The organism is Neobacillus niacini (assembly GCF_000759675.1).
Taxonomy (GTDB): domain Bacteria; phylum Bacillota; class Bacilli; order Bacillales; family Cytobacillaceae; genus Neobacillus; species Neobacillus niacini_A.
Window position 1 is genome coordinate 207324 of sequence record NZ_BAWM01000018.1, and the last position, 115343, is coordinate 322666.

Annotated in this window: 130 protein-coding genes, 2 pseudogenes and 1 other annotated feature (1 of these 133 only partly in view); of the genes and pseudogenes, 21 read left to right on the forward strand and 111 right to left on the reverse strand. The window is 37.2% G+C overall.

Annotated features, from left to right (window positions below):
- Positions 1 to 13 precede the first annotated feature (13 nt).
- Both TR08_RS09215 and TR08_RS09220 read left to right on the forward strand, forming a co-directional pair.
- The gene (locus TR08_RS09215) at positions 14 to 1702 is read left to right on the forward strand and encodes a DEAD/DEAH box helicase (RefSeq protein WP_045517594.1); all 1689 of its coding nucleotides are present in this window, start codon (positions 14 to 16) and stop codon (positions 1700 to 1702) included.
- The gene (locus tag TR08_RS09220; RefSeq protein WP_045517595.1) at positions 1680 to 2471 is read left to right on the forward strand and encodes a YqhG family protein; all 792 of its coding nucleotides are present in this window, start codon (positions 1680 to 1682) and stop codon (positions 2469 to 2471) included. The genes TR08_RS09215 and TR08_RS09220 overlap by 23 nt, the downstream gene beginning before the upstream one ends.
- A 284-nt stretch (positions 2472 to 2755) precedes the next feature.
- Here TR08_RS09220 and TR08_RS09225 read toward each other — a convergent pair whose 3' ends face one another.
- From TR08_RS09225 to comGA, 8 genes are all read right to left on the reverse strand, one after another.
- Complete coding sequence (locus tag TR08_RS09225; RefSeq protein WP_045517597.1) at positions 2756 to 2944, reverse strand: YqzE family protein; 189 nt, start codon at positions 2942 to 2944, stop codon at positions 2756 to 2758.
- 68 nt (positions 2945 to 3012) lie between these two features.
- On the reverse strand, positions 3013 to 3396 hold the full coding sequence (comGG, locus tag TR08_RS09230) for a competence type IV pilus minor pilin ComGG (protein WP_045517598.1): 384 nt from the start codon (positions 3394 to 3396) through the stop codon (positions 3013 to 3015).
- On the reverse strand, positions 3393 to 3866 hold the full coding sequence (gene comGF, locus TR08_RS09235) for a competence type IV pilus minor pilin ComGF (RefSeq protein ID WP_238579114.1): 474 nt from the start codon (positions 3864 to 3866) through the stop codon (positions 3393 to 3395). Before comGF ends, comGG begins: the two co-directional genes overlap by 4 nt.
- The gene (locus TR08_RS32460; RefSeq protein WP_045517599.1) at positions 3817 to 4155 is read right to left on the reverse strand and encodes a hypothetical protein; all 339 of its coding nucleotides are present in this window, start codon (positions 4153 to 4155) and stop codon (positions 3817 to 3819) included. The genes comGF and TR08_RS32460 overlap by 50 nt, the downstream gene beginning before the upstream one ends.
- Complete coding sequence (gene comGD, locus TR08_RS09245) at positions 4139 to 4648, reverse strand: competence type IV pilus minor pilin ComGD (RefSeq protein ID WP_238579110.1); 510 nt, start codon at positions 4646 to 4648, stop codon at positions 4139 to 4141. Before comGD ends, TR08_RS32460 begins: the two co-directional genes overlap by 17 nt.
- Positions 4573 to 4887 (reverse strand): competence type IV pilus major pilin ComGC, encoded by a 315-nt coding sequence (comGC, locus tag TR08_RS09250; protein WP_081954415.1) that lies wholly within the window; start codon positions 4885 to 4887, stop codon positions 4573 to 4575. Before comGC ends, comGD begins: the two co-directional genes overlap by 76 nt.
- 57 nt (positions 4888 to 4944) lie before the next feature.
- Positions 4945 to 5976, reverse strand: coding sequence for a competence type IV pilus assembly protein ComGB (gene comGB, locus TR08_RS09255; RefSeq protein WP_045517604.1), 1032 nt, complete (start codon positions 5974 to 5976; stop codon positions 4945 to 4947).
- Complete coding sequence (gene comGA / locus TR08_RS09260) at positions 5963 to 7045, reverse strand: competence type IV pilus ATPase ComGA (RefSeq protein WP_274520999.1); 1083 nt, start codon at positions 7043 to 7045, stop codon at positions 5963 to 5965. The genes comGB and comGA overlap by 14 nt, the downstream gene beginning before the upstream one ends.
- A 294-nt stretch (positions 7046 to 7339) precedes the next feature.
- Between comGA and TR08_RS09265 the strand changes: the two genes are divergently transcribed.
- Both TR08_RS09265 and TR08_RS09270 read left to right on the forward strand, forming a co-directional pair.
- A complete protein-coding gene (locus TR08_RS09265; protein WP_045517607.1) occupies positions 7340 to 8035 on the forward strand; it encodes a helix-turn-helix transcriptional regulator in 696 nt (231 codons plus the stop codon).
- An 80-nt stretch (positions 8036 to 8115) separates the two neighbouring features.
- The gene (locus tag TR08_RS09270) at positions 8116 to 8364 is read left to right on the forward strand and encodes a DUF2626 domain-containing protein (protein WP_045517609.1); all 249 of its coding nucleotides are present in this window, start codon (positions 8116 to 8118) and stop codon (positions 8362 to 8364) included.
- A gap of 38 nt (positions 8365 to 8402) precedes the next feature.
- On the opposite strand, the gene TR08_RS09275 is transcribed toward TR08_RS09270, so the two are convergent.
- Entirely contained in the window at positions 8403 to 9485 is a 1083-nt protein-coding gene (locus tag TR08_RS09275; RefSeq protein WP_045517610.1) for a class I SAM-dependent methyltransferase, read from the reverse strand.
- Positions 9486 to 9646: 161 nt separating this feature from the next.
- Positions 9647 to 10285, reverse strand: coding sequence for an MBL fold metallo-hydrolase (locus TR08_RS09280; RefSeq protein ID WP_045517612.1), 639 nt, complete (start codon positions 10283 to 10285; stop codon positions 9647 to 9649).
- A gap of 198 nt (positions 10286 to 10483) precedes the next feature.
- Here TR08_RS09280 and TR08_RS30900 point away from each other — a divergent pair, with 198 nt between their 5' ends.
- Positions 10484 to 10660 carry a DUF2759 domain-containing protein gene (locus tag TR08_RS30900; protein ID WP_045517614.1) on the forward strand — a complete coding sequence of 59 codons (177 nt, stop codon included), beginning with the start codon at positions 10484 to 10486 and terminating at the stop codon, positions 10658 to 10660.
- Positions 10661 to 10697: 37 nt separating this feature from the next.
- On the opposite strand, the gene TR08_RS09290 is transcribed toward TR08_RS30900, so the two are convergent.
- The 4 genes from TR08_RS09290 to TR08_RS09305 all read right to left on the reverse strand — a co-directional run bounded on the left by TR08_RS09290 (position 10698) and on the right by TR08_RS09305 (position 14515).
- The gene (locus TR08_RS09290; protein ID WP_052427398.1) at positions 10698 to 11840 is read right to left on the reverse strand and encodes a hypothetical protein; all 1143 of its coding nucleotides are present in this window, start codon (positions 11838 to 11840) and stop codon (positions 10698 to 10700) included.
- 195 nt (positions 11841 to 12035) lie between these two features.
- Positions 12036 to 13223, reverse strand: coding sequence for a M14 family metallopeptidase (locus TR08_RS09295; RefSeq protein ID WP_045517616.1), 1188 nt, complete (start codon positions 13221 to 13223; stop codon positions 12036 to 12038).
- A gap of 99 nt (positions 13224 to 13322) precedes the next feature.
- Positions 13323 to 14297: an ROK family glucokinase gene (locus TR08_RS09300; protein WP_045517618.1), complete on the reverse strand. Its 975-nt coding sequence runs from the start codon at positions 14295 to 14297 to the stop codon at positions 13323 to 13325.
- 5 nt (positions 14298 to 14302) lie between these two features.
- On the reverse strand, positions 14303 to 14515 hold the full coding sequence (locus tag TR08_RS09305; protein ID WP_045517619.1) for a YqgQ family protein: 213 nt from the start codon (positions 14513 to 14515) through the stop codon (positions 14303 to 14305).
- Positions 14516 to 14709: 194 nt separating this feature from the next.
- On the opposite strand from TR08_RS09305, the gene TR08_RS09310 reads away from it, so the two are divergent.
- A complete protein-coding gene (locus TR08_RS09310) occupies positions 14710 to 15567 on the forward strand; it encodes a hypothetical protein (protein WP_045517621.1) in 858 nt (285 codons plus the stop codon).
- On the opposite strand, the gene TR08_RS09315 is transcribed toward TR08_RS09310, so the two are convergent.
- The 16 genes from TR08_RS09315 to TR08_RS09390 all read right to left on the reverse strand — a co-directional run bounded on the left by TR08_RS09315 (position 15530) and on the right by TR08_RS09390 (position 31169).
- Positions 15530 to 17101 carry a rhomboid family intramembrane serine protease gene (locus TR08_RS09315; protein ID WP_370576289.1) on the reverse strand — a complete coding sequence of 524 codons (1572 nt, stop codon included), beginning with the start codon at positions 17099 to 17101 and terminating at the stop codon, positions 15530 to 15532. The genes TR08_RS09310 and TR08_RS09315 overlap by 38 nt on opposite strands.
- A 147-nt stretch (positions 17102 to 17248) precedes the next feature.
- Positions 17249 to 17455, reverse strand: coding sequence for a hypothetical protein (locus TR08_RS09320; protein ID WP_045517623.1), 207 nt, complete (start codon positions 17453 to 17455; stop codon positions 17249 to 17251).
- A gap of 57 nt (positions 17456 to 17512) precedes the next feature.
- Positions 17513 to 18463: an L-lactate dehydrogenase gene (locus tag TR08_RS09325; protein WP_152597381.1), complete on the reverse strand. Its 951-nt coding sequence runs from the start codon at positions 18461 to 18463 to the stop codon at positions 17513 to 17515.
- A gap of 123 nt (positions 18464 to 18586) precedes the next feature.
- Positions 18587 to 19378: a DUF92 domain-containing protein gene (locus TR08_RS09330; protein WP_045517626.1), complete on the reverse strand. Its 792-nt coding sequence runs from the start codon at positions 19376 to 19378 to the stop codon at positions 18587 to 18589.
- Positions 19375 to 19941, reverse strand: coding sequence for a 5-formyltetrahydrofolate cyclo-ligase (locus tag TR08_RS09335; protein WP_045517628.1), 567 nt, complete (start codon positions 19939 to 19941; stop codon positions 19375 to 19377). The genes TR08_RS09330 and TR08_RS09335 overlap by 4 nt, the downstream gene beginning before the upstream one ends.
- 58 nt (positions 19942 to 19999) lie before the next feature.
- A complete protein-coding gene (gene rpmG / locus TR08_RS09340; RefSeq protein WP_015594975.1) occupies positions 20000 to 20149 on the reverse strand; it encodes a 50S ribosomal protein L33 in 150 nt (49 codons plus the stop codon).
- 121 nt (positions 20150 to 20270) lie between these two features.
- The gene (locus TR08_RS09345) at positions 20271 to 21509 is read right to left on the reverse strand and encodes a glycosyltransferase family 4 protein (RefSeq protein ID WP_045517629.1); all 1239 of its coding nucleotides are present in this window, start codon (positions 21507 to 21509) and stop codon (positions 20271 to 20273) included.
- Positions 21502 to 22185 (reverse strand): DUF4912 domain-containing protein, encoded by a 684-nt coding sequence (locus TR08_RS09350; RefSeq protein ID WP_045517630.1) that lies wholly within the window; start codon positions 22183 to 22185, stop codon positions 21502 to 21504. Before TR08_RS09350 ends, TR08_RS09345 begins: the two co-directional genes overlap by 8 nt.
- A gap of 176 nt (positions 22186 to 22361) precedes the next feature.
- Positions 22362 to 23021 carry a phosphate signaling complex protein PhoU gene (gene phoU / locus TR08_RS09355; protein ID WP_045517631.1) on the reverse strand — a complete coding sequence of 220 codons (660 nt, stop codon included), beginning with the start codon at positions 23019 to 23021 and terminating at the stop codon, positions 22362 to 22364.
- 12 nt (positions 23022 to 23033) lie between these two features.
- Positions 23034 to 23834: a phosphate ABC transporter ATP-binding protein PstB gene (pstB, locus tag TR08_RS09360; protein ID WP_045517635.1), complete on the reverse strand. Its 801-nt coding sequence runs from the start codon at positions 23832 to 23834 to the stop codon at positions 23034 to 23036.
- Positions 23835 to 23859: 25 nt separating this feature from the next.
- Complete coding sequence (gene pstA, locus TR08_RS09365; protein WP_045517637.1) at positions 23860 to 24738, reverse strand: phosphate ABC transporter permease PstA; 879 nt, start codon at positions 24736 to 24738, stop codon at positions 23860 to 23862.
- Positions 24738 to 25703: a phosphate ABC transporter permease subunit PstC gene (gene pstC / locus TR08_RS09370; RefSeq protein ID WP_045517639.1), complete on the reverse strand. Its 966-nt coding sequence runs from the start codon at positions 25701 to 25703 to the stop codon at positions 24738 to 24740. The genes pstA and pstC overlap by 1 nt, the downstream gene beginning before the upstream one ends.
- A gap of 60 nt (positions 25704 to 25763) precedes the next feature.
- Positions 25764 to 26726, reverse strand: coding sequence for a PstS family phosphate ABC transporter substrate-binding protein (locus tag TR08_RS09375; RefSeq protein ID WP_045517641.1), 963 nt, complete (start codon positions 26724 to 26726; stop codon positions 25764 to 25766).
- 226 nt (positions 26727 to 26952) lie between these two features.
- Positions 26953 to 29055 carry a peptidoglycan D,D-transpeptidase FtsI family protein gene (locus TR08_RS09380; protein WP_193747708.1) on the reverse strand — a complete coding sequence of 701 codons (2103 nt, stop codon included), beginning with the start codon at positions 29053 to 29055 and terminating at the stop codon, positions 26953 to 26955.
- Between the two features lie 183 nt (positions 29056 to 29238).
- Complete coding sequence (locus tag TR08_RS09385; RefSeq protein WP_045517643.1) at positions 29239 to 30456, reverse strand: MFS transporter; 1218 nt, start codon at positions 30454 to 30456, stop codon at positions 29239 to 29241.
- A 104-nt stretch (positions 30457 to 30560) separates the two neighbouring features.
- The gene (locus tag TR08_RS09390) at positions 30561 to 31169 is read right to left on the reverse strand and encodes a superoxide dismutase (protein ID WP_045517644.1); all 609 of its coding nucleotides are present in this window, start codon (positions 31167 to 31169) and stop codon (positions 30561 to 30563) included.
- 303 nt (positions 31170 to 31472) lie between these two features.
- Between TR08_RS09390 and TR08_RS09395 the strand changes: the two genes are divergently transcribed.
- Positions 31473 to 32162: a Crp/Fnr family transcriptional regulator gene (locus TR08_RS09395; RefSeq protein ID WP_052427399.1), complete on the forward strand. Its 690-nt coding sequence runs from the start codon at positions 31473 to 31475 to the stop codon at positions 32160 to 32162.
- 36 nt (positions 32163 to 32198) lie between these two features.
- On the opposite strand, the gene TR08_RS09400 is transcribed toward TR08_RS09395, so the two are convergent.
- Positions 32199 to 32681 carry a DUF456 domain-containing protein gene (locus TR08_RS09400; RefSeq protein WP_045517646.1) on the reverse strand — a complete coding sequence of 161 codons (483 nt, stop codon included), beginning with the start codon at positions 32679 to 32681 and terminating at the stop codon, positions 32199 to 32201.
- Positions 32682 to 32818: 137 nt separating this feature from the next.
- On the opposite strand from TR08_RS09400, the gene TR08_RS09405 reads away from it, so the two are divergent.
- From TR08_RS09405 to ispG, 3 genes are all read left to right on the forward strand, one after another.
- Positions 32819 to 33598 (forward strand): DUF1189 domain-containing protein, encoded by a 780-nt coding sequence (locus TR08_RS09405; RefSeq protein ID WP_045517648.1) that lies wholly within the window; start codon positions 32819 to 32821, stop codon positions 33596 to 33598.
- Between the two features lie 89 nt (positions 33599 to 33687).
- The gene (locus TR08_RS09410; protein WP_045517649.1) at positions 33688 to 34017 is read left to right on the forward strand and encodes a hypothetical protein; all 330 of its coding nucleotides are present in this window, start codon (positions 33688 to 33690) and stop codon (positions 34015 to 34017) included.
- 117 nt (positions 34018 to 34134) lie between these two features.
- Positions 34135 to 35238 carry a flavodoxin-dependent (E)-4-hydroxy-3-methylbut-2-enyl-diphosphate synthase gene (gene ispG / locus TR08_RS09415; protein ID WP_193747709.1) on the forward strand — a complete coding sequence of 368 codons (1104 nt, stop codon included), beginning with the start codon at positions 34135 to 34137 and terminating at the stop codon, positions 35236 to 35238.
- 314 nt (positions 35239 to 35552) lie between these two features.
- Here ispG and TR08_RS09420 read toward each other — a convergent pair whose 3' ends face one another.
- Positions 35553 to 35921, reverse strand: a complete 369-nt coding sequence (locus tag TR08_RS09420) for a DUF4190 domain-containing protein (RefSeq protein WP_045517653.1) — start codon at positions 35919 to 35921, stop codon at positions 35553 to 35555.
- Positions 35922 to 36029: 108 nt separating this feature from the next.
- Here TR08_RS09420 and TR08_RS09425 point away from each other — a divergent pair, with 108 nt between their 5' ends.
- The gene (locus tag TR08_RS09425) at positions 36030 to 36593 is read left to right on the forward strand and encodes a 5' nucleotidase, NT5C type (protein ID WP_045517655.1); all 564 of its coding nucleotides are present in this window, start codon (positions 36030 to 36032) and stop codon (positions 36591 to 36593) included.
- 85 nt (positions 36594 to 36678) lie between these two features.
- Here TR08_RS09425 and TR08_RS09430 read toward each other — a convergent pair whose 3' ends face one another.
- From TR08_RS09430 to TR08_RS09440, 3 genes are read right to left on the reverse strand one after another with little or no spacing between them, the layout of a single operon-like run.
- Positions 36679 to 37089 (reverse strand): Fur family transcriptional regulator, encoded by a 411-nt coding sequence (locus tag TR08_RS09430; protein ID WP_045517657.1) that lies wholly within the window; start codon positions 37087 to 37089, stop codon positions 36679 to 36681.
- Complete coding sequence (locus tag TR08_RS09435) at positions 37086 to 37949, reverse strand: metal ABC transporter permease (RefSeq protein WP_045517659.1); 864 nt, start codon at positions 37947 to 37949, stop codon at positions 37086 to 37088. The genes TR08_RS09430 and TR08_RS09435 overlap by 4 nt, the downstream gene beginning before the upstream one ends.
- Positions 37946 to 38725, reverse strand: a complete 780-nt coding sequence (locus tag TR08_RS09440) for a metal ABC transporter ATP-binding protein (protein ID WP_045517661.1) — start codon at positions 38723 to 38725, stop codon at positions 37946 to 37948. Before TR08_RS09440 ends, TR08_RS09435 begins: the two co-directional genes overlap by 4 nt.
- Before the next feature lie 172 nt (positions 38726 to 38897).
- Here TR08_RS09440 and TR08_RS09445 point away from each other — a divergent pair, with 172 nt between their 5' ends.
- Positions 38898 to 39152, forward strand: coding sequence for a DUF2624 domain-containing protein (locus TR08_RS09445; protein ID WP_045517663.1), 255 nt, complete (start codon positions 38898 to 38900; stop codon positions 39150 to 39152).
- A gap of 38 nt (positions 39153 to 39190) precedes the next feature.
- Here TR08_RS09445 and TR08_RS09450 read toward each other — a convergent pair whose 3' ends face one another.
- Together TR08_RS09450 and TR08_RS09455 are read right to left on the reverse strand one after the other, a co-directional pair.
- Entirely contained in the window at positions 39191 to 40084 is an 894-nt protein-coding gene (locus TR08_RS09450) for a deoxyribonuclease IV (protein WP_045517665.1), read from the reverse strand.
- Positions 40085 to 40105: 21 nt separating this feature from the next.
- Positions 40106 to 41416, reverse strand: coding sequence for a DEAD/DEAH box helicase (locus tag TR08_RS09455; RefSeq protein ID WP_045517667.1), 1311 nt, complete (start codon positions 41414 to 41416; stop codon positions 40106 to 40108).
- A gap of 252 nt (positions 41417 to 41668) precedes the next feature.
- Here TR08_RS09455 and vrrA point away from each other — a divergent pair, with 252 nt between their 5' ends.
- Together vrrA and TR08_RS09465 are read left to right on the forward strand one after the other, a co-directional pair.
- Positions 41669 to 42328 (forward strand): VrrA/YqfQ family protein, encoded by a 660-nt coding sequence (vrrA, locus tag TR08_RS09460; protein ID WP_052427400.1) that lies wholly within the window; start codon positions 41669 to 41671, stop codon positions 42326 to 42328.
- A 165-nt stretch (positions 42329 to 42493) separates the two neighbouring features.
- On the forward strand, positions 42494 to 43432 hold the full coding sequence (locus TR08_RS09465; protein WP_045517669.1) for a 4-hydroxy-3-methylbut-2-enyl diphosphate reductase: 939 nt from the start codon (positions 42494 to 42496) through the stop codon (positions 43430 to 43432).
- Positions 43433 to 43455: 23 nt separating this feature from the next.
- Here TR08_RS09465 and TR08_RS09470 read toward each other — a convergent pair whose 3' ends face one another.
- The 27 genes and pseudogenes from TR08_RS09470 to rpsU all read right to left on the reverse strand — a co-directional run bounded on the left by TR08_RS09470 (position 43456) and on the right by rpsU (position 67249).
- On the reverse strand, positions 43456 to 44571 hold the full coding sequence (locus tag TR08_RS09470) for a Nif3-like dinuclear metal center hexameric protein (RefSeq protein WP_045517681.1): 1116 nt from the start codon (positions 44569 to 44571) through the stop codon (positions 43456 to 43458).
- Complete coding sequence (locus tag TR08_RS09475; protein ID WP_045517684.1) at positions 44549 to 45280, reverse strand: tRNA (adenine(22)-N(1))-methyltransferase; 732 nt, start codon at positions 45278 to 45280, stop codon at positions 44549 to 44551. The genes TR08_RS09470 and TR08_RS09475 overlap by 23 nt, the downstream gene beginning before the upstream one ends.
- A gap of 82 nt (positions 45281 to 45362) precedes the next feature.
- Positions 45363 to 45722 carry a cytochrome c550 gene (gene cccA / locus TR08_RS09480; RefSeq protein WP_045517686.1) on the reverse strand — a complete coding sequence of 120 codons (360 nt, stop codon included), beginning with the start codon at positions 45720 to 45722 and terminating at the stop codon, positions 45363 to 45365.
- Between the two features lie 188 nt (positions 45723 to 45910).
- Positions 45911 to 47050 (reverse strand): acyl-CoA dehydrogenase family protein, encoded by a 1140-nt coding sequence (locus TR08_RS09485; protein ID WP_045517688.1) that lies wholly within the window; start codon positions 47048 to 47050, stop codon positions 45911 to 45913.
- A 410-nt stretch (positions 47051 to 47460) separates the two neighbouring features.
- Positions 47461 to 48588, reverse strand: coding sequence for an RNA polymerase sigma factor RpoD (rpoD, locus tag TR08_RS09490; RefSeq protein WP_045517690.1), 1128 nt, complete (start codon positions 48586 to 48588; stop codon positions 47461 to 47463).
- Between the two features lie 42 nt (positions 48589 to 48630).
- Complete coding sequence (gene dnaG / locus TR08_RS09495) at positions 48631 to 50439, reverse strand: DNA primase (RefSeq protein ID WP_045517698.1); 1809 nt, start codon at positions 50437 to 50439, stop codon at positions 48631 to 48633.
- 21 nt (positions 50440 to 50460) lie between these two features.
- Positions 50461 to 50929 (reverse strand): annotated as a pseudogene (locus TR08_RS09500) (DUF188 domain-containing protein).
- Between the two features lie 266 nt (positions 50930 to 51195).
- Positions 51196 to 52005, reverse strand: coding sequence for a pyruvate, water dikinase regulatory protein (locus TR08_RS09505; RefSeq protein WP_045517700.1), 810 nt, complete (start codon positions 52003 to 52005; stop codon positions 51196 to 51198).
- A 72-nt stretch (positions 52006 to 52077) separates the two neighbouring features.
- Positions 52078 to 52713, reverse strand: a complete 636-nt coding sequence (locus tag TR08_RS09510; RefSeq protein WP_274521000.1) for a helix-turn-helix transcriptional regulator — start codon at positions 52711 to 52713, stop codon at positions 52078 to 52080.
- A 55-nt stretch (positions 52714 to 52768) separates the two neighbouring features.
- Positions 52769 to 54151 carry a glycine--tRNA ligase gene (locus TR08_RS09515; protein ID WP_045517703.1) on the reverse strand — a complete coding sequence of 461 codons (1383 nt, stop codon included), beginning with the start codon at positions 54149 to 54151 and terminating at the stop codon, positions 52769 to 52771.
- A gap of 69 nt (positions 54152 to 54220) precedes the next feature.
- Positions 54221 to 54405: a binding site (T-box leader), on the reverse strand.
- 50 nt (positions 54406 to 54455) lie between these two features.
- Positions 54456 to 55208, reverse strand: coding sequence for a DNA repair protein RecO (gene recO, locus TR08_RS09520; RefSeq protein WP_045517705.1), 753 nt, complete (start codon positions 55206 to 55208; stop codon positions 54456 to 54458).
- Between the two features lie 31 nt (positions 55209 to 55239).
- Positions 55240 to 55383 (reverse strand): YqzL family protein, encoded by a 144-nt coding sequence (locus TR08_RS30905; protein WP_081954416.1) that lies wholly within the window; start codon positions 55381 to 55383, stop codon positions 55240 to 55242.
- Between the two features lie 162 nt (positions 55384 to 55545).
- Entirely contained in the window at positions 55546 to 56463 is a 918-nt protein-coding gene (gene era, locus TR08_RS09525) for a GTPase Era (protein ID WP_152597375.1), read from the reverse strand.
- The gene (locus tag TR08_RS09530) at positions 56453 to 56854 is read right to left on the reverse strand and encodes a cytidine deaminase (protein ID WP_045517707.1); all 402 of its coding nucleotides are present in this window, start codon (positions 56852 to 56854) and stop codon (positions 56453 to 56455) included. The genes era and TR08_RS09530 overlap by 11 nt, the downstream gene beginning before the upstream one ends.
- A gap of 182 nt (positions 56855 to 57036) precedes the next feature.
- The gene (locus tag TR08_RS09535) at positions 57037 to 57414 is read right to left on the reverse strand and encodes a diacylglycerol kinase family protein (protein ID WP_045517709.1); all 378 of its coding nucleotides are present in this window, start codon (positions 57412 to 57414) and stop codon (positions 57037 to 57039) included.
- Complete coding sequence (ybeY, locus tag TR08_RS09540; protein ID WP_045517710.1) at positions 57398 to 57871, reverse strand: rRNA maturation RNase YbeY; 474 nt, start codon at positions 57869 to 57871, stop codon at positions 57398 to 57400. The genes TR08_RS09535 and ybeY overlap by 17 nt, the downstream gene beginning before the upstream one ends.
- Complete coding sequence (locus TR08_RS09545) at positions 57868 to 60036, reverse strand: HD family phosphohydrolase (protein ID WP_045517712.1); 2169 nt, start codon at positions 60034 to 60036, stop codon at positions 57868 to 57870. Before TR08_RS09545 ends, ybeY begins: the two co-directional genes overlap by 4 nt.
- 187 nt (positions 60037 to 60223) lie before the next feature.
- The gene (locus TR08_RS09550) at positions 60224 to 61192 is read right to left on the reverse strand and encodes a PhoH family protein (protein ID WP_045517714.1); all 969 of its coding nucleotides are present in this window, start codon (positions 61190 to 61192) and stop codon (positions 60224 to 60226) included.
- Complete coding sequence (gene yqfD, locus TR08_RS09555) at positions 61189 to 62382, reverse strand: sporulation protein YqfD (protein WP_045517716.1); 1194 nt, start codon at positions 62380 to 62382, stop codon at positions 61189 to 61191. Before yqfD ends, TR08_RS09550 begins: the two co-directional genes overlap by 4 nt.
- Positions 62379 to 62681 (reverse strand): sporulation protein YqfC, encoded by a 303-nt coding sequence (gene yqfC / locus TR08_RS09560; RefSeq protein ID WP_045517718.1) that lies wholly within the window; start codon positions 62679 to 62681, stop codon positions 62379 to 62381. Before yqfC ends, yqfD begins: the two co-directional genes overlap by 4 nt.
- A gap of 523 nt (positions 62682 to 63204) precedes the next feature.
- Complete coding sequence (locus tag TR08_RS09565) at positions 63205 to 63663, reverse strand: DinB family protein (protein WP_045517720.1); 459 nt, start codon at positions 63661 to 63663, stop codon at positions 63205 to 63207.
- Positions 63664 to 63823: 160 nt separating this feature from the next.
- On the reverse strand, positions 63824 to 63985 hold the full coding sequence (locus TR08_RS32465; protein WP_193747706.1) for a hypothetical protein: 162 nt from the start codon (positions 63983 to 63985) through the stop codon (positions 63824 to 63826).
- A 394-nt stretch (positions 63986 to 64379) separates the two neighbouring features.
- Complete coding sequence (locus TR08_RS09570) at positions 64380 to 64811, reverse strand: hypothetical protein (RefSeq protein ID WP_045517722.1); 432 nt, start codon at positions 64809 to 64811, stop codon at positions 64380 to 64382.
- 35 nt (positions 64812 to 64846) lie between these two features.
- Positions 64847 to 65812 (reverse strand): flotillin-like protein FloA, encoded by a 966-nt coding sequence (gene floA / locus TR08_RS09575; RefSeq protein WP_045517878.1) that lies wholly within the window; start codon positions 65810 to 65812, stop codon positions 64847 to 64849.
- Between the two features lie 50 nt (positions 65813 to 65862).
- On the reverse strand, positions 65863 to 66498 hold the full coding sequence (locus tag TR08_RS09580; protein ID WP_045517724.1) for an NfeD family protein: 636 nt from the start codon (positions 66496 to 66498) through the stop codon (positions 65863 to 65865).
- A 115-nt stretch (positions 66499 to 66613) separates the two neighbouring features.
- Positions 66614 to 67060 (reverse strand): GatB/YqeY domain-containing protein, encoded by a 447-nt coding sequence (locus TR08_RS09585; RefSeq protein WP_045517727.1) that lies wholly within the window; start codon positions 67058 to 67060, stop codon positions 66614 to 66616.
- 15 nt (positions 67061 to 67075) lie between these two features.
- Entirely contained in the window at positions 67076 to 67249 is a 174-nt protein-coding gene (rpsU, locus tag TR08_RS09590; RefSeq protein ID WP_007087607.1) for a 30S ribosomal protein S21, read from the reverse strand.
- 212 nt (positions 67250 to 67461) lie between these two features.
- Between rpsU and TR08_RS09595 the strand changes: the two genes are divergently transcribed.
- A complete protein-coding gene (locus tag TR08_RS09595; protein ID WP_045517731.1) occupies positions 67462 to 68394 on the forward strand; it encodes a Na/Pi symporter in 933 nt (310 codons plus the stop codon).
- A 194-nt stretch (positions 68395 to 68588) separates the two neighbouring features.
- On the opposite strand, the gene deoC is transcribed toward TR08_RS09595, so the two are convergent.
- The 13 genes from deoC to gpr all read right to left on the reverse strand — a co-directional run bounded on the left by deoC (position 68589) and on the right by gpr (position 83721).
- Positions 68589 to 69263, reverse strand: coding sequence for a deoxyribose-phosphate aldolase (gene deoC, locus TR08_RS09600; RefSeq protein ID WP_045517732.1), 675 nt, complete (start codon positions 69261 to 69263; stop codon positions 68589 to 68591).
- A 116-nt stretch (positions 69264 to 69379) separates the two neighbouring features.
- Positions 69380 to 70738 carry a tRNA (N(6)-L-threonylcarbamoyladenosine(37)-C(2))-methylthiotransferase MtaB gene (mtaB, locus tag TR08_RS09605; RefSeq protein ID WP_045517734.1) on the reverse strand — a complete coding sequence of 453 codons (1359 nt, stop codon included), beginning with the start codon at positions 70736 to 70738 and terminating at the stop codon, positions 69380 to 69382.
- 5 nt (positions 70739 to 70743) lie between these two features.
- Complete coding sequence (locus TR08_RS09610) at positions 70744 to 71496, reverse strand: 16S rRNA (uracil(1498)-N(3))-methyltransferase (protein ID WP_045517736.1); 753 nt, start codon at positions 71494 to 71496, stop codon at positions 70744 to 70746.
- A gap of 92 nt (positions 71497 to 71588) precedes the next feature.
- On the reverse strand, positions 71589 to 72530 hold the full coding sequence (gene prmA / locus TR08_RS09615) for a 50S ribosomal protein L11 methyltransferase (protein WP_045517744.1): 942 nt from the start codon (positions 72528 to 72530) through the stop codon (positions 71589 to 71591).
- A gap of 17 nt (positions 72531 to 72547) precedes the next feature.
- Positions 72548 to 73678, reverse strand: a complete 1131-nt coding sequence (gene dnaJ / locus TR08_RS09620) for a molecular chaperone DnaJ (RefSeq protein ID WP_045517746.1) — start codon at positions 73676 to 73678, stop codon at positions 72548 to 72550.
- A 205-nt stretch (positions 73679 to 73883) separates the two neighbouring features.
- On the reverse strand, positions 73884 to 75716 hold the full coding sequence (gene dnaK / locus TR08_RS09625; protein ID WP_045517747.1) for a molecular chaperone DnaK: 1833 nt from the start codon (positions 75714 to 75716) through the stop codon (positions 73884 to 73886).
- Positions 75717 to 75749: 33 nt separating this feature from the next.
- Entirely contained in the window at positions 75750 to 76340 is a 591-nt protein-coding gene (grpE, locus tag TR08_RS09630; RefSeq protein ID WP_045517748.1) for a nucleotide exchange factor GrpE, read from the reverse strand.
- Positions 76341 to 76444: 104 nt separating this feature from the next.
- Positions 76445 to 77476, reverse strand: a complete 1032-nt coding sequence (gene hrcA, locus TR08_RS09635) for a heat-inducible transcriptional repressor HrcA (protein WP_045517749.1) — start codon at positions 77474 to 77476, stop codon at positions 76445 to 76447.
- A gap of 123 nt (positions 77477 to 77599) precedes the next feature.
- Positions 77600 to 78742, reverse strand: a complete 1143-nt coding sequence (gene hemW, locus TR08_RS09640) for a radical SAM family heme chaperone HemW (protein ID WP_045517887.1) — start codon at positions 78740 to 78742, stop codon at positions 77600 to 77602.
- Between the two features lie 258 nt (positions 78743 to 79000).
- The gene (gene lepA, locus TR08_RS09645) at positions 79001 to 80836 is read right to left on the reverse strand and encodes a translation elongation factor 4 (protein ID WP_045517751.1); all 1836 of its coding nucleotides are present in this window, start codon (positions 80834 to 80836) and stop codon (positions 79001 to 79003) included.
- A 118-nt stretch (positions 80837 to 80954) separates the two neighbouring features.
- Positions 80955 to 81281: a DUF3679 domain-containing protein gene (locus TR08_RS09650; protein ID WP_045517753.1), complete on the reverse strand. Its 327-nt coding sequence runs from the start codon at positions 81279 to 81281 to the stop codon at positions 80955 to 80957.
- A gap of 19 nt (positions 81282 to 81300) precedes the next feature.
- Positions 81301 to 82491: a stage II sporulation protein P gene (gene spoIIP / locus TR08_RS09655; RefSeq protein ID WP_045517755.1), complete on the reverse strand. Its 1191-nt coding sequence runs from the start codon at positions 82489 to 82491 to the stop codon at positions 81301 to 81303.
- Positions 82492 to 82584: 93 nt separating this feature from the next.
- Positions 82585 to 83721, reverse strand: coding sequence for a GPR endopeptidase (gpr, locus tag TR08_RS09660; protein ID WP_045517761.1), 1137 nt, complete (start codon positions 83719 to 83721; stop codon positions 82585 to 82587).
- A gap of 212 nt (positions 83722 to 83933) precedes the next feature.
- On the opposite strand from gpr, the gene rpsT reads away from it, so the two are divergent.
- Complete coding sequence (gene rpsT, locus TR08_RS09665; RefSeq protein ID WP_045517762.1) at positions 83934 to 84194, forward strand: 30S ribosomal protein S20; 261 nt, start codon at positions 83934 to 83936, stop codon at positions 84192 to 84194.
- Positions 84195 to 84364: 170 nt separating this feature from the next.
- On the opposite strand, the gene holA is transcribed toward rpsT, so the two are convergent.
- Complete coding sequence (gene holA, locus TR08_RS09670) at positions 84365 to 85381, reverse strand: DNA polymerase III subunit delta (RefSeq protein WP_045517764.1); 1017 nt, start codon at positions 85379 to 85381, stop codon at positions 84365 to 84367.
- A gap of 310 nt (positions 85382 to 85691) precedes the next feature.
- Here holA and TR08_RS30910 point away from each other — a divergent pair, with 310 nt between their 5' ends.
- On the forward strand, positions 85692 to 85826 hold the full coding sequence (locus TR08_RS30910; protein ID WP_045517769.1) for a YqzM family protein: 135 nt from the start codon (positions 85692 to 85694) through the stop codon (positions 85824 to 85826).
- 68 nt (positions 85827 to 85894) lie between these two features.
- Here TR08_RS30910 and TR08_RS09680 read toward each other — a convergent pair whose 3' ends face one another.
- The 3 genes and pseudogenes from TR08_RS09680 to TR08_RS09690 form a co-directional block, all read right to left on the reverse strand.
- Positions 85895 to 88228 (reverse strand): DNA internalization-related competence protein ComEC/Rec2, encoded by a 2334-nt coding sequence (locus TR08_RS09680; RefSeq protein WP_045517772.1) that lies wholly within the window; start codon positions 88226 to 88228, stop codon positions 85895 to 85897.
- Positions 88229 to 88303: 75 nt separating this feature from the next.
- Positions 88304 to 88750: pseudogene (locus tag TR08_RS09685) on the reverse strand (ComE operon protein 2); the annotation flags it as partial.
- 78 nt (positions 88751 to 88828) lie between these two features.
- Positions 88829 to 89455 (reverse strand): helix-hairpin-helix domain-containing protein, encoded by a 627-nt coding sequence (locus tag TR08_RS09690; RefSeq protein ID WP_052427401.1) that lies wholly within the window; start codon positions 89453 to 89455, stop codon positions 88829 to 88831.
- Between the two features lie 87 nt (positions 89456 to 89542).
- Between TR08_RS09690 and comER the strand changes: the two genes are divergently transcribed.
- Positions 89543 to 90367: a late competence protein ComER gene (comER, locus tag TR08_RS09695; RefSeq protein ID WP_045517776.1), complete on the forward strand. Its 825-nt coding sequence runs from the start codon at positions 89543 to 89545 to the stop codon at positions 90365 to 90367.
- A 53-nt stretch (positions 90368 to 90420) separates the two neighbouring features.
- Here the strand turns inward: comER and TR08_RS09700 are convergent, their stop codons facing one another.
- The 8 genes from TR08_RS09700 to TR08_RS09735 are packed head-to-tail and all read right to left on the reverse strand — an operon-like array spanning position 90421 to position 95451.
- Positions 90421 to 91176 carry a class I SAM-dependent DNA methyltransferase gene (locus tag TR08_RS09700; protein ID WP_045517778.1) on the reverse strand — a complete coding sequence of 252 codons (756 nt, stop codon included), beginning with the start codon at positions 91174 to 91176 and terminating at the stop codon, positions 90421 to 90423.
- Complete coding sequence (rsfS, locus tag TR08_RS09705) at positions 91173 to 91529, reverse strand: ribosome silencing factor (RefSeq protein ID WP_045517780.1); 357 nt, start codon at positions 91527 to 91529, stop codon at positions 91173 to 91175. The genes TR08_RS09700 and rsfS overlap by 4 nt, the downstream gene beginning before the upstream one ends.
- A 3-nt stretch (positions 91530 to 91532) precedes the next feature.
- Positions 91533 to 92099 (reverse strand): bis(5'-nucleosyl)-tetraphosphatase (symmetrical) YqeK, encoded by a 567-nt coding sequence (gene yqeK / locus TR08_RS09710; protein ID WP_045517781.1) that lies wholly within the window; start codon positions 92097 to 92099, stop codon positions 91533 to 91535.
- Positions 92089 to 92658 (reverse strand): nicotinate-nucleotide adenylyltransferase, encoded by a 570-nt coding sequence (locus TR08_RS09715; RefSeq protein ID WP_045517782.1) that lies wholly within the window; start codon positions 92656 to 92658, stop codon positions 92089 to 92091. Before TR08_RS09715 ends, yqeK begins: the two co-directional genes overlap by 11 nt.
- A gap of 16 nt (positions 92659 to 92674) precedes the next feature.
- Entirely contained in the window at positions 92675 to 92965 is a 291-nt protein-coding gene (gene yhbY, locus TR08_RS09720; protein WP_045517783.1) for a ribosome assembly RNA-binding protein YhbY, read from the reverse strand.
- A 1-nt stretch (position 92966) separates the two neighbouring features.
- A complete protein-coding gene (aroE, locus tag TR08_RS09725) occupies positions 92967 to 93797 on the reverse strand; it encodes a shikimate dehydrogenase (RefSeq protein WP_045517784.1) in 831 nt (276 codons plus the stop codon).
- Positions 93798 to 93822: 25 nt separating this feature from the next.
- A complete protein-coding gene (gene yqeH / locus TR08_RS09730) occupies positions 93823 to 94905 on the reverse strand; it encodes a ribosome biogenesis GTPase YqeH (protein WP_045517891.1) in 1083 nt (360 codons plus the stop codon).
- Positions 94906 to 94935: 30 nt separating this feature from the next.
- A complete protein-coding gene (locus TR08_RS09735) occupies positions 94936 to 95451 on the reverse strand; it encodes a YqeG family HAD IIIA-type phosphatase (RefSeq protein WP_045517792.1) in 516 nt (171 codons plus the stop codon).
- 400 nt (positions 95452 to 95851) lie between these two features.
- On the opposite strand from TR08_RS09735, the gene TR08_RS09740 reads away from it, so the two are divergent.
- Positions 95852 to 95992, forward strand: coding sequence for a sporulation histidine kinase inhibitor Sda (locus tag TR08_RS09740; protein WP_045517793.1), 141 nt, complete (start codon positions 95852 to 95854; stop codon positions 95990 to 95992).
- 60 nt (positions 95993 to 96052) lie between these two features.
- Here TR08_RS09740 and TR08_RS09745 read toward each other — a convergent pair whose 3' ends face one another.
- Entirely contained in the window at positions 96053 to 96850 is a 798-nt protein-coding gene (locus TR08_RS09745; protein ID WP_045517794.1) for a phosphatidylserine decarboxylase, read from the reverse strand.
- Between the two features lie 130 nt (positions 96851 to 96980).
- Here TR08_RS09745 and pssA point away from each other — a divergent pair, with 130 nt between their 5' ends.
- Positions 96981 to 97520: a CDP-diacylglycerol--serine O-phosphatidyltransferase gene (gene pssA, locus TR08_RS09750; protein ID WP_045517795.1), complete on the forward strand. Its 540-nt coding sequence runs from the start codon at positions 96981 to 96983 to the stop codon at positions 97518 to 97520.
- A 159-nt stretch (positions 97521 to 97679) separates the two neighbouring features.
- Here the strand turns inward: pssA and TR08_RS09755 are convergent, their stop codons facing one another.
- From TR08_RS09755 to TR08_RS09785, 11 genes are all read right to left on the reverse strand, one after another.
- Complete coding sequence (locus TR08_RS09755) at positions 97680 to 99479, reverse strand: M3 family oligoendopeptidase (protein WP_045517797.1); 1800 nt, start codon at positions 99477 to 99479, stop codon at positions 97680 to 97682.
- A 123-nt stretch (positions 99480 to 99602) separates the two neighbouring features.
- Positions 99603 to 100319 (reverse strand): RNA polymerase sporulation sigma factor SigK, encoded by a 717-nt coding sequence (gene sigK, locus TR08_RS09760; RefSeq protein WP_045517798.1) that lies wholly within the window; start codon positions 100317 to 100319, stop codon positions 99603 to 99605.
- A 718-nt stretch (positions 100320 to 101037) separates the two neighbouring features.
- On the reverse strand, positions 101038 to 101178 hold the full coding sequence (locus tag TR08_RS30915; protein ID WP_081954419.1) for a YrzI family small protein: 141 nt from the start codon (positions 101176 to 101178) through the stop codon (positions 101038 to 101040).
- A gap of 26 nt (positions 101179 to 101204) precedes the next feature.
- Positions 101205 to 101345: a YrzI family small protein gene (locus TR08_RS30920; protein ID WP_081954420.1), complete on the reverse strand. Its 141-nt coding sequence runs from the start codon at positions 101343 to 101345 to the stop codon at positions 101205 to 101207.
- Between the two features lie 31 nt (positions 101346 to 101376).
- Positions 101377 to 101517: a YrzI family small protein gene (locus TR08_RS30925; protein ID WP_081954421.1), complete on the reverse strand. Its 141-nt coding sequence runs from the start codon at positions 101515 to 101517 to the stop codon at positions 101377 to 101379.
- Between the two features lie 24 nt (positions 101518 to 101541).
- The gene (locus TR08_RS30930; protein ID WP_081954422.1) at positions 101542 to 101682 is read right to left on the reverse strand and encodes a YrzI family small protein; all 141 of its coding nucleotides are present in this window, start codon (positions 101680 to 101682) and stop codon (positions 101542 to 101544) included.
- 418 nt (positions 101683 to 102100) lie between these two features.
- A complete protein-coding gene (locus TR08_RS09765) occupies positions 102101 to 102349 on the reverse strand; it encodes a YrhC family protein (protein WP_052427402.1) in 249 nt (82 codons plus the stop codon).
- A gap of 134 nt (positions 102350 to 102483) precedes the next feature.
- Positions 102484 to 103617, reverse strand: coding sequence for a bifunctional cystathionine gamma-lyase/homocysteine desulfhydrase (locus TR08_RS09770; RefSeq protein WP_045517799.1), 1134 nt, complete (start codon positions 103615 to 103617; stop codon positions 102484 to 102486).
- A gap of 2 nt (positions 103618 to 103619) precedes the next feature.
- Positions 103620 to 104543: a PLP-dependent cysteine synthase family protein gene (locus tag TR08_RS09775; RefSeq protein ID WP_045517800.1), complete on the reverse strand. Its 924-nt coding sequence runs from the start codon at positions 104541 to 104543 to the stop codon at positions 103620 to 103622.
- A 24-nt stretch (positions 104544 to 104567) separates the two neighbouring features.
- Positions 104568 to 105263, reverse strand: coding sequence for a 5'-methylthioadenosine/S-adenosylhomocysteine nucleosidase (gene mtnN / locus TR08_RS09780; RefSeq protein ID WP_045517801.1), 696 nt, complete (start codon positions 105261 to 105263; stop codon positions 104568 to 104570).
- 15 nt (positions 105264 to 105278) lie between these two features.
- On the reverse strand, positions 105279 to 105917 hold the full coding sequence (locus TR08_RS09785; protein WP_045517803.1) for a class I SAM-dependent DNA methyltransferase: 639 nt from the start codon (positions 105915 to 105917) through the stop codon (positions 105279 to 105281).
- 151 nt (positions 105918 to 106068) lie between these two features.
- On the opposite strand from TR08_RS09785, the gene TR08_RS09790 reads away from it, so the two are divergent.
- A complete protein-coding gene (locus TR08_RS09790) occupies positions 106069 to 106275 on the forward strand; it encodes a DUF2536 family protein (RefSeq protein ID WP_045517894.1) in 207 nt (68 codons plus the stop codon).
- A 24-nt stretch (positions 106276 to 106299) separates the two neighbouring features.
- On the opposite strand, the gene TR08_RS09795 is transcribed toward TR08_RS09790, so the two are convergent.
- The 10 genes from TR08_RS09795 to ruvX all read right to left on the reverse strand — a co-directional run.
- Entirely contained in the window at positions 106300 to 106965 is a 666-nt protein-coding gene (locus TR08_RS09795; protein ID WP_045517805.1) for a YrrS family protein, read from the reverse strand.
- Positions 106966 to 107069: 104 nt separating this feature from the next.
- Positions 107070 to 108836: a peptidoglycan D,D-transpeptidase FtsI family protein gene (locus tag TR08_RS09800; protein ID WP_045517807.1), complete on the reverse strand. Its 1767-nt coding sequence runs from the start codon at positions 108834 to 108836 to the stop codon at positions 107070 to 107072.
- 67 nt (positions 108837 to 108903) lie between these two features.
- Positions 108904 to 109380 carry a transcription elongation factor GreA gene (gene greA, locus TR08_RS09805; protein WP_045517809.1) on the reverse strand — a complete coding sequence of 159 codons (477 nt, stop codon included), beginning with the start codon at positions 109378 to 109380 and terminating at the stop codon, positions 108904 to 108906.
- A 160-nt stretch (positions 109381 to 109540) separates the two neighbouring features.
- Complete coding sequence (udk, locus tag TR08_RS09810; protein WP_045517811.1) at positions 109541 to 110176, reverse strand: uridine kinase; 636 nt, start codon at positions 110174 to 110176, stop codon at positions 109541 to 109543.
- Position 110177: 1 nt separating this feature from the next.
- Positions 110178 to 111449 (reverse strand): peptidase U32 family protein, encoded by a 1272-nt coding sequence (locus TR08_RS09815; protein WP_045517813.1) that lies wholly within the window; start codon positions 111447 to 111449, stop codon positions 110178 to 110180.
- A gap of 250 nt (positions 111450 to 111699) precedes the next feature.
- Positions 111700 to 112629, reverse strand: a complete 930-nt coding sequence (locus tag TR08_RS09820; protein ID WP_045517815.1) for a peptidase U32 family protein — start codon at positions 112627 to 112629, stop codon at positions 111700 to 111702.
- A gap of 6 nt (positions 112630 to 112635) precedes the next feature.
- Entirely contained in the window at positions 112636 to 113277 is a 642-nt protein-coding gene (locus TR08_RS09825) for an O-methyltransferase (protein ID WP_045517816.1), read from the reverse strand.
- Positions 113278 to 113444: 167 nt separating this feature from the next.
- Entirely contained in the window at positions 113445 to 114581 is a 1137-nt protein-coding gene (gene mltG / locus TR08_RS09830; RefSeq protein ID WP_045517818.1) for an endolytic transglycosylase MltG, read from the reverse strand.
- Positions 114582 to 114770: 189 nt separating this feature from the next.
- Positions 114771 to 115061: a DUF1292 domain-containing protein gene (locus tag TR08_RS09835; protein WP_045517819.1), complete on the reverse strand. Its 291-nt coding sequence runs from the start codon at positions 115059 to 115061 to the stop codon at positions 114771 to 114773.
- 12 nt (positions 115062 to 115073) lie between these two features.
- Positions 115074 to 115343 carry the 3' portion of a Holliday junction resolvase RuvX gene (gene ruvX, locus TR08_RS09840; RefSeq protein WP_045517821.1) on the reverse strand. The gene runs 147 nt beyond the window's last position, so only the last 270 of its 417 coding nucleotides appear in the window; its start codon lies beyond the right edge, outside the window; it ends in the stop codon at positions 115074 to 115076.

Below are 115343 nucleotides of genomic sequence, written 5' to 3' on the forward strand. Positions count from 1 at the left end.
AGGAGCTGAAAACATGAATGTTGAAATAGAATTTGATTCCTCCTGGCAGGATGAATTTTTACATAGAATTGAGAACGATGGACCATGGGGAAACTGGGAGCTTTTTAAGCTGGCAGTTGGAGTTGAGAAACATCTGATTATCCCTGAATTTGAAGGCTTACAAGCACCTAAGCATTTGCCTAATCTAACTCCGCTTCCACATCAGCTCGAAACCGCAAAACAAGTGATTGAGAATATGAATGGAAAAGCCATTCTTGCAGATGAAGTAGGGCTTGGAAAAACAATCGAAGCTGGACTAATTTTAAAAGAATACATGATTCGTGGACTCGTAAAAAAAGTCTTGATTCTCGTCCCTGCTTCATTAGTAACCCAATGGTCATATGAATTAAATAGTAAGTTTTTTATTCCCGCCGTTTCCCAGAGGAAAAGCTATGTATGGGAGCAGTGCGATGTTGTGGTCTCGTCCATTGATACAGCAAAACGGGATCCTCACCAAGATATTATCAATAAGCTGGATTACGATTTAATCATTATCGATGAAGCACACAAGCTAAAGAATAATAAGACTAAAAACTATGAGTTTGTTCAAAATTTAAAAAAGAAATTTTGCCTTCTTCTCACTGCTACACCTATACAAAATCGAATTGGGGAAATCTTTAACCTCGTATCACTATTAAAACCTGGACATTTAGGCAGTGAAACAGCATTTTTTGAAAAATACAAACGGGATGCACGCTCATTAAATGATAATGAGCATTTAAAAGAGCTGGTAAATAAGGTAATGATTCGAAACCGGCGTGCCGATACAGGGATTGAATGGACGAAAAGACATGTTGAAACCATACCGATTGAATTTACACCTCAAGAAAAAGAGTTATATGAAGCCATTTCCGATTTAAAGAGCGAAGGCGATTGGGTCCAAACAAGTGCATTCTCGGTGATGACCCTACAGCGGGAAGCATGCAGCAGCAGAGAGGCAGTTTTTTATACCCTTAAAAATATGCATCAGAAAAAAGAGAATCCAACAAAGGCATTCGAAGACCAGATTCAATATTTAATTTCTAAGGTAGAAGCCGTTCAGTCCAACTCAAAAGCAGAAAAGGCTTTGGAATTGATACAAAAAATAAATGATAAGGTTATTATTTTCACCGAATACAGAGCAACCCAAATGTACCTGCAATGGTATTTAAAGCAAAACGGAATATCATCTGTTCCGTTCCGTGGGGGCTTTAAACGCGGCAAAAAGGACTGGATGCGCGAGCTATTTCAGAAGCATGCACAGGTACTGATTGCGACTGAAGCTGGTGGTGAGGGAATTAACCTTCAATTCTGTAATCATATAATTAATTTCGATTTACCGTGGAATCCAATGCGGCTGGAGCAGAGAATCGGGAGGATTCATCGTCTTGGTCAGGAAAAGGACGTTATGATCTATAATTTTGCGATCCAGAACACAGTGGAAGAACATATTTTAAAGCTACTATATGAAAAAATTGAACTATTTGAAAAAGTAATAGGTGATTTAGACGATATCTTAACAAAGTTAGACTTTGGAAGTATTGAAGATCATTTAATTGATATTTTTGGGCAATCATGCTCTGAGGGCGAAATGCGGATTAAGATGGAAAATCTTACATCGATGATTGATTTGGCAAAGGATATGCAGAAGGAGGAATCACATGCAGCAGCTGGAAATTCATAACTTTCTCGTGCGCTATTTTCAGGCAAATGAATGTGAAATTACTGAGAACGGTCCAGGGTACCTAACCGTTCAGTTATCTATTGAACTCGATAAGGAATTAATGAATCGACCTTTTTATTGGCATTACTTAGAAAAAACCGGTGGTGCTCCAAATCCAATGAAGCTTACTTTTATTACGAATCCACAGATAGCACCTGAAAATCTAAAAGGAGAAACCATACATTTTGGTTCTCCTCGCCTGCACCAAATATTTCAATCAACAAAGAAGCTTGCTAGCTACATCAGACTTTATGAGAATCACCGTAATAACAATCAACAAACTCCATTAATGCCTTGGCTATGTATGAATGTTAAGATATCGTACCAATGCGACCGTAAACGGGATATTTATAAATCAATTGGCTTGCAGCTCATAAATGGACAAATGATTGAGGGTTTTCATGAACGACTGCAAAATGTTCAACTGACTCCCAAAATACCGGATTATTCATTTACGCTTTCACCGCTTGTAAAACCCAAAAGCGGGATGTCGAGAATCGAAAACTATTTGAAAGCAATGATTGAAGAAGATAATCATTCTTGGGCAGAGGATGCACGAAATCGCTGGGAGCAAGATTTGCAGCTTCTTCACCATTTTTACGAGGATGCGCAAGAAGAAAATGAAAGTTATGAAACCGAGAAAAAAGCCTTACAGGACCAATATGAACCAAAAATAAACATATCCTTTATCAATGGCGGATTGTTTTATTTAACCGACACTGCTGTTTAAAAAATAGGCTGTGTTAAAGGTAAATGTTGATTTTATAACTATGTTGATTTGTGCGGAAGGCGCGAGACTCCTCGAAAATGCTATTGCATTTCCTTCGTGCGGTGATTATTCAATGAAGATTATTCAATGTCCTGCAGGAGGACGGGACAAGGGAGACCCCGCAGGCGCTTTAGCGCTGAGGAGGCTTCCCGAACCGCCTGCGGAAAGCGAAGCGCCTGGAGCACAAATCAACAGCCAAGTTTAACACAGCCAAAAGGTAAAGAAGCAGACTTGAATCTGCTTCTTTACCTTTTTCTTTTTCTGTTTTTTACTTCAATATAAAATATATAGGGAAGAATCCCGAACCAACGATACCAGAAAGATGCTTTTGCTTGCTTTCGCTCTTCCCGGAGTCGTTTTCGTTCATCTTTTGGCTGGTCCGCATATTTAACAAGAGTTTGAGTCATATATTTTACATAATCATTCGTTTTCATGGACACACCTGCCTTCATTCTTCACTAAAAGTATGTCCATGTTTTATAATTTCAAACAACTATTGCCCTTAATAAATTTCAGTCCATTTAATCATTTTTCTGGAAACAATATCGAAAAAGCCGCGTCCTATCACTGTTTCTCCTGTATGCATTCTAAGAGTGAAGTTGATTTTCTGTACGGTTCCAATTGGACTGTCCGCTTGATACCCCATATCACCCTTTAAATAGGAGAAAGAACCTTTAGATGGAATAACGCCACCTGATCGCATTATTTCTTCAACTTTTTTAATGGAAGAATGAAAATAATATTCCTCCTGAAGAATTAGGGTTGTTTCATAAGACAACTTCCTTTCGGTTAACAGTTGTTCTACACGAAAGGAGAATAGTGAAAGAAAAAGGATGAGCACCGCTAAAGTCAGAGGGTATGTAAATCCTTGCTCGTTATTCCTCATAAGACCGGATACCATTCAATGTAGGACTGTACCACAACATTGTATTCTTTCCCCCAAACATCTTTCACGATAATTTTTACTGAGTTATTTATCCTGGTAAAAGTGACTGAAGATACATTTTGAAGTAACGTCTCATGCCCCGAAGAATTCACACGCCTTCTTATGTTACTTCCATATTTCTCATAATTAATCGTATCATTATTATTTGTTAACACCAGTCCCCCAGAAATTACCTCTGCTTTTGAGCTAATACGAATTTCTTTTTTTACCTGGCTAGAAAATACATCCCATTCCATTTCCTGAAGCCTTCCATTTGAATCTTTATTGTCTAAAATGATCTGTAGTAATGGGGCCATGAAAAATACAATGGTCATGAAAATTGAAAATGCAAAAAGCACTTCGAGGAGCGTAAAAGCTTTTTCATTCAGGTGCTTTACAAATCTCCGTTCTTGGAAGAAATGTGGTTTCATCAACTTTTACACACACCTCCTTTTGTCCATTAACTGTGGATTGAATCCAATAAATCTTGTATTCTGTTCCATTATGAAATTCGGAGTAACTAGAGTTAGACCTGTCTTCCACTAAATTTGCTTGGAGTTCCTCAAATAAAAACTGTTTAGCCTTTTTGTCTCTCACAAGCTGTTGAGATTGATATGATAAATCCATTAACAAGGGTATAAAAAACATACCCAGCATAAACCAAGCCGACAATGATAAAAGGAGCTCAAGTAAAAAGAATCCATCATTCTTCCATAACATAAAACCGTCCCTTTCCAATCAAAAGAGTTAATCGATAATTCTTTTGTTGTGTACGAATAAATAATGTACCAAATTTGTCTACATTTCCATTCGGATTAAATTTAAAGACTAACTGGATGGTTCCTTGACTTACACGTATCGTTGAAGAATGAATTCTCTCAACAATACGATTACTGCCAGCAACGATTGTATACATGTGCTCATGTTCAAAAAAGATAACTTTCACTTCCATTTGATTAGCGATGGCGTATTGCTGACCGTAATATAAATCTGCTTTTAATTGGGAAATAAAGGCCTTATCATTAGCTGAATGGTATTGTGGTTTTATGCTAAAGGCAGTTATCGAGGAGATAATTAGAAAGATGGAGAGAACAATCAAAGATTCAATTAGTGTAAATCCCTTTTGATTGCGGAGCATTAGGTTGTTGGTTTGGCTACTGCGGTAACTTTTCCTTCCGAATCGATTTTTACATCCGTTGTTCCATTTGGACAACCGGTTTCTCCAATTAGATATTCGCCAGTAATAAGATCTGCCATCGTAGGTACCTTATTATTTTCCATAATATAAGACTGCACCTGTGCTTGAACCATTTTCACAAATGCTTCACAGCCTTTATTGTTAATATTTGTATTGTGCTTTGCAACATTTGGAATTGTTACAATTAATAAAACAGAAATAACCAGCATAACAATCATCATTTCAACGAGTGTAAAACCTTTTTCATTTTTCATCATTTTTTCCTCCATTTTTATTTTGTCTAGCGTCAGCGCCTAGGGGCTGACGCTTTTCTAAATACCATCTAATAGTTGGAACATTGGTAATAGAATAGCTAAGTACATGGATACAACGAGAAACCCGATAAAAAGATAAAGCACAGGCTGAATCATTTTTAAACTTTTTTCGATTCTTTCTTCCATGTTCAACATACAGTGCTGGCTGAAGAAAAGTAATTCCTGTTCCAATTTCCCATTCTCTTGACCATGTTTAATAATCATGGGGAATTCTTTTTCAAAGAATGGAAAGTTAGCCAAAATAGACTCTAGTTTTTCACCCGTTAACAGCTTTTGCTTGATTTCCATTCCCAGATGGCTATAAAATGGCTGTCTATAATTCTTCTCGAATAAATTTAGTGCTTCAAACACGGATATTCCGCCTGCTAAAAGGAAGCTTAGTTGTACAGAAAAATAATGTGTGAACAACAATTTGAGGATTCTTCCTACAATCGGAATTCTTACGAGTAGTGACCTTTGCTGCAGGACGGAGATTTTTCGAAATACAAAAACATAATAAATTGTACCTACTGTCAAGAGAAGTAATAAAACAACCATAAAAATAGGAAAATACTCATCCAAAGAATAAAGTACTTTCATAAAGAAATTTGCTTCAAGACTCATAGAATGGAAGAGACCTGTAAATTTGGGCAGCAATGATTTTTGGACAAACACAAATAGAAAACCAGTAATAAAGATAAGCAAAGCTGGATACTGTAATAGTTTCAAAAGCTTTTTCCTATCATTCTCCTTTACTAATGCTAGACTGCTCCCTTCTAGGAGTGCCTCTGCAAAACTGCCATGCTGTTCAGCAAAATAGACGTAACCAATTAGTTCCTCGTGAAAGCCTATATTATTTAGAACATCATGAAATGATATCCCATTTTTCAAATCAACCAAACATTTATACAACTCCTCCTTTCGATTCTTTGGTAAATGCAAGGAAATGGAATCAATGGCTTCTGCAATTGGGTAACCGCGTGCCAATAATTCTCCAATCCTTTTTAAAAAATTTGCCTGCTCATTGATAGACCAATTATGGCGCTTCATGATCATACACCAAGCGATCATATTCAGACTCTTTAATATAACCAAGAGCAATCCCCTTTTTAATAACTTCCCTTACTGTCCTGTAACGCGATATAATGTCTTCCCCTTTTGCTTCTTTCATCGCAGCATTAAGGTTTCTCCCTGATAGAAGTTCAAAAACACTCGCCCTTTTCCATCTTCCATATGAATAGCAGAAGGGTGAACACTCCCCTTGGCAATAGGGACATGTTAGCTCTACTAATCGCTGTGCGGTAACTGCAATTAATGTTTGTTCTACCTCTAACCAATTCACACCAAATTCTCGAAGACGATATACCGCGCCCTTTGCATCCCTTGTATGCATCGTGCTTAGGACTAAGTGACCGGTTAATGCAGCACGCACAGCAATTTTGGCAGTTTCCGCGTCACGTATTTCTCCGACCATAATAATGTCTGGATCATGACGTAGAATTGCCTTTAAACCGGCTGCGTAAGTCACACCTGCTTTTTCATTCACTTGTATTTGTAAAACAGAGTCGTAGTTTTTTTCAATGGGGTCTTCAAGTGTAATCACATTTCGATGAAAAAGATGAGCGGTTTCATTTAAAAGGGAGTAAAGAGTTGTGGTTTTTCCTGATCCGGTAGGACCAGTAAAGATAATTAAACCGTGTGCGTGTTTTAGGAGAGCTAGTAATTTTCTGGTCATACCCGTGAAAAGTGAGAGTTGGTGAAAGGGAATCTGTTCTTGTTGGGGCAGCAGTCTAATAACAAGACTTTCTCGATTGTTAGAAGGAAGGGTTGAAAGTCTAAGACCCATTAATTTTCCGTCCACCTCACAAAAAATCGCACCGCTTTGTGGGCGTCTTCGTTCTCCGATATCCATGTTTGCAGTAAATTTAAAATGTGAAATTAATCTGTCGCATTCATCTTTTGGAAGTGTTAATCGTGGAATGAGTTTGTTTGTTAAGCGGATTTGAATGAGCGTATCTTGCTTCCTAGGAACAATGTGAATATCTGTTGCTTGGTTCCTGGCAGCATCTGTGATAATCCTATTTGCTAAAATTTCGATTGCACTAACAATGGGTAACACCACCTTTTATTTTGTCTTTGTTATAATTCGACACCTTTCAAGCTTTTCCTTCAAGATTCTTCTTTTTTTCAAAAAAATATATTTTAAATTTTTCACTCGATAATCTTCAAAAACAACTCTTGACAGACACACTGTATATAATTTGTATAATATTTGTACAACGGAATACATGTTTACATTTCTTAATTGTGAACAATTTCTAAAAATAAAGTGTTAACATTGTTAACCTCATTCCCATGTTTAAATAGCTGTATTATAATTGGGTTAAATTATGGGGGTTCGAGGTGAACAGAGATGGAACAAACATTAAAGATAACAAATGTTTTATCAGATCCAACCAGATACTACATCTATCAATACATTACGAAACGTCACGAAGAAGTTACAGTACAAGAGGTGGCAGAGCATTTTAATATCCATCCAAATGTTGCTAGATTACATTTATCAAAACTTGAAGATGTTAACATGTTAGTGTCTGAAACAAAAAAGACTGGTAAAGGTGGAAGACCAAGTAGATTATATCGTTTATCCGATGATGTGATTCAATTGCACTTCCCATTCCGTGATTACATGCTCCTTTCCAAAGTAGCCATATCTACCATGCTTACATTGGGTGAAGCGGGTAAACAAGCTCTTTACTTAACTGGTAAGCGATTTGGTACTGAAGTTATTGAACAGGAAATGGCAAAAAGATCCTTTGGAGAAGAAATAGAATTTGACCAAAAATTAACGATATTAAAAAGTGCTGCAACATTAGCTGGATTTTATCCAGAATTTGAAGCAAATGGTGATCATACAAAAATTTACTTCCAAATCTACAATTGTCCTTTCAAAGAAGTTGCAGAGGAACATGAAAGTGTTTGCGAAATGCACCACGAGTTCCTAAAAGGAATGTTTGAAGTATTGTTTGACACAGTGGAGTTAGTTGAGAAAGAAAACATCATATCTGGCTGTGAAACTTGCTCTTACCAAGCACTTGTTACAAACTAATTTGAAAGCTTATTTACTTTTGAACTCCTTTTCTTTATAATATTGCATGATGGTACCGTAGGGGAAAAGGAGGGATACATATGGATCGCATGTTCAGAGTTTTGGGTTTCTGGACGGGTATTTTTACCGTAATGTTCTATCTAGGAGATATGGATAAAACTGCATTGCTATTCCTAGCCCAAACTGGATTCTTTGTTTTGTTAAGCTATCTTAAACTTTCCGAACGTATGTATATGTATGTTTTCGGAGCATATTTGACCGTATTCTTCGCAGGCTTCACTTATTGGACAACATTTATGATGCCGCTTGGTGGAGTTGGAGGACATTAAGAAGTAAAAAAAACACCGGAGCACTTCTCCGGTGTTTTTTATTCTTGAAAAAGATTACCATTAATACCTTTTTGTTGAATAACCAGATGAAAAAACGAACTCATTCCAGACGGCATAATCAAACTCCTTATTGCACGGTTTCGTTTGCTAACTTCCGAAAAAGGATTGGGATCATAATGGTCTTCTAATTCCTTTAATATTCCTGCTCTTAATAAAAACTCATCCTGTCTTAGTTTTGATTGAAAATTTAACTCTGCTTGCTCCCCCTTTAGAATTAGCCAATCAAAATGGATATGTGTGGTTATATCCATTTCCCCAGGATGCTCCAAGACATCATCAATCATTTGGTGCTGATAATATCCTCTTAAGCTTCCCTTTTTTCTTGAAGGGTGTTTCCAGTCCTCATTGGTATAACCATAATCAGCTGTTACTACAAGCCCCTTTTTTAACACCCGGGATATATCCTTCACCATCCCTTCCATTAACAAAGGCACTTCAATTCGCTGCTTTTCCTTTAAAACCAGCCTACTTGCATCTAAAAAGGAATAAATGAATGAATTTGTTAACGGAACCTTTTCCTCATATAAGCTCTCATTTTTAATTCCCACCATAACCTCATACAATTGTCCATTCTCTTTCTCAATTACATGGACTGGCATAGCATCAAATAATTCATTTGAAAAGACCATCCCTTCAAAAGGTTCAAGTTCATCAAGTTTATTTACTTGGGTTACAGAAAATCGGGGTTTAATTAATTCATTTTGCAAACTCAGATGATACGGACTGCTTTCTACAATTATGTAATTTAACGGAGATTTGATGGAATGCTCCCATTCCTGTAAAAAAGAATGGGCAAACCGTCCATTGCCAGCGCCAATTTCACAAAAAGTTGGTTCAAGGTCATTATACTTACAAACACTTGCGAACCATTTCGCAACGATACGGCCATAAATATCGGAAATATTACTTGTCGTAATAAAATCTCCTTGGCCGCCAATTTTTTGTTTATTTTTCATATAGTAACCAAATTCAGGATGGTATAGGACTGCCTCAATGTATTCTGCATAGGTAATTAAGTTTACTGGTGCATTTGAAATTAAGCTCTTTAAATAAGTAATCATATGAACTCCTTCTTTAGGTTTACACTATTGACATAGTGTAAACTTTATTATATTGTTAGTTTAGTAGCTTAACTATATCCCCTCCCATTTTTTATATGATTAGAAGACCATCTCCCAGAAAAACCCTTCTCAAGTGAGAAGGGTTTTTTTTATGGATACCATCATGAAAACCCATTTAAAAACGGATTACTATCCATCTCTTCTCCAATGGTGGTTATAGGTCCATGCCCAGATAAAACAGTTGTTTCTTCAGGTAAAAACAATAATTTTTCATGAATGCTTTTCAATAGTTGTTTATGGTTACCTCCTGGCAGATCTGTTCTACCAATGCTGCTCTTAAATAACGCATCACCTGATACAACAAATCCCTCTGACTCAAAGTAATACGATACACTCCCAGGAGAATGCCCTGGAGTTTCAAAGATAGAGAACGTGAAATCACCAATCGTTATCGTTTCCTCTTTTTTGAGGATATAGTCGGCTTTTTTCATTTTCATTAACTCTTGCATTTGAAAGAACTTCGAACCATTTAATGCAGGATCAATCAGCCAATCTTCCTCCTCTTCATGAATATAAACAGGTATTTTATAATAGTCTCTTACTTCATCAACGGCGCCGATATGGTCGAAATGTGCATGTGTTAAGAAAATAGCAATCGGCTTGAGTTCTCTTTTTGATAACCACTTTATTAGTTTTTTCCCTTCACTCCCTGGATCAAAAATCAAACAGGTTTTGTCAGGACTTTCAACTATGTAACAATTTGTTTGTAAAACCCCTAGGGGAATTTGAGACCATTTCATTTCGTACACTACCTCCAACTATTTTTACATTAATTTTATTTTACACTATGTAAGCTGCATTGCTAACTTTTTTAGCCCTCGACAAATGAATAAAAAGAATATAAAATAAGAATCGAATGTATATAATATTCTTACATAACTATCTTAGAAATCTGTTGGGCATAGCCCAAGTATTATCTAATAAAGGGGGCTTTATTAATGGGAGTAGTTATTATTTTTGCTTTGGTTACCTTACTTGCTGCTTATGGTGCCTTCACTGCCCTAAAAAATAAAAATTTCTTAGGAGCATTTTGGGCAGTAGCAACATTGGCTGTTTTTGGCTGGTTTGCAATTATGACCGTTATTGAAAGTGGATTTCCTACTGGAACGCACTAAACTTTAAAAATTGAAAGACTGCCAAACGGCAGTCTTTTTATTTTTCTACGAGCTCCAATAATTCTTTTGTTTTAATATTTATGATTTTTTCAAAACGATTTCCATATAGTGCAGCTTCCCCAGAAGGAGATAGAAGAACAGGTTCATTTTTCAGCCCCTGCAAAATGCTGTTGTTATTACCGCTATTGATATCATAGCTTACAAGCTCAAAGCCTTCCGTGTAAGCATCCGCTTCCACACTTTTTAGCGGCTTAAGGGTAATAAATTTCCCATTTTTTTCATTAAAGTCATAGTAAGGAACTAACCATCCCGAAAACATTGTTAGATGTGGAATGGAAAAAGAAAATAGTTCTTGTTTGTTCTCATTATAAAAAGTATAAGCTGCCAGTAGCTTTTCCTTATCCTTGACGGTAACAGTCATTAAGATGTCATGGTAAGCAGCAAATTGAAGGACATCTGTAAATATTACTTCCTCCGTCTCAGAATTTAGTTTTTTTAACAAGAGTGGCGCAAAGAGAGAAGGACTCGTTTCATCCCAATTTAGATAGGCAACTTCTTCTTTTCCTAACCATTTAATAAATGGTTGAGGAATCGATAGTTCCGTTGTTTTTCTTTGTTCAATATCTAAAAGCAGCATTTGAAATGTCCAATCTTCATTAAATGAGGAGATTAGTATCTCAGACTCATTTAATGGGTTCCATTCAAAGGCTAATTCATATGAGGTGAAAGACTGTTTTATTATTTCTGATCCCTCTGGAGTAAGTATGGTAACTTGTCCTTCATAGGTAGAAGGAGAAGTTTGTATAAGTATATTCTTTTTTGAAGGGCTGATCTGCAAGGTGACAATGGGCACTTCACTCGTATATAGTAACTCACTATTACCTGTTAGAAGATTATAAAGGTGTACAGACGATGATTGTTCAAGATTAGTAATATAGAGTAATTGATGGTCAGAAAGCCAGCCGCCTACTTTATAAAATTCACCTTCAGGTATTTCAATTGGGAGTTTCCATGTTTCTTCCGGTTTTGAAGGCGGGACATTTTGCTTGTCAGTATCTTCAGAAGGGCCGGGCTTGGCATCTTGTTGATTCGTACAAGCACTAAAAAAGGAGGCAAAAACGAGCAAAAATAAGATTTGAAAAATGAATTTTAAGATCATATTACTTTTGTTAAGTCTCATTTTCCCCCTCCCTCCTTTTTTCTTCACATTTATTAGTACGTTTTTTTTACAAAAATGTTTCAATAATAACAGTAACATTCTAGAAATAAGAAAAAAGTCGCATTTTTACGACTTTTTTACTAATTAACAAATAACCAACACAATAGTTTATTTTAATGTCATTGAAATCATTTTACAAGTCGTGTAATTAACTATTTACAAATAAAGTGAAGCTATAAAAATGCCCTCAACTTTTTGGATAATATCCTTAAATTGAGATAAAGGCAATGGATTAATTCCCCTTCCTAGCTCTATTGTGAAACCAGGGCGTTTATACTCTTGAATATACCAATCCTTGAATCCCGCATGACTATCGAAGTTTCGAATTGCCTTGTATCCACTCACTCGTTCGAATTCTCTTGCTAGAACTTCAGAATCTGGAGGTTCGAACCCTTCATATCCCCAATAAAACTCTTCACCTTGAGTATGATAAGCCAGAATTCGATCATATTGATTTTTCTTAATCAAATCTGCCATAGCTATTGCTTCTGGTTCTGATAAAGAAGACTTACCTGGAAAATCTCTAGGTGCAGGAGATTTGGGTGCCTTCCTTTCCTGCTCAATCTCCCAATTCGCCGGGAACTGATTGTTTAAATCTACCCCTCTAATATTTGCCTTCCAATGAACGAATTCATCGCTTCCTTCATTTATATTGATTATTTCCTCTCGGCGGCTTGTTGGTGGTCCATTTAATACTAGGTCAACCCCGTCCGGATTTACCATTGGAACAATAGATAATTCGGTGTCATTATATAAATTTATTGTATTTATTCCTCTTAATGGACTTCGATTCGTTAATGAAATGAGGTATTGATTAACAAGGTTCATTAGAACCATCGTTGTAATCCATTCATTAGCATGAAATGAGGCATTCATATGAACTTTTTTTAGTCCCTTTCCAATTCTTATTTCTTGAATCGGATTACCTAATACACTGGTGCCTACAGTATCCACATTAATAAATGGATATAACTTCTTTAGAGTTTTCAATTGCTTCATTAAGATCTCTGAACCATAAGGTAATTTCGAACTAACATGTTGCTGTGTAATACGTTCAGGTAAATAGAGGGTTTCACCCGTTGTTAATTTATTAGGATTTTGCATTTGATTTAGTATCATCATGGCGTCAATCGATAAATTTTTTGCATTTCCAATTTTCCATAAAGTATCCTCTTCTTTTATTGTGTATGGAATGGATACATAGCCTGGTATCATTATTTTTGTACCAGTTTTCAAATTAGATGGATTTACGTTCTCGTTTGAATCGATAATGAGTTCAAGTGGAACCATAAACAATCGACCATAATACGCGTAGGAGTCACCTTCCCGGACTCTAACCTCCATATTTCTTCCTCCTTCCATCATAAAAATCATATGACGAAAGACAGTAGAAAATGAGCAAAACAAAACCTGCAATTGATTGCAGGTTTATTCGTTATTTCCTTATAGGTTTAGTTTATTTTTTATTAGCCATGCCGCACCAATTACTCCAGCATCATTTCCTAGTGTTGCCAACGCAAGATTTGTAGAATCTCTAGCCGCTGAAAAAGCAAACATAGAAAAATTCACTTTTACTGAGTCTAATAAAATATCACCAGCCCGAGAAACTCCTCCACCAAGAACGATCATTTCCGGGTTCACTGTATTCGCAATATTCGCCAGAACAAATCCTAAATGAAAGGCTACTTCATCTAACAGTTTTTTAGCCAGTTCATCACCATTACGAGCACTATCAAAAACATCCTTTGCTGTAACTTTCCCATTTTCAGCAAAGATTACGGCGAGCTGCCCCTTTGCTTCAGCTTTTGGAAGTTCATTCTCAGCTAGTCGAACAATACCAGTTGCCGAAGCAATGGTTTCAAGACAGCCAGACTTTCCACAGTTACAAGGGGCACCGCCAAACGGTATAGACGTTATATGACCTATCTCCCCAGCTGCACCGTTTATACCTCGAACAATATTACCATTAGCGATTACTCCACCGCCTACACCCGTTCCGAGTGTCACACACACTAGGTCTCTTGCACCCTTACCGGCACCATTCCACATTTCACCTAATGCTGCACAGTTAGCATCGTTTTCGATTACAACAGGCAATTCTGTTAGTGAATGCAAACTTTCTTGTAAAGGAAAGTTATCCTTCCACCCCAAATTAACGACATTTAAGACAACACCCGTCTCATAATTTATTGGTCCAGGTGCCCCCATACCAATTCCAATTAATTTGGATTTCTGTTCTTTTAGTTCTACTAGTTTTTGATCGATTGTATTTGAAATGTTCGTCGTAATATTTTGACCTTCGTTCGAGTTATCAGTAGGAATTTCCCACTTATGCAGGATTTCCCCGTTCATATTAATAAAAGCCAATTTGGTAGTTGTCCCTCCAAGGTCCACTCCCACTATCCATTGTTCTGCCATTGTAATCACCTATCTTCTTCTTCTTTTTCTCTTAAGAATCTTATTTCGTGTCTTAAAATTAACAATGCAGTCGAATATTCTTTCGGTTCAATTAGCTGAGCATGATACAAATCTTTTAATTCTGACTCCATTAATTCTAGGTCAGCTACTCGATCACCAATATAAATAATCGTTCCAAATTGCTTTAAAAATTGTTGAATTTCATAAATAGACTTCATTTCATTTAGCCCTCTTACCTAAAGAATGAGAAACATTACATTAAAAGTATACCTTAAGCCTATACCACCCTCAAGATGTTCTTTCTATGAATCCATGATCATGCAAAATTCTGGCATGTCCAGCCAGTTGTTCCCATATAACAATAATATAACTACTATACACTCTTACTAGTAAAACAGAAGGATGGGATCAGATGAAAAAAATCTATTTGGTGCTAGGAGTATCAATCTTCCTCATTCTTGCTTTTGGAATATATCAGTATACTACTCCGAAGGCACAGGAAAGTATTACGTACTTCCCTATTGACCCAAAGGTAACCTTCAAATCCTTACAGACCAAACTTACACTAATGGATAAACCAGCAAATACGATCCTTTGGAAGGAACATTCGACTTTGGATCGTAAAGCCTACTTAAGGCAGGATGCAGCCCTGTTATATGCCAACGGCCGTCTACTAGATGAACTTTGGAATTGGAAACAAAATACGGCAGTGCTTGAACAGGAAAAAAGAATCACTATTGATAAAAGTGCACTTTTACAAGCCATTACTTTTCACTATGCAGAGCTTCATGAAAATGAAGATCAAATTTTCAGCTCACAATCTATGTCATCGGATCAATTTTACTTCGTGAAACCTAGTCATTCATTTAAGTCAGCTAAAACTGAAGATGAAAATAAATGGAAGAAACAGCTGGACGAACATACCCAAAGAATGCTGCAGCTTAGCTGGAACAAAGGGTTGCGCCATTTTTCGATAAATTTGAAAAACTATCAGGCTTATCCCCTCAGCCAATTTAATGAACTGGCAAAGGATGTATTACCAGGTTTTACAAAATCAGAGACTGCCCGGATTGTAGGCAACCTTTGGGAGGGCTTATATAAAAACTATATTCTCGGAATAAAAAAAGCAGACGGTACTAGTGCAAACCCCAAAGGCAGTACCCTTCCGCTTATTTTAATCGCAACGGATAAAACACATCTACTTGTATTAACCGAAACGAGTTCGGGTGAACCTATTCTCCTTCGCCAGATGATGGGAGCAGTCGATTAAGTTCCTGAACCAATTCAGCGTATTCCTGTTGACTTGGTTTTATTTCTGCAGCCCTTTTAGCATTCTCTCTTGCTTTCATGATGTCATTTTCCTCTAGATAGATTAAGGCAAGATTGTAGTATGCTTCTGGTAAATCTGGATCCAATTCTATCACCTTAAGCAGATGTGATTTCGCTTCATTAAGCGTACCCAGCTTAATTTCAATAAAAGATAACGCAAAATATACTTCTGCAGATGGTTGACCAGATTTCTCCACGTATTTGGTTAATACGTCATATGCTTGTTCATAGTTCTCCTGTTTAATATATTCTTGAGCTAACATCATAGTGGCGCTTTCATTCCCACCAGTTTCGGATTGCTGAAATCCATAGAATAGGGAGCCGTAAACAATAGCTGCAGATACCATCAAAAATAGTACCTGTAAGAATGGCTTTTTCTTTTTAGGGAAATTCACGATACCTGCTGCAAGAAAGCCACCAGCTATTCCACCTAAATGTCCAGCGTTATCTACAATTGATACGGTGAAGCCAAATATTAAATTAAAGACTAGTACCGTTATAACACTTGGTCCCATTGTTCGAAAAAAAAGCCTCGGGTAAATAAGGGCAAAATAAAGCAGTGCTCCAAAACAGCCAAATATTGCTCCACTAGCCCCTGCAGAGATATTTGGGCTAAAGATAAAACTGGCTATGACCCCTGATATACCCGCAAAAAGGTAGATAAATAAAAACCGGATATTTCCAAAGATTCTTTCCACTGCTGGACCTAAAAAAAACAAAGCCATGGTGTTCATCGCTATATGTAAAAATCCAATATGCAGGAAAATGGGTGTAATAAATCTCCACCATTCTCCTTCAATGATATACGGATTAAACTTAGCCCCATATTTGATCAGTGTAGAAGTATTTGTACTTCCCCCTTTTAGCTCTAACAATAAAAAAACAGCCACCTGAACAATCATAAATAAGTATGTAAAAAATGGCTTTCCATTCGTAAATATTTCTTTTTCTTTCTTTGCCATTTGGATTGCAAAATCTAACGTTGCTTTTTTTTGAGCGTTAACATCTTGCTCTGAATACTCATCATGAATGGGAAAGGAGACTTCCCTTTCTAGTTTTGCTGATAAAGCTTTAAATCCTGACTCGTATTGGTCACTCGTTAATAATACAGAGCTAACACTCGTTTTGTTTCCCTGCGGAAAAGTAAATGGACGTTCCAACCTGTATTCGTACTCATCAACAGGAGGAAATTGACTAATGTAAATATTTACTACTGTAAGCTCCCCACGACCGACCTGTTTTCGAACCTTTTCACCATTAGAAGCTGTAAATTCTATATCTCTTTGCATAGAGTTGCTCCAATCTAAATCCTGTCGTAACAACCGAACGATTGGAGCCTTTTTATTTTCAAGTCTTTCGAGCCATAATTCTTTTTGATTTTCAAATAATTGAATAATCCGGTAGCCTTGCTCCGAAACGAAGAAATAGGCTAATCTCCAAAAGACGTAATCCTCTTTATTGTTCAATACCCCCACTACTTTCTATTAGGACTTCCTAGTCATAATTATTTTTTATCCATTTTTCACTAGTTTCTTTCATTATAAACGATTATCATGTCTAATAATGATTAAACAAGATGATAGCATTGGCGTTTTTTCAACAAAAAAAACCATCTGTGGCTTTCACCATTCAGATGGTCTTTCAGCTGGTCCTCCAAATACAGTCTGCATCATTTTATTTTTCACGCCCGGAAAGCTCATAATTGAGCCTACCGCAAATCGCCGCATCCAGCCTGACCTGAGTAAAAGGTTAATAATCCGATATCTAAAGCGGAATGCAAAATAGCCAATTGATCCAATCATAAATATGGATGTCAACATACGAGACATTATCATCCCTCCTACTCATATTGTGTGAGTAGGAGTCTGTTTTTATCCAACACTTTTTCAGTACTTACTTAACACCGGAACCATTGTTTCCTTTAGTACCTTTACTGAGTTCGAGAATTTTTCTTTTTCTTTCTTATTCAGATCAAGTTCAACGACTTCTCTGATTCCACTGCGATTTACCACGGCAGGCACCCCAATATAAACGTCTTTATGCCCATATTCCCCATCTAAATATGCAGAGACAGTTAATACTGAATTTTCATTTCGTAATATCGCTTTTGTCAACCGAACGAGCCCCATCGCAATTCCATAATACGTGGCACCTTTTCGCTCAATAATATGATAGGCTGCATCTCGAACATTGATAAAAATATTATCTAGGTCTTCTTGGTTCGTTTCATGTTTATTTGTCCACTCGGAAATTTTCATTCCGGCAATATCCGCGTGGCTCCACACTGGAAGTTCCGTGTCTCCATGCTCCCCAATGATGTAGGCGTGAACGTTACGTGTATCAACATCATAATACTGCCCCAATAAAAAGCGGAATCGAGCTGTATCTAAAATCGTACCCGAGCCAATTACCCGTTCCTTTGGAAGTCCAGAAAATTTCCATACAGCATACGTTAAGATATCAACCGGATTCGTTGCAACTAGGAAAATACCATCAAAACCACTTGCCATTATTTGTTCCACTATACCTTTAAATATATTGGTGTTCTTTTCTACGAGGTCCAGACGTGTTTCACCTGGCTTTTGGTTAGCACCAGCCGTGATCACAACTAGGTCAGCTTGATCACAATCTGAGTAGCTCCCATACCAAATTTTGGTGCGTGAAGGCGCAAATGGTAAACCATGATTTAAATCCATTGCGTCCCCTTCAGCTTTTGCTTCATTTAAATCCACTAATACTAGTTCTTCTGTTATTCCTTGATTTAATAAAGCAAAGGCATAGCTTGAGCCAACAAAACCTGTTCCAACCAGGACAACTCTGTTTACTTTTACCATAATTTTTCCTCCTCGGGAATAGTGAGTATTTACTATTAATAAAGGAACAATATGACAATTTAATTGTACATTATTTCTCAAACTTTTATCAGTATTAATCAAAGTATGAAATCGTTATCTTTATAACTATTTTGTTACAAAGTAAATGACGAACATTGCTAACAGAGCAGCAATAAATCCAGACAAAAAATTCACCATATCATTATCCACTATATGATACCCTTTTATTCTTTTTGCTGCCGTTTGGCAATGGACTTTTTTCTCCGTTTCGATTCCACATTTATTGCAAATATAAACCTGTTGATAATAGGCACCAAATAAAGTATCAATAATATTACCTAAAAAACCGAATAAGAAAATAATGAAGAAGTCGAATATTTGCAAATGAAAAAGCCAAGCACCCGAAAAAGCTATTAGCATGGAACCAAATATGGCAGCAGTAGTCCCTAACAAACTGATGGCTCCAGATGTTCCTTTTTCTATTGGCTTAAATGTACGTATGTAAACAGGTTTTCTTTTACTTAAGGTACCAATTTCTGAAGCCCAGGTATCTGAATTTGAACTAGCAAGGCAAACTATAAAACCAATCAGCCAAACTATGTCCTGTTGAAAATAATAGATAATACTTAGTAATGCAGCAAAACCACCATTAGCGATCACCTGTCGCCAATCTCTAGTAGCTCCCTTTGCTAATTTTTCTTCAATTTCTTTTTTTGCTGAGCTTTTATATTTCGACCATAAGCTGGATGTTGTAAAGAATAATCCAAGAAGGAGAAGACCTTTTACACCAAACCCGAAATACACAGCGACTCCAACAAATACTGCTGCAATAGCCCCATTACTACTTAATGAACGTTCCAAATAACCAGCAAAACCACCAAATGAAATAATTGTGATTATGATAAGATTTTGAATCATTTTATATTTATTACCTCGTCATTTGTAATAATTTTCGAGACTGGAATATCATGCTTTTCTATAGGAAACTGTGGAATAACCTGGAAGTGAAAGGCAAGGGATATTGTTTTTCCATCAAAATTGGGTAGATAGCGATCATAGTATCCTCCACCAAAGCCCAACCGGTATCCTTCTCTTGTATAAACCAAACCAGGCACAATTAACAGATCGATATCTTCAGGCTTTATCTCCGTCGTCTGCTCTTTTATGGGTTCAAGTAAACCATAAAAAACAGATTCAAGCTGCGAAAATTGGGTTATTTTATGAAAGGATAAAATCTTTTCCTTTGGATGACACTTCGGTGTGACAACCTCTTTTCCTGACTCCCACGCTCTTCGAATAATTTGATATGTATCGACTTCTGGTTCCTTCGAAATCGTAATCCCGATAACTTTGGCATTTATCCAGTCTTCATGTTTATATAGAGTATTAGCAATTTTATAGGAATAATGTTCATAATAAGGTTTAGAAAGTAGCGAAAGACTCTCTTTCATTTCTTTACGTATAATATTTTTTTCATTCATGTAAATGATGATCTCCTTATTTTTTTACAACAAAAAAAGCAGCAGGAAGCCCTACTGCTTATTTTGTTTCACGGTGTGCTGTTGTACGCTTTTCTCTTGGGCAATATTTCTTAAGCTCAAGACGATCAGGGTTGTTACGTTTATTTTTTGTTGAAATATAGTTACGATCTCCACACTCAGTGCAAGCTAACGTAATATTTACACGCATGTCAATTTCCCTCCAAACGATTAAGCTAGTTCGTTCATACGACTTTTCTATAATATCATTTTTCAAAAGGAAATGCTAGTGTGTTTTTTAAAAGGTCTTTTTTCAATCAATTTACACCAGACTATCTTGCCTTTTCATTCATATTTGCCCGTTTATTTAACAGAGTATCTTCCATTACTATTACTGTTTGAGATGCAATTCGTTTCCATCCATATAAGCTCTTAACAATTTGCATTCCTTTAATGCCAATCTCTTTTGCTCTATGAGGGTCTTGCAAAAAGAAGTCAATATTGTTAAGGAGACTATCGGCATCTCCTGGAACCATAAGCAAACCAGTTTGCCTATGCAAGACAATTCCTTTTAACCCGCCGGTTTCTGAAACGATTGTTGGTTTAGCAAGAATCATTGCTTCAAGAGCCACAATTCCGAAGGGTTCGTACAAACTAGGAAAAACAGCTATTTCACTATTTACTAACAATGCATTTCTTTGCTCGTCTGAAACGTAGCCAATAAAAGCAACGTAATGATCTAATTGTTGTTCCATTACCATCTTACGATATCTTTCAAGCATTGGCCCCTTGCCAGCAATAACAAAATAGATATCCATTCCACTTTCCTTTGCTGCTTCTGCTGCCTCAATTATTGTCTCAAATCCTTTTTCCTTTACGATTCTGCCCACAGAAAAAATATACTTTCTATTCTTTATGAATGGATAGATCTCATTTGGATCTACTTTAACATCATCCTGTTCAATCCCGTTTGGTATAGTCGTCATTTTTTTATCTGATAAATGGAAGTTTGTTAATAATTCTTCTCTCATATAGTTACTGCACACAATTACTTGGTCTGATTCCGTAATTAACTGAAGTTCTTTTTCATGGATGAACCGCTGCATGTCTGTATGAATTCCATTATTCCTACCATGCTCTGTCGCATGTATCGTAGATAATAATGGAATAGATAGGACTTCTTTTAATGTAATTGCAGAAGTTCCTACTAGCCAATCATGTGCATGGACGATATCAAACTTTATATCATCTGCTATTTTTTCACCTTTAAAACTCATTGCTAGATTCAGACCAGCAATCCAAGAGAGAAAATTATCGTCTTGGCTGTTGAGTGGAGTCACACGATGGACATGAACACCATTGATTACCTCATAGGGAGGGTGACCGCCATTCCCTGCGGTAACTACATGGACCTCGTGACCTAATTGGGTCAAATGAATAGAAAGACCATAGACATGCCTAGAGAGCCCGCCTACAACATTGGGAGGGTATTCCCATGTTAGAATAAGAATTTTTAATTGCCAGTCGCAGGAATGCTTCTCGGTTATTTCGTTAATTACTTTATCATCCATTTTTCTGCCCCATATTTTTTGATTCTCCGTAATAGCTGTAGGTACTTACATGATCAATCCATTTAGGTGAAGAATGATCAATCTGTTGATCATGAACTAAATTATTATAAATTTCGCCCCCATTTAAATTTCCCAAAGCCGGGGTTTGAACTAAATTTGAGCGAAGGACTGGAAAAAAATTATTATCCTTAAATTTAACACCTAATTCTGCTATATAGCACCGATTCGCTGTCAATCCTTTAATAAACCAATGGCCCTTGTTATAGGGTACCGTAATATCATAGTAATGATGAGCATTTTTTCCCGTGAAAATAATATCCGTTACATCATAAATTCTGACGATGTGGACCAATTCCTCAAATCGTCTATTATAAAATAAAGAGATGACTTTCTCTGAGATTTTTGATGCCTCCCAATAGACTATTACCTTTCTTGGGGTAACTAGTTTTACCTGGAGTTCGCCTTTTATTGGAGAATATTCGCTAGATGGCTGATTTAAAACCTTGTCTTCCTTTTGGGGTTTCTCTTCAACAGAAAAATCTTCTCTTTGATTCTCCTGTTTATTTACATATTTATTCCATCTATATTGAACTCTTCCAACCGTAGTATTTAATTGTGAGGCGATTTTTCGGAACGATAAACCATCCTCTCTTAGTTTAATAATTTCTTCAATCATAGTTATCCTCCATTTCCGCAAACACATAACATATGCAAAAGTATTCTAAATATTCATTCATAGATAATATTAATGGTAACATCAGTAAGCGAACTGCACAATAAACGTATTTTGTCGAAAAATAAAAAAGATGAGACCTAATTATTTAAGTCTCATCTTGGGGTTACCTATTAATTCTACTCATTTAAATTGAATTTTTTACCTGTCACTAAGTAGATGACATTCTCCGCTATATTCGTTGAATGGTCGGCAATTCTTTCAATAAACCTGCAAACAAAAGAAAGTTGAATGATCTGGTTTGTAGCATTGGGGTTGTCTGGAACCATGCTAATAAGTTCATGAACTAATTTCCCAAACATATTATCCACTTCATCATCTTTTTCAGCACATTTCTGTGCAAGCATAACATCTTCGTCTACATACGCCTTAATGGACATAGATACCATTTCAAGGGCTTGATCCATCATTTTTGGAATATCCAGGATTTCTTTAAAATGCTTTTCATTTCCAATATGAATAGCCGCTTTTGCTATATTTACCGCCATGTCTGCCATTCGCTCCACTTCAGATGAAACCTTTAGTGCTACATTAAGTGTTCTCAAATCTTTGGCGACCGGTGATTCTCTTGCAATCAATAACAATGCCATGTCGTGAATTTCATGTTCCAACTTGTCAATGGCATTATCACCCTCGATAACCTGATTTGCCTTTTCAATATCGTGATTAATAAGGGCGCTGAGTGATTCTCGAACTGCTTGCTCAGCTAATCTTTCCATCTCTAACAACTTTTCTTTTAAGCCTATTAATTTACTATCAAATTTTGATCTCGTACTCATCTCTTCACCTCATCATCCAAATCTTCCTGTAATATAGTCCTCGGTCCTTTTATCTTTAGGAGTAGAGAAGATTTTATTAGTTTCTGAAAATTCTATCACTTCTCCATTCAAAAAGAAAGCAGTTTTCTTAGATATACGCGCAGCCTGCTGCATGTTATGAGTAACGATAATAATACTAAATTCCTTCTTCAATTCCTGTACAAGTTCCTCAACTTTTAAAGTTGAAATCGGATCTAGTGCAGAAGTTGGTTCATCCATTAATATGACATCCGGTTCAATCGCAAGACAGCGAGCGATACAAAGACGTTGTTGCTGTCCGCCTGATAAACCGTAAGCATTTTGGTTAAGTCGATCCTTTACTTCATCCCAAATGGCCGCCCCTCTTAAGCTTTTTTCAACTATTTGATCTAGGATTTTTTTATCGCGTATACCATGAATTTTTGGACCGTACGCAACATTTTCATAAATTGATTTCGGAAATGGATTTGGCTTTTGAAACACCATACCAACCTTTGTTCTCAATTCTTCTACTTGGTAGGATTTATCGAGAATATTTCTTCCTCGATAGAGAATTTCACCTGAGGTTCTAACACCTGGTACTAGTTCAATCATACGATTTAATGTCTTAATATACGTTGATTTTCCACAACCTGAAGGGCCGATAATAGCCGTAACTTCATTTTCCATAATATCTAGGTTTATTTTCTTTAGCGCTTGATTCTCACCGTACCATAAATCTAAGTCGCTTGTTTTATATACAATTTGTTTTTCTTGTGGATTAATAATTTTTGCAGTGGCTGTTGTTGTTTCCATAGTAGTTTGCCTCCCTATCATAGCCTTAATATCTCTTCTGGAATTTATTTCGAATTAAAACAGCAATCGAATTCATGATAATTAACATTACAAGTAAAACGATAATACCTGCTGCAGCTAAAGCATGAAACTCAACTTGAGGACGACCTGTCCAATTGTAAATTTGTAAAGGTAATACAGTCATACTATCTAATAATGTTTTTGGTAAAAATGCAAGGAATAAAGGCATTCCAAGGACAACAAGCGGTGCTGTTTCTCCGATTGCCCGAGAAAGAGCCAAAATTCCGCCTGTAAGTATTCCTGGAATTGCAGCAGGAAGAACAATTCGAACAATTGTCTGCCATTTTGTAGCCCCTAATCCAAATGAAGCCTCTCTTAATTGATTAGGCACTGCGCGAATCGCTTCTTGTGAAGCTACAATAATGACTGGTAAAACAAGAAGACTCATGGTAAGTCCCGCAGCTAGGACACTTGTCCCAAGTGCTAGTGCACGTACGAATATTGTTAAACCGAGTAATCCGAAAACAATAGACGGGACACCCGCAAGATTAGAGATATTAACTTTTATAAAATTTGTTATCGCATTATCTTTTGCATATTCCTCGAGATAGATAGCAGTACCTACACCTAGCAGTAATGAAACAGGTGTAACAACAGCCATGAGCCAAATGGTACCAATTAACGCAGCATAAACACCTGCATTTTCAGGCTTCCTTGAAGGAAGACTTTGTAAAAATTGCAAATCTAAATAGCCAAGTCCTTGAGAGAATATCCGATATAATAATACTCCTAATATTAATAATACAAACATGGTTAAAGCAAAAAATATCCACTTTGAAATTGAATTTTTAGATAATCTTGGTTTCATCCGCTTTACAACGGATTCATGATTAATTAATTTCATTAATACTCCTCCCTAAAACGACGGGTGATATATTGTGCTAATAAATTCATCACCAATGTAAATACAAATAATGTCATACCAACTGCATAAATGCTATAGTAGATCGTCGTACCATAACCTGCATCACCTTGGCTTACTTGGACAATATAAGCAGTCATCGTTTGAATCGAGCCTGTCAAATTCCACTCAAGATTCGGTGTTGAACCCCCAGCTACTGCTACAATCATTGTTTCACCGATTGCTCGTGAGATACCTAATACAATAGAGGCAACGATTCCTGAAATCGCAGCTGGCAAGACGACTTTAATAGCTACTTCAAATTTAGTCGCCCCTAATGCAAGTGCACCTTCACGCATTGCATTTGGAACCGAAGTCATCGCATCCTCTGAGAGTGAAGCAATCATCGGTGTAATCATGATTCCTATTACAATACCAGGGCTTAAAGCATTAAAAATTTCAAGGGATGGAATGATTTCACGTAATATTGGAGTAACAAAGGTTAGCGCAAAAAAACCATAAACAATTGTTGGGATTCCAGCTAACACTTCTAATATCGGTTTAATAATTCTGCGAGCTCGATCTGACGCATACTCACTCAAATAAATGGCTGAAGCCAATCCGATTGGAACAGCAACAATAGCAGCTATTACAGTTACCTTTAACGTCCCCATTATTAATGGCAGAATACCGAATGATCCATTGGTTTCGGAAAAAGGATACCATTTTTTAGCGGTAAAAAATTCCTTAATCGATACGGCATCGAAAAATAAAAATGTCTCAAAAATGAGCGTAAGAACAATGCCAATCGTTGTCAAAACAGAAACGGCCGCTGTGAGGAACAAAATATAAGGCATAATTTTTTCAGTAATACCTCCAGCGCTCTTCCTTTTTTTCTTCTCTTGAATCATTTTCTGAACAGAGAATGAATTAGTTTTTTGAGTGTCCAATTTGAAAACCCCTTTCATTCCAATGACAAGATGAGAAGCATATTTTTATGCTTCTCACCTATAAAATTATACTAATTCTTACTTAAGAGTTTCTAATGTTTCAAGTTGCTTTGTATACTCTTCATCAGGTAATTTTACATATCCAACATCTTCAGATAATGTTCCGGCATTTTCTAATAGAAACTTCACGAAATCATATACTTCTTCTTGATCTTTAATAGCAGAGTTTTTAACATAAGTGAATAACGGACGTGATAGAGGAGCATATTCTCCAGATTCAATTGTTTCATTAGTTGGCTCTACAGGACCTTCTCCACCATCAATTGCAACAATTTTTAAAGTATCTTTATTTTCTGCATAATAAGCATATCCAAAGTAACCAATAGCATTTTTATCACCTTGAACACCTTGTACTAGTGTATTGTCATCTTCAGAAAGGGTTGCTTTTTCAACGATAGGTTTTCCATCAAGAATTACTTCATCGAAATAATCGAAAGTCCCTGAATCTGTTCCAGGTGAATATAATTTGATTTCTTCATCTGGCCATTCTGGATTGATATCAGACCATTTTTTAGTTGTTCCATCTTCGATCCAGATTTTCTGTAAGTCTTCGATTGTTAAGCTTTCTACCCAGTCATTATCTTTATTTACTACAACTGAAAGACCATCATATGCTAATTGTAATTCAGTATAATCAATACCTTTTTCTTTAAGAGCTGCTGCTTCTTCATCTTTAATTGGACGAGATGCATTACTTAGTTCAGTTTCACCAGCGATAAATGCTTCAAAACCGCCTCCAGTTCCAGATGATCCAACTGGGACTTTAACATTAGGTTGTACCATTCCATATTCTTCAACAACTGCTTCCATGATTGGGAAAACTGTAGATGAACCGTCTATTTTAATTTCACCTTGAAGTTGCTTTGCTTCTTCGCCAGCTTGTTCTTTGTTGCCTTCAGTTCCTTGTGCACCACAAGCTGCAGTGATTGCTAGCACACCAGTCATCATTGCTGTTAGTGCTATTTTCTTAAAGCTTTTCATTGCTTAATTCCCCCTATGAAATTTGGTTTGTGTAGTGTGTTCGTTTTCCTTACAAGATTAATAATAAACTCCTTCTGTAAAGCTTGTTTTAATGAATTGTAAAGGTTTTGTAAATGTTTGTATGACTTTTGTAAATCATAAATAAAATAGTACTAGTATTAGTATGTTCTTTTTTAAAAAAACTATAAAAAACCCGCCTCAAGTTATGAGACAGGTTTTAGGATAATTATTGGTTGTTTTGTTGGGAATCGGTAGTTTCATCTGTTCCTTCTTCATTCTGTGCAGCATCTTGGTTTTCCGTCGCAGGAGTCTGCTTCTTTAGATTAAAATAGGTATCCATTACCCTTTTGCCAATAATATTAGCTGTAGCTGGACCACTGTTTCCCTGATATGCCCATGGAACTAAAACAGCCATGGCAACCTCTGGATTATCGAACGGTGCATAGCTTATAAGACTCAGATTCATCACTTCAGGTGGTATTTTCCCAAATTTCTTTCGCTCTGGACCATCATAAAAAGCTTGGGCAGTTCCTGTTTTACCTGCAGGATTGTACTCTGCACCCTTAAAGGTACTAACACCGGTACCATCCCCTACTTGCATAACCATTCTAAAGCCTTCCTGTACCCGATCGATCCATTCATCCTTACCATCTATACGATTTAATATAGTTGGTTCAATTTCTTGAACAATCGGACCTAGTTGGTTGTTCTCAAGCACAGGTTCACGAATTTCTTTTACAATATGAGGCTGAACACGGTATCCACCGTTAGCAATGGTTGAAACATATTGTGCCAATTGCATTACAGTATAGGTATCATACTGACCTATCGCTAAGTCAAGAAGCAAACCAGACTGTTTCAACGGACCGGGATAACCAGTACTCTCATTTGGAAGGTCAATTCCTGTTTTTGTTCCTAGACCAAATTGACTGAACGATTGACGCATCGTGTCAAAAGCCGTTAAGTCTAATGGCAGCGGCTTATTCGGTGAATAGTGCCCACCTGCCATTTCAATCACTGTCTTCCACATATATACGTTTGATGATACTTGTAATGCTCTTAAGTCATTAATTGTTCCAAAGTTCTTCCAAGAAGACTTGGGTGGTGTATTTTTTATCAATAAAGGTGAATCATAATGAGTTGAACCCGGCTGAATTGCCCCAGTATTATAACCGGTTAAAATCGTCGCCCCTTTGACAACAGATCCAACTGCATAAGAGGTCGTTATATTCCCAAGAGCAAAGTCACGCATTTCTTGTTTATTTGTTTCCTCATTTTTAGCAATTTGCTTTCCGGCCATTGTTAGTATTTCACCAGTATGTGGATTTATCAGAACAACAAAGGCGCGGTCTAAAAGAGCTGATTTAGAGTTTTGTTTTGCGTTCCAAAGTTCTTCTTCTATAATTTTTTCGATTTCAAGCTGAAGATCCATATCAACCGTTAGAACAAGGTCTTTTCCACGCTGTCCTTCGGAAACCACTTCAGTGGACAAGATTTTACCTGCTTTATCAGTGACATTTTTCACTTTACCTTTTTGCCCATGTAAGACATCTTCATATTGCAGCTCAATGTAGCTTTTACCAACCCGATCATTTCGATTATAACCACGAGCCAGATATTCCTCTAGTTTATCTTTTGGTAAGCCTTCATCAGAAGATGTTACATTTCCAAGTACGGTTTTTAATGTGTTTCCAAATGCATAATATCGTTCCCAATCTGTGGTGGTATCCACACCAGGTAAATCTTCTAAGTTTTCACTGACTACAGCAAATTCTTCTGGAGTAACATCTTTATTTTTAACTATTTGTTGGGATAGAGCATAACCAGTGTTAAATTCCCTAAATATTGCAAGGGTTTCTAAATCTTGTGCTGATAAACTTGCAAGGTCATCCGCGGTAATTCTTTTTAGCTGGAGATTATAAATTTCTTTATCATCTAATTCTTCTTGGTCGTATAAGTCCCATTCTTTTTCTGTAATTTTTTCTTTTGCTTTTTCAGGGTTTTTTAAGATCCAGAAATCCTGTTTATCACGTTCACGAACCTTTGATGTATCTTTATCAATCAGTTTTGCCAAGCGCTCAGCGGTTTCGAGCATTTCCTCTTGGCTTGTATCTTGAAATTTTGTGTAAGTGATTGCATTTAACGGTGTATTATCAACAATAATTTTCCCATTACGATCAAACATTTTCCCTCTAGGTACAGGGTTATTAACCGTTATATCTTCAGTTCGCTCAATTTCCCGTTTAAAATCTTCGCCATAAACAATCTGCACTAAACCTAGACGAAGAATAAGAACAGAAAACAGAATAAATATAACAAAGAAAAGCATGTTCAGGCGAAACGTAACATGCGGTTTCTTTTTCTTTTTAGTATTCAAATTTTTCACTTCCTAGCCATTTCGACATTATTAGCTTTATTTTAACGGAAATTCCTCCTTTTATCTATGAATAACACTTACCAATTGACACCAGATAACAAAAAAAGCGATGAGTAATAGGATTTACTCATCGCTTTATGCTGTGGGTATTTGGATTCTTCTTACAAAAAAATAAATTAATGAATGCCCTGCACCAAGAAATAAAAGGAGGATTGGAATACTTTGCTTCTCATTAAACAAAGTAACTGCTGCTAAGAATGACAAAATCGAAACGATTCTCCCCATATTAATATAAATTTCCCGGACAACAATATACTCTATTCTCATTTCTGCTGCTTTCCAGGCAGTTCCAATAACATCATATGTAGTTGACACATAAGGTACAAGCAAGATCGGATAGGCTATTGCAATCATCGCTGCGTATATTAAAAGTTTTACATAATTAATATCCCAGACGATGATTAAAACAGCTAAATAAAGGATAATACCCCCAATAAGGATTGCCTTTTTTCGATTGTTTTTTTTAATTAACCGGGATGCAGCATAATAGGCTATAAAAGAAATTCCGGAATTAATAAGTCCAAATGTACCTAGGGCCAGTTCACTTCCAGTGGAAATGTAGACGAGTACCGAGATAACAAATAAAAACGTCCCTTCTCTAAGACCTTGAAAAAAATGTGCATTAGTAATAAGACGCCAGTTTTCATTTTTCTTTCTTTCTTCTAAAATCCTTCTAAAATCATACTTACCATTAGCAGGGCGTGGCTTTAATGAAAAACTTAAGAAAACAGCAAGCGCAAACAGGAATAACGATATCCCAAATACGATTGAATACCCTGTAAATTTTTCAAAGCGGGTAATAATAATTCCAGCCGCAATTGGTCCAATCATACCGCCTGTAGAGGATAAAATTCCCAAAAAGCCATTAAAGAAATCTCTTGTTTCAGGTTCTGTTATTTCAAAGGTTAATACATTATAGGCAAGCCAATAAAAACCATATCCAACACCAAGCAGGCTTCCTAACAATAATAGATAGGTTGCAGCATTTTTACCGGTTATTAAAACCATCAAATAAAAAAGCGCTAGAAAAACGACACCGATCCTTAACACTTTAACACGATCAATTTTTTTTGCCCATCTGCCTGCCAGGATAAAGGTTAAGGGCTGTAAAATAACTATAGAAAGGTTGTAAAGTGCAAGGTCTGAAAATTCTCCTGTTTGTTTCCATAAATAAATATTCACAAAAGTATTCGATAGTGCAACACTTAAAGAATATAAACCGCCGATGATTAATAGCAAGGACAAATCTTTTGTAAATTGTACTTCACCTAAAAATTTAAATTTTTTCGCCATAAAAACTCCCCTTTGTGATAAGGGTAGTCTTTAACAAGCAGGAGTCCTTTATACGGAAAAAGAAAAGACAGCTGTAATCAGCTGTCTTTTTCAACACTATATTTTTATTTCGCTGCGTTGTAGCGCTTTGAAACTTCATCCCAGTTTACAACGTTCCAGAAAGAAGAAATGTAATCAGGACGACGGTTTTGGTAGTTTAAGTAATAAGCATGCTCCCAAACATCAAGACCAAGGATTGGTGTTTTACCTTCCATTAAAGGTGAGTCTTGGTTTGGTGTGCTTGAAACTTCTAATTCACCATTGCTTACAGCTAACCATGCCCAGCCTGAACCAAAACGAGTTGTAGCTGCTTTCGCGAACTCTTCTTTAAAGCTATCAAAGCTGCCAAATTTACTGCTGATTGCGTCAGCAAGTTCACCAGTTGGTGCACCGCCGCCATTTGGAGCAAGGATTTGCCAGAATAATGAGTGGTTAGCGTGACCGCCACCGTTATTACGTACAGCTGTACGAGCGGCTTCTGGAACTGCATCTAGGTTAGCAATAACCTCTTCAACAGATTTTGATAATAGTTCTTCATTGCCTTGAAGTGCATTATTTAAGTTTGTCACATATGTGTTGTGATGTTTTGTGTGGTGAATATTCATTGTTTCTTTGTCAATGTGAGGCTCAAGAGCATCATACGCGTAAGGTAATTGTGGTAATTCAAATGCCATTTTTATTTCCTCCTATGTATACAAAAATTTTATTAGCCTTAGTTTTGTCTAAAATCAAACCAATTTTAGAATATTCCTAAAGCTTTGTAGCTTAAGATTATCAAAGAAAGTGTTTTCTTTCAAATAAAATGCTTTGCTCCTAACAAATTTACAATATCCCTCCCTGGAAAATTTTATACATTATTTTTTCAAGAATGAAAACAATCATTATTACAAAGTTTTCGATAAATTGTCATGTTTCAACTGGTGAAAGGTTGTTAATACATGATTAAATCAAATTGAAGGGAAAAAGGAGTGGGAAATATGCTTAATTTTTCTATATATAGTTTATTGGTTCAATTCTTTCAGAAATCTGAGCAAATACAAAAGATTAAAGCGGGTACCGTTCTCTTTCAGGAGAAGGATTCAGTTGAACATGTGTACCTATTGCTAAGTGGAACGGTTGCCCTTGGGAGAGTCCACATGCGTGGGAAGGATTTTATTTTAAAAATCTTAAATAGTAGAGAAATGATTGTTGAATATCAACTTTTTAAACATAATCCCCATTATCAATTTTATGGAAAGACATTGTCTGATTGCGAGATTCTTACCATTAAAAAAGATCAATTTGAAGAATTTATTATGAATGATCCCGATGCGATGAATGCTTTTGTATCTTGGTTAAGCACAAGCTACCTAAAATCACAAATGAAATGTCAGGATCTAATCATGAATGGAAAAAAAGGTGGTTTATACTCTATTCTAATTCGACTTTGTAATACCTACGGTGTAATGACAGAGGATGGAATTCTCATTGATTTACCATTAACACATCAGGAACTTGCCAACTTAACCTACGGTACGAGGGAAGTCATTCAACGTGCTTTAAAAGAATTGCGGGAAAAAGATATAGTTTCCTATGATCAGCAAAAATTTACGATAAAAAATATAAGATACCTGAAAGAAGAAATTGATTGTCAAAACTGTGCCTATGAGATTTGCGGTGTAAATTAATTAAAATCCTCCTCATTGTGAGGAGGATTTTTTCGATTATAATACAACGAACAGGAAGTAAACAATCATGAGAATTTGAATGATCGTTTTTGTTAACACACTGCTAACAAAGCCGACAACAGACCCGAAGCCGATTTTTATACTGTCTTTGAACTCCCGCTTATTAATAAGAAGCTCTGCTCCTACTGCACCAATAAATGGGCCAATGAGAATGCCCAAAAATGGGATAACGAATGGTCCAACCAAAAGTCCAATCGTACTACCCCAAACCCCAGCCTTTGAACCACCATATTTTTGTATCCCAATCATATTGGCAATATAATCTGCGACAAACAAAAGAATAATAAACAAACTTTGAATGATCCAGAAGAACCAGCCAAAAGGCTCAAAGGAAAAAAAGACACCATACAATATATATCCCGTTAATAGAAACAAAACACTTGGAATGATTGGATACACTAGACCAACAAATCCGATGATAAATAGAATTGATATGATCGACCAATAAACGATCTCCATTATTTCTCCATCCTTTTAAAAATTTATTATGTACCTTATACGCACTAGTTACCTAAATAGTTTCACAATCATCATTCTTGTTTATCTCAGTTCCTAAAGCTACAATAGAATGGTGAATCTTTATTAGGGTGGTAATTATGAATATTTTCAAACAATTTTATAAAAGTACTCATTCCCCAAAGGACATTGCTTCTTTCCGGTTTCAGGGAATTGGAAAAACGATTTTATATGTATTTCTTCTCACCTTACTATCCATTTTTCCATCAATTTATTACTTAAGTACAACGCTTAATGAAGGAATCGAAGGTACTAAATCAGTTATTAAAGATGATATTCCCTCATTTACAATTGAAAATGGAACCCTTACTGCTGAAACAGATGTACCCATAACCATTGATAAAGGTGACTTTTCCATTATTATCGATCCAACAGGAGTTATTACAAACGAAGATGTGGAAGACGAAGATAATGCCTTCGCATTGCTTAAGAATGAAATTGCGGTATCAGCTGGCGGAAGAATTGATACCTATTCCTACTCCATGCTTGAAGGCTTAGCGCTTACGAAAGAGGATTTTATTGATATAGTCAATACAGTTGATGATATGAAGGGAATTATTATTCCAGTTATGTCTACCTTAATGTTTCTCTTTTCCAGTGCGATAAACTTCATCGAAGTATCCATTCTGGCTTGGTTCGGCTTAGTATTAAAAAATCTTGCTGGCAAAAGTATTAGTTATCGCCACTTATGGAGGATGGCCGCCTACAGTGTAACGTTGCCAACCGTATTCTTTACGATTATGAGTACCATTAATACAACTGTACCAAATAGCTTCATCATCAATTGGTTTGTTGAAATAGTCATCTTATTTTTAGCAATAAAAGAAATACCCAACGAAAAAACAAATATCGAGAACTAAACGCACCCCATAGGTGCGTTTTTTTTCGTTCTATAAAGAATTGGACAAGCATAGGAATGTATAAACATTCCATTTTGGAGGCATGTCTCATGAAAAGAATTTTTCTATTTCTATTTGGACTTCTAACGATTTATGTAATATATATTGATTTAACAGCAGGTACTTTGCCAAAGGATGAAACCCAAATACCAGAAGAAACAGTAGCGACAATGGCCAACCTTGAAAATACGATGGACGCATTTGAAGCTGAAGTTGAACCCGGGGAAACGTTGATATCCATTGTCGAAAATCATATAAAAAAGCCTTTACCCGTTTCAATCGACGAATTAATTGCAGATTTTCAAAGCTTAAATTCAGGGCAGGCTCCAGAAAAAATACAAATTGGCTCCACTTATCAATTTCCTGACTACTCAAAATAGGAAGTCAAAATCATCTATCTTGTCAAGATGAGTAAAGGACTGATAAAATAATAGGTGCGTGTTTAAACTAACGACTATTCGAATCCAATTTGAAGGAGCGAATTTCCCTTGAGTGAAATTACACATCGTACAAAAACCCGTCCAATTAAAGTTGGTAATTTAACAATTGGCGGAAGTAACGAATTATTTATACAAAGCATGACCACTACGAAAACACATGACGTTGAAGCAACTGTGGCTGAAATCAAACGTCTTGAAGAGGCAGGCTGCCAGATTGTACGTGTTGCTTGTCCCGACGAACGTGCGGCAAATGCCATTCCTGAAATCAAAAAAAGAATTAACATCCCTTTAGTTGTTGATATCCATTTTGATTATAAATTAGCACTTAAAGCCATTGAAGGCGGTGCTGATAAAATCCGCATAAATCCAGGAAACATTGGTAAGCGAGAAAAAGTTGAAGCCGTAGTAAAAGCAGCTAAAGAGCGTGGAATCCCAATCCGTATTGGTGTAAACGCTGGCTCGCTTGAAAAAAGAATTTTAGAAAAGTATGGTTATCCAACCGCCGATGGAATGGTTGAAAGTGCCCTCCATCATATCAAGATCCTCGAAGACCTGGATTTCCATGATATTATTGTTTCCATGAAAGCATCTGATGTAAACCTTGCAATCGAAGCATATGAAAAAGCTTCAAAGGCATTTGATTATCCTTTACACTTAGGTATTACGGAATCAGGAACTCTTTTTGCAGGTACTGTTAAAAGTGCTGCAGGACTAGGAGCTATTATTAGCAAAGGTATCGGTAATACACTCCGTATATCTTTAAGTGCGGATCCAGTTGAGGAAGTAAAAGTAGCCAGAGAGCTTTTAAAAGTATTTGGTCTTTCTTCCAATGCGGCAACGTTAATATCATGTCCAACCTGCGGAAGAATCGAAATCGATTTAATTAGTATTGCAAATGAAGTGGAAGATTATATTTCGAAAATAAAAGCGCCAATTAAAGTAGCTGTTTTAGGCTGTGCAGTAAATGGTCCTGGTGAAGCAAGAGAAGCTGACATTGGAATTGCCGGTGCACGTGGTGAGGGCTTACTATTCCGTAAGGGTGAGATCGTTCGTAAAGTTCCTGAAGATCAATTAGTCGATGAACTAAAAAAAGAAATCGATCAAATTGCGGAGGAATATTTCCAGAAAAAAGCAGCTGAAGAAGCTGAGGTTACAAACTAAAAGAAAATTATGAAACCCGGCAGATTTTGCCGGGTTTCTTTTTTTGTCTAGCTTCAGCGCCTAGGGGCTCGGGGTCATAAGCTTGTCTAGTTGCGGCTCCTTGGGACTCGAGTCATAAGCCACCCCCTGAAGAAGGCAAAAAGCGCCTTCTTACAGGGTTCGTCTTATGCCTTCGTCCCAGGGCAGTCGCCTCCACATTTCAGACAATCCGTCAAGAAGGTAAAGTGCAACCTTCTCGCCGGCTCGTCTTATGCCTGTCGCCCCTGTGCAAGGCGCTTACGCTTTTCATTTTGCCCCTATATTTGCAAGTGCTGTTAAAAGAACGGCAGGATAAAGATACCAACAATAATCGATATGACACCAATCCCTATCGCCCACGCTCCTAGACCCCCGGCTCCTCGGCGTCTGGCAACGAACCCTAACACAATACCTGCTGCACCAAAAAGAATCGGCATGACAAACAGTGAAAGTATTGATAGAACTAAAGCAGCCCATCCCATGCCTGTGCCGCCTTCTGCTCTTTCCCGATTTTCTTCGCGGTCCCTTCTTCCAACTAAAGGAACGGGTGCTGCAATTTCTGCAGCTGTTTCCTCTCTATATTCAGAAGGGTAATCTGGGATATCTACATCAGTGTTTGGACTTTGGAGATCTTTGCGCACTTCCGTGTGTTTTTCATCTTCCATCCGAATCCCTCACTTTCAGTAATAGGAGCATTAATTATTGTTTGTAACTTTCATCTTTTTAGTATGGTAAAATAAAGTTAAAAACTTGGCATTTGAAGGTGACTACATATGAGGAAAAGATTTGGAATTGATATTGATGGTACTGTAACTTGTCCATCAGCACTTGTACCGTTTATTAATGAAGGATTTGGATTAAACATCACATTAGAGGATGTTAAAGAATATGACTTAAATAAGGTCGTTAAAGTTCCTGAGGAAAAATTTTCAAAGTGGTTTATTGAAAACGAGCCAATCATTTATGAGGAATCTCCCCTTGCAGAAGGTGCAGAAATAATACTTAAAACATGGAAAAAGGAACACGAATTATTTTTCATTAGTGCCAGAGGTTCACACCTTTTAGAAAATACAAAGAAATGGTTTAGAAAAAAAGGCTTATCCTACAATCATATTGAATTAATTGGCTCTCATGACAAGGTGGCAACAGCTAAACTCCATCAAGTTGATATTTTTCTCGAGGATAAACACGACAATGCAGTCATGATTCACGAAGAATGTGATATCCCAGTCCTTTTGTTTAATACACCTTATAATCAGGACCCGATCCCTAAAGGTGTTGTACGGGTCAATAATTGGTTTGAGGCTAATAATTGGGTTAAAAATTGGCTTGGATAAATAATATGAAAAAACAGCATGGCTACATAAAAGCCATGCTGTTTCTTTTTTTGTCTAGCTGCAGCGCCTAGGCGCTTCCGCTTTTCTAGTTACACTCTGGACAACGTCCATAAATTTCGAATTTGTGCCCCGAAATATCATACCCTTTTAAATCCTCACTTAAACTGTTCATTGGACACGTTTCAATTTCTTTTGTTTTACCACAGTCCATACAGATGAAATGATGGTGATGCTGGTGGCGTGAACAGGAAAAGCGAAAATGCTTTTCACCAGAAAGTTCCGTCATTTCAAGAATTCCCATTTTAACAAAAAGAGAAAGATTCCGATAAATGGTATCAAAGCTTAATCCTGGATAGTCTTCCTTTAACTCATCTAAGACATCCTTGGCTGTTAAGTATTTATCACTATCTGCAAACAATTGAAGCATGTCTTCTCTTTTTCCTGTTTGTTTAAATCCGTTTTCTTTTAAGAATTGAATAGCTTCATTAACATTCACCCTGCTGCACCCCCTTGTGAAATCTGAGTTTTAATCATAAATTTTTTAAAAACTATGGTTAATACTAAAATAGCCACAGCAATCATGACAATTGTTCCACCAGGAGCAAGGTCTAAATAATAAGAGGTAAACAGACCTCCAAGGACGGCTATTTCTCCAAAAATGATGGACAAAAAGATTGTTTGTTTAAATCCTTTGGCAATGCGAATACTGGCTGCAACGGGTAATGTCATCAGTGAAGAAACAAGCATGATTCCAACAATCCGCATTGAGGCAGCAATCACAAGTGCCACCATGATAATAAAAATAAAGTGAATGCTTTTTGCCGCTATCCCAGAGGCTTTAGCATGCTCTTCATCAAATGATAATAAAAATAGCTCTTTATATAATAAAATGATTGTGATAACTACAACGATACTAATTACCAAAATAACCCATAAATCTATACGGCTTACTGCAGAAACACTTCCAAATAAATAACTATACAAATCCGTATTGAAACCATCAGCTAGTGATATAAAAATCACCCCAAGTCCTATACCACCGGATAATATGATAGGTATTGCGAGCTCTTGGTAATGTTTATACACTCCTCGCAGCTTTTCAATGAATAACGAGCCTCCGACTGAAAAGACCATACCTAAGTAAAGTGGATTTAGTCCACTTAATGAAATAAAGTATTTTTCAAGTAATAGACTGGCTGCAATTCCTGCCAATGTGACATGACTTAGGGCATCTGCAATTAAAGAAAGTCTCCTGACAACGATGAAGACACCTAATAAGGGTGCAAGAAAACCAATCAAAATTCCTGTTAGAAAAGCATTTTGTAAAAATTCATATTGAAATATTCCTTGAATCATTTTAAAACGCCTCCGTGGTCATGTTGATGGGCGAGTAGATGGACATCCATTCCATAAAATTCAGACATTCCTTCACTTTTATGCTTCTCAAATTCATTTGTATCCCCATGAAAATGTAAATGTTTATTTAGACATGCTACATGGGTCACTTTATCAGAAATGGTTCCGATATCATGTGTAACTAAAAGAAGCGTAATGCCCCGCTTTTTATTTAAATCCGCAAGCATATGGTAAAAAGCGTTCACATTCTCAGCATCAACCCCAACAGTAGGTTCGTCAAGAATTAATAGTTTGGGCTCACTCACAAGGGCGCGGGCAATGAAGACTCTTTGCTGCTGTCCACCTGACAACTCACCGATATTTCGATTACTAAACTTCCGCATCCCCACAGCTTCCAATGCGTCATAAACTTTTTGGGTATCTTCTTTCTTAAGAAAACGAAACAATCCAAGTTTTTTTGTTAATCCACTGGAAACAACTTCATAGACTGTAGCGGGAAAACCAGTATTAAATGAATTGGCTTTTTGTGATACATAGCCGATTTGTTGCCAATCTTTGAATTTATTCATTTCCTGTCCAAATAAGCGAATTTCCCCTTGTTGTGGCTTTAATAGTCCCAATATCAATTTTAATAATGTTGATTTCCCGGAACCATTCGGACCGACAATCGCCAGAAATGAACCATTTGGTACAGTTAGGTTAATATTTTCGAGGACTGTATCCTTTTCATAGCGATAGTAAAGTTGTTTTATTTCAATAATTGATTGTGAAATCATACGCTCACACCTTAATTTTAAGAATCATTCCGATTTAACTTAAAGTAGTATACAATATGAAATTCTTAATGTAAAGACTTTACCTTTACAGGATTAAAATAAATTGTCCTAATTACTCATTTTGTAACACTCTATTTTCCCCCTTCATACATTGGATGAAGGGGTGATGAGTGTGAAGATTTTTGAGAACATCATAAATCATAAGATTAATACCATTACTGGTGATGAACTATTGAAGTATGCAGAACAATTTAATATACGAGTAAATCGGCAGCAAGCATATAAAGTTGCTCAATACTTAAAAGGGAAAAATGTAAATATTTTTGATGACCGCGAAAGATCAGTATTAATTAAAGAAATTGCCAAAATTGCTGGACCTGAAACAGCAAGAGAAGTTAATAAGCTCTTTGTTCAATTCACAAAATGAAGTTCAAAAAGCTGTGCCCTTGAGCACAGCTTTTTCGTTTAACCTTGTGTAATTCTATCCAGCAGGTCTTCATTAAACTTTTGTTGACGCAGCATTTCAATTTCAAATCCATAGGGTGGCTTTTTATTATCTTTATCTTCACCAACGTATGGTGTCTCAAGAATTTTCGGTATCTCAATCAGCTGCGGATGGTGCACGATGTAATTGAGTGCTGAAAAGCCGATATGACCAAAGCCGATATTTTCGTGACGGTCTTTTCTCATTCCTACTGCATTTTTACTATCATTGATATGAAGAACTTTTAATTTATCTAAACCAACAATTTTATCAAATTCATTTAACACACCATCAAAATCTTCGACAATGTTATATCCAGCATCATGCGTATGACACGTATCAAAACATACTGAAAGCCTATCACTATAGTTTACACCATCGATGATCATCGCCAATTCCTCGAACGACTTTCCACATTCAGAACCTTTGCCTGCCATTGTTTCTAATGCAATTTGTAGTTGCTCATTTCCAGTTAATACTTCATTCAAGCCCTCAATAATCTTTTTAATGCCCGCTTCGGTTCCGGCACCAACATGTGCACCAGGATGCAGTACGATTTGCTTAGCACCAATTGCCTCTGTTCTTTCAATTTCTGTACGGAGGAATCTTACACCTAACTCGAACGTATCTGGATTCGTGGTATTACCAATATTGATGATGTATGGAGCATGGACAACAATTTCAGAGATTCCGTTCTCCTCCATATGTCTTCTTCCTGCTTCAATGTTCAAATCTTCAATTTTTTTTCTTCGAGTGTTTTGCGGTGCTCCAGTATAGATCATGAATGTATTTGCGCCATAAGAAACGGCTTCCTCGCTCGCAGCCAACAGCATTTTCTTACCACTCATTGAAACATGTGATCCAATTTTCAGCAAACCTTCTCTCTCCCTTCAATCTTACTTCTTCTTTAATCTTCTTTGACGCTTTTTAATTTTGTCCATTTCCCACTGCATTTTCTTTTTGTAGCCTGGTTTTACTTTTTGAGGTTTTTTGACCATAGATTTAGCAGTCTTTTCTGCTTCATCCTCTTTTCTTACACGTGTCTTTCTTTTATTTCGATCCTCTAATTCAACAAATTCTTCTTTTTTAAGGTCTACGTACTTAAATTGAATCCCCAGCTTTTCAAGACGATTTAATGCATCTTCATCGGAGATATCATATACAGTGAGGGCTACTCCCGTATTGCCCGCTCTTGCTGTCCGTCCCACTCTGTGAATGTAAAAGTCTAAATCTGTAGGTAATTCATAGTTAATTACATGACTTATTCCTTCAATATCAATTCCCCTTGAAGCTAGGTCAGTGGCAACGATATATTGGTACTCTAAATCCTGTATTTGCTTCATCATTTTTTTTCGTTCACGCGGGTTCAAATCTCCATGGACACGAGCAACCTTTAGCCCTTTGTTAATCAAAAAGTTGGCAACTTCCTCCGCCATTTTTTTTGTATTTGTAAAAACTATCGCTAAATATGGGTTGTATTGAATAAGCGCATCGTGAACGAGCTGCTTTTTATTTCTGTGCCTTGAAGGCAGTAGATAATGCGTTAAATTCTCAGCCGTTTTTCTCTTGGCATCAATTTGAATGGTTTTCGGATTTTCCATGTACTTTTTGAGAAACGGTTTAAGTTTTTCTGGAATTGTTGCCGAGAAAACAAGCATCTGCAATTTCTCAGGCATTTTTGCGGCTACTTGATCCAAATCCTCGATAAAGCCCATATCAAGCATCATATCTGCTTCATCCACTACAAGTACTTCTGACGTATGAACAAATAGTGCTTGCTCAATCATCAGATCTTTAATTCTGCCTGGAGTTCCTACTACTATATGGGGCTGTACCTTAAGTTTATCAATTGTTCTTTGCTTGTCTGTTCCACCAATGTAGCATCTTGTCATGATTGCCTTATCAGGGCTGCAATGCTCAGTCACCTTTAATATTTGATGATAGATTTGCGTTGCAAGCTCTCTTGTTGGTGCTGTGATAACAGCTTGAACCTCCTGACGCTCTGGATTAATCCTTTCAAGTATCGGCAAAACAAAGGCAAGTGTTTTCCCTGTTCCTGTCTGGGACTGACCAATTGCACTTTCATTTTTTTGAACTAATGGAATCATCCGTTCTTGAATCTCAGTTGGCTCATAAAAACCTTGTTCCTTAATTGCTTCTATAATAAAAGGCTGAAAATTAAAACGTTCAAAACGATTTTCCTTCATGTTATTGCTCCTTATATATTAATATCTACCGTTTATGGAGTAGTTTTCTTACTTTAGCAAGAGCATCCACTTTTATTTCCATCATGTAATTATAGTAAAGATTCATCTAAATAACCAGTTATTATCATCTTTTACTTTTAGACTGCTTTTAATCATGAAAATTTACAGTTTATCCTTGTGTTTATTCCTAAACCAAATTTAGGATATTGCATACCTTAAATTATAAGGCTTTTTTGAAAGGAGGACATACGTATGCAGCAGTTTAGACCGAGATTTCCCCAACATGGTCATATGGGACCAAATATGATGGGTCCTGGACCTTATGGCGGTCAACAACACATGATACCTCATTATGGCGGTAATGGACCAATGATGGGATTACAGCAGAACTTTAACGGCGGCAGACCCATGATGGGACAAACGATGGGAAGAGGGCAAGGAAGAAGAAATGGCGGCGGATTACTTTCGAAAATTCTTGGTGGAAAAAAACAAGGCAATCAACGATCAGGTCTTGGAGGTATAAAGGCAGGGCCACGTGCTGTTCCTAGTGGTTCAGGAGGAGTTGGCTCCATCCTTCAAACCCTAAGAAATCCTGACAGTATCACAGGATTTCTTAATAATACTCAACAGGTTTTGAAGACAGCCCAATCTTTTGGTCCAATGGTTCAGCAATACGGACCAATAGTGAAGAATCTTCCTATGATGTGGAAATTATATAAAGGGTTTAAAGACCTGCCAACAGAGGAAAAGTCTGAGGAAGACAAAACAGAAACCTCTATTATGGAAGATCATTCTGTCCCACTCAAGGCAGAACCGAAGAGAAAACCGAAAGAAAAAAGGAATATTGAGTCTGAAGAAGTTGTAGAAAGAAAAAGCCACAACGGTCCTTCTGTTCCGAAACTATATATTTAATTACATCGATGCTGAAATAAACAGCATCTTTTTATTTTCCAGAGATTTTCACAGGAAAATTTCACAAAAATCTCACAGGAAAAATGTATCTTTGTATTATTTCTATTAGTTTTATATAATAAATACATAGATTCAAAGTCATGTTCTTTAGGAGGACTTTATTATATGCAAATTATTAAAATTTCACCACGTGGATATTGTTATGGTGTTGTTGACGCGATGGTAATTGCGCGAAATGCCGCTTTAGATAAATCATTACCTCGTCCAATCTACATTTTAGGGATGATAGTTCATAATAAACACGTTACAGACGCTTTTGCCGAAGAAGGTATCATCACACTTGACGGAAAAAATCGTAGGGACATACTAGAAAAAGTAGATACAGGTACTGTAATTTTTACAGCACATGGTATATCTCCTGAAGTAAGAGAGCTAGCGAAAAACAAAGGACTTGTTACGATTGACGCTACATGTCCAGATGTAACAAGAACCCATGATTTAATTGAAGAAAAAACAAAGCAAGGCTTTGAAGTCATTTATATTGGAAAAAAAGGCCATCCTGAGCCTGAAGGCGCAGTTGGTGTTGCCCCTGCTCTTGTACATCTAGTTGAAACTCCAAGTGATGTCGCTGCATTAACGCTTGATAGTAAAAACCTGATTGTTACGAATCAAACCACTATGAGCCAATGGGATGTTGCTGAAACGATGAAAAAGGTTCAGGAGAAATATCCGCATGCTGTAGCCTATAATGAAATATGTAATGCCACACAGGTACGTCAGGAAGCGGTTGCCGGTCAAGCCACAGAGGCAGATGTAACCATCGTTGTTGGAGATCCAATGAGTAACAACTCCAATCGTCTCGCACAAGTCTCAGAAGAAATTGCCGGCACAAAGGCCTATCGTATCGCCGATATATCAGAGTTAGAAATTGACTGGATTAAGGACGCTAAGAATGTCGCCGTTACATCTGGTGCCTCTACACCTACACCAATCACCAAGGAAGTTATAACATTCTTAGAACAATTTGACCCAAATAATGAAGCAACCTGGGAACGTCGCAAAAATGTGCCTTTGAATAAAATATTACCTAAAGTTAAAAAATAACCGGTCGATCTCGACCGGTTTTTTTATAAAAATTGAAACGGATCTGTGTTCACTTCGGAAGGGAAGATATCGACTTCATAACCTGATTCCTTGCACATTTTGTTAAGAGTATCTGTAAGTCCCTTTTTCATGATTTTTTCGACATTATGTCCAGGATCAATCATGTTTAATCCCTGCATTATCGCATCATGCGCTATATGATAATAAATATCTCCTGTAATATAGACATCTGCGCCCTTAAACTTTGCGCTCATGAAATACTTATTTCCATCTCCACCTAATACAGCAACTTTCTTAACACGTGATGATAAATCACCAACCACCCGAACTTTATCAACTTCCAAAGCCTCTTTTACCCTCTCAACAAACTCTCCGAGTGTCATTTCCTTGACTGTTCCAATTCTGCCAAGGCCAAGAACTTCACCTTTATTTTCAACGGGATAAACATCATAAGCCACTTCTTCATATGGATGGGCCTTTACCACAGCATTAACTGCCCTTTTTAACAGATTCTCTGGTACAATTGTTTCAATTCTTACTTCATCCACCTGCTCTAATTGTCCTTGCGCTCCGATATAAGGATTGGTATTTTCCCCGGGTAAAAACCTTCCTGTTCCATCTGCAGAAAATGAACAATGGCTATAATTACCAATGAAGCCAGCACCAATACCCCCTAGGACCTTTCTAATCTCCTCGGCATGACTTGTCGGTGTAAAGACAACTAATTTCTTAAGCTTAGTTTCGTGTGTAGGTACTAGTACTTCAGAGTTTTCTAAACCAAGTGCTTCGGCTAGGAGGTCATTTACCCCGCCTTTAGCCACATCAAGATTAGTATGGGCTGCATAGACCGCAATATCATGCTTTAATAGTTTTTCAATCATTCTTCCCTGTACTGTGTCTGTTAGGACATTCTTAAGAGGGCGAAAGATTGGTGGATGATGGGCGATGATTAGCTGCACATTCTTTGCAATGGCCTCATCTATAACTTCCTCAAGGACATCAAGGGCAATCATAATTTTATCTATTTTCTTGTTCAAGCGTCCAATTTGTAAACCTATCTTATCATCTTCCATTGCAAGACCCTTCGGAGAAAACTGTTCAAAAAGTTGAATGATTTCATGACCATTCGCTTTCTTCATTGTCCAATACCCCCTCTACAAGAGTAATTTTATTCATGATCTCTTGTTTTTTCTCTTCTGTTTCAGCAGAAGATGCGGCACTTTCAAGCTGTTCATAAATTCGCTTCCAATTTTTCTTTTCTAGAGCCCATTTCTTCTTAAACGCCTCTTCTTTTCTTTGAAGAAGGAAAGGTCCGACTAATAGACCTGTTTCTACTTGTATGTCACGATAAGGCTTTAAAGGGTCTCCTTTTTCAGCTACTAAAATTTCGTAAATTTTGCTATCCTCTTCAATGATTTCCTCCGCAATCAATTCCCACTCATTATCGACTAGCCAATGTCGAATGGCGATTGCATTGATATTTGGCTGTAACACAAGACGCTTTACGGAAGTAAGTTTTTCATTACCATTATCTAAAATAGTGGCAATAAGACTTCCTCCCATACCGGCAATGGTAATACAATCTGCATCACCAGGCTGAATTACTTCTAACCCATCACCCATTCTAACTGAAATCATTTCAGTAAGCCCTTCTGCCATTACGTTTTTTTCTGCTGACAGAAAGGGACCTTTTGCAACTTCTCCAGCAATCCCAAAGGAAATTCGTCCGTTCTTAGCAAGATAACTGGGTAAGTAAGCATGATCAGACCCAATATCCGCTAACCTTGAATCCTTTGGAACATATTTTGCTACCATTTCTAACCGAACTGATAATTTATCCGTATTCAAATCATTCACCACTTTTTATGTATTACCTACTAGTATAAAAAAAGTCCTTCACAAAAAGCAAAGGACCTTTTCATTGAAACAATTATTTAATATTTGCTAACCATTCAGCCATAGCATCGGCTTCCTCTGGTTTTACCATACCGGCTGGCATGTTTCCTCTTCCTTTTGTAACCACTTCGATGATTTCATCCTTGGATAACCTGTCGCCAACACCTTTTAGAGCAGGACCCATTCCCCCTTGGTACTGATCACCGTGACAGCCGATACAAGACCCTGTGTAAATGTCTTCAGGCGCTTTTGCAACCTGTTCTGTTTCAGTTCCGCCTTCTTTTTCCTTGGCAAGCTCATCCATATCTCCGAGGCCTTTGAAAGACAATAAGAACATTAGTCCGATTCCAAATACAAAGATCAGGATGTAAGGAATTACCGGATTTCGATTCATCATATAACCTCCCTTATGTACGTATAACTGTAAATAAATAGTCTTCTACAAACAACTACTATTTTACTTTAAAAACCTAAGAAGGAAAAGCCCTAAACTTACTTTGTCACGATAATATTTATAAAAAAGAAAAACAGGCTGATTTTTTGAAAAAAAGTCAGCCTTCTTATTCTTCCCATTTATTCTCTTTAACAACCAATTAATCGTGCAATTACTGTCCTTTGAATTTCAGAAGTACCTTCACCAATTTCAAGAAGCTTAGCGTCACGCATCATCCTTTCAACATGGTACTCCTTCATGTAGCCATATCCGCCATGCAATTGTACGGCTTGATTGGTTACTTCCATACATATTTCAGATGCATAGAGCTTGCACATTGAAGCTTCTTTGCTAAACGGTCTCCCTTGATCCTTGAGCCAAGCAGCCTTATAAACCATATTACGGGCTAATTCAATTTTCATTGCCATATCTGCCAGCTTAAACTGCACTGCCTGAAAGGAGGAAATGGACTTTCCAAACTGTTTCCGCTCCTTTGTATACTGCAAAGACTTCTCAAAAGCGCCTTGTGCAATACCAACAGCCATTGCGCCAATTCCAATCCGTCCCCCATCAAGTGTAATCAAAAATTGCTTAAAGCCCTCTCCCTTTTTACCTAGTAAATTCTCTTCTGGGACCCGCACATCCTCCATCACCAGTTCAGTCGTGTTTGAAGCATTGAGACCCATCTTTTCATAATTATCAATCACAGTAAATCCTTCTGCATCAGTGGGCACGATGATTGCACTAATTTCCTTTTTCCCATCATTCATGCCTGTTATGGCAGTAATCGCTAAATGCTTTGCATAGCTTGCATTTGTAATAAAGCATTTATTGCCATTTATGATATATTCACCATTTTTTAATATAGCAGTTGTTCTAGTTCCTCCTGCATCAGATCCTGCATCCGGCTCAGTCAATCCAAAAGCACCAAAGGATTCCCCCGTACAAATCGGAGTTAGATATTTCTGTTTCTGATTTTCTGTTCCAAATAAATTCAATGGTGATCCGCCCAACGAGATATGAGCAGAATAGGTTATCCCAGTGGAAGCACATGCTCTGCTTAGTTCTTCTGTAACTATCGCAAAACTGACTGTGTCAGCTCCTCCGCCTCCATATTCTTCAGGAAATGGCAGACCCATTATTCCCATTTCAGACAATTGTTTGAAAATGTCTACCGGAAATTGTTTATTTCTATCTCTCTCAATGGAACCTGGTGCTACTACTTCATCTGAAAACTCACGTATCATTTTTTTAATCATTTCTTGTTCTGGTGTTAAATCAAAATTCATATTCATCCCCCTTGTAAAGCATTGTATGCGCTACCATTATTATTCGGGGAACTAAATAATATTCTCAAGATTTAAAAACTTAAAAATATTTTAAGTTATCTTTGAATATAATATTTTAAATTTTAACGTGTTGCGGTGCGGATTGTGTTGAGGATAAACCCTTTATTACGAAAATGATTTGTGATTAAAATGAAAAAAATTACTTTTACCTATTTGCAAAGTGTAAAACAATTCAGTAAAATAAATACAAATACGTATTCGAAAGTGCTTTCATTTCCAATTATTTCAAAAAAGAGCTATTTTAAACTTTTATTTTGATTTGCGCTCAATCAACAATGTGCTTTAACATAGCTAAAAAAAATAGTTTACCTCTTTATTAAGAAGTAAACTAAAGTTTATATTTGAAGGTTTTATTCTAAGAAATCTTTTAGGCGTTTGCTTCGACTAGGATGTCGTAATTTACGCAATGCCTTTGCTTCAATTTGTCGGATACGTTCACGGGTCACCCCAAAGACTTTTCCAACCTCTTCAAGAGTGCGTGTGCGTCCATCGTCGAGCCCAAATCGTAAGCGAAGGACGTTTTCTTCACGGTCTGTAAGTGTATCAAGAACATCTTCAAGCTGCTCCTTCAATAATTCGTAGGCAGCATGCTCTGAAGGTGAGGTGGCATCTTGGTCTTCTATGAAATCACCTAGGTGTGAATCATCTTCTTCACCGATAGGAGTTTCAAGGGAGACAGGCTCTTGAGCAATTTTCAAGATTTCCCTAACTTTATCTGGCGTTAAGTCCATATCTTCGCCGATTTCTTCTGGAGTTGGTTCGCGACCAAGGTCCTGAAGTAATTGTCTCTGGACACGAATTAGTTTATTAATGGTTTCAACCATATGCACAGGAATACGAATGGTCCTAGCTTGGTCAGCAATGGCTCTTGTGATGGCCTGACGAATCCACCAGGTAGCATAAGTACTGAACTTAAAGCCTTTGCGATAGTCGAATTTCTCAACCGCTTTGATTAGTCCCATATTGCCTTCTTGAATTAGATCAAGAAAGAGCATACCGCGTCCAACATATCGTTTTGCAATACTAACAACAAGACGGAGGTTTGCTTCGGCTAGGCGTCGTTTCGCTTCTTCGTCGCCTTCCTCAATACGGTTAGCCAATTTTATTTCCTCTTCAGCAGAAAGCAGGTCTACTCGACCAATTTCTTTTAAGTACATACGAACAGGATCGTTTATCTTCACACCAGGAGGAACGCTAAGATCATTTAAATCAAACTCATCGTCGTCTCCTTTTGCTAATTGCTTAGGGTTTGGATCTTCCTCGTCACTTTCTCCTACTAATTCGATTCCTTGATCACCTAGAAATTCATAAAACTCATCCATTTGATCGGACTCTAAATCAAAATTTGCCATTCTTTCCGCAATATCATCGTAGGCAAGGACTCCGGTTTTTTTTCCCAGTACCGTTAACTGCTCTTTTACTTGTTCGAAGGTCAATTCATTCTCGACCTCTTTTGAACGGGCTGATTTTTCAGCCATATGTCCCCCTCCTTCCAGATTCAAAGACATTAAAAATGGAATCTATAGCGATTTACGCAATTGGATGATTTCAATTCCAATTGCAGCAGCTTTTTTAAAATCACTTTGTCGCTCAGCTTCTTTTTGTTCCACTTCTTTTTCTTTTATCTTTAACAATTTTTGATAATTCAACACCTGTTTGATATAATCAGTTAATTCTTGATTGCTTAATTCGTCATTAACGGACATCATTTCAATATCAGCGACTATTCTTCTAAGTTTTTCATCTTGGATATAGGTTAAAAATGCACTAGAATCAGGATTCATATGATCTTCGTAAAAACCAATTAGATAAGTTATTATTGCCTGATGTTCATCAAGATTAAACGTGTTACCCTGCAATAAATCCTGAACCTTATAAGCTGTATCTCGATTTCTTAACATATGTGCAATTAATCGCCTCTCAGCAGTATAATGTGCAGGCTTTAATTTATTCACCTGTTTAACCATTACACTGGGCTTGTTGATTGGCTGATTTTGACCATTTGAATTCCTTTTTTCTGAAAAGAAAATCTGTTTTAGCTGTTGTTGTAACGCGTCTAACGAAATCGAAAATTCTGAGGCTAGTTGACGCAAATAATGATCTTTTTCAACAGCTTTAGTCAATTTACTTATTTCTTTAAGTATTGTTTCGATATAAGCAAGCCGATCTCCTTCTATTTGAAGATTTTTTCCTCTTCGAAAATAAAGAAATTTAAATGCCATCCAGGTAAGACTTGCACCTATGACCTCATTACGAAACTTTTCATGACCATTTTTTTTTATATAATCATCTGGATCAAGTCCATCTGACATCATGGCAACTTTAATGGTACAACCCGCGTCGATAAGCATATTTCCTGCTCTAAACGCCGCTTCAATTCCGGCTTTGTCTGAGTCAAAACAAATTGTGATCGACTGTGTATTCTGCCTTATAAGAGTGATGTGCTCATCTGTCAAGGAGGTACCCATTGTAGCGATACCATTTTCCACACCAGACCTGTCAGCAGCAATTACATCAGCAAATCCTTCAAAAAGAACTGCTTGCTGTAATTTCCGTATACTTGGTTTGGCCAAATGAAAATTATATAAAATTTTGCTTTTATTAAAGATTACTGTTTCGGGACTATTTAAATATTTGGGCTCCTCAGCCCCTAAAGACCTCCCTGAAAAAGCAATCGTGTTTCCATTCCGGTCAAAAATCGGAAACATAATTCGATCTCGGAATCGATCAAAATAGGTTCCATCCCGTTCTCGTTTGATAATCAATCCGGCTTTTTCCATTAATTCTGGTGAAAAATCCCTTTTGGTAAGGAATTTATATACAAAATCCCATGAATTCAATGAATAGCCAATTTGAAATTTATCAATCGATTCTCGGGAAAATCCTCTCTTCAGCAAATACTCTAAAGCATGTTGACCGTCTTTTGTATTTACCAATAAGTGATGGTAAAATTTATTCAAGAGCTCATGTGCGTCAAGCATTGACTGAAGTTCTGGAGAAACACTCTTCCCCTTCCCATTTACTGAGAAGTTTACTTGTAGATCAATATTAGCCTTTTCAGCTAATTTAATGGCAGCTTCTAGAAATGAAATTCCTTCCAGCTCCATTAAAAATGAGAAAACATTTCCTCCCGCTCCACAGCCAAAACAATGGTAAATTTGTTTATCGGATGAAACGGAAAATGATGGGGAGTTTTCTCCATGGAAAGGACATAATCCGAAGTAATTTCGCCCTTGTTTTTTAAGTTGAACATATTCGCTAATTATTTCAACAATATCAACAGACTGACGAATTTGATTAATTTTTTCTTCGGCAATCCGTTCTGCCATGAAAACATCTCCATTGTGTACTTATTCTACAAAGAAATCTAAATTCCTGCATTTTTCGACAAAATTTTTGTAAATAAATTTTGCACGTTCATCAGAATTAAAAGACTTTGGTCCTTTACCATATACACCCCTTTTTCTTGCTTTAGCATTTAGAAAGCGCAAGTCAAGAGCAGTTTGTATTCCGGATTCATCATATACATTCCCTTTTGGTGAAAGTATATGTACTCCCTTAAGAAGTAATGTGGAGGCCAGTCCAATATCCTGTATAACAGTAATATCCCCCTTTGCAGTATGATTCATGATGAACAAGTCCTCGGCTTCTTTTCTGGAATCAACATATTTCCATGCTGCATTCACATATGTAATCTTATTGTTTCCATGATGATCAAAGAGAAGCGATAAAAAGAACTTTCACGGAAAATGTAGAAGCAATTTCGACAATTTCCTCTTTAACAGGGCATGAATCTGCATCTACAAAAATAGTTGGAATGCTTTTGTATTAGTATTAATTCTACATCACTCCGCATATTCCTTCTTAAAGATGCTAACTTTTTAGGAGTAGCCCTAAAAAGACTTATGTCGAATTTTTTTCTGAAGGTTCCCTTGACATCTAACAATAAATAGTTTATTCGTATACATGCAAGTCTAAACCTAAAAGATTCATTTTTATCACAATTTTTTATTATAGTACATTCTTTTGTACATTTCCATACTTTTTTATCGTTAAATGAAAAACACATAATCTAAGATTATGTGTTAAGAGCTTCTTTTATGAAAGTAATTTAGAATAACATTTGCTGTTTCTTCAACTGCCTTATTGGTTACATCAATAACTGGACAATTTATTCTATTTACTATTTTTTCAAAGAAAGTTAACTCATCACGAATTCTCTCAATATTTGCATAGCTAGCCTGATCATTTAAGCCTAACGAAATTAACCGTTCTCGCCTAATATTATTTAGTTTTTCCGGACTGATTTTAAGTCCAAAGCATTTCTCTGCTGGAACTTTGTATAATTCCTCTGGAGGGTCCACTTCTGGTACAAGTGGTACATTCGCAACTTTTAACCGCTTTAAAGCCAAATATTGTGACAAAGGAGTTTTTGACGTTCTAGACACTCCGATTAAGACAATATCTGCTTTTAGTATTCCTCTTGGGTCGCGTCCATCATCATATTTAACAGCAAATTCAATGGCTTCTACTTTTTTAAAATAATCCTCATCTAGTTTTCTGACGAGTCCCGGTTCGCACAGCGGGGTTTTTCCACTAAAAATTTGAATTTGGTCCATAATCGGTCCCATTAAATCTACTGCATATATTCCTGCTTCGTCTGCCTTTTCCATTATATAAGCACGCATATCTGGTTTTACCAATGTAAAAGCGATCATAGCATGGTCCATCGTAACAAGTGAAACTACTTCATCAATATGTTCCTTATCCTCAACATAGGGGAATCTTTTCAAGATCATTCCTGACCCATTAAACTGGCTGATCGCCGCTTTTGTAACTAATTCAGCTGTTTCCCCCACTGAATCAGATACTACATATATGACAGGCGTTATCATTCTTCCTCAACAGCTCCTCTGGAAAATCCTATTATTAATATCTACATCCAGATCTAGGGATGTGCAATCTAATTAATCATTACCCAAGGCAACAAATGCTTTAGTAATATTTGTCTTCGTAATTCTGCCTATTACTTCATACCCTTTTTCTGACTGCCTAACTATAGGCAGCGCATCAATTTGTTTATCGATTAGTAATTTTGCAACATCGATTAAAGTATCATCCATTTCACACATTGTAATATTAGGCATTCTAGTCATAATGATGTTGATTGGAAGTGCTGTAAGCTCTTGTTTGCCAATACTCGCCCTAAGAAGGTCTTTTCTTGATAACACACCAGCTAAAAGCGAGTTTTGATCTACAACAAATAATGTTCCCACATCCTCAAGGAACATTGTACAAATCGCATCATAAACTGAAACGTTTTCCTTTACTAAGACTGGGATTGAATTATAATCTTTCACACGTATTTTCTGGAGATTTTCAGTCAAAAGCTGAGTTCTAGACTTTCCCGTATAAAAATATCCTACACGTGGTCTAGCGTCTAAATATCCAGCCATTGTTAAAATGGATAAATCTGGCCTTAACGTTGCTCGTGTTAAATTTAGCTGTTCTGCAATGTTCTCCCCTGTTATCGGTCCATTATCCTTCACAATCTGAATGATAAGTTCTTGGCGTTTGGTCAGTTCTATTTTTCTCACCACCATATTTTATCCATTATGTAGAGGGGCGGTAGGGACCGCACCCTCAAAAACTCAATATTTAAAACATAATTTTTTCTTGAATGAAGGTAACTAATTCTGCGATTGGTAGACGTGTTTGTTCCATTGTGTCACGGTTTCTGATTGTTACCATATTGTCTTCTTTTGAATCAAAATCATAGGTGATACAGAATGGTGTACCAATTTCGTCATGTCTGCGATAACGTTTTCCAATTGAACCTGCTTCATCATAGTCAACAGAGAAATGCTTAGCTAATGTTTGAAACACTTCTCTCGCTTCCTCAGAAAGCTTTTTAGACAATGGAAGAACCGCTGCTTTAAATGGTGCCAGTGCAGGATGGAAGTGCATTACTGTCCTAGAAGTCCCATCTTCAAGCTGTTCTTCATCGTAGGCATCGATTAAAAATGCTAATGTTACCCGGTCCGCACCTAGTGAAGGCTCGATACAGAATGGAACATATCTTTCGTTTGTTTCTGGGTCTATATAATTAAAATCTTCACCAGAAAATTGCATATGCTGCTTCAAATCATAATCAGTCCTTGAAGCTACTCCCCAAAGCTCTCCCCATCCAAATGGGAACTTATATTCAAAGTCGGTAGTCGCATTACTATAATGAGATAATTCATCATCTGAATGGTCACGAAGTCTTAAACTTTCTTTATTTAAACCTAAAGAATGCAGCCATTTCTCTGCAAAATTCTTCCAATAACCAAACCATGTCAACTCTTCACCTGGCTTACAGAAGAATTCAAGCTCCATTTGTTCAAACTCACGAGTTCGGAAAGTAAAATTACCAGGTGTGATCTCATTACGGAAGCTTTTCCCGATTTGGGCGATCCCAAAAGGCAATTTCTTTCTCATCGTACGCTGGACATTTTTAAAGTTAACAAATATCCCTTGTGCTGTTTCAGGGCGAAGGAAAATTTCATTTGTGCTAGACTCAGTTACACCCTGGAAGGTTTTAAACATTAAATTAAATTGGCGAATGCCGGTAAAATCATGACTGCCGCAGTCTGGGCAAGCAATATTATGTTCTTTTACAAGTTCTTCCATTTTATCAAACGGAAGTCCGTCAACTATCATCTCTATACCCTTTTCATCAAGAGCATTTTCTATTAATTTATCAGCGCGATGTCTGGCTTTACAGTTTTTACAATCGATCATTGGATCGTTAAAGTTACCGATATGACCAGAAGCCTCCCAAGTTCTTGGGTTCATTAAAATGCTTGCATCTAATCCGACATTGTAAGGAGATTCTTGAACAAACTTCTTCCACCAAGCTTGTTTAATATTGTTTTTAAATTCAACACCTAACGGTCCATAATCCCATGTATTGGCAAGTCCTCCATAAATTTCAGATCCCGGAAAGATAAATCCTCTGTGTTTCGCATGAGAAACAATTTGCTCCATTGATACGCTCATAGTCCTTACTCCTCTTCATTTTAATAAATAAAAAAATAAAAAACTCCCGTCTCTATGCTTATAAATAAGCATAGGGACGAGAGTTACCCGCGGTTCCACCCTATTTGCTGCCTGTTAAAGCAGCCTCTTTTATGTGTATTACACACATGATATGCTCAAGAACGCCTTCCTTAGGTCCCTATACCCTAGCTCACACCACCCTAGGTTCGCTTTTACAGAGATTGCTAAGTACTCTTTTCTATCATAGCAACTATTTATTATTAAGACACATGATATCGAAAACTAAAATAAAAGTCAATAAGTCCTATAATTGATTTCGAAATTTTTCCATGGATTGGAGAAATTTCTTTGTTTTTAAATAAAGACCTGAATATTCTTCGTAGTAGGACGAAATAACTGTTTTTAACTCATCCTTTGTTTCCTGTTTAACCGAGATGTTTCCTAATCTTGAAAGATCAAAATAGTAAAATAGTCGTAATAATTTTACAGATGATGGCGATAATTTAAAATGGTACGGATCCTTCTCTATACATCGGTGGCATATGAACCCACCTTCCCGAATGGAAAAAGAAAAAAGTCCGTCTGTGCTGCCGCAAACGGAACATTGATTTAGAATTGGATATAATCCCAACACATTAAGCATTTTCATTTCGTAAATATTTGTCAGAATATCTGGATCATACCCTTCATTCAAATAATTAAGTGTTTGAAAAAGAAGTTCGAAATGAAATGGGTTTGGTTTTTTATCCTCCGTACATTTATCAGTTAATTCAACAATATAACTAGCATAGGCAGTTAGGAATATATCTTCACCAATGCTACGAAAGCTAGTAATCATTTCTCCCTGTTGTACGCTTCCTAGGCCAGTTCCTCTTTGCACTAGAAAGTAACCGTGGGTAAAAAGCTGGGTAATAGAGGAAAGACGACTGTTTGGCTTTTTAGCTCCTCTAGCCATAACGCCAATCTTTCCCCATTCCCTTGTATATAAGGTAATAATTTTATTGGTTTCACCATAATCTGTAGTTCTAATGACTATGCCTTCACACTTTTGGAGCATATATGTCACCATCCCGATACATTAGACAAAATTATGAAACGGGAAAATCCATTTGCGCTAGATCTTCATTCTGATTTCCGGGTATTTCTTGGTTTTCCTTCTCGAGCTCTTTATAGAGAAGGTATGTGTCAATATTACCTGTCTGTAGGAATACTTTCCACGTAAAATCCATCATCGAAAACCCCACCTTTCATGATATAGACTAGCCTTTTAAAGAATCCCAAACCTTACAATTATCATAGCCTGCCCAAGTAAAAATCATAAGACGAAAAATTTGTTAATGTTGTCCATGCATAATTTTATTAGAACGGTAATATTTTAGTTAGGGTTTAGTTAGTTAGTATTCATCTTCATTAAAGCCAAAATCGCGAAGCTGGGACATTTTATTCCGCCAATCTTTTTGAACTTTAACCCAAAGCTCTAAGAAAACTTTTGAACCCAGAAGATTTTCAATATCGACTCGGGCACGTTTCCCGATCTCTTTGAGCATACTTCCTTGTTTCCCAATAATAATCCCTTTTTGAGAGTCCCTCTCTACAATAACGGTTGCCATTACATGAATGATATCCTTTCCTTTTTGCCGTTCCATTTTATCAAGGACGACGGCAAGCGAGTGAGGAATTTCTTCACGTGTTAAGTGCAGCGCTTTCTCTCTAATTAACTCGGTGATAATAAATCTTTCTGGGTGATCGGTTACCTGATCCGCCGGATAATACTGTGGTCCTTCAGGTAAATATACTTTAATTTGTGCTAATAATCGTTCCACATTATTTCCTTCAAGTGCTGAAATAGGAACAATTTCTTTAAAAGGATACTTTTCTTTATATGATTCAATTAGTAGCAGTAATTCATCTGGGTGTATTTGATCAATTTTATTTATAACAAGGAAGATAGGTGTGTTGACGGTTTGGAACTTTTCAATGATAAATTCTTCCCCACGGCCGAACCCTTCCTCTGCATTTACCATAAATAGGATTAAATCAACTTCTTTTAATGTGTTTTGTGCAACTTTCATCATAAAGTCGCCTAGTTTATGCTTTGGCTTATGAATTCCTGGTGTGTCAATAAAAACCATTTGGGTATCATCTAACGTTAATACACCCTGAATTTTATTACGAGTTGTTTGTGGTTTATCGCTCATAATAGCAATTTTCTGACCAATAACCCGATTAAGAAATGTTGACTTCCCTACATTTGGACGCCCAATAATTGAAATAAAACCTGATTTATAACCTTTATTATCATTACTCAGCATGTAAATCCTCCGGAGAAAAGGCGCCTGGAAGTAACTCAGCTACAGTAATTTCTAAAATATCACCTTTTAAATTTGTTAGAACGACCTTCATGTCTTTGGGACAAAGTTCCGAGATTACCTGCCGGCATGCCCCACATGGCGAGCATGGTCGATCAGTATCAGCCACAACTGCTAGCATTGAAAAATCTCGATCACCTTCAGAAAAAGCTTTAAACAATGCAGTACGTTCAGCGCAATTGCACATGCTATAAGCGGCATTTTCAATGTTACATCCATGATATACTTTTCCATCTGTTGTTAATAAAGCTGCTCCTACCTCAAATTTAGAATAAGGAACGTAGGCTTTTTCTCTTGCTTTCTTTGATTCTTCGATTAATTTCTCGATGTTCAAAAGTTCAATCTTCCCTTCCAGCAGTAATCTGCCGCTTTCTTTATTTTACCCTAAAAATTCCACAAAATCATCATCTGTAGCGAAAAAGTAATATAAAAATTTGAATTTTCTTAAAAATCAGCTAATTTACCTATATCAATCACAGAGCTGATAAGTTATTGTACCGAATTCGCCCTTCCATTTCAAATAACCCACCTAAGAACATGAGGTAAAAAGATAATGATTCCAATTACAACTGCCATGATAGCATACACAAAAACCGCTCCGGCTGCTAAGTCTTTTGCTTGTTTAGCAAGAGGGTGGTACTCCTCTGTTATCAAATCCACCACCCGCTCAATAGCAGTATTCAATAATTCTAAAGAGAGGATGCCACCTATAGCTGCAATGACAAATAACCATTCCACTTTACTAATTGAAAAGAATATCGCGCACCCAATTACAACAATCGAAACGAAAAGATGGATGCGCATATTTCTTTCTGTCCAAAGGGCCGTCTTTATTCCTGTTAAGGCAAAGGAAAACGATTTCCATAAACGAACAGATTTATCGCGTGAGTCCATAAGTGTCTAAAATTTCCTTCTGTCGAGAGAACATTTTTTCTTCCTCTGCCTTTTCCATATGATCATAGCCAAGTAGATGAAGGAAACCATGGACAGCTAAAAAGCCTAGTTCGCGAATAAATGAATGTCCATATTCCTGCGCCTGTTCTTCAGCCTTTGGTATGGAAATAATGATATCCCCCAATACACGTGGAAGCTCAGCCCCTATCAATTCAATTTCACCCTCACCGAGTTCCTCCATCGCAAATGAAATAACATCCGTGGGTGCGTCTTTTTCTCTATATTCGCGGTTTATTTCGTGAATTCTTTCATTGGATACAAATGTAACTGAAACCTCACTACTGTCTTCAACATTTTCTTTTTCAGCAGCAAAATTTAATAGTTTTTCGATTTCTTCCATTTGTTCGACTGACAGTTGATCTGTTTCATCTACTAAATCAATCATCAACTTGTTCATACTTGAACCACCTTCTTTGTCATTTCTGGATATTCGATTCTCGAGTGGAAAATTCCCTTTAACGTTTCGCAAAAAGAGTGGGATACAGTTTCTAATTCTTTTAAAGTTAAATCACATTCATTTAATTGCCCATCCTGAAGCCGGTCCGCAACAATTTTCTTAACAAGCGACTCGATTGTCTCTGGGGTAGGCTGGCTCAGAGATCTGACTGCTGCTTCTACACTGTCAGCAATACCAATGATAGCTGATTCTTTAGTCTGTGGTTTTGGACCAGAATAACGATATTCTTCTTCATTAACATCTTTTCCGTCCTGCAACGCCTTATGGTAAAAGAATTTCAAAAGCGTCGTACCATGATGTTGTTCAGCAATGTTTATAATTTCCTTAGGCATGTTGTATTTTTTTAATATAGCAGAGCCATCTGTCACGTGTGAAATGATGATGTTAGCACTTTTATCAGGCGGCAGGCGATCATGCGGATTGTCACGGTGCATTTGGTTTTCTATAAAAAAGTTTGGCCGTTTTGTTTTACCAATATCATGATAATAACAGCCTACCCTTGCTAAAAGTCCGTTTGCTCCTATAGCTTCGCAGGCAGCATCTGCTAGGTTGGCAACCATAACACTATGGTGATAGGTTCCAGGAGCTTCCATTAAAATTTTTCGAAGAAGTGGATGATTAGGATTAGAAAGCTCGATCAACTTCATTGTCGAGAGAATTCCAAAACTAGTTTCAAAAAATGGTAATAGCCCCATTGTTAAGACCGCTGAACCAATTCCTGAAAAAATGGCTGTTAAAATATAATACCCATATTCCAATCCTGAAAATTGTCCATTTGGCAAAAACATAAGTGCCCATATCGTGAAAAGATTCACCGCAGCTGCAAACGACCCTGCTTGAAGGATTTTTGAGCGCTGATTTTGATCGCTTAAAAAGAGCACTCCTGCGAGCGCACTAAATAATATATAAATTCCTACTGAAAAATTTAGTGTTCCAGAGACCCCTTCATTAAATAAAACACTTCCGAATATAGAAAAGATGATGGATGAAAGAACCGCCAGTTTCTCATCAATTAATATCTTTAATAGCATTCCACCCATAGCGGCAGGGAATAAGTAACCTATACCTGAATAGTTAAAAATTTGCAGCATACTGATAATCTTCAAAATAAAAAACGTCAGGATAAAAACAATCCCAAACAAGAGAAGATTGTTCTGCATTTTTTCGGGCTGTTCCTTCAATTGATAGAAATAAAAGTAAACGGACGTGAGAATAATTGAAATGAGAATAATTAAACCTATAAATGGTTTATACGATTGTTTGTTATCTAAGAGACCTACAAGTTCAAGCTGTCGAAACTCTTCCTGACGGATTAATTTACCCTCTTCAATAATAATTTGCCCTTGTAGGATTTTTACAGGCTCAACAGATTCCGCTGCTTGCTTACGCAGCTCTTCCGTTGCCTCTGGGTCATAAAATTCATTCTGAATAACCGCATATCTGCCTAATTCAATGGCTGCATTCTTTAAGTCACCATTTAAGGTTGTAAATTTTAGTTCTTCTTCTAAACTTTTTTTGACATTTTCAACGTCATCTGCAGAAATTCGTTTGTTCATTACATTGTTAATAGCTGTCACTGTTAAATCTTTTGCAATTGATAATTCATCATTGCTGGCTTGTACAAGAGCTGTAAAAACACGCTCTGAAAGGTCCTTGATTACACGATCTGTTAATTTTCCCTTTAACATTGTTACTTCTTCTACAATGGTTGGTTCGATAACATCAATAGGGTCTTCATCAAGGAGATTTTGTTTTTTCGTCGCATCCTCTATTTCATCATTTACTTCTGAAGCTGAGTCAAAAATGGATGTAATCAAATCTACTTGATTGGATGAATATTCTTTTTTTAATGTATAGACGTCTTGAACTTGATCCAATGCCTCTTGACGTTTTTTTTCTGTACTAATTTTATCCTCTACAGTTGCTGGGGATCGAATTGTTTTCTCAGCTACTGTTAATAGGCTTATATCGAGTTTCTCAGGCTTTACATTCCCATACATAGAGATAAAAAGGATTACTCCTAGGACAACAAACACTAATACTCTGAAAAAGGTATAATCTAGAAGCTTTTTTATTTGAATTAAGTATTGCTGTATTTTTTTCAACTAACTCCCCCCAAAAGCACCTAAAATATCCGTAGTCAGTATGTAAACACGCTTTATGTAAAATGATAACAGTTTTTCCCTGAAGTTTCACCCTCAAATAAAAAAGGGCTATTTTTACAAGGCAATTGTTATGATTATATGGCAAAAGGGATAAACCATAAACAGGTTTATCCCTCCATACAATGCTTTAATTTTGCAGTGGTTTCTTTTCATAAGCCTCAATGATTCGACCTACCAGTGGATGACGTACAACATCGCTTTGTTCTAAGAAAACAAAGGAGATTCCATTGACACCCAACAAGATTTTCTCGGCAGCTATTAGTCCAGACTTTGCCCCTTTTGGTAAATCAATTTGTGTTTGATCACCGGTAATGACCATTTTAGAACCAAAGCCAAGACGTGTTAAAAACATCTTCATTTGTGCATGAGTGGTATTTTGAGCCTCATCTAAAATGACAAAGGCATCGTCTAATGTTCGACCCCTCATATAGGCTAGTGGAGCAATTTCGATTGTTCCACGTTCAATTAATCTTTGGGTATGCTCGGCACCAAGAATATCATTCAAAGCATCATATAAAGGGCGTAAATAAGGATCCACCTTTTCCTTTAAGTCACCTGGTAAAAATCCAAGGCTTTCGCCAGCCTCAACTGCAGGTCTTGTTAGAATGATTTTATTTACCTGTCCATTTTTCAACGCATTAACCGCCATAACAACTGCTAAATACGTTTTACCTGTTCCCGCTGGACCAATCCCAAATACAAGGTCATTCTGTCTTATGGCAGTTACATATTGTCTTTGTCCCAGCGTCTTAATTCGAATCGTCTTTCCTTTTACATTCTTAGCTATTTCCTCATCATAGAGATTTTCAAAATAATCAAGTGTACCTTTTTGCGCCATTTGAATCGCAGACAAGACATCCCTTTGGCTAATGGTTACACCTTTTCTAATGACAAAAATAAGCTTATCAAGAATTTGACTAGCAAGTACAACTCTTTCCTCATCGCCAGATAAGCTGACAGACTCTCCACGTGTAACGATGGATACTTCTAGTTCTTCTTCAATTATTTTTAAATTTGAATCAGAATTGCCTATGAGGGCAATCGCTTCTGTTGGATTTTCAAGTTGTACATTTATTGTTTTTAACTTTACTGTCATTCAGGAGTCTCCTTGGGTATTGGTTGTCCAACCGCAATATTTTCGATAATCTTAAAGTGAATATCTAGGATAACTTTACCATCTTTCAACTCTTTGTGTAAAATTTTTTCATCTTTAATGATAGCTTCTTCATCCAAACCACTTTTTATTTTATTTTTTGCTAATTCTAACGCATTTTTTTCGGCCTCTTCTTCACTATACGTCCGAGTGGTCTCTTCGCGGGCTCTTAATGTTTCATTCCCAATGGATATAGGGAGCTCCCATTTGAGGAAGTTTATTTTCTTTATATTTTTTTCTGTTTCATATTCCTTAAATTCAGGTTCACCAAATCCCCAAATTGGAATCTCTAAGTTTCCTATAATTAAAGAGTGTTTTTGCTTTTCTTGACCGTTAAATACAAAGAAATTCGTTTCTAATGGCAGCTCAACATGGCTTTTATACCACGTTTCCCCCCAAACCTCACCTATTGCCGCTACTTGCTGTGTTTGCCCTTCCTTGCCGATTACACCTGAAACAAGTAATTGCCCTTGTTCCACGTGGTCATTGATATCGACAATCTTCTGTCCTGTTTCAATATACATCGAAGCAATAATGGCTTTCTTTTTAGCTACAAGATTTCTTGGCGCTAGTTGTTCTGGCTTTTCAGGGTCTTTCTTTTCGACCACTTGAAGATGGTAAGTTGTCCCCTTTAATTCCACACCTACCCAGGTGAGGTTTCCAACATTATTTGTCAATTTCCTTTGAATCCCTTCCACGTTATCCACAAACAATTGAAGCTTACCGATCTTTACCCCCATCTTGTCCAATTCTTTGCCAATTTGATACTCCGTAGCAGGCTTTGCTCCTTTTATTTCAATTCCCCATATGACATTAGATAAAAACATAATAATCAATAAAAATAAAAGTGCACCACCAACAAAACCACTATTTTTTAATAATCGTTTAAATAAAAAAGGCATACCTGCCCTTTTTAAGAATGAAATTGAGCATTCTCTTTCTCTTGCATAATGTCTGATTTTTAATGCATCTTTAAGCCTCATCGTAAAAGTTATCGTTTCAGTCCCATGTCGTTTCACATTCCATACAATCAGGCCGTTTCTGATTAAGACATTTATGAATCTTTCTACGCCTTTTCCTGACACTTTAACGGTTACTTTGCCAGATATGAATTCGATCCATTGGTTTTTCATTTTGTTCCTCCTGGGTTTTCATTTATATAAATAACCTGATCAATTTTCCCCTCAAGTAAAATTTCTTCAGGTAATATGGTCTTTATCACGAAAGACTTCCCTCTAATTTGCAATTGACCCTGTTTTAACAACAGGCGCAATTCTTTATCAGTAAAGGTAATCAAACCTCTATGATTCTCGATGTAAATATGGATTTGCCCAATCATGGTGATTCGGGGTAAATCCATCATGACATCTTGAGGAAGATCCATTTTTTGTGCCATCCAGTTCCGGACACGCTGGCCCCATTTTTTTGCCATAAAAAAGGAACCCCCTTTCATCTCATATTTATGGACTTTTTTATAAGTGGTATGACTTATGTAATTAAGTATGAGATACACCTAAATATATGCACCGTATATGGGAATTAGAAGGATAACCATCCATTAAAACAAAGTTAATTTGATTGTAGAAGCCTGCAGCAACAACGATTCAATTGGAAAAGTCGTTAGATTGACTAACTACATTATGTATATCGGTTAATAAACAAAAAAAGACTGCCATCCTTATAAAAAGGACAACAGCCTAAAATGTAAAATCATAAATTTTCTATTCTCTAATACCGAATTATCAAAACAGGTTTATTTTAAACATCCCCTACTACCTATATAAATAAGAAGGAACTGTATCAAACAGCTTTAATTTAAATAACATTTACAAATATTAATGCAATTGTAATATTTGATTTTACCAATTGAATATAACTTTTAGGTATTTTAAATTATACTAAAATAACAATTTTATTTACTAAAGCACCTGTTAGTTCAATAAGCATAACCAATATTAGGCATTATTTTTGATAAGGATTTGATTGTTAATATGATGTTCCATATGTTCAAGATAATCTTTTATGAGCCACTCTAATGTTTTTTGTTGATTATTTCCTAAATCACAAAGATTAGATAATCTCCCTTTCGGAATATTCAATATAATATTTATTATTTGCTTATTTAATGCACAAAAAAGGTTTAGTATTTCATCAAGTGGTCTATCTTGATAATTCTGAAGTAATACCCAATGTTCTTGTTTATACGATTGGATAACATATGGTTGGTCTTCGTATTGAATCTTTATAAACCTATCAATATTATTTATTGCAGAGTCGCATAGATGTCCCAAAATCTCTTTTTTGGACCATTTGTGTGGTAATGGTCGATTAGTTATTTCTTTTTTTGTCATCTGGTTGAACTCTCCTGGTAAAAAACGTATCCAATGGTTGATGCCATTTATTACATTTTCCATTGTTGTACTCCCCCTAAGTATTTCATAAACATTTTATATTCGTCTACCTAACTGGTTATCCCTTCTCCTTCAATTAAACTGCTTCGTTAGTTCAATAAAGGAATTATACACTTTCTTATCTTTGTAAAAAAGAGGGTACTGCTATAATAAACAGTACCGCTTACTTTGGTGCAATCATTAATTCAATTACATCATATTCAACTTCAGGTAGTTCTTTAAATATCATTACACCTTTAGTAAACGGTATATTGAACTGTTCCTTAATCAATCCCACTAACCGTAACTTATCTTTATAACCTGAAGTAACCTTATCTGTATCCATTAAATCTAATTTATCCTGTAGTTCTTGGATAGAAGCCTTTACCGTTATTATCTCTTCTTCAGCTTTCTTCTTAACATCTAAATATTCCTGCTTAGTGAATATATCATCTAGATAACTTTCCTTAGCCTTTATAAGACGTTTATTTAGCTTCTCAATGGTTTTATTAGCTTCTTGGATACTTCCTTGTTAGGCTTCCTTTAGAATCGCTTAACGGTGTGTTTAAAGCTATCTCCCATTGTTCTTTAAAATACTTACACCTCTTAGTTAGTATTTCTAAGAAGTATATTAACATTAAAAAGGAACCCCCTGTAGATTATCTCATATTATGAAATGATCTACAGGGGGTTCTAGCACTTCTTTTTCTATTTATACTTGAGGATTTAAAATTATTAATTCATCGCTTTCTCAATAAATATGGTTTTTTGGATCGTGGTTCACCAAGAATTTCCGCCCAAATAATCCCATTAATGATCGTTTTTTCATCTGGTTTTTCAATTGGAACATCGTCAGACTCAACTTCTAATATGGTGGATTCAATAGGTTGCATCTGGTCCAGTTGTATTCTTGATACAACAGGCTTCTGCGTTACTTCTTGATATTTCTCCCCCTTACTCTGCGATTTTGCCTCTAGATTAACAGGATGACCCGTTGAGATTTGACCTGATTTTCTCGGCTTACTCATCATTTGTTGTTCAACTTGGGTACGAAAGTCATTAAACCCTTTTGTCGTAAATGGTTTTGTTCGTCCAGGACTACTTTTACCCTTTGCTTTACCAAAGATTGTTGAGAGAATTCCAGCGATAATCAAAAATAAGATTGTTTCCATGCCCACCCTCCTTCTCTACGAAATCAATCGGCGGTTTAGCGGTCGTCTTTTTTATCACCCGTCATCTTTCCGATAGATCCGCGCATGTCTGTATCAGCAGAAATATTTTTATAATTCATATATTCCATGACACTGATATTACCGGATTTTAATGCTTCTGCCATTGCCAGTGGCACCTCTGCCTCTGCCTCTACAACCTTTGCTCTCATTTCTTCTACTCTCGCCTTCATTTCCTGCTCTGTAGCGACAGCCATCGCCCTACGCTCTTCTGCTTTTGCTTGGGCAATTTTCTTATCGGCTTCAGCTTGCTCCGTTTGCAGCTCAGCACCGATGTTTCGACCTAAATCAACATCAGCAATATCAATCGAAAGAATTTCAAAAGCGGTACCAGCATCTAATCCTTTGGCTAAGACTGTTTGCGAAATCAGTTCAGGGTTCTCAAGTACTTTACTATGGTCGAGTGAGGAACCAATCGTCGATATAACCCCTTCACCTACACGAGCTACGACAGTATCTTCACCCGCACCCCCGACAAGACGGTCGATATTAGCACGTACGGTAATTCTCGCTTTTGCTTTTACTTCTATACCATTCATGGCAACACCAGCAATAAACGGTGTTTCAATTACTTTCGGGTTAACACTCATTTGTACGGCTTCTAATACATCACGACCAGCCAAATCAATTGCAGCGCAGCGTTCAAATGATAACTCTATGTTTGCACGATGGGCAGCGATTAAAGCATTCACCACTCTATCCACATTCCCACCAGCTAAATAATGACTTTCAAGCTGATTCGTTGTTACATTTAGACCCGCCTTATGCGCTTTAATTAGCGGGTTTACTACTCTGCTCGGCGTAACCCGTCTAAGTCTCATCCCTACTAATGTAAAAATACTGATTCTTACCCCAGCAGCAAGGGCAGAAACCCAAAGCATTACCGGAACAAAGGATAATAATATTCCGAGAAAAATTAGCGCAACAACGATAATACCAATCATAAATAGACTTCCACTCGTTAATTCCACAGCAATTACCTCCTTATTAGTAACTAATTTACTTTTCTAACTACGATACGTACTCCTTCGACCTTTATGACCGTGATCTTGATATTTTGATCAATGAAATCGCCTTCACTTACAACATCTATTCTTTCATTATTGAAAATCGCTGTTCCTGACGGTCTTAAGACAGTCAGCGCAGTACCTTCTTTACCTAATAAATCTGTTCGATTCACGTTAGATACATAGCCATCTTCTTTTTTTGCTGTATCAAACAAAATCATCCGATTAAATAAAACCATTTTTTTGCCTAAAACCTTAATCATAATCAAAAGTATTGCGATTGAAACACCGATGGCAATAAAGATGGAGATTCCCATATTCAAAGGATTTTCCCCTGCTAGAAAAAGACTAGCTATTAATGCTGCCAACCCTAGTGTTCCTGAAATAGCTCCTGGAAGAAAAAATTCTAAGAAAATTAGCATGATTCCTACGGCAAATAACATGATTGTTCCGAAACCTGCAAGACCCGCTTGAAAATGTCCATAAAAGAAAAGAAGTAAAGCAAATAAACCTATGAATCCTGATATTCCAAACTTTGACGAAAACAACTCATATACAATAGCTGCCCCTGCAATAGTTAATAGCAATGTTACAACGATTGGGTTTGTTAGAAACTCAACCATATTTTATCCTCCCTTCATGTCGACATTATGTATACGTTTCATATCCAATTAAGTTTCATTTTTTCAAATTGAAAAACCGCAAGCTAAACGCTTGCGGCTTTGGTTGTCAGAATAATTATGAAAGGTGTTGTTGTACAAATTTATTTACAAGTGAACCGTCTGCTTTACCCTTTACTTTAGGCATAATCGCAGCCATCACTTTTCCCATATCCGCTTTTGATTTTGCACCGACCTCAGAGATTGTTTCTTTAACAATTTCTGACAACTCTTCTTCGGAAAGCTGCTTCGGTAAATACAGTTCGACGATAGCCAACTCTGCACGCAATTTATCAACAAGGTCTTGACGACCTGCTTTATCAAATTCATGGAGGGATTCTTTGCGTTGCTTTACTTCGCGAGAAAGGATTGTTAACTCAGCTTCATCGGAGAGCTCTTTTGTACCAAGCTTAATCGCTTCATTTTGCAATGAAGCTTTTACCATCCGAATCGTTGTGAGTTTGTCTTTTTCCTTATTTTTCATCGCTTGTTTCATGTCACTATTTAAACGCTCGAGAAGACTCATAAATTACACCCTCTCTTAGAACTTACGTTTTCTTGCTGCTTCAGACTTTTTCTTACGCTTTACACTTGGCTTTTCGTAGAATTCGCGCTTTCTTGCCTCTTGCAAAGTACCAGTTTTTGATACTGTACGTTTGAAGCGACGAAGAGCATCTTCAAGCGATTCGTTTTTACGAACGACGGTTTTAGACATTCTCTTTCCCTCCCTCCGAAACACAACACACTTACATTCAATCCATGTACCTTGCAATTATAATATAACATAGAAACAAGGTCAACTGTATTTCTAGAGATGAAACAAGCTTTTGATATTTTTATTCATAAATCCACAATTTTTTGAACAACCCACCAGAAATTTGGCATGTCCTCCTCCTTCAGGCATACAATTTAGGGAGGGGTGAAGACATGCTATACATACTATTATTTATTTTATTTATCTTATTATTTATATTTGGCATGACTATTATAAGGTTTGGATTATTTAATCTGTCAGGTAATAAACTAAAAGGATGGTTAACCAAACTTACAAGTACACCACTAAAAGGTATGGTAACAGGAACGTTTGTTACTGCGTTATTGCAGAGTAGTTCGGCAGTAATGGTGATCACGATTGGATTAATTTCAGCAAAGATCATGACTTTTCCACAATCGATTGGAATCATTTTAGGTACGAATATCGGCACAACCTTTAAAACAGAGCTCATAACTTTCAATCTTGATAAAGTCTTAGTTCCGCTTGCTATTATTGGAGTATTACTTACCTTTTTTAAACCTATAAAAATTAGAAGCATCGGCATGGTCACCTTTGGAATCGCCTCAGTATTTACAGCAATGAAAGGTTTTGAGCTTTTAGCTCAGCCATTAACTGCTCTCCCATTTATCAATAATTTTATCCTCTCCATAAACGATAATATTTTATTAAGTATTTTAACTGGGGCAGTTATTACTGCCATTATTCAATCCAGTACAGCTATGACCGGTATTACCATGGGGTTTTTAACAGTTGGTCTACTTCATCTTGATGCAGGTATTGCTATCGTGTTTGGCGCCAATATCGGGACATGTATTACGGCACTGATTGCTTCAATTGGAGGCGGGAAAGAATCAAGATTGGCAGCCTTCGCACACGTTTGGCTCAATGTGGCGGGTGTGCTACTCTTTACTCCCTTTATCCCAGCATTGTCCGAGAATGCTCATTTGTTAGCCGAGGAAAAAATGATTCAGCTAGCACATATTAGTGTGATATTTAATGTGGTTTCATCCATAATAGTCCTGCCATTTGCAACGAAATTCGGAGTAATGATACTGAAGGTACATGGTGGAAAACAAAATAAATAAGCCTGGCGTAGCCAGGTCAAGGTCATTGTCATTCGTTTGAGCCGATTTCTATGTGATGATTCTAATCCTAGATCCCAACAAAATGACCTTTTTCAGATTTACGTGCCGTTTTACAGATTTACGTGCCAAACTGGTTTTATCCATGATTTAGAAATACCACAGTTCTATAAACTGTGGTATTTCTAAAAATTTACTTAGTAATCCGAAGTAACCGTTAGCCCCTGAAGTATGGCAACCCCAGCACTTGCGCCAATTCTCGTCGCACCCGCTTGAATCATTTTTTCAGTATCCTCCGTATTCCTAACCCCACCGGAGGCTTTTACACCAATATTAGGTCCCACCGTTTCTCTCATCAACTTAATATCTTCAACCGTAGCTCCACCGGTCGAGAACCCTGTTGATGTTTTTACAAAATCTGTCCCAGCCTTTACTGCTAGTTCACTTGCACGAATTTTTTCTTCCCTTGTAAGCAAACTTGTTTCAATAATCACCTTTATTAATGCTTTGCCCCTTGCAGCTTCAACAACTGCACGAATATCTTTTTCAACTAACTCGTCATTTTTATCCTTTAAAGCACCGATGTTAATGACCATATCAACTTCATCGGCACCATTTTCAATGGCATTATTTGTCTCAAAAGCCTTGGTTTCCGGTGTTGTTGCTCCAAGTGGAAAACCAATAACGGTACACACCTTAACACCACTGCCACTTAATAAATCTCTTGCTGTACTAACCCAAGTTGGGTTTACACAAACTGAAAAAAATTTATGTTCTTTTGCCTCTTGGCAAAGGGTTTCAATTTGTTGGCGGGTTGCGTCCGCCTTTAACAGAGTATGGTCAATCATTGCTGCAACATTTGTAGTAGCCATTATACAAGCCCCTTTCGATTCCTGTGTAACTTTATATGGTTCTTAAGGTAAAAAAAATTTGCTCCCTAACAATAGGATACCCAAAATAAAATGAAAAAAAGGACCTAAATAGGTCCTTATATGGCAGCTTCTTCTTTTTTAAACACTTCTGCTTTTACGGTTTCATCTTCTACAATTCGGACAAATTGACCTTCATTGTACGGATAACCAGCTTTAGAGATTTTTACTTTAACTATTTTACCAATCATATCCTCTGTTGCAGGGAATACCACTTTCAAATAATTATCTGTATAGCCGACATACATTCCAGATGTGAATTCTTCTTCAGGAATCACTTCTAATACATCGTTCTCAAATTGTGATGCATATTCCTTCGCCAGCTGATCAGAAAGGGTGATTAAGCGATGAACACGTTCATTCTTAACCTCTTCATCGACTTGATCTTCCATACGGGCAGCAGGCGTTCCTGTCCGCTTAGAGTATGGGAAAACATGTAGTTCTGAAAATTTATGATTATTAATAAAATTATATGTTTCCATAAATTCTTCTTCCGTTTCACCTGGAAAACCCACGATAACATCAGAAGTAACAGCAAGTCCAGGAAGTACCTCTTTAAGACGATCCAGTCTTTCGCCAAAGAATTCCATCGTGTACTTTCGACGCATTCTTTTTAATACGGTATTTGATCCAGATTGAATTGGAATATGCAAATGCCGAACAATAATATTTGAGTGTTTTATCACTTCAATTACTTCATCGGTAATTTGACTTGCTTCAATGGAAGAAATTCGAAGTCGTTCTAATCCTTTTACCTGCGCTTCTAAGTCACGGAGAAGCAGGGCAAGATTGTAGTCCTTCATATCCTCGCCGTATCCACCCGTGTGAATACCCGTTAGCACAATCTCTTTATAACCAGCATCAACTAGCTGCTGTGCTTGGCGAATTACTTCCTTTGGATCACGTGATCTCATTAAACCACGAGCCCACGGAATAATACAAAAAGTACAGAAATTGTTACAGCCTTCTTGTATTTTTAACGATGCACGTGTACGATCGGTAAACGCGGGAACATCAAGCTCCTCATATACACGGTTTTTCATTATATTTCCGACACCGTTAATTGGCTGGCGTTCTGTTTTATACTGTTCAATGTATTCAAGCATTTTCACCCGATCTTGAGTACCAACTACGATATCAACTCCAGGTATCGCCATAATCTCCGCTGGAGAAGTTTGTGCATAACATCCAGTCACACAAATAACTGCATCCGGATTTTTTCGAACCGCACGGCGAATCACTTGGCGGCTTTTTTTATCGCCTGTATTTGTTACCGTACAAGTATTAATAATATAAACATCAGAGATTGATTCAAATTCAACTCGATCATAGCCTTCTTGCTTGAACAATTGCCAGATTGCTTCAGTCTCATAATGATTCACCTTACATCCAAGTGTATGAAAAGCGACTGTTGGCATTGTATTCATCTCCTCAATAATTCAAAATGATAGGAAATCGCCGCTAAAGCATATAAGGGCGCCGTTTCCGTTCTTAAAATACGTGGACCTAATCCACAAAGGGCAAAACCATTTTCCTGTAAAACTTGCACCTCTTCTTCCGCCAGTCCTCCCTCGGGACCAAACACAAGAAGAAGTGAATCCCCTTGTTTCATCTTTTGTAACGTTGCAGAAAAAATAGATGTTTCACCACTTCTGCTTTCTTCTTCGAATGCAACTAACTTATAATGAAAATTTTTACTTTTTTCTATCAAAGCTTTAAAATTCATTGGGCTAATAATTTCGGGTACAAATCCACGATGGGACTGCTCCGCAGCTTCTTTGGCAATTTTTTGCCATCTCTCTACTTTTTTACCGGCTTTTTTATCATCCCATTTTACGACAGAACGACGCGCAGCAAAAGGAATAAATTCGCGGGCACCAAGTTCAGTACCTTTTTGAATAATCCAGTCAAGTTTGTCCCCTTTTGGAAGTCCGCTTGCAATCGTAATCGAAATAGGAAGCTCTGACTTCTCATCTTTCCATTGTACAACGTCTGCAACGACTTGTTCATCGGTAATTTTTGCAATTTCACAAACTGCCGCATCCCCTTTTGGATTAACACAAATGATTTTGTCCCCGATTTCCATGCGCATAACCTTGATAATATGATGGCGGTCATCCGCATCAATCACAAAACTATTTTCATTTGCTCGTTGTTTAACAAAGTAGCGTTGCACACGATGCACCCCTTTAAACATTTTACTTTAATGAATGTCCCCTTTAAAGAAGGGAAAATAGAAAAAAGGGGTATTATCCCCTTTTTTAAGAATTATACCCTTTTCGCAATAATCGCAACCCAATCTTCCATTAAGATGGTTTCAGTGATTTCAAATCCAGACTGAACTAGTCCTTCTTTTACTTGATCTTTCTTCTGCTGAATAATTCCTGAAGCAATAAAAGTTCCTCCAGGTTTAACAACACGTGCTACATCATCTGTAAATCGTAAAATAACCTCAGCTAATATATTAGCAACAACAACATCTGCAGAATTCTCTTCAACACCATCTAAGAGATTATTTTGCGAAGTGGTTACTTTGTCGCTTACTTTATTAAGTTTTATGTTGAGTCTCGCTGAAGTTACAGCTACTTCATCTAAATCATAGGCACGGACATCTTCTGCGCCTAACATGGCAGCAGCAATACTAAGGACACCAGAGCCAGTGCCAACATCAATTACCCTGTCACCTGGTAGAACAGACCTTTCTAAAGCTTGGATACACATGACCGTAGTTGGATGCGTTCCGGTTCCGAAAGCCATCCCAGGATCCAGTTCAATAATTAATTCATCACTGCTGACTGGAGTGTATATCTCCCAAGTAGGAACAATCGTAAACTTCTCTGAAATTTTAACAGGATGATAATATTTCTTCCAAGCAGTAGCCCACTCTTCTTCATTTACTTCACTTATTGTTACTTTATTTTTCCCAATATCGATATTGTGGATAATAAGATTATTAATGGATTCTTTAATCGCGTCTACAGTTTCACCTAAAAAACTATTAACAGGTAAATATGCTTTTACGATAACACCTTCTTCAGGGTAATCCTCTGGATTGAGTTGGTAGATTTCCCCGAACTGATCTTGCCTTTCCTTTGTTAGCTCAAAAGGATCTTCAATTACTACGCCGCTAGCACCGGCCTCATGTAAAATATGCGATATTGGTTCAATCGCTTCGTTTGTAGTGTGAATACTAAGTTCAGACCACTTCATTCTACCAACTCCAATCCTTACTCGCCCTTAAAGGCTCGTTTTACTTTTGAGAAGAAGCCTTCTTCATGTTCACCTATTGGTGAGTTACCACTTAGATCTGCAAACTCACGAAGAAGCTGCTTTTGTTTATCTGTTAATTTTGTAGGAGTAATCATTCGAACGATTATGTGCTGGTCTCCTACTCCATAACCACGGACATTCGGTATCCCTTTACCTTTAAGTCGGAATTTAGTTCCTGTTTGTGTTCCAGCAGGAACCTTCAATTTAACTTTTCCATGTAAAGTTGGTACTTCAATTTCATCACCAAGTGATGCTTGAACAAAGGTGATAGGCATTTCACAATAAACGTCATCGCCATCTCTTTCAAAAAACTCATGTTCCCTTACGTGGAAAACAATATATAAATCTCCAGATGGACCTCCGTTAATACCAGCCTCACCTTGTCCAGAAATCCTTAACTGTTGACCATCATCAATACCGGCAGGAATTTTAACATGGATTTTTTTCCGTTTTTTCACTTTACCAGCGCCGCCACAGGTTGAACATTTATGTTTAATCTCTTTACCAGTACCATTACAATGATGGCAAATACGGCGATTAACGACTCTGCCAAATGGTGTATTCTGCTCAACATTTAACTGCCCTGTTCCATGACAGTGCTGACATGTTTCTGGGTTTGTACCTTTTTTAGCGCCTGAGCCGCTGCATGTACCACATGTTTCTTCACGCGGGATTTCAATATCTGTTTCTTTTCCAAACGCTGCTTCCTCAAACGTAATAGTCATCGTGTACTGCAGGTCTGCACCTTGTCTTGGCGCATTTGGATCACGTCGACGCGATCCGCCTCCGCCGCCGAAGAACGTATTAAAAATATCTTCAAAGCCGCCAAAGCCTCCGCCAAAATCGGAGCCTCCGCCAAAGCCTTGATTTGGATCTGTATGACCGAATTGATCATAGTGAGCCTTTTTTTGATCATCGCTTAAAACCTCATAAGCTTCAGCGATTTCTTTAAATTTATCTGCAGCATCAGGCTCTTTGTTAATATCTGGATGATATTGTTTAGAGAGCTTTCTATATGCCTTTTTTATCTCATCCTTAGAAGCACTTTTACTAACACCAAGCACCTCATAGTAATCTCGTTTACTCATTGATTACCACTCCCGAATCTTTCACATAAAGATTATTCTAACATTCATAAGATGGTCATTGCAATAAAAAATGCGCAAGGCGCTTGCTTATCGGCGACTAGCATAAGCCGATAGCGCCTGGAGCTGGACAATAAAAACACAATTGACAAAGAAAAAGCCAAAGCCGATGCTGACTTTGACTTTTTCATAGGTTTAAAAGAAATTTTTATTTTTCGTCTTTGATTTCTTCAAATTCAGCATCGACTACATTATCATCTTTAGGGTTAGTCGCTCCGCCTTCTGCACCTTGTGCTCCCCCGGCCTGTTGGGCAGCTTGTTCATATAGCTTAACAGTTAATGCTTGAACAATTTCCTGTAAAGCGTCTTTTTTAGCACGGATTTCTTCAAGATCGTTTTTCTCAATAGCTTCTTTTAACGCATCTTTTGCTTCGTTTGCTTTTGCAACTTCAGAAGCATCCACTTTATCCTCTAAGTCTTTTAATGTTTTTTCAGTTGTGAAGACTAGCTGGTCTGCTTCGTTACGAAGCTCCACTTCATCTTTGCGTTGTTTGTCAGCTTCAGCGTTTTCTTCTGCTTCTCTGACCATTTTTTGAATTTCTTCATCAGAAAGACCAGTTGAAGATTTAATCGTAATTTGCTGCTCTTTATTTGTACCAAGGTCTTTTGCACGTACATTTACGATACCGTTCTTATCGATATCAAACGTTACCTCAACTTGTGGAATTCCACGTGGTGCTGGCGGGATATCAGATAACTGGAAGCGGCCTAATGTTTTATTTAGATTTGCCATTGGACGTTCCCCTTGAAGAACGTGGATATCGACCGCTGTTTGGTTATCAGCTGCAGTTGAGAATACTTGTGATTTTGATGTTGGAATTGTCGTGTTACGGTCAATTAATTTTGTAAAGACGCCGCCCATTGTTTCAATACCAAGTGATAGTGGTGTAACGTCAAGTAAAACTACATCTTTAACATCACCTGTGATAACGCCGCCTTGAATAGCAGCACCCATCGCTACTACTTCATCCGGATTAACTCCACGGTGTGGCTCTTGGCCTGTTGCTTTTTTGATTGCTTCTTGAACTGCAGGAATACGAGTTGACCCACCAACAAGAATTACCTTATCAAGCTGTGAAGGGGATAAACCAGCGTCACTTAACGCTTGACGAGTTGGTCCCATTGTCCGTTCTACCAAATGAGCAGATAACTCATCAAATTTAGCTCTAGACATTGTCACTTCAAGGTGAAGCGGTCCAGCTGCTCCAGCTGTGATAAACGGTAAAGAGATTTGAGTAGAAGTTACACCTGATAAATCCTTTTTCGCTTTTTCAGCAGCATCCTTTAAGCGTTGTAATGCCATTTTATCTTTAGAAAGGTCGATACCATTTTCTTTTTTGAATTGCTCTACTAGGTAGTCGATAATGACTTGGTCAAAGTCATCGCCGCCAAGACGATTATCACCTGCTGTAGATTTTACTTCAAATACGCCATCACCAAGTTCAAGAATCGATACGTCAAATGTACCGCCGCCAAGGTCATAGACAAGGACCGTTTGGTCTTGGTCAGTTTTATCTAAACCGAAAGCTAGAGCTGCTGCAGTTGGCTCGTTAATAATACGTTCAACTTCTAAACCAGCAATTCTACCTGCATCCTTTGTTGCTTGACGCTCTGCATCATTAAAATAAGCCGGTACAGTAATAACTGCTTTTGTAACTGGCTCTCCAAGATAATCCTCAGCATATGATTTTAAATATTGAAGGATAATGGCTGACATTTCTTGTGGTGTATAATTTTTACCTTCTGCTTCAACTTTATATTCTGTTCCCATATGACGCTTAATGGACATGATGGTATTTGGGTTCGTAACAGCCTGACGCTTAGCCACTTCCCCGATTTGGCGTTCACCGTTTTTAAATGCTACCACAGATGGTGTTGTACGGTTTCCTTCTGGATTTGGAATAACCTTTGGTTCGCCGCCTTCAAGAACAGCAACACATGAGTTTGTTGTACCAAGGTCAATACCGATAATTTTACTCATAACCTTTTCCTCCTAGATAATAATATGTAGGTTTTATTGATTTACCTTAACCATTGATGGGCGGATCAAACGATCCTTTAACATGTACCCTTTTTGAAATTCATCAGTCACAATGTTTGAACCATATTTCTCATCTTCCCCTTGCATAACGGCTTGATGGAAGTTTGGATCAAATTCTTTACCAACAGCTTCAATTGGCTCGACACCTTCATTTTTCAAGGCATCAACTAAACTGCGGTATACCATTTCCATGCCTTGAAGCAAAGATTTGGTTTGCTCATTATCAGCTTCTATTTTTAAGCCTCTTTCAAAGTTATCTAGAGCTGGAAGCAATTCTGTGACCAATTTTTGTGCATTATATTTTTGACCCGCCTCAATATCTAACCTAGTACGACGGCGGAAATTATCAAAATCAGCTTGAAGTCGCAGGTAACGATTATCTGCTTCTTCTAACTTACCAGTAAGCACTTGAATCTCAGCAGCATAGTCTACAGCAATAGATTCCTCTTCTGAATCCTTATCTTCAGCAAAAACAGTTTCAACTTCCTCATCAGTAAGTTCTGCTTGTTCATTCGTTTGTGATTCAACTTCCTCATTAAGCGTGTTATTCTTTTCTTCTGTCAACTTACTCACCTCCTTAAAGGATTGATAAACATATATTGAATAAATGATTTCATGAGAAAAGGGGGTGAACCAGAGCATTTCACCCTTACTCAATATTTCCAGCCCTAATATTTTTGATACAGGTTGGTTAACACAGAGGTTAAATCCTTGCTTAAAAACTGCAGCAAGCTAATAACCCGAGAATACTCCATTCTAGTTGGTCCAAGAATGGCAATGGTGCCCAAACTTTCTGCTCCGACCGAATAGGTTGCGGTAATAAGGCTGCAATTTTCCATTGCACTGTTATTGTTTTCTCTGCCGATTTTTATGTTGATACCAGCTGAGTCATTCTTAATTAAAGGGTAAATCCATTCTTCATGGTCAATCATTTGTAAGAGTGTCCGAATTTTGCTGATATCATGAAACTCTGGCTGGCTTAACATATTGGTCTTCCCGCCAAAAAAGAGCTTTTCATTAACCGGCATTTTTAGTGAATCAGCAATGGTATGCATCATTAAATCATAATTACGGATATGCTGCCTTAGCAACATTGCTACTTCCTTGTAGATTTTATCATTTAAATCTTCAAGTGCTACCCCAGTTAAACGCTCATTTAAAATGTTGACTGTCTTTTCCAAATCACTGGCATCGACTGTAGGGGGCAAATAGAATGTACGGTTTTCAACATGACCCGAATCAGTTACAAAGATTGCTACTGCAGTTTCCTTGTTTAAAGGAATGATTTGTATTCTTTTAAGTTTATTGAAGCTTGCAGCTGGACCTAAAACGATAGAAGTATAATTAGTTAGTTCAGATAAAATTCTTGCTGATTTTTGAATGATTTTCTCAAACTCAAAAATCTTTTCCGCAAAAATAGATTGAATAATCGAAATATCCTGCTTGTTTAATGCTTGAGGCGACAGTAAATGATCCACATAATACCGATAGCCTTTTTCAGAAGGAACACGACCAGAAGAAGTATGCGTTTTTTCAATATAGCCTAATTCTTCGAGATCAGCCATTTCATTGCGAATAGTAGCCGAACTAAATGATATTTCATCCTTTTTCGACAAACTCCTTGAGCCGACAGGTTGTGCAGACCGAATAAAATCATCAACAATAACCTGAAGAATCAATAATTGACGATCTGTTAACACCTTTCATCACCTCTGTTAGCACTCATTGAAGCTGAGTGCTAATTCTATTAATAAATTATCAAAAATAGGGGGATGGTGTCAATCATTTGATACTAAGAAATCGCAAAGCTACCTAGATAGCTGTTAGTTCGTAACCCCTAAAAATGATTGAAAAACCTCATTTCCTAAAAGCCGCCCTGTTTTAGTTAAATATATATTATCTTTTTTTACTTCTATCCATTTTTTAGCAATCAAATCAGAAATCTCATTTTCAAATATTTCCAGTGGGTCAATATCAAATTTTCCGATGAAACGGGATATAGATACTCCATCTGTTTTTCGCAGACCTAAAAACATTTCTTCTTCTATTTGTTCTGCTTTTGAAGTTTGGTGCTCCTGAAAGATAGGGATGTTCCCGTTATCAATTAGTTCCATATATTTTTTCAATGGTCCTGCATTCGAGCGTCTCCAGCCATTCACATAGCTGTGAGCACCTGCACCGAACCCATAATAGGAATCGTTATTCCAGTATGTTAGGTTATGTTTGCTTTCATAGCCAGGCTTTGAAAAATTACTAATTTCATACTGATTATATCCGTGCTTTTCCATTTGCTCCATAAGCAGTTCATACATTGCTGCTTCCGTATCCTCTCCCGGTGTAGGGAGTTTGCCTTTTTGCATAAGATTGTAAAAAACTGTCTTAGGTTCAATAATTAACGAATAGGCCGAATAATGTTGAATGTCTAATGTAAAAGCTTGAGTCAATGACTCTTTAAAGTCAGTAATGGTTTGGGTCGGCAGGCTGAAGATTAAGTCAATGCTAATATTTTTGAAGCCAATAGACTTTGCATTCTCTACTGTTTGGTAAACATCTTTTGCACGATGGACACGACCAATTTTCTTTAATAATTCATCATTAAAGGTTTGAACACCAAGACTAAGGCGGTTTACACCTGCATCTTTTAATATTTGTAACTTTTCTTTTGTTAAATCACCTGGATTTGCTTCAAAAGTAAATTCAACATTTCTACTCATCGGTAAGTTCCGGGTTATACTTTCGCAAAACCGTTCAAGCTGCTTTTCATTTAGGGAGGTCGGTGTCCCACCGCCCACAAAAATGGTTTGCATTTTGTCAGTTGGATATTTGTTTAATGTTAGGACCATTTCTTGCTCAAGTGCCTGCAAATATTCATCCACTGGCTGCCCTTTAAGAAATACTTTATTAAAATCACAGTAATGGCAAATATGCTCACAAAAGGGTATATGGAGATAAGCAGCATTAATCATACTTTCACCTTCCTGGAAAAGCGGAAGCGCCTTCGGAACAAGCACAGCTTGTTCCTGCGGAGTTAATCTAAGGAGCTTTCCTTAGTGTCCAGGGGCGACAGGCATAAGACGAGCCGGCGGGAAGGTTGTTCTTTAACCTTTCTGACGGATTGACTTAGACCTTAGAGCCCCTAGGCGCTGCAGCTAGACATTTTTTTCTTGTAAAAAAGAGGCTGGATTTCGCCTATAAATAGACATCCCAACCTCCCGTTTCATTTTTTATTTTTTTGTATTGTTATCATCCATTTTTAGGACAGCCATGAAGGCTTCTTGTGGGACCTCGACAGAACCAACCTGTTTCATCCGTTTTTTACCTTCTTTTTGTTTCTCGAGCAGCTTTCGTTTACGAGAGATATCTCCCCCATAACATTTAGCCAATACGTTTTTACCCATGGATTTAATGGTTGAACGAGCAACAATTTTTTGACCAATAGCGGCTTGGACAGGAACTTCGAATTGCTGCCTTGGGATTAATTCCTTTAGCTTCTCAACAATGACTTTGCCGCGTTCGTAGGCAAAATCTTTATGAACGATAAAGCTTAAGGCATCCACCTTTTCAGCGTTTAACAATATATCCATCTTAACCAAGCTAGACGGTTTGTAGCCAATTAATACATAATCAAATGATGCATAGCCTCGGGTGCTAGATTTAAGTTGATCAAAGAAATCATAAACAATTTCTGCTAACGGAATTTCATAGATGATGCTTACACGGTTTTCACCTTGGTATTCCATATTCATAAAAATACCACGCTTTTGCTGACACAGCTCCATAATCGCACCGACATATTCATTTGGAGCCATCATCGTTGCTTTTACGTAAGGCTCTTCAACATGATCAATTTTCTGTGGATCCGGAAGATTTGAAGGGTTATCCACTTTTATTTGAGTGCCATTTGTCATGTGTACATCATAGATAACACTCGGAGCGGTTGTAATCAAATCAATCTTGAATTCACGCTCAATACGCTCTTGGATGATTTCCATATGAAGAAGTCCTAAGAACCCACAGCGAAAACCAAAGCCAAGTGCTTGAGAAGTTTCAGGCTCGAATTGAAGTGCAGAATCATTTAACTGAAGCTTCTCTAATGCTTCCCGTAAATCATTAAACCTTGCTGTATCGATTGGATAAAGCCCACAATACACCATTGGGTTTAATTTACGATATCCAGGCAGAGGTTCGGTTGCTCCATTTTTTGCGTTTGTAATCGTATCACCGACACGAGTATCCCCTACATTTTTAATAGATGCAGTCAAGAATCCAACGTCCCCAACAGTTAGCTCGTCTAGAAGCAATGATTTTGGTGTGAATACCCCTACTTCATTCACTTCAAATTCTGCACCTGTCGCCATCATTTTAATTTTATCGCCCACTTTTACGCTTCCTTCGACAACTCGAATGTAGGCCACTACACCACGATAGGCATCGTAAAGGGAATCAAAAATTAGTGCTTTTAATGGAGCATCAGGGTCACCAGTCGGAGCAGGAACTGTTTTTACTACCTGTTCGAGAATGTCTTCAATCCCAATACCTGCTTTAGCAGATGCTAACACTGCTTCAGAAGCATCAAGACCAATAACCTCTTCGATTTCATTACGGACTCTTTCAGGCTCAGCACTTGGTAGATCGATTTTATTAATAACCGGTAAGATTTCAAGATTATTATCTAGTGCAAGGTAAACGTTCGCCAAGGTTTGTGCTTCAATCCCTTGTGCTGCGTCAACGACTAAAACAGCACCTTCACAAGCAGCAAGTGAACGAGAAACCTCATAGGTAAAATCGACGTGTCCAGGTGTATCAATGAGATGGAAGGTGTACTCTTCACCATCTTTTGCTTTGTATTTTAATTGCACGGCATTTAATTTTATTGTAATTCCGCGTTCTCTTTCTAAATCCATCGAATCTAAAAGCTGAGCCTTCATTTCACGGGAAGTTAATGCATTCGTTTTTTCTAAAATACGGTCAGCTAATGTTGATTTCCCATGGTCAATATGGGCAATAATCGAGAAATTTCTTATCTTTGATTGTCTTTTTAGTTTTTCTTCTCTGTTCATGTATTTCACTCCTACTATAACTCGCACAAGTACACTATTTTTGATTATATCAGTAGAATAATCAAGATTCAATGACAATAAAAATAGCGGCATCCACAATAGGTACCGCCAGCAATTATTATTCAGTTATAAGATTAATAAGTTTTTCCGAAGCATTGGAAACACCTTCAGAAATCTTCTTTCCCATTGAGGAAAATAGATTAAAGGCACTTATTTCCTCTAGCTTCTTTTTCTTTTCATCAATGTCGTGGCTCGATATCTCATTTCCCAAAAAAGTTGCCTTAACATGCTCACCATTGTCATCTAATGCAACAGCATTTTGAAAGTTCGGGTCATCATAGCCCTTCATTTTATGAATACCGTCATTAGCTAATTGCATTCCGGCTAACACCGAAATGAACATAAGCGCCACTATACAAAAAAATTTCAGCATGAACATTTTCATATGACATGCTCCTTTACTTCTATTGTTTATCCGATGATTGTTCTACATCATAATTTACTTTCTCTGCCTGCCAGAAGTATTCACTAAACACATCTGCAAGTGCATCAGCTGAACGGTTTAACTCTTCGAAGGTATTATCAACACCGCCAAATTCAATTAATAAAGCATTTTCAGAGAGATTTTGATTGTAAACTCCATTTGAGCCAGCGTCTTTTTTCATCAAGACTCCCCAACTAATTCCTTTGTATTTTTCTTGTAATAAATTATGGAGGTCCGTTGCTAATTTTAGATTTTTTTCATAATTAGGGTTTTTTCCACCGACGACAAAAACTAACTGTGCATAGGCCTGTCCATTAATAATAGGCGTTGTTTTATCTTTGCGTCTGGCATCTCGATGGATATCAATTAAATAGTGAATATCACTGTTTGTTGCCAGTGTTTCCCGAACCAATTCACCTGATTTTGAATACGCACCAGCCATTTCTACAGACCCCATTACGTCAGATTTATCAATGGATGTACCAATTCCTCTCGCCTCTAAACCAGCTTTTAATTGATCACCAATTTTAGTGACATTCAACTGTGAATGATAAGCAAGGTTAGGATCGGTTACCCCCTGTAAATAGGGTAAATAGGACTCGCGATTATGAGTAAAGTAGAGATGTACTGCCTTTTTATCACCTGTTGTGAGCTGCGGCTTTGATGGTGATCCGTTTTCCGTACCTTCATCAATTCCCTCTAAATTTTGCAGGGAAGCCTCGCGCTCCGCTTTCATTATTTCTATTGGCGGTGCAGACTCCATTGGCATATTGGTATAATTCGAACCTTCACCAGCAACTACGATTTTTCCATCAAATTGAAAAAATCCGGGAAGCTCCCTGCCTAAAAGACTTCGTGGGTCATTTAAATTAATATTGCTTGAAAGCTTAAAAATTAAGTTGGTTAATTTGGGGCTCGCTGTTAAATTATCTTCTATGGATAGAAAATGATGATTCTCCCAAGCCATTAGTTGATAGAGCATTTTCCCATTCACTTGATTTGCAGCTGTATTAACAGATGCTGACATAGGTCTAAACTGGGGCTTTAACGATGTTAAAAGCCCACTGATGGAAAACACCAATAACATAAACAATAAGATAAAAGAGGTTACTTTTATTAGATTCGTCCCTTGCACTGTCAAAAACAATCCGGAATTCCTAGTAGATTTCATGGTTCCACCTCTCAATTTGATTCTAGTAAATACTTATGACATTACTAGAATTGCTAGAACCATTATTCGCAATTGTGAGGTGGTCACTGAACATCATCTTGTATAGTAGCCTGCATTTCCTTGATCAACATTGCTGTGGAGAGCCGCATTCAAACCGCTCGCAATCAGGTTAGCCATATCTTCAATAAAAACATCCACTTCCTTAGGGGTTACCATTAAATTGTGTCCTAAAGGGGAGAGGACCTCATATATTAATTTACGTTTTTCTTCCTCTTCTAATGTCCCAATCATCCCTAGGAAAGTCTGACGATGCTTGTCTTCTGGAAGGTCATCATCAGTAAGTTTTTTTCGCTTTCCAAATGTCATACCTGCTGGTGCGAGTGCCTTTGAAGGACGATTCCCTTCCTTTAGCTCCTTCCCAAAATGCTTGAGGATATAATCAATCGTGTCACTTGTAATCGAAACAGCGTCAACAACGGTCGGAACACCAATAGCGATGACCGGAACTCCTAATGTTTCTTTACTTAATTCTTTTCTTTTATTACCTACTCCAGATCCTGGGTGTATACCTGTATCAGAAACTTGTATGGTAGAATTAACCCTTTCAATCGATCTTGCTGCTAATGCGTCTATAGCAATGACAAAATCAGGCTTTGTTTTTTCCACTACTCCGAAGATGATATCGCTGGTTTCAATTCCGGTTAATCCCATAACGCCTGGAACTAAGGAACTAACTGGACGATAGCCTTCCTCTACATGTTCTGGCTGCAATTCGAATAAGTGCCTGGTGATTAATAGGTTCTCACAAACCATTGGGCCAAGTGCATCAGGAGTAACATTCCAATTTCCTAGACCCACAACGAGGCAAGAGGCATCTTTTTTGATACCAGTTCCTTCTAAGAAATGTCCAAATTCTTTTGCAAAAATTTCCTCAACCTTTTGTTGTAATGGGGTATCCTGCTGTCTTATCCCTTGTACTTCGAGAGTTAAATAGCGTCCTGTTTTTTTACCGAGTTGTTTTGCTCCTGCTTCAGTAACCTCAACTAACGAGATTTTTATATCGTCTATATCTTTTTCTTTTATAATGACACCTTCAATTTGGGAGAGGTTCGCCTCTTGGTTTACTGTCCCTTCTTTACCAGCAATGACCATTTCTCTTGCTTCAATCGCTAAATCCGTTCTAATTGAGTACTTGCTTAAGTCGATATCGTTGTTCAAGTTCTCCTGCATTTTAAATCGCTCCCATCCATAATTTCTAACTAGAAACTATTTCCTATTTTTGCCCCTTTTCCGTTAAAACATTCAAGTTTATTCTTATATGTAAATAATCTAGTATTGCAATAATGGGTTGGGTTTGATAAAATATCTTTTGTTCTGATTAATTGTGAATGAAGGTAAAGTCGAGTTCATATAATCTCGATTCTTTGTAGGAGGTGAATATAATGCCTAACATTAAATCTGCTATTAAGCGTGTAAAAACAAGCGAAGCTCGTAATGCTCAAAATACAACTGCAAAGTCTGCAATGCGTACTGCTGTGAAAAAAGTAGAAGCTGCTGTTGCTACTAACGACGGTGCTGCTGCTAAAGAAGTATTCGCCGCTGCTGCTAGTAAATTAGACAAGGCTGCTGCTAAAGGACTTATCCATAAAAATGCTGCTGCCCGTAAAAAATCACGTCTTGCTAAAAAAGCTAACTCTTTATAAGAAAAGCGGAAGGCGCCCGTAATCGTCGACAAGCAGAAGACGACCCGTCTGGAAGGTTGCTCTTTAACCTTCCAGACGGATTGGCTTCTGACCTCGAGCTGATGGCGCCTGGAGCTAGACAATAATAAGAGAACGCAAAAACGATTCCCAATTGGAATCGTTTTTTTGTTTTATCGTTTTATTTTAAACAGTAACATTTCAATTAGTAATGACTTATTCATCCCGCCAGTTTTCATCTGGTGGTCTGCATTTGCAAGCATCGTCATTAGATTGGTCAATTCTTCATCCGTAAATTTATTGGCTTGCCCTGCAGCCAGCTTTACTCGGAAGGGATGAGTTTTCAAAAAACCAGCGATTTGCTGTTGCCCATAACCTCTCCGCGAGAGCTCTTTTACTTGATATATTAACCTGAATTGCCCAGCAAGCAATGCTAATATTTTTATCGGTTCCTCATTTTGTTTTAACAAATCATAATAAATTCTAAGAGCATCCTCAGGCTTTCGTTGAACAACCTTTTCAATAAGCGTAAAAATATTTTGTTCAAGTGATCTTGAAACTAACCTCTCAACCATTGCCGCATCAATTTGTTTTTCCTCTGCTGCATATAACGCTAATTTATCAACTTCGTTGGTAATCATAAACATATTGGTTCCCACTAAAGTAATTAACAGATCAAGCGCCTCAGGGTCAAAGACAATGCCATTAAGCTTTGCTCTTTCTTTCACCCAATTTTTTAAATCATGTTCATTTAATTTTTTAGCCTCTACGGTAACGGCCGTTCTCTTTAATTCTTTGGTAACTTTTTTTCGTTCATCCAGCTTTTCATAAGGTGCTGAGATAACGATGACAGTATAGGGTGCTGGTTCTTTTAGATACGCTTCAAGCCGTGCGAGATTATGGTCGATTTTTTCTTTTGACTTTTCAGCCGTTAAGAATTTAGGATTATGTATAAAAATCACTTTCTTCTCACCTAGAAAAGGGAAGGTTTCTGCATCTTCTAGAGCAGTTTCAATAGGTGTTTCATCTAAATCATAAGCAGTAAAATTAAAATCCTTCTCTTCCTCATCTAAAACCTGATTAAGCAGCAATTGTTTTGTTTCATTGATTAAAAATGCTTCTGTACCATATAATAAATAAATGGGAGCAATTTCCCGTTGTTTAATTTGTTTCCAAATATCTAGTACCATTATCCAAGCTCCCTTTCAATTCACGTTCCATTATCTATCGTAATGAAGCTTGGACAATTTGACAAGTGTTAAAAGGGAATTGACGCTTTTCTTAAAAAGCGCCAATTCCCGATCTATAATGAACGCCTGCAATCAAAAACCTAGGATTATTTAATTGCTTGGCGGAGTTCCTTGTGTAAATTTAGTGTCACCTTTTTGGATTAAAGTATTTGTGTCAACTCTTGTCAATATAGGAAGTAGATATTCAAAGCATGCTGGATTTTTTAAATAAAATCACTTATACTATAATGTGAAATAGGAGGGGTATATTGTGAATGAATTTGAAAAGAATGTGCAAAGTAAACGCAACGACGCAATTGATTCTGGTGTAGGCTTTATCGTTTCTTTTGGTTTTTTTGCTACAATGTTTATTATTGCAACAGTTATTAAAATTATCGGATCCTAATGCAATGCTACATAATGAATGGCTAGAGGCTGCAATCCTTGCAGTCTCTTTTATGTTTTTGCGATGAGCTATTGCTTTATCTTATGTAAAATGGAAGAAAAGGTTCCACTCTCGTGATAAAACCTGTAGGTAATTGCCCCATGGATATCAGTCCTAAATATAGTTGTATTCGATAGTTGTTCTAACACTTCGCTATGAGGATGACCATAGCGATTTCTCTCACCAACAGAAATTAAGGAAATAGATGGTTTAATATTGTTGACAAATATCTCACTGCTTGAAGTTTTACTGCCATGATGACCAGCCTTTAAGACATCAATATTCAAATTGGGGTGTTTTTTTATTATCCTTTCTTCCCCCTCTTGATCAAGATCACCACCAAAAAACCATTTAAGCCCTCCAATGTTTGCCATAATCGCGATAGATCCACTATTCCGCTCACCTTGATAATTTTTTTCAGGGCTTAAAATATAAAATTGGCCTTTTTTATTTTTCCATCGACTCCCTTCAGCAACCTTTACCACTTGAATTCCTTTTTTATTCGCCTCCTGAATGATTTCTAATTCTGTTTTTGAAGGTTCAGCAACAGAGGGCATTATGATCTGTTTTACTTCGATTTCTTTCAAAATAGAAAAAGTTCCACCAATATGATCACTATCACCATGAGTAAGAATCAGTTTATCTAATTTTGTAATTCCCTTTCCCTTTAAAAAAGGGACTACTACATCTCTCCCAACTTCAAATGGTTTTTCAGACTTTTTCCATTCTTCCTCTTCAAATCGAATCGTTCCGCCCGTATCAATTAAATAGGTACCATGACCAAATGGGTAATGGATTAAAATACTATCACCTTGCCCGACATCAATCATTGTGACTTCCCCAAACGGATTTACCCAATTCCAAACGTTCTGAAACGTAAATAAGACAATCGCTAAAAGTATGACCTTTTGCTGCCTTTTTTGCTGTAAACCTGCTTCCCATAATAAAAAAATAATGTGGATAATCAGCAAATATATAATAAAGTTTAGCCAATTGGGTCTTCCTGTAACGAGCTGTGCAAAAGATATGTCTGCAAGTTGGTCAATTAGACCATTGGCTAAGGTAATGATTTTCATAAATAAATTGATTAGAATGGACGGAGTATTATCAAAAACAAGCTGAATAAAAAACAAGAGATATAAACCAGGGAGAAAAACAAACGAAAAGAGCGGGATATATAGGAGATTGGCTGCAACACTAATAAAGGAAATTTCAAAAAAATGGTACAGTAATATCGGAAGCGCTGCGAGTTGAGCAATAATGGATGTGACAACCATCGCCGAAATAATTAGTGGATACCGAGGTAGAATGCTGGAGGAAGATAAAATAATGGCAAAGCTAACAGAAAATGATAGCTGAAATCCTGCATCTAATATAATCAGCGGAGTAAAAAATACATAAATCATTAGTGTGAGACTAATGGCATCAACCGGTGAAAGTTTTAATTGTTTCTTCCATCTTAAAATAAATAAAACAAGGAACAGCATTAGCACTGCCCGAATAACGGATGGTGAAGTACCGGTTAATATGGCATATATCGGCAAAATAACAAGAAGAAAATCCATCATGAACTGCCTAGTCAACCCGATCCTAATTCCTAAATAAAATACCATTCCGATTAATAAGGAAACATGAAGGCCAGATATTGCCAGTAAATGAACAATGCCTGTCCTTTGATAATCCATTAAAATATCTGGGTTAAACATACTCCTATCCCCAAATATTAAAGCAGCTGAAAGGGCAGCAATTTCAGGTGGAAAGCTTTTTTCGAGGTAATGTATGCCTTTAAAACGTAATTCTTTAATCTTGGTTAAGGGAGTTGATTTAACTACAGAACATTTCTTTAAGGGATGATTCTCTATTTCGACAATCTTATAAACTTGTTTACTGGCTAAGTATTTACTGTAGTTAAAAGCATTCGGATTTTTGGCAATAGAGGGATCTGTTAATTGTCCTGTTACTTGACATAAACGCCCATAAAAGTTGGTGTCTTTTAGTTCCTCTTTCTCTTCCTCAGATTTGATTTTATAGCGTATTAATAGCTTTTCTTTATTCTTTCTATCCAGTGCCGTAACCTGGAGCAAATCACCATCAACCTTTGTGTTCTCTGTATATTGTAGATAAAAGGTCGATATGCTATCTGACAGTTTAGTTTTATTATTTGTTACGGCATGTTGACCGGTGAGAAAAAAAGTAATAAAAATGCAGATAACGAATACCAGCTGAGAGTTTGTAAACTTCTTATATCTGTAAAGGAGAAAAAGGTAAATGATGGTAAAAAGAAAGAACGAAAGAAAAGAGAATAGGGAGGTTGATACACCGAATAACGCAGCGATCGCAAAGTAAAAATATTTATCATTCATAGAGTTCTCCATTTTTTAGGGGAGTATTTAACGCCGGGAGACCGGCGCTATTTTTGGGGATTATTGATTTAATTTACGTAAATCAATGACTGATTCTTTTAATTCTACCTTTTCAGTCTTTACTTTTGCTTGATGAAATAACTCCACTGCGTGTGGATGATTCTTATAATCCTCTGCATAATAAACTGTTTTAATCCCAGCTTGGATAATTGCTTTACAACACTGCAGGCATGGAAAATGAGTTACATAAATTTCAGCTTCAGCTGTAGGTACACCAAATTTAGCACATTGTAAAAGGGCATTCATTTCTGCATGAATCGTCCTTACGCAATGATTATCTATAACATAACAGCCTTTATCGATACAATGGTCTCCACCAGCAATTGAACCATTATAACCACCTGCAATGATTCTCTTATCTCTGACAATCGTTGCTCCCACTGTTAGCCGCATGCATGTACTTCTTAATGCCAGCAAATGGCTTTGAGCCATAAAATATTGATCCCATGAAATGCGCTCCACTTTCTCCACTCCTCCAAATTTCGATTTATTTCTTCCTTAAGTGTAATATTAGAGACTTTAAAAGGTCAATTAAATTTCTTATTGAACAGAAATTAAGTCTTTCAGCTTTTCGAATGTTTTGTCACCAATCCCGCTTATATTTTTCAAATCTTCAATACTCTTAAACGGGCCATTGGTTTCCCTATATTCTATAATGGCTGCTGCTTTTGAAGGACCAATTCCCGAAAGTCTTTGTAATTCACTTTCATCTGCTTTATTCAAGTTCATTTTCCCTTGTTTAGCGCCTCCAGTGTCCGAAGGATTACCAGTAATACCTGCTGGGATATTTCCTTCCTCTCCCATAGCAGGGATATAAATAACCATTGCATCCTGAACATGCTCTGCAAAATTCACCTTGCTTTCATCGGCGTTTTCCGTTAAACCTCCGGCACGCTGAATAACATCTATCACCCTTTCTCCTTGACTAGATGAATATACACCTGGCATTTTTACCTGACCCTTTACATCGACAATAATGCTTTCAGTTGCTTGTATTTGGTTTTGTTGTGGTTGGGTATCCTTAACGTCCGTTATTTCTGGCGGGACCATATTTTCTACATTACTTATTGAAGATTTGCTTTCTTCGAAGAAATAAAAAATGGCTCCAAAAGCGATTATAGCAGTAATAATGACATAAATCTTATGCTCATACATCCAGTCCTTCAAAATGAATCCATCCTTTCAATTGGTATATTTCACTATCGAATTTCATATTGTTATTAGAGAATCTGCATGCGAAGGAGGGTCGGAATAATGAAAATTGGTATCATTGGTACCGGTAATATGGGGACAATTTTGGTCGAGGCTTTAATCGATGGAAAAGCAGTTTCCCCTTCTTCAATGGTTATAACAAATAGAACAAAAACCAAAGCGATGCTGCTTAAAGATAAATATAAGAATTTAAGGGTTGGGGAAAATGCGGCAGAAGTGGCATCTCAATCCGATTTGGTGTTTATTTGTGTGAAACCACTGGATGTATTTAAAATTATCAATGAGATTAATCCACATTTGAATAATAGAAAATGTATCATTTCGATCACAAGTCCTATCGATACAAATCAACTCGAAGAAAAAACAGCCTGTTCGGTAATCAGAGTTATTCCGAGCATTACAAATCGAGCATTAGCGGGAGTTTCTCTGATAACGTATGGTGAACATTGCAGTGAAAATTGGAAAACAAAAGTGGAGAGTTTATTTGCGAAGATTTCGGTACCTGTAAAAATTGATGAGAAAATAACAAGAGTGGCATCTGATATTGTTAGTTGTGGTCCAGCATTTTTCAGTTATCTTCTGCAGCGTTTTATCCTTGCCGCGGTAAAAGAAACTGAAATCGATCAAGAAACGGCTACAGTAATGGCAAGTGAAATGATTGTTGGTCTCGGGGAGTTAATAAAACAAGGGCATTATACATTGCCTTCATTACAAGAAAAAGTTTGTGTTAAGGGTGGTATCACAGGTGAGGGCATTAAAGTGATGGAGGAAGAGCTTGGAGACCTCTTTGAACATATTCTTCAAGCAACACATACTAAGTTTAATGAAGACCTAGAAAAGGTTAATTTGCAGTTCTATAAACATTAATTCGCTAAGATAATACAAATTCCTTTATTTTTTTCAAAAAAAAGCCATCTTTTTTAAAAAGAAGGCTTTTTTCTTGCAATGAAAAATATTCTTTCTGATTGTTCTTGCGGCTCTTTATTATCGAAATCGGCACTAATCTCCAGCAATTCAAAACCAGCTTGTTCTAACCATGCTAAATACTGTTGAACAGGGTACGTCCTTTGATAATGAAGCTCATCAAAACGATCATATTTTCCAGTCTGTTCATCGAAAACAAAAAAGCTTAATTCATGTTCTACACTATTTGGTAAATCACCAGCAAAGCTATTCCAAATGTAGGATAAATGATCGTCTGCTAACGTAAAGCTTTGATTGATAAAAAGCTGAGAAATTTTATAAATTGAGTGGACATCAAAAAAGAATATGCCGCTATCTTTTAGATGACTATAGACACAGGTAAAAGTCTGTCTCACGTCTTCATCAGATTGCAAGTAATTTAAGGAATCACAAAAAATCCCGATAATATCAAATTCCTCGTGTCCTTCTAAACTTGCCATGTCCTGCTCAAAAAAAGGAATAAGCAATCCTTCTTCCTGTGCTTTTGCCTGTGCGACCGCAAGCATATCGGCAGATAAATCTACACCAGTAACAGAAAAGTCCTCCTTAGCAAAACGAACGGAGAGCTCTCCTGTACCACACGCCAAATCAAGTAGATTTTTACCATCTACTTGATATTTATCCAATTTTCCCTTAACAAATCTTACCCATGCATCATATGGAGCGTCTTGCATTAGCTCATCATAAAGATAGGCAAACTGCTCATAGCTCATGTTGTTAACTCACTGCGAATATCCTCTAACGGTGCATCGCCCCATAAGCGTTCTAACTTGTAGTAGCTTCTTTCATCTCGATGGAATACATGCGCAACCACATCACCAAGATCAATTAAGATCCATGTAGCTTCATCAAAGCCTTCCATTCTTCTCACATTATATCCTTTTTCTTCTGCTTTTTCTTTAATTTCTCTTGCAATCGCCTGGACCTGTTTGTCAGAGTTTCCGTGACAAATAATAAAATAATCGGCAATTAAGGAGATTCCCTGCATATTGAGTGCTAGAATATCTTCAGCTCTTTTGTCATCTGCAGCCTTTACTGCAATTTTTAATAATTCTTGATTAGACATTAATCAATCCTCCTGTCTCATTACGAGATCATTATATGTTTGGAAGCTGTCCGGATAAACCGGTTGATTCTTTTTCAGTAAGAATAGGATTGTATTTTTAACCGCTTGTATTAATGCGGTGTCCAAATCCACCTTTGCTAAGGCTCTAACCTCATCGACCCCAGGAAAATGGCGACCTGGTTCAATATAATCTGCTAAATAGATTACTTTTTCCAGCAGGGTCATTCCTGATCTTCCTGAAGTATGATAGCGGATTGCCTCCAATACTTCCTTATCCTTAATTCCTGCTTCCATTTCCACTAAATAGGCTCCTGCAGGTGCATGCCACAACTCTGAATTATATTCGAGTAAATTCTGAGGAAATTTTTGCGACAAAATGATTTGTTTCAATTCATCCTTAGGACGAAATTTTGCATAGTCATGAAAGATTGCCGCTGCTTCTGCTTTTTTTTCATCTGCACCGTATTGTTTAGCTAAAGCTATAGCAGTTTCCATGACACCCAATGTATGCTGATATCTATGGTCAGTCAACTGTTCTTTTACAATTTTTAATGCCTCTTCACGTTCCATATAAGTGGTTCTCCCTAATAAAATCGATGACCGGATCAGGTAATAAATAGCGAACCGTCATGCCTGATTGTACTCTCTCTCTTATCATACTTGACGAAACATCAAATGCTGGTACATCTACATAAGTGATAGGATAATCTGTTTTTATACTGTATTCCGGTCTTTCCACACCAACAAAATTGACGAGCTTAATCAGTTCATCAATTTTATGCCATTTAGGCAGGTATTCTATCATATCAGCACCGATGATGAAGTGAAATTGATGATCTGGATATCGATCATTTAATATCTTCATGGTATCGACAGTAAAAGATGGACCCGATCTCTCAAGCTCATTTTTTTCGATTTTAAATGCCGGATTTCCTTTGATAGAAAGCTCAAGCATTTGTAACCGATCTAGATTTTCAACTGAGTCCGATTTCTTTTTATGAGGAGGCTCTTGGTTTGGCATAAACCAAATTTCATCAAGATTAAGTTTGGAGAGTACCTCATTAGCAATTAACAAATGACCATAATGAGGCGGGTCAAATGTCCCTCCTAAAATCCCAACCTTTGTCATGATGAACCCTCCTTTACTATGGAAGTGAAATTTGTTTCTTTTCCACCGATTCTTTGTAAAGTACTATAGTATTTCCAATTATTTGGACAATATTAGCACCTGTTCCTTCAGCAAGCTGCTCTGCCACAACGTTTTTATCTTCTTCACAATTTTGCAGAACACTTATTTTAAAAAGTTCTCTTGCCTCTAACGCCTCTGCCACTTGCTTTATCATATTTTCATTTACTCCGCCTTTTCCTACTTGGAAAATCGGGTCTAGATGATGTGCTTTGGATCTTAAAAATCTTTTTTGTTTACCTGTTAACATTTCACGCCTCCAAGAATCGTAATACATTTTCTCTCATTCTTTTTACATCCGGGAATATTCCTGTCCATTTTTCAAAGGCAAGCGCCCCTTGATAAACGAACATTTCAACTCCATTTTGAACAGTTGCTCCCTTTTGTCTTGCTTCTATTAAGAATTTTGTATCTAATGGGTTGTAAATTATATCACATACTAGAGATTGGGGATTTAAATTTCTCAGACTAATGGGTGTTTCCGAAATATTTGGGTACATTCCTATCATCGTTGTCTGAATAACCACATCATATTCATTCAAATGATTAGCTGCGTCTTCCAGCGATAAAGCTTTAGAGCGTGTTTCAAATGGACACGCCTCAATTAACTCTTCGGCTTTTGTGACCGTTCGATTCGTAATATCTAATGCAAAAGGCTTCATTTTCGCCATCGTAAAATAAATGGCTCTTGCAGCCCCTCCTGCCCCTATGACTAACACTTTCTTGTCAGAAAAGGATGAGATATAAGGATTTAGCCCTTTAATAAATCCATATCCATCCGTATTATAGCCGATAAATTTTCCATTATCATTTACCACAGTATTTACTGCACCAATACTCAATGCCAAATCATCGACACCATCTAAAAAAGGAATAATCGCACTTTTATGTGGTATTGTCACATTAAACCCTGATATTCCAATTGCCTTTAACCCTCTAATAGCGGTTTCTAATTCGTCTGGACTTACTTTAAAGGGATGATAATGAGCGTCGATTTCATAATATGATAATACATCATTAAGCATGATCGGTGACATTGAGTGACCAATTGGATACCCCAAAACCGCAAAAAGTTTCTTCACCAGTTCCCCCCCATTTCCTTGTTCTTTAGATTAAAGATTTTCGCGTCAAGGTTTGTACACCCTTGGGCACATATGCAGCTATCTTTACTCCCGGCTCATTGACGGTTATCCAGCCAAGTCCAGAAAACACCACATCTGTTTTAGCATCCTTAATCGTAAATTCTTGTTTTACTAGCTCAGGAAATGTTCCTAATTCATCTTTTCGAGGCGGGGCAAGCATTTCCCCAAGATGATTTTGATATAATTCATCTGCATTTTCTGTTTTTGTTCGATGAATGTTTATTTCATTTGAAACATGGCAGACAAACGAATTTCTGCCCCCGCTAATATAATCGAATCTCGCTAGTCCTCCAAAAAATAGGGTTTGACCCTCATTTAATTGAAATACTTTAGGCTTTATTTCCTTTTTCGGAGTAATAACTTTAAGATCCTTCTTATCTACAAAGTGTGCCATTTGATGATGATTGATAATTCCTGGTGAATCAATCAGCGCTTTGCCATCCTCAAGCGGAATTTTTATGATATCCAAAGTGGTTCCAGGAAAATGTGATGTTGTAATAATATCCCCTTCTCCAGTAACCTCTTTAATAATTCTATTTATAAATGTAGATTTCCCTACATTTGTACATCCTACCACATAGACATCTTTTCCATTTCGCAATTCATCAATGGCAGCGGCCGTTTCTTTGATGAACTTTCCTTTTTCTGCACTGACTAAGAATACCTCCTCAGGTCTTAGCCCTAGCTCTTTTGATTCTTGTTTCATCCAATTAATCAATTTGTTATGTTTCACCGATTTTGGCAATAGGTCCACCTTATTACCCACAAGGACTATTTTGTTATTTCCTACAAATCGGTGTAATCCTGGCAGCCAGCTTCCATTAAAGTCAAAAATATCAACAATCATCACGATCAATGCATCCGTCTGACCAATGCCATTCAAAATTTTTAAGAAGTCATCATCGGTTAAACTTACATCCTGGACCTCATTGTAATGTTTGAGACGAAAACAGCGCTGACAAATAATACTATCCTTTTCGAGTGCTGATTCCGGTGCATATCCTAATTCCGCAGGGTTTTCAGTTTGGACCTTAACCCCGCAGCCCATACATAAATATTGCTCTTGTTCACTCACACTTTAATCCTCCCATTGAATCATGCCTTTTTTCCTGAACCAGTTCAAAATTCTACGTTCCGCAAAGCGGTTAAATTTAGTAAAAAACCCATCTGTTTGCGTTACAGGGACAACAAGAATCGTATGAAATCCGCTACGATTCCCACCTAAAACGTCTGTTAATAATTGATCACCAATGACAACAGCTTCTTCCTTCTTGATTCCCATTTGGGAAAGAGCCTTATTAAACGCGCGCACCATCGGTTTACGTGCTTGAAATATAAACGGAATTTGTAATGGATCCGAGAATTCCTTCACACGGCTTTCATTATTATTAGAAACAATTGTAACGAGTATATTGTGTTTTTTTACTTGTTCAAACCATTTTATGAGCTCAGGCGTGGCATTCGGACGATCCCATTCCACAAGCGTATTATCCAAATCAGTAATAATTCCCTTAATCCCTCTTTTTTTCAAGTCTTCAGGACGAATATCTAATATGCTTTTTACATGCTCATCAGGTAGAAATATCTTTAACACTAAGCTTACACCTCATTAATTCATCTGTTTATCTGTACCATCATAACCAATTTTGCCAGTTGTATCAAAATATAACTATTATAGCTGTTATGTTTTATTATTTGTCAAACTCAAACATTTTTGCTGTAAAGACGAAATAAAAAATATTTTTCGACAAAATATCAGCTTTTACACTCCTGTGGATAAAGTTATTAACAATATACCCTTTGTTTCAGTCACTTTTATATACTTTATAAACAAATTAATCACAAGTTATCCACTGCTAATTGTGAATAATTGGAAAGGTTGTCCTATCCAAGTTAATTTGGTAGATTTAGGGTACACTAATTGAACCTACCAATTTATGCTTGATTTATTCAATTTAGTACCATTTATTTTTCTTATGGAGGTGCATTCTGGCTTGCGTAAACTGTCAGATGAATTATTAATCGAATCCTACTATAAAGCAAGAGAATTAAATCTAAGTCCTGAGTTTATTCATCTTATCGAAACAGAAATTCATCGTCGTTCCTTATTTAACAAAATGAAAATTTCTTCTTAAGATGATTACCCATACGCCCCTAGAGGGCTTTTTCTTTTTTGCAAAAAGGAACGGCACTAATCAAACGCCGCCATTTTCCTTTACCATGACTCCGATTTTTTCGCCAATTCTAATATCCTTTGGTGTATGAATAGAAGGATCTAGCTGAAAAATTCCTTTTTCGAACAACAATACGATCGTGGAACCGAAACTAAAGTAGGCCATTTCCTCTCCTTTTTGAAGCGTCATTCCTTTATGAGTTTTTTCAATGGAGTTTACAAACATGGCTCCCACTTTCACAATAGCAATATGCCCACTTGCTGTATTCACTTCTGTAATCATTCGATAGTTTTTTGCTAAAGTTCTAACACCATATTTTAAACCCATTTTATTTACAGGATATGATTTTGAACCGAGCGTCCACTGTTTCACAATGGTACCCGTTATAGGACTATGAATTCGATGGTAATGACTCGGGCTTAAATAGAGCACCATATATGTACCATTTAAATACCTTGTTGCTGTCTCCTGATTTCCTAACATTTCTTGTATAGAATAAGACTTACCCTTGACAACCATTTCGCTTGTTTGATTAATGGACCCGACATCCTCGATCACGGCATCTACTGGGCTAACAACCGAGTCATTATTTTTATCAACGATTCTCACTTCTTTTTTTAGAGTCCTGATAAATAAATCGTGTAGTGTAGGATACTCATGTAAGGTTTTTTCCATTTCATCCTGATTTAGTTCATAAATTTTCGCGAACGAAGGAACAACAAATCTGCTGATCCGTGAGCGTGCAAATCGCTGTAAAATGACTGATGTCCATTTCCCATTTGTTAGCTCTATCATTAAACGATATACTTGCTTTAACATTACATGACCCCCAAAAAGTGTAAAAATACTCTTTACGAAACTGTTTAAAAAGCTTAGAATTAAATACAATAGATTAACCAAAATAATAAAGTTCTCTTCCGGCTTGTTGAAAAGGAGTGGTGGAGCTAAGATGTTTTTATTAGACGTTTTTGATTCTACAATTAAGAAACTTAAGTCCCAAACTGCAAATGTCATTACTTTAACAAATTTATCTTTTGGTGGTTTTGCGATTATTTTTGCCATGGAAGGAAATTTACGATTAAGCTTGCTATTAATTTTTATTGCAGCTTTAGCTGATCGATTTGATGGTATGGCTGCAAGAAAATTTAATATCGAGTCAGAGCTAGGCAAACAATTAGATTCCATGAGTGATATTATATCATTTGGAGTCGCGCCTGCACTATTACTATATCAAGGAATTTTAAATGAATATGGTGGACCTGGATCCTTCTTTACCGTCTTCTATATCGGTTGTGGTGCTTTTAGATTGGCTCGCTTTAATATTACCGAAAGTAACGGGTATTTTACAGGCTTACCGATTACAGCAGCTGGCTGCTTAGCAACCTTAAGCTTTTTAGCTATTCCATACGTCCCAGCTCAGACCTTCTTATTCATTATCATCATACTATCATTTCTAATGGTTAGCCCATTTAAACTTAAGAAAATGTAACGAAGAAAAGCGGAAGCGCCTTGTTCAGGGGCGACGGGCATAAGACGAGCCGGCGAGAAGGTTGTTCTTTAACCTTCTTGACGGATTGGCTTATGACCCCGAGCCCCTAGGCGCTGGAGCTAGACAAGCAAAGCCCAGCTAAAGAGCTGGGCTTTATTGTTATTTATTTTCGGTTAATTGAAGGAATTCATCAATATCATCGATACAGATTCTTACAGCTTTTTCCCAGAAATCTTTTTGAACTAAGTCCACTTGTAAATGCTTAGCTGCCAAATCCTCGACGGTCATGGAAGCGGTATCTCTTAATAAGGCAATATATTTTTCTTCGTATCCTGCACCTTCCTCAAGTGCCTGTGCGTATATTCCAAGTGAGAACAAGTAACCAAATGTATATGGGAAGTTATAAAATGGCACGCCAGTGATAAAGAAATGAAGCTTGGATGCCCAGAATAATGGATGATAGTCGTCCAAAGCCTCACAATAGGCTTCCTTCTGAGCTTCTTCCATCAATTCGTTTAAGGTTTCAACGGACACTGGACCGAGCTTTCTTGCCTCATAAAAACGAGTCTCGAACAGAAAGCGAGCATGGATGTTCATTAAAAGAGCAACCGTTCTTTGGATTTTATCATCCAGTAGTGTGAGCTTTTCTTCTTCGCCCTTAGCATTTTTTACTGCTGCGTCTGCAACAATCATTTCTGCAAAGGTCGATGCGGTTTCAGCTACATTCATGGCATACCCGCGATTGAGATAATGTACTCCTCTCATCGCATAGGAATGAAAACCATGACCTAGCTCATGAGCAAGTGTAGAAACATTGGAAGGAGTTCCGGAATAAGTCATGAAAATACGAGATTCTTCACTTTCCGGGAATCCAGTACAGAAACCACCCGGTGCTTTTCCAGGACGGTCCTCAGCTTCAATCCATTGGTTTTCAAATGCCATCTTTGCAAAAGAAGACATCTTTTCACCAAAAAGGGCAAAATTTTGTTCAATAAATTCAGCACCTTCTTGATAAGAAACCTTTGACTCTGTTTTTCCATAGGGAGCATCTAAATCGAACCAGCTTAATTTTTCAAGACCTAAGAGTTTAGCTTTACGGTTCATATATTCTACGAGTGGCTGTTTATTTTCAGAAATAACTGCCCACATTGTTTCTAATGTTTCTTTTTTCATTCGGTTAATACTTAATGGTTCTTTTAATACATCTTCCCAGCCTCGTTTTTTATAAACATTTAAACGGAAACCTGATAGATGATTTAATGTTTTCGATAAATAATCAGCCTGCTCATTCCAAGACTTTTCCCAGCTTTTAAAAACTTCTTTACGTACTTCCCTGTCAGAGCTCGAAAATCTATTGGAAGCCTGACCAACTGAAAGTTGATTTACCTCACCATTTTCCTCAACAGGAACCTTTATTTTACTTACAATGAGATCATACAATTGTCCCCAACTGTGATACCCATCAACGCCTAATGCACTAATTAGAGCTTCTTCTTGTATCGAAAGTTTATCTTTTGCCCGTTCACGCCTTTCAGTTAGCGAAAAGGTCAACTCTACCAGATAATCATCTTCTAACACTTGAGCCCATACATCGTCATTGATGGATGATAGCAGGTTGTCAAATGCACTTAGCGCAGATTGAAAAGTGGCACTAAGCCCAGTCACAGTTGCCTCAAGTGCATAAGCTTTTTTATCCTCTGTATTTTGCGCCTGCAGGCAGCCTACAAATGCCCCTGCTTGGCGAAGCTTTTTACCCGCTGTTTCAAAATCTGTCAGCAATTCCTTTAAATAAACCTTATCCTGAGCTGTATTAAGTGGAGTCCAATTGTTTACTTTTGTTTCGAAAATCTCAACTAATTCCTTCGTATCCTTTAAGTGGTCCGCTAGTTCAACTGAATCGCTTCCACCTTTGAAAAACACTTCAAGATTCCAAACATCTGAATATGTAGCAGCTTTCATAATGTTCCCCCCTTATTTATGTACCTTTTCATTATAATTTTTTTTTTTGAAAAATTCTATTATTCAAGTTTCACATAAAAATAGCTATAAAAAACAGAGACGGAAAAGGTCCGGCTCTGTTTCTTAGTTCTTTTTCTTCCGTTCTTTTTCAGCACGATAAAATTCATGAAACATTTTCATTAGTGCTCGTTTTTCAATCCTAGAAACATAGCTTCGTGAAATACCCAATTCTTTTGCAATTTCACGCTGGGTCTTTTCTTTTTGAAGGTCAAGACCGAAACGGCCAACAATCACTTCCTTTTCTCGGTCGTCAAGGACATCAATATATTTCCGGATTTTTTCGAGCTCCATGTTTAACTGGATGGTATCGATCACATCTTCTGATTCCGATTTAAGTACATCGATAAGCGAGATTTCATTGCCTTCTTTATCCTGTCCAATCGGGTCATGCAATGAGACATCCTTTTTTGTCTTCTTTAGAGCCCTCAAATGCATGAGAATCTCGTTTTCTATACAACGGGCAGCATAAGTAGCAAGCTTTGTTCCTTTTCCCTCTGAATAGCTCTCAATTGCTTTTATTAAACCAATCGTTCCTATTGAAATTAAATCTTCTGAATCTTCCCCAGTATTTTCAAACTTTTTTACAATATGAGCTACAAGCCGTAAATTATGTTCAATCAACATATTACGAGCATGCGAGTCCCCTTCCGCCATTAACCGTAAGTATTTCCTTTCATCTGCAGCAGATAGGGGCTGCGGAAAAGCATTGTTTTTTACATAAGAGACAAGAAATAAAAATTCCTTAATTAGATAACCAAGTGCTGTGAAAATCCCTGCCATGCACATCCACCCCCGTGCTTTTTTAGGGCTTTGCCTATAACTAATTCCTATGTTAGAAACAGTGTGATTGTGTCTGTCCAAGACATTTTATTTAAAAATAGGCTTTGTTAAAGAATAATGTTGTTTTTTGGCCACTCGTTGATTGGAGTGGAAGGCACGAAGACTCCTGCGGGAGAAGCGAGACAGGCTCGGCGGTCGCCTGCGGAAAGCGAAGTGCCTGGAACGGAAATCAACAACTAAGATTAACAGAGCCTAAAAAGCCTTTCATCACACACATAAAAAAAGCATTGACCTATTAAAGATCAATGCTTTTTCATTATTCTACGCTTAGCTCTGCTGTTATTACACAGCCAATCGCCCCAGTTATGACCAAAGCCATCACGACCATGAACATGCTCCCCACCCCTTATGATAGATCCTTTAATCTACTTCGAATTTATCACATTTTCACAGTATCTAACTTAAGGGATTATGAACATTCTGTTAACAAACATTTACTTCTATTATCATATATTGTTATTTATGATATCATTTTTGAATTTTCTTTTTTGTCTTTATGAAAAGAAATAATAAAAAGTTATGCACCGGCATTTTTAGCTACCTCCTTGTACAGGCTAACTAAGTGGAATCTTTCATACTCCATAAGCTTGCTCCACGTTTTTGTACCAAATATATCATTGTAAACCCGCCTTTCTTTATTTATTATGGTTAAACCTTACTACATAATGCGATGAACGGATAATTGACGATCTTTTGTTGCTTCATATATTTTCTTAATTTGTTCTTGGTGCGCTGCTTCTTCCATACTCATCTCACGTTTTTTGATGGTAATGGATAAGAATAAAATATTTAAGGTCATGACTATCACCTCCCATAAAGGGTTTATTACATTAAATGATACGCAGTAACTTGACGGTCTTTGTGCTGATCATATAACTTTTCAACCATTTCATTTCGAATTGCTTCTTCCAGACTTTCTTTACGTTTCTTAACAGTAATTGAAAAAAATAAAATATTTAGAGTCATTTAAATACACTTCCTTTTTATAAGAGTTAATTTATAGTAAATGATAAATCGACATTTGATGTTCTTTGTTTTGCTCATAAAGTTTTTCAATCATTTCATTTCGAGCTGCTTGTTGAAGACTTTCTTCACGTCTTTTTAATGTTATCGAGATAAAAAATATATTAAGGGTCATAACTATCACCTCCTGGAATGTTTATTACATCAAATGATGTACGAAATTTTGGCGATCTTTGTTTTGCTCATACAGCTTTTCAACCATTTCATTTCGAACTGCTTGTTGAAGACTTTCTTCACGTTTATTAAATGTAATCGAAAAAAATAAAATATTTAGCGTCATACTATCACTTCCCTTTATAACCATTTTTGTTAATTTTATCCATTCCACAGGCACAAAAAGGCCGCAAGAAGATACTCCCTGCGGTCCTGTTTTTAGGCACAAAAATACCGCAGGGCGTCATTCTCCCTGCGGCATGGATATGTTAGGTAACTAAAAATTAGTTAAGCAATCCATTCCTGTCGGTCGAATGCACATTATTCAAATATCCAGTTGTCATACCAATAGCAATTCCAGTGTTAGCAACTCTTAATTTCATCATCATCTTCTTCGACCTCCTTCGGAATTTTTTACTTACTACGGTAATTATATCCAGCAACATACCCTTTGTAAACCATTTTTTGAAATTTTTTTAAAAAATAGTTAAATTGCCTGGATAAGGGTATCAACTCAAAAAAAATAAGCGTTCCGAAGGGAACGCTTATCTCTTGTTACCGTCTTCCATATCCTTAAGTTTTAGTTGGCACTGCTTCGATTGAATAAAAAGTAAGATCGAAAGTGCTAAAAAGGACATAGAGGAAATCATCATTATATTTACATCCATCTCACTTTTTGAGTCTGATGGAATAATTACACCTAAAAAGAAAAATACACCGACAGCGAGTAATACGACAGCAAATTGTTTAAAATCAACCATTTTTTCATAAATATTTTTTGTTTGTTTGTCCACTGTTGGTCACCTGCTTTTCTTAAAATCTACTAAGCTACTTTAACACAAAAAATAGCATAAATGTGAATGTAAATTTTAGAAAAACAGGTTGAACTATAAAAAAATAGTCCGGCACATCGGCCAGACTTTATTTTCTATTCTAGTGCCTGTTTTAAATCGTCAATCAAGTCTTCAACATCTTCAAGCCCTACTGAAATTCTAACTAGACCTTCCGTAATCCCTAGCTCAGCTCGTCGTTCCGCTGGAATCGAAGCATGAGTCATTCTTGCTGGTACTGAAATCAAACTCTCAACTGCTCCGAGACTTTCAGCCAAAGTAAAATAATGAATTTTACTTAAAAGTTTATCGGCGTTTTCAGCACTGCCAACATCAAAGGAAACCATACCACCAAAGCCTCTTACTTGTTTTTTTGCTATCGCATGATTTGGGTGAGACTCCAATCCTGGATAAAATACTTTTCTAACAGAGGGATGCCCTTGTAAGAATTGTACGATATCACGTGTATTGGACTCTGTTTCCTCCATTCGAATGCCTAATGTCTTAATACCCCTAATTAACAGCCAAGAGTCTTGCGGACCCAAAACCCCTCCAGTAGAGTTCTGGACAAAATGGAGATCTTCAGCAAGCTTCTCGCTATTTACAACCGCTAAACCCGCAACAACATCGCTATGACCGCCTAGGTATTTTGTGGCGCTATGCAGAACTATATCTGCACCAAGTTCAATTGGATTTTGCCAATAAGGTGTTGAGAAGGTGTTATCAACAATGGTTAACAAACCATGTTCTTTAGCAAGCTTTGACACTTCCTCGATATCGGTAATTTTTAATAGTGGATTTGTCGGAGTTTCTAAATGAATTGCTTTTGTATTTGGCTTGATTGCGCTTTTAATAGCCTCTAAATTGCTCGTATCAACAAAAGTAGAATCTATTCCTACACGGTTAAGTACTTTTGTCATAACACGAAAAGAGCCGCCATAAACATCATCTGTAAGAATGACATGGTCTCCACTGTTAAAAAGCATCATAACAGCTGTCATGGCAGCCATTCCTGAACCAAAGGCAAATCCTGCTTTTCCACCTTCTAAGTCTTTGATTAACTCTTCAAGAGCAAATCGAGTTGGATTTCCTGTTCTTGAATATTCATAGCCTTTATGACCACCTACACCTTCTTGCTTATAGGTACTAACTTGATATATAGGGAAAGAAACTGCTCCCGTTGCAGGGTCAGTGCTAATACCACCATGGATTAATTTGGTTTTTCTTTTCATTTCTATACCCCCCCTTCGAAAATCTTCTTGCTTAAATATCGCTCGCTTCCATCTGGGAAAATAACGACGATATTGGTATTAGGTGATGCAGATTCAGCTTCTAAAAGGGCTGCATGAAAGGCTGCCCCTGATGAACTGCCCACAAGCAGACCTTCTTTCAGCGCTAAATCTTTAACAACTTTAAAAGCATTATTGTCTGATATTGTATAGATTGCATCAAAGTAGGCTGGATCCATGTACTCAGGCATAAATTCCATACCAATGCCTTCGGTTTTATGTGGACCCGATTTCCCGCCATTTAAAATAGAGCCTTCAGGTTCAACAATTACTGTCTTGATAGCTTTATTTTGATCTTTCAAGTATCGAGCCGTTCCCATAAAGGTCCCACCTGTTCCAGCCCCTGCAATAAAGATATCTATATTTCCAGTCAATTGCTCCCAAATCTCCGGACCTAGTGTTTTATAATAGGTTTCGGGATTGGCAGGGTTACTAAATTGTCGCGGACAATAGGAACCAGGGATTTCATTAAGAAGTTCCTCCGTTTTCGCTATTGCTCCCTTCATACCTTCTTCAGTGGGAGTGTGAACGATTTTTGCACCTAGGGCTTTCATTAGCTCTTGCTTTTCAATACTGAATTTCTCAGGTACGCATAAAATAACCTGTATACCTTTATTTAAAGCAGCAAGTGCCAAACCAATCCCTGTATTTCCTGCAGTCGGTTCAATAATTGTCCCACCTTCCTGCAGTTTTCCGTTATCAAAAGCTTCTCTTACTAGCTCAAGACCAAGGCGATCTTTGACACTTCCCCCAGGATTCATGAACTCCAGCTTCGCAAATATGCGAACACCTTTTGGCAGTGCAAACTGAGCAATTTCTACCATTGGTGTGTGACCAATCAGTTCATGTACATTTTTGTAAACTTTCACTTCCCACCACCACTTTCGTGCTAGCTACCCTAAAGCTGCTACTATTTTCATTACCAAAGTAGCTGAATGGGTAGCGGCTTTGTCAATAAATTGATCAAAGGAAATTTCAGATTCCTTTCCGGCAATATCAGATAATGAGCGAATGATCACGAAAGGAACTCCGAAGCGATGTGCCACTTGTGCAATTGCCGCAGCTTCCATCTCAACAGCCTGTAATTTTTCAAACTTTGATTGTACAAACTTAACACGCTCAGGATCTTCCATGAATGAATCCCCAGTAACGATTAAACCTTTCACAATTTGGAATTTATCTAGTTCGTTAGCAGCGTTTTCCGCTACTTTAACTAACTTTTCATCTGCTAAGAAAGCTGCTGGAAGCTGTGGAACCTGCCCATACTCATATCCGAAGGCTGTTACATCCACATCATGATGACGAACTTCTGTTGATATAACTGCGTCTCCAACATTTAAATCAGGATTGAAACCCCCAGCAGATCCTGTGTTAATAATGCAATCAGGCTTATATTTTTCAAGCAGAATGGTTGTTGACATCGCTGCATTTACTTTTCCGATTCCAGAGCGTAGTAAAATCACATCTGCACCATGCATTTGTCCAAATGTAAACTCGCAGCCTGCAATCGTTTCTTGGGTTTGCCCCGCAATATTATTCCTTAATAACTTCACTTCTTCTTCCATTGCTCCGATGATGGCAATTTTCATATTCAGACCTCTCTCTTATTGTTTTACTCCTTCCATCAACCAGACAAAGCTATTGCAACGCGTAAACAGAACAATAAAACCGTTATTCTCTAAAATAGCTCTAATAACTGGAATTGTTGTATAGTATTCAGTTTCCAAATCATTTGCCAGGTTATGGAAGCCTTCTTCTTTTGCTTTTACGATAGCATTATTATAATCTTCCTCTGATTCAAACATCGTATCCGCAAACACTATTCTACCACCTTTTGAAAGCAGTTTTCCATATTTGGTAATCGCTTCAGCCTTTTCCAAATCGGAAAGATGATGGAATGCATAAGTACTGACAAATGTATCAACGCTTATTATTTCAGGAAAATGAAAAAAATCGCCATCAATAATTTTTACAGTGCTTCCAAGCTTAGCTTCTGCAATTTTCCTCATTGGTGAGGATGGCTCAATTCCAGTCACTTTTAAACCATTATCAATCAGCTTTTTTGTTAAGTTACCAGTACCAACTCCAAATTCTATAACATGACCATATGAACGATTCACGACAGATTCTAATATTTGTCTATAACCCGAAAACACTTCTTTGTATTCACCTTTATGCCCCAAAACCGTTTCATCATATGATTCTGCCCATTGTTCAAAAACATCTAAAAATTCTCTTCCCATACTGTCACCCTCCATATTATACACAATTCCTATAAGTATAGTATGAATTATTGGTGAACATGTTATCATATTTTCCTCTCTTATTTAATTTCTCATTGCTTACTAAGGTTGAAATAACTAGAATGTACATAGGGAAAGGATGATAACAATGATGAATTTTCAAATTGATTTTATTGAGGATAAAGTAGAATTTTTCGATGCAACAGACCTTAAAGTTTTAGAAAAGAAAATCGAAGCAAAAATTGAGGAAAATAAAGCAATCCTATTAGGAGTACATTCAGTCTCCCATCAAATGTATGTTAGCGAAAAGGGTCAAACATTCTTCACTGCAGTCGTTCACTTTAAACGAAAAAAATAGGATGGACAATCCATCCTATTTTTTCTATTCAATAACAGAAAGCTCTTCAACCTTTACAGGCTTCCAGCCTGCGCCATCAACCCATTCAAGGTAAACATTATATTTTTGCTGTTTGTCTTTAGAGGCAACGGTACTAAACGAGCCATTACCAGATGTTTTATCCCTGCCTAACCAATAAACAGTCATATTGCTTTCTTCCAACCCGGTTGCATAAGAAATTGCCTTTAACATTTCCTGCCAATCAACAGAGGAGCTGTCGTAAACTGGAGTATGTTCACCCGTTTGCACTGTACCTACAGGCTTCCAAGCAGGATTTTCAATCGTTCTTTGTATGTTTGAAGAGCCATCCCCCTCGGTCACTACTGCCTGTGATTCATCTTCCTGTTCAGGTGCAGAGGTTTCTTCACTTTCTTCATTAGTGCTTTCCTCTGTTTCATTATCTTTCTCAGTTTTCTCAACTACGTCTTTATCTTCCGTATTTTTATCCTCTTTTTCTGAGGATTGGTTTGCCGCTGTTTTTGTATCTTCCTTTTTAGGAGACGCTTTATCATCACCCGATAAAAAAATAGTGTAGGCTACAAAGAAAATGAGTGCTAGCACAATAACAATAAGACTATTTAAGATTAAGTTTGTTTTCTTTCTTTTTGCCCGATAACCAGAACGTGAGCCAGATTGGAAATCGTTACTCATTAAAATCCCTCCAAATAAACAAGCGGAAGCGCCGCTATACAATTAATATGGCTGTCAACATTCTAACATGAATTGAATAGAACTTGAAGGATTTTAACCTTAAGTTAATCCTTTTGTAATCCTTTGTCATTTTCATATAACATTTTAACCATATCGGTAAATAATAAGTTAACCCCGCCTTCTGAATCTAGAACATCCAGATTTACTACGACAAGTGCGTATTTGGGATTTTGATAGGGGAAATATCCCGCAAACCATTTATTATGCAATTGCTTATCATTTTCGTATTTTCCCGTCTCCGCCGTGCCTGATTTTCCAGCAACCTCATATGGAAGGTCTTGAAACCACTTTCCAGTCCCGTTTGGGTTTACAACGACCTCTCTTAACAATTTTTGCAGTTTCATAGCAGTATAAGGCGAAATGATATCACCAGATAACGCTTGATTTTCAAAGTTAACCATTGTAGTACCATTTTTATACTCAATTTTTGAGGCACTCCGAACCATTTCTTTTTTCCCACCTCTTGCGATTGTGGCCATCATATTGGCAACGGCTAAAGGGGTTGCCCGAACCTCATGCTGACCAATCCCTGACATTGCTGCATAGTTTGGATCTTTTTTAGCCTCTTCTGTTAAGAATACTCTTCCTTTATCTTCATCGACAAGCTGTTTAAAATTATTGGTATGATAAACTTCACCCTTCCAGCCTACAGTGCCGGTTAACGAAAGTTTCTCAGCATATTCCTCCAACAGGTTTTTATCTGTTTTTTGAAGTTCCCTTGCCAGTTCACCGAAGGTTCGGTTACAGCTTCTCGCAAAGCTATCAGTAAATGAGAGCATACCATAATTATATTTTACTTCAGGCTCCCCATTAATTTTTATACTGCAATTAAATAATCGGGTTGGGTCATCAAGACTTTGATCAATGGCTGCAGCCGCAACCACTGTTTTAAAAATAGATCCCATTATTTCTTGTTTCAACATTCGATTCGTAATCCCAGACCCACTAAAGGGGTCGTTTTTGTTGATAGCTGGACGGGAAACAGACGCAAGGACACTATTGCTTTCTATATCGAGGAGTACTAAGCCGCCCTTATTAATTCCATGCTTGTCCACTAGCTCCTCAGCCTTTTGTTGTAAACTTTTATCAATGGTTGTTCTAACATTTACGGGATAAAACGGATTAGCAGGATCCACATATTTTACATTTATTCCAAATAACGGGGCTCCGTCACCATCAACATGATAGACAAGTTTTGATTTCCCTTCAGGAAGCAAAAATTCATCAAAGCTTTCTTCAAGACCCGAAACACCAATTAGTGTTTTCTCAGAGAGCTCTTTATTCGGATAGCGCTTTTTTAATACTTCCGCATTTTCTCCGGTTAGCCCAATTAATTGCTCTGCAGGAAATTCTGCACGTTCAAACTTCTTTTCAATCGCAAATACACCCGGAATCTCTAGTTTGTTAATTCTCTCCATTTGTGAAGAGGTTAATTCCACAGGCTGAGGTTCACCATAAGCAAACGGTTTTTTTGCATCATTCAAAGCCTTGTTTATGCTTTCTTCTGATATTCCAGAAATGGTTGATACAGCCTCAATATCCCAAGTCATATTTTTCAAAAAAGGAAAGAGTACAAGAACGGGTACTTTTTTATGCGTAAGCAAATCTCCATTTCGGTCAAGAAAATTACCACGACCATTATCGATCACTAATTCTTGTGTTCTTTGTTGTACACTTTCTTCCAATAAATTCACATTGTGCTTCGAAAAAGTTTCTGTTTGGACTAGCTGGATTTGCATTAATCGTGCTGTAAGGACCAGAAGGCCTACTATGCAAAGGATGAGTAATCCTTTAATTCTTTTACGTATCATAAAAAACACCTCGTCAAAAGTTTTGACGAGGTGTTCCCATTTCAAACATAAAGATAAAAAAATTCAATTACTTAATAGAGACGATACGCACGCTCATTTCACCGCCTGGTGTTTGAACAGATACTTGATCGCCAACTTTTTTGCCAATTAGGCTTTTAGCTATAGGGGAATCGTTAGAAATTTTTCCTTCAAATGGATCCGCCTCTGCACTTCCAACGATTGTATACGTTTCTTCATCACCATCAGGAAGCTCAACAAATGTTACTGATCTTCCTAAAATAACAGAATCACTAACCATATCGCCTTCCTCAATAATTTTTGCGTTACGGATCATATTTTCTAGAGTTGTAATACGACCTTCTACAAATGCTTGTTCTTCTTTTGCGGAATCATATTCAGAGTTTTCAGATAAATCCCCAAAACTTCTTGCAATTTTAATTCTTTCTACAACTTCTTTACGTTTAACAGATTTTAAATGTTCAAGCTCTTGAACCAGTTTGTCTTTACCTGCCTGTGTCATTGGAAATACTTTTTCTATCGCCAAAACTTCTCACTCCTTCTAGTCTTCACAATCCCCCATAGATTGTGCTTGTTAATGATATGTAGGTATCATACAAATACATAGGAGCGCGTCCTTTTAGAAGGGCGCGCAACTTGTATTCATCCAATATGGATTCATTTTAATCTTTTCTTACGCTATTGTTTCATAAAATTGACTTTTGTTCAAGAATTGTTTGAATTTTTGTGACCATTAAATCAATCGCCACATGATTTTGACCGCCTTCAGGGATAATGACATCCGCATATCTCTTAGTTGGTTCAATAAATTGGTTGTGCATCGGACGAACAACATTCGTATATTGATCGATAACAGAATCCAATGTTCTACCACGTTCTTTAATGTCACGTGACATCCTTCTTATAATTCGAATATCAGCGTCTGTATCAACATATAACTTGATGTCCATCAAATTTCTCAATCGTTCATCTTCAAGAACAAGAATACCTTCTAAAATAATAACATCTTTCGGTTCAACTTCAATAATTTCTTTTGAACGAGTATGAAGCGAATAATCGTAAACTGGTTTTTCGATAGGCTCGTAACGTAACAGCTTTTGTATATGTTCTATGAGCAAATCATTGTCAAAAGCCAGTGGATGGTCATAGTTCGTCTTTAATCGTTCCTCAAGGGGTAAGTCACTTTGGTCTTTATAATAATAATCCTGTTGAATCATGGTAATGGAATGACCCTTAAAGCTTTCATAAATTGCCTTGGTAACACTTGTTTTTCCTGAACCGGAACCTCCGGCAACACCAATAACAACCGGTTTGCGCATCAACCTAGTTCTCCTTTCGCATCATGTTGTTAGGGTAAACCGGTTTGTCCAATTTGAATTGTACAATTTGAAGCGGATGTCTAGCAGCATCCAGTTCATTACCTTTTTCATCCCAAATTTTATCAATCACATGTGTAAAGTTTTGAATTTCCGGACCGAAGAATTCAACTTCCTGACCCGGTTTAAAGTGGTTTCGTTGTTGAAGGGTAACCATTTGCGTTTCTTCTTTGTAATCCAACACAAGACCGACAAATTCAAACTTTGTCTTGTTGCTATGATTACCAAACATTTGCTCTTTATACCCCGGTACACCTTCAAAAAATGCTGGTGCCGTTTCACGGTTCGCACATTTATCTAGCTCTTCTAACCATTCACGCTTAATCACGAAGTTATCGGGGTCTGCACAATAGGCATCAATTACTTTTCTATATACACTTACAACGGTCGCAATATAGTGAATGGACTTCATACGACCTTCGATTTTCAAGCTATCAATCCCCAGCTCAATCATTTGAGGAATGGCTTGAATGAGATTTAGATCCTTTGGGCTCATTGCAAATGGCGCGTCATCCTCACCGTAAAGAGGAACCTCTGTTGTGCTGCCCTCTAGTTGATATAAATCATAATCCCAACGGCAAGACTGGCAGCAGCCTCCTCGGTTAGAATCCCTTGCTGTCATGTGATTACTTAGAGTACAACGACCAGAGTAAGCAATACACATGGCACCATGAATAAAGATCTCAATTTCAACATCGACCTTTTCTTTCATTTCCCTAATTTCTTCTCCACTTGCCTCACGTGCTAAAACCACACGTTCTGCACCACTTTCTTTCCAGAACTGAGCTGTTTTCCAGTTTGAAATGGATTGCTGCGTACTAATGTGAATTTCTATTTCTGGAGCAAGCCTCCGGCAAGTTTCAATAATTAATGGGTCAGCAACAATTATCCCTGTTATCCCCGTTTCTTTTAAACCAAGGATATAGTCCTCTAATCCATCAATATTCTCATTGTGAGCAAAGATATTTGTGGTAACGTATATTTTTGCCCCATATTTTTTTGCAAATTCTACGCCTTCCTTCATTTCTTCAAATGTAAAGTTATCAGCGTTTGAACGTAAACCATATTCCTGACCGCCAATAAATACGGCATCTGCCCCATATTGTACAGCAATTTTTAATTTTTCAAGATTTCCTGCTGGAGCAAGGAGTTCTGGCTTTTTCACAATCACACGTTTTCCATCGATGATCTCAGAAATATTATCTTTAACTGTATTCATGAAGAACTCCTCCTTATTTATGTCTAACTGCAGCACCTAGGCGCTTCCGCTTTAATATTAGGCTCTGTTAATCTTAGTTGTTGATTTCCGTTCCAGGCACTTCGCTTTCCGCGGGCGACCGCCGAGCCTCCTCGACACTGCGTGTCTGCGGGGTCTCGCCTGTCTCGCTTCTCCCGCAGGAGTCTTCGTGCCTGTAACGAAAATCAACAAGTGGCCAAAAAACAACATTATTCTTTAACAAAGCCTAATATTAATAAACTGTTTCCTTGAAAAAGAAACCTGTATCTAGTTTACGGTTTGCTGGCTGAACTTTCTCAATGGCTGCTAAAAGCTCATCTTTCTTTTCATCATATAAATCTGGGTCCTCAAAAAATAAGTCAATCGCTTCACGATAGGCCTTTGTTACCGTAATGAGATATTCAGAAGACTTTAAGATTCCGTCAATTTTAAAGGAATCTACACCGGCTTCAAGCATTTCCTGCAGTTCGTCAATGATACAAATATCATTGGGACTCATAATATGGGTTCCATTCTCGTCTTCAAAGATTGGATATTTATTTTCGCGTTCTTTATCGTGTATAAACATATTTTTTTCAATTTTACGATTTTCGATTTCCATTACTTTCCCTTGGTACTCATAATAGTTACCCAGAAGGGAACGTTTTGATTGGAACATACAGCTCATCCCATGGACCTGTACCTCGATTTCGACCTCAGCGTTTTCTTTAATCTCCACGATAGCATCCATATTGATTTCACGTGCAAGTACTGCTCTCTTCGCACCTTTTTTACCCCAATAATTACATGAAAACCAATTCGTTCCTAGAGTTTCCGTACTCCAATGAAGCTTCATATTTGGTGCCACTTCACGAGCAGTCATTAATACTGCAGGGTCACCAAAGATCATTGCATCCGCATTAGCCTCAGCAACAAATTTAATATAATCACTTAACTCATCTATTTTTTCATTATGAAAAATAGCATTGATTGCTACATAGGCTTTTTTACCCTGTGAATGAGCTAATTCTATTGCTTGTTTAACTTGTTCACGGTTAAATTCACCCGCTAGGCGTAATCCATATCTCTGTTCTCCGATTACAAATGCATCTGCACCAGCAGCAGCTAATGGCAAAATATCATCGATGGATAATGGGGTTACTAGTAATTCTGTTTTTTTCAATTTTGTTCACCTCTTCTTTTTACTAATTGCGATTCCATCTCCAACAGGGAGTATAACAGTGTGATAATCAGGGTGATTCATCAGCCATTGGTTGAAACCATCTATTTTTTTAACAAGATTACGAATCCTTTTCGATTCGATCTCTGATTCTGTAACGAGACCTTTAAATAAAACATTATCCGTTATGATGATTCCATCTGACTTTAAGTATTTCGAATATATTTCAAAGAATTTTTTATACTGACCTTTTGCAGCGTCAACAAAAATGGTATCGTATGGGGCTTGTCCTTTTACAAGTTCCTCAACCTCGAGTGCATCACCCTTAATCAATAGAATCTGTTCGCCATGCTTCGAACGACCCATATATTCTTCAGCAACCTGAATTCTTTCTAAATCTCTTTCAATCGTGACAATGGACGCTTTTGGCAGAGCTTCGGCCATTCGTAATGCCGAATATCCAATTGCTGTACCTACCTCAAGAATTTTTTTCGAATCTTGAATTCTTAAGAGTTGAAGCAGTGCTTCGATTCCCACAAGCTCCATAATCGGTACTTTATTTTCTTTGGCATAGTTTTCCATTTCGATAAACAACGGTTCACGTCCTGGAATTAGTTCCTCAATATAAGAATGCAGTTTATCATTCAACAAACTGCCATCACCTTCCTCTATCCTTTAAAAAGCATTGTTGCCAGAATGTTGTTCTTTAGACATGAAAAAATAGCGTTCAAAGAAACGCTATTATCTGCTCATAAAACACTTGAACTATTTTATCACAAACAAGGAGGAAAGAAAACTGTTCCCCCTTGATTCCTATGTTAATTATTATTGGTAATATGCTTAGCCTTTGCTGCGTTATGTTCATCCAAAGTAGATGTAAAAATAACCTCGCCTTCTTTGGTAGCAAGAAAATATAAATATTTCGTATCGGATGGGTTCACTGCAGCTTCTAAGGAATCTTTACCTGCATTTGCTATAGGTCCAGGAGGAAGCCCTTTATTTTTATAAGTATTATATGGGGAATTTACTTCTAAATCCTCATACAATACCCGTTCCTTATGCTTCCCTTGTGCATATAGAACCGTTGGGTCTGTTTGTAACGGCATTCCTTGTTCGATTCGATTATAGAATACACTAGAGATATCTTTGCGATCAGCCTTTTCCGTAGCTTCTTCCTCAATTAATGAAGACATTGTTAATAACTGGTGAGCTGTTAGCTCCTCATCACTAGATTCTGCCAAATAAGGTGATACCACTTTTTTAGTCTGGGCTAGCATGGTAACAACCATCTCTTCAATTGTTGGATTCTCCTTGTAAAATGGATAGGTTGCTGGAAACAAGTAACCCTCTAGTGGATATTTAATATTAGGATTCAAAATATCTGTTGTTAGTAAATCAGGATATTTACCCATCATTGTTTGGATGAATGTTCTATCATTAAGTTGATTAAAAACTTCTTCTTCCGTTTTATTTACTGCCTTAGCCATAATTTGAGCAATTTCTTTTAATTGTTTACCTTCTGGAATGGTTAGCTTGAAAGCAGCCTTTTGCAGTACTTTTCCGGTTTTTAGGCGATTAATAATTTCTGGAATCTCCATTGAGGGACTCAGTTCATATTCTCCAGCCATAAAACCTGCTTCATTTTTAAATTTTACATAGTATTTAAAGACTTTCGCATTTTTTATAACACCACTTGCCTCTAGTTTTTCAGAAATCCCTGTAACAGATGAACCTATTGGGATTTCTACCTTTTTTTGAACTTTACTGTCCTTGTCAACAGGTTGAAGTGCTGACTTGATATAAAGATATCCCCCTCCGCCGATTAAGACGAGAATCAAAAGGGTAACGATTGTAATGGTTAAAACAATTCTACGAACAATTCTAGCTTCACTTTGGTGTTCAAGCATCTTTTTTCGAATTACCTCTTTTTTCGAATGTGTCTCTTTTGTTGACATTTAATTGCTCCTCCCATATAACCAATGAAACGTATATCTTTCAAACTCTTTTTTTAAAATAAGAAAAAGCATATCAGGTATTATTTCAGCATATACTGCGAAAAATGTCAATTTTTGATGAAAATCTGAAGCGTTTTCACATTACACCATTAAAAAAGCGACCCCTCATTGGGTCGCATTTTTATCGTATTATTCCTCGTCTTCTTGTTCATCAAAGAAGGTATTGAGCATCTCTTCAACCATATCCCATTCTTCTTCGGTTTCGATTGGGATTAATTCACCTTCGCCATCCTCGTCATTTGGATTGAAGGCATATGCATGAATTTCAGGACCTTCTTCATCGTCTTCAACTCCACCTACTTGTTGAAACAAAACATACGATTTGCCAAAATCCTCTGATTCAAATGTAAAAAGTACTTCACATAATTGTTCATTACCTTTTTCATCTACAATTGTAATTTGATTTTCTCCGTGTTCCATAACTTCACCTCATTAATTTTTGCTATCAAGATAGCCTTGTAAAATCATCATTGCTGCCATTTTATCAATCACTTTTTTTCGCTTTTTACGGCTAACATCCGCTTCAAGCAAGACCCGCTCTGCTGCCATTGTCGTTAAACGCTCGTCCCATAAAATGGTTGAAACTGAAAACTGGTTTCCAATTTCCTCTGCGTATCGCTTGCTAGCTTCTCCACGAGGTCCAATCGTACCATTCATATTCTTTGGCATGCCGATGACAACTTGACTGATTCCATACTCTTT

Bases quoted from the DNA above. Each gene is read 5' to 3' on its own strand.
- TR08_RS09215 (WP_045517594.1), top strand. From the start codon at position 14: ATGAATGTTGAAATAGAATTTGATTCCTCCTGGCAGGATGAATTTTTA.
- TR08_RS09220 (WP_045517595.1), top strand. From the start codon at position 1,680: ATGCAGCAGCTGGAAATTCATAACTTTCTCGTGCGCTATTTTCAGGCA.
- TR08_RS09225 (WP_045517597.1), bottom strand. From the start codon at position 2,944: ATGAAAACGAATGATTATGTAAAATATATGACTCAAACTCTTGTTAAA.
- comGG (WP_045517598.1), bottom strand. From the start codon at position 3,396: ATGAGGAATAACGAGCAAGGATTTACATACCCTCTGACTTTAGCGGTG.
- comGF (WP_238579114.1), bottom strand. From the start codon at position 3,866: ATGAAACCACATTTCTTCCAAGAACGGAGATTTGTAAAGCACCTGAAT.
- TR08_RS32460 (WP_045517599.1), bottom strand. From the start codon at position 4,155: ATGTTATGGAAGAATGATGGATTCTTTTTACTTGAGCTCCTTTTATCA.
- comGC (WP_081954415.1), bottom strand. From the start codon at position 4,887: ATGAAAAATGAAAAAGGTTTTACACTCGTTGAAATGATGATTGTTATG.
- comGB (WP_045517604.1), bottom strand. From the start codon at position 5,976: ATGAAGCGCCATAATTGGTCTATCAATGAGCAGGCAAATTTTTTAAAA.
- TR08_RS09265 (WP_045517607.1), top strand. From the start codon at position 7,340: ATGGAACAAACATTAAAGATAACAAATGTTTTATCAGATCCAACCAGA.
- TR08_RS09270 (WP_045517609.1), top strand. From the start codon at position 8,116: ATGGATCGCATGTTCAGAGTTTTGGGTTTCTGGACGGGTATTTTTACC.
- TR08_RS09275 (WP_045517610.1), bottom strand. From the start codon at position 9,485: ATGATTACTTATTTAAAGAGCTTAATTTCAAATGCACCAGTAAACTTA.
- TR08_RS09280 (WP_045517612.1), bottom strand. From the start codon at position 10,285: ATGAAATGGTCTCAAATTCCCCTAGGGGTTTTACAAACAAATTGTTAC.
- TR08_RS30900 (WP_045517614.1), top strand. From the start codon at position 10,484: ATGGGAGTAGTTATTATTTTTGCTTTGGTTACCTTACTTGCTGCTTAT.
- TR08_RS09290 (WP_052427398.1), bottom strand. From the start codon at position 11,840: ATGAGACTTAACAAAAGTAATATGATCTTAAAATTCATTTTTCAAATC.
- TR08_RS09295 (WP_045517616.1), bottom strand. From the start codon at position 13,223: ATGGAGGTTAGAGTCCGGGAAGGTGACTCCTACGCGTATTATGGTCGA.
- TR08_RS09300 (WP_045517618.1), bottom strand. From the start codon at position 14,297: ATGGCAGAACAATGGATAGTGGGAGTGGACCTTGGAGGGACAACTACC.
- TR08_RS09305 (WP_045517619.1), bottom strand. From the start codon at position 14,515: ATGAAGTCTATTTATGAAATTCAACAATTTTTAAAGCAATTTGGAACG.
- TR08_RS09310 (WP_045517621.1), top strand. From the start codon at position 14,710: ATGAAAAAAATCTATTTGGTGCTAGGAGTATCAATCTTCCTCATTCTT.
- TR08_RS09320 (WP_045517623.1), bottom strand. From the start codon at position 17,455: ATGTCTCGTATGTTGACATCCATATTTATGATTGGATCAATTGGCTAT.
- TR08_RS09330 (WP_045517626.1), bottom strand. From the start codon at position 19,378: ATGATTCAAAATCTTATCATAATCACAATTATTTCATTTGGTGGTTTT.
- TR08_RS09335 (WP_045517628.1), bottom strand. From the start codon at position 19,941: ATGAATGAAAAAAATATTATACGTAAAGAAATGAAAGAGAGTCTTTCG.
- rpmG (WP_015594975.1), bottom strand. From the start codon at position 20,149: ATGCGTGTAAATATTACGTTAGCTTGCACTGAGTGTGGAGATCGTAAC.
- TR08_RS09345 (WP_045517629.1), bottom strand. From the start codon at position 21,509: ATGGATGATAAAGTAATTAACGAAATAACCGAGAAGCATTCCTGCGAC.
- TR08_RS09350 (WP_045517630.1), bottom strand. From the start codon at position 22,185: ATGATTGAAGAAATTATTAAACTAAGAGAGGATGGTTTATCGTTCCGA.
- phoU (WP_045517631.1), bottom strand. From the start codon at position 23,021: ATGAGTACGAGATCAAAATTTGATAGTAAATTAATAGGCTTAAAAGAA.
- pstB (WP_045517635.1), bottom strand. From the start codon at position 23,834: ATGGAAACAACAACAGCCACTGCAAAAATTATTAATCCACAAGAAAAA.
- pstA (WP_045517637.1), bottom strand. From the start codon at position 24,738: ATGAAATTAATTAATCATGAATCCGTTGTAAAGCGGATGAAACCAAGA.
- pstC (WP_045517639.1), bottom strand. From the start codon at position 25,703: ATGAAAGGGGTTTTCAAATTGGACACTCAAAAAACTAATTCATTCTCT.
- TR08_RS09375 (WP_045517641.1), bottom strand. From the start codon at position 26,726: ATGAAAAGCTTTAAGAAAATAGCACTAACAGCAATGATGACTGGTGTG.
- TR08_RS09380 (WP_193747708.1), bottom strand. From the start codon at position 29,055: ATGCTTTTCTTTGTTATATTTATTCTGTTTTCTGTTCTTATTCTTCGT.
- TR08_RS09385 (WP_045517643.1), bottom strand. From the start codon at position 30,456: ATGGCGAAAAAATTTAAATTTTTAGGTGAAGTACAATTTACAAAAGAT.
- TR08_RS09390 (WP_045517644.1), bottom strand. From the start codon at position 31,169: ATGGCATTTGAATTACCACAATTACCTTACGCGTATGATGCTCTTGAG.
- TR08_RS09395 (WP_052427399.1), top strand. From the start codon at position 31,473: ATGCTTAATTTTTCTATATATAGTTTATTGGTTCAATTCTTTCAGAAA.
- TR08_RS09400 (WP_045517646.1), bottom strand. From the start codon at position 32,681: ATGGAGATCGTTTATTGGTCGATCATATCAATTCTATTTATCATCGGA.
- TR08_RS09405 (WP_045517648.1), top strand. From the start codon at position 32,819: ATGAATATTTTCAAACAATTTTATAAAAGTACTCATTCCCCAAAGGAC.
- TR08_RS09410 (WP_045517649.1), top strand. From the start codon at position 33,688: ATGAAAAGAATTTTTCTATTTCTATTTGGACTTCTAACGATTTATGTA.
- TR08_RS09420 (WP_045517653.1), bottom strand. From the start codon at position 35,921: ATGGAAGATGAAAAACACACGGAAGTGCGCAAAGATCTCCAAAGTCCA.
- TR08_RS09425 (WP_045517655.1), top strand. From the start codon at position 36,030: ATGAGGAAAAGATTTGGAATTGATATTGATGGTACTGTAACTTGTCCA.
- TR08_RS09435 (WP_045517659.1), bottom strand. From the start codon at position 37,949: ATGATTCAAGGAATATTTCAATATGAATTTTTACAAAATGCTTTTCTA.
- TR08_RS09440 (WP_045517661.1), bottom strand. From the start codon at position 38,725: ATGATTTCACAATCAATTATTGAAATAAAACAACTTTACTATCGCTAT.
- TR08_RS09455 (WP_045517667.1), bottom strand. From the start codon at position 41,416: ATGAAGGAAAATCGTTTTGAACGTTTTAATTTTCAGCCTTTTATTATA.
- vrrA (WP_052427400.1), top strand. From the start codon at position 41,669: ATGCAGCAGTTTAGACCGAGATTTCCCCAACATGGTCATATGGGACCA.
- TR08_RS09465 (WP_045517669.1), top strand. From the start codon at position 42,494: ATGCAAATTATTAAAATTTCACCACGTGGATATTGTTATGGTGTTGTT.
- TR08_RS09470 (WP_045517681.1), bottom strand. From the start codon at position 44,571: ATGAAGAAAGCGAATGGTCATGAAATCATTCAACTTTTTGAACAGTTT.
- cccA (WP_045517686.1), bottom strand. From the start codon at position 45,722: ATGAATCGAAATCCGGTAATTCCTTACATCCTGATCTTTGTATTTGGA.
- TR08_RS09485 (WP_045517688.1), bottom strand. From the start codon at position 47,050: ATGAATTTTGATTTAACACCAGAACAAGAAATGATTAAAAAAATGATA.
- rpoD (WP_045517690.1), bottom strand. From the start codon at position 48,588: ATGGCTGAAAAATCAGCCCGTTCAAAAGAGGTCGAGAATGAATTGACC.
- dnaG (WP_045517698.1), bottom strand. From the start codon at position 50,439: ATGGCAGAACGGATTGCCGAAGAAAAAATTAATCAAATTCGTCAGTCT.
- TR08_RS09505 (WP_045517700.1), bottom strand. From the start codon at position 52,005: ATGATAACGCCTGTCATATATGTAGTATCTGATTCAGTGGGGGAAACA.
- TR08_RS09510 (WP_274521000.1), bottom strand. From the start codon at position 52,713: ATGGTGGTGAGAAAAATAGAACTGACCAAACGCCAAGAACTTATCATT.
- TR08_RS09515 (WP_045517703.1), bottom strand. From the start codon at position 54,151: ATGAGCGTATCAATGGAGCAAATTGTTTCTCATGCGAAACACAGAGGA.
- recO (WP_045517705.1), bottom strand. From the start codon at position 55,208: ATGCTCCAAAAGTGTGAAGGCATAGTCATTAGAACTACAGATTATGGT.
- TR08_RS30905 (WP_081954416.1), bottom strand. From the start codon at position 55,383: ATGATGGATTTTACGTGGAAAGTATTCCTACAGACAGGTAATATTGAC.
- era (WP_152597375.1), bottom strand. From the start codon at position 56,463: ATGCTGAGTAATGATAATAAAGGTTATAAATCAGGTTTTATTTCAATT.
- TR08_RS09535 (WP_045517709.1), bottom strand. From the start codon at position 57,414: ATGGACTCACGCGATAAATCTGTTCGTTTATGGAAATCGTTTTCCTTT.
- ybeY (WP_045517710.1), bottom strand. From the start codon at position 57,871: ATGAACAAGTTGATGATTGATTTAGTAGATGAAACAGATCAACTGTCA.
- TR08_RS09550 (WP_045517714.1), bottom strand. From the start codon at position 61,192: ATGACAGTAAAGTTAAAAACAATAAATGTACAACTTGAAAATCCAACA.
- yqfD (WP_045517716.1), bottom strand. From the start codon at position 62,382: ATGAAAAACCAATGGATCGAATTCATATCTGGCAAAGTAACCGTTAAA.
- yqfC (WP_045517718.1), bottom strand. From the start codon at position 62,681: ATGGCAAAAAAATGGGGCCAGCGTGTCCGGAACTGGATGGCACAAAAA.
- TR08_RS09565 (WP_045517720.1), bottom strand. From the start codon at position 63,663: ATGGAAAATGTAATAAATGGCATCAACCATTGGATACGTTTTTTACCA.
- TR08_RS32465 (WP_193747706.1), bottom strand. From the start codon at position 63,985: ATGGATACAGATAAGGTTACTTCAGGTTATAAAGATAAGTTACGGTTA.
- TR08_RS09570 (WP_045517722.1), bottom strand. From the start codon at position 64,811: ATGGAAACAATCTTATTTTTGATTATCGCTGGAATTCTCTCAACAATC.
- floA (WP_045517878.1), bottom strand. From the start codon at position 65,812: ATGATTGGTATTATCGTTGTTGCGCTAATTTTTCTCGGAATATTATTA.
- TR08_RS09580 (WP_045517724.1), bottom strand. From the start codon at position 66,498: ATGGTTGAGTTTCTAACAAACCCAATCGTTGTAACATTGCTATTAACT.
- TR08_RS09585 (WP_045517727.1), bottom strand. From the start codon at position 67,060: ATGAGTCTTCTCGAGCGTTTAAATAGTGACATGAAACAAGCGATGAAA.
- rpsU (WP_007087607.1), bottom strand. From the start codon at position 67,249: ATGTCTAAAACCGTCGTTCGTAAAAACGAATCGCTTGAAGATGCTCTT.
- TR08_RS09595 (WP_045517731.1), top strand. From the start codon at position 67,462: ATGCTATACATACTATTATTTATTTTATTTATCTTATTATTTATATTT.
- deoC (WP_045517732.1), bottom strand. From the start codon at position 69,263: ATGGCTACTACAAATGTTGCAGCAATGATTGACCATACTCTGTTAAAG.
- mtaB (WP_045517734.1), bottom strand. From the start codon at position 70,738: ATGCCAACAGTCGCTTTTCATACACTTGGATGTAAGGTGAATCATTAT.
- prmA (WP_045517744.1), bottom strand. From the start codon at position 72,530: ATGAAGTGGTCTGAACTTAGTATTCACACTACAAACGAAGCGATTGAA.
- dnaJ (WP_045517746.1), bottom strand. From the start codon at position 73,678: ATGAGTAAACGAGATTACTATGAGGTGCTTGGTGTTAGTAAAAGTGCT.
- dnaK (WP_045517747.1), bottom strand. From the start codon at position 75,716: ATGAGTAAAATTATCGGTATTGACCTTGGTACAACAAACTCATGTGTT.
- hemW (WP_045517887.1), bottom strand. From the start codon at position 78,742: ATGATTAATGCTGCTTATCTCCATATACCCTTTTGTGAGCATATTTGC.
- lepA (WP_045517751.1), bottom strand. From the start codon at position 80,836: ATGAACAGAGAAGAAAAACTAAAAAGACAATCAAAGATAAGAAATTTC.
- TR08_RS09650 (WP_045517753.1), bottom strand. From the start codon at position 81,281: ATGAAAATGTTCATGCTGAAATTTTTTTGTATAGTGGCGCTTATGTTC.
- spoIIP (WP_045517755.1), bottom strand. From the start codon at position 82,491: ATGAAATCTACTAGGAATTCCGGATTGTTTTTGACAGTGCAAGGGACG.
- gpr (WP_045517761.1), bottom strand. From the start codon at position 83,721: ATGCAGGAGAACTTGAACAACGATATCGACTTAAGCAAGTACTCAATT.
- rpsT (WP_045517762.1), top strand. From the start codon at position 83,934: ATGCCTAACATTAAATCTGCTATTAAGCGTGTAAAAACAAGCGAAGCT.
- holA (WP_045517764.1), bottom strand. From the start codon at position 85,381: ATGGTACTAGATATTTGGAAACAAATTAAACAACGGGAAATTGCTCCC.
- TR08_RS09680 (WP_045517772.1), bottom strand. From the start codon at position 88,228: ATGAATGATAAATATTTTTACTTTGCGATCGCTGCGTTATTCGGTGTA.
- comER (WP_045517776.1), top strand. From the start codon at position 89,543: ATGAAAATTGGTATCATTGGTACCGGTAATATGGGGACAATTTTGGTC.
- TR08_RS09700 (WP_045517778.1), bottom strand. From the start codon at position 91,176: ATGAGCTATGAGCAGTTTGCCTATCTTTATGATGAGCTAATGCAAGAC.
- rsfS (WP_045517780.1), bottom strand. From the start codon at position 91,529: ATGTCTAATCAAGAATTATTAAAAATTGCAGTAAAGGCTGCAGATGAC.
- yqeK (WP_045517781.1), bottom strand. From the start codon at position 92,099: ATGGAACGTGAAGAGGCATTAAAAATTGTAAAAGAACAGTTGACTGAC.
- TR08_RS09715 (WP_045517782.1), bottom strand. From the start codon at position 92,658: ATGACAAAGGTTGGGATTTTAGGAGGGACATTTGACCCGCCTCATTAT.
- yhbY (WP_045517783.1), bottom strand. From the start codon at position 92,965: ATGTTAACAGGTAAACAAAAAAGATTTTTAAGATCCAAAGCACATCAT.
- yqeH (WP_045517891.1), bottom strand. From the start codon at position 94,905: ATGGGCTGCGGGGTTAAGGTCCAAACTGAAAACCCTGCGGAATTAGGA.
- TR08_RS09745 (WP_045517794.1), bottom strand. From the start codon at position 96,850: ATGTTAAAGCAAGTATATCGTTTAATGATAGAGCTAACAAATGGGAAA.
- pssA (WP_045517795.1), top strand. From the start codon at position 96,981: ATGTTTTTATTAGACGTTTTTGATTCTACAATTAAGAAACTTAAGTCC.
- TR08_RS09755 (WP_045517797.1), bottom strand. From the start codon at position 99,479: ATGAAAGCTGCTACATATTCAGATGTTTGGAATCTTGAAGTGTTTTTC.
- sigK (WP_045517798.1), bottom strand. From the start codon at position 100,319: ATGGCAGGGATTTTCACAGCACTTGGTTATCTAATTAAGGAATTTTTA.
- TR08_RS30915 (WP_081954419.1), bottom strand. From the start codon at position 101,178: ATGACCTTAAATATTTTATTCTTATCCATTACCATCAAAAAACGTGAG.
- TR08_RS30920 (WP_081954420.1), bottom strand. From the start codon at position 101,345: ATGACTCTAAATATTTTATTTTTTTCAATTACTGTTAAGAAACGTAAA.
- TR08_RS30925 (WP_081954421.1), bottom strand. From the start codon at position 101,517: ATGACCCTTAATATATTTTTTATCTCGATAACATTAAAAAGACGTGAA.
- TR08_RS30930 (WP_081954422.1), bottom strand. From the start codon at position 101,682: ATGACGCTAAATATTTTATTTTTTTCGATTACATTTAATAAACGTGAA.
- TR08_RS09770 (WP_045517799.1), bottom strand. From the start codon at position 103,617: ATGAAAAGAAAAACCAAATTAATCCATGGTGGTATTAGCACTGACCCT.
- mtnN (WP_045517801.1), bottom strand. From the start codon at position 105,263: ATGAAAATTGCCATCATCGGAGCAATGGAAGAAGAAGTGAAGTTATTA.
- TR08_RS09785 (WP_045517803.1), bottom strand. From the start codon at position 105,917: ATGGGAAGAGAATTTTTAGATGTTTTTGAACAATGGGCAGAATCATAT.
- TR08_RS09790 (WP_045517894.1), top strand. From the start codon at position 106,069: ATGAATTTTCAAATTGATTTTATTGAGGATAAAGTAGAATTTTTCGAT.
- TR08_RS09795 (WP_045517805.1), bottom strand. From the start codon at position 106,965: ATGAGTAACGATTTCCAATCTGGCTCACGTTCTGGTTATCGGGCAAAA.
- TR08_RS09800 (WP_045517807.1), bottom strand. From the start codon at position 108,836: ATGATACGTAAAAGAATTAAAGGATTACTCATCCTTTGCATAGTAGGC.
- TR08_RS09815 (WP_045517813.1), bottom strand. From the start codon at position 111,449: ATGAATACAGTTAAAGATAATATTTCTGAGATCATCGATGGAAAACGT.
- mltG (WP_045517818.1), bottom strand. From the start codon at position 114,581: ATGTCAACAAAAGAGACACATTCGAAAAAAGAGGTAATTCGAAAAAAG.
- TR08_RS09835 (WP_045517819.1), bottom strand. From the start codon at position 115,061: ATGGAACACGGAGAAAATCAAATTACAATTGTAGATGAAAAAGGTAAT.